The organism is Pseudomonas sp. PF05 (genome assembly GCF_056521845.1).
The window spans coordinates 1-111,908 of sequence record NZ_JBWLPW010000012.1; the positions used below are offsets into that span (position 1 = coordinate 1).

106 protein-coding genes and 2 pseudogenes (1 of these 108 running past the window's edge) are annotated in these 111,908 nt (G+C 61.4%); 48 read left to right on the forward strand and 60 right to left on the reverse strand.

The genetic code is table 11. The features are described from left to right. Nucleotides 1-178: OprD family outer membrane porin (locus AC09SL_RS19615; RefSeq protein ID WP_479571957.1), on the forward strand; the 178-nt coding region annotated here is incomplete at its 5' end. Nucleotides 179-380: 202 nt separating this feature from the next. On the opposite strand, the gene pcaC is transcribed toward AC09SL_RS19615, so the two are convergent. From pcaC to pcaR, 11 genes are all read right to left on the reverse strand, one after another. After that, on the reverse strand, nucleotides 381-773 hold the full coding sequence (pcaC, locus tag AC09SL_RS19620; RefSeq protein WP_014336968.1) for a 4-carboxymuconolactone decarboxylase: 393 nt from the start codon (nucleotides 771-773) through the stop codon (nucleotides 381-383). Nucleotides 774-783: 10 nt separating this feature from the next. After that, nucleotides 784-1,584 (reverse strand): 3-oxoadipate enol-lactonase, encoded by an 801-nt coding sequence (pcaD, locus tag AC09SL_RS19625; RefSeq protein ID WP_058545699.1) that lies wholly within the window; start codon nucleotides 1,582-1,584, stop codon nucleotides 784-786. Nucleotides 1,585-1,596: 12 nt separating this feature from the next. Next, nucleotides 1,597-2,961 (reverse strand): 3-carboxy-cis,cis-muconate cycloisomerase, encoded by a 1,365-nt coding sequence (locus AC09SL_RS19630; protein ID WP_058545700.1) that lies wholly within the window; start codon nucleotides 2,959-2,961, stop codon nucleotides 1,597-1,599. A gap of 254 nt (nucleotides 2,962-3,215) precedes the next feature. Next, the gene (locus AC09SL_RS19635) at nucleotides 3,216-4,511 is read right to left on the reverse strand and encodes an MFS family transporter (RefSeq protein ID WP_058545701.1); all 1,296 of its coding nucleotides are present in this window, start codon (nucleotides 4,509-4,511) and stop codon (nucleotides 3,216-3,218) included. 246 nt (nucleotides 4,512-4,757) lie between these two features. Then, nucleotides 4,758-5,324 (reverse strand): protocatechuate 3,4-dioxygenase subunit alpha, encoded by a 567-nt coding sequence (gene pcaG / locus AC09SL_RS19640; protein WP_058545702.1) that lies wholly within the window; start codon nucleotides 5,322-5,324, stop codon nucleotides 4,758-4,760. A 1-nt stretch (nucleotide 5,325) separates the two neighbouring features. Continuing rightward, nucleotides 5,326-6,030 (reverse strand): protocatechuate 3,4-dioxygenase subunit beta, encoded by a 705-nt coding sequence (pcaH, locus tag AC09SL_RS19645; protein WP_058545703.1) that lies wholly within the window; start codon nucleotides 6,028-6,030, stop codon nucleotides 5,326-5,328. A gap of 37 nt (nucleotides 6,031-6,067) precedes the next feature. Continuing rightward, nucleotides 6,068-7,273: a 3-oxoadipyl-CoA thiolase gene (gene pcaF / locus AC09SL_RS19650; RefSeq protein WP_175360357.1), complete on the reverse strand. Its 1,206-nt coding sequence runs from the start codon at nucleotides 7,271-7,273 to the stop codon at nucleotides 6,068-6,070. Beyond that, a complete protein-coding gene (locus AC09SL_RS19655; protein WP_053178376.1) occupies nucleotides 7,270-8,049 on the reverse strand; it encodes a CoA-transferase subunit beta in 780 nt (259 codons plus the stop codon). Before AC09SL_RS19655 ends, pcaF begins: the two co-directional genes overlap by 4 nt. Continuing rightward, a complete protein-coding gene (locus AC09SL_RS19660) occupies nucleotides 8,046-8,906 on the reverse strand; it encodes a CoA transferase subunit A (RefSeq protein WP_003198638.1) in 861 nt (286 codons plus the stop codon). Before AC09SL_RS19660 ends, AC09SL_RS19655 begins: the two co-directional genes overlap by 4 nt. 248 nt (nucleotides 8,907-9,154) lie before the next feature. Further along, nucleotides 9,155-10,501 carry a 4-hydroxybenzoate transporter PcaK gene (pcaK, locus tag AC09SL_RS19665; RefSeq protein ID WP_058545705.1) on the reverse strand — a complete coding sequence of 449 codons (1,347 nt, stop codon included), beginning with the start codon at nucleotides 10,499-10,501 and terminating at the stop codon, nucleotides 9,155-9,157. A 140-nt stretch (nucleotides 10,502-10,641) separates the two neighbouring features. Next, complete coding sequence (gene pcaR / locus AC09SL_RS19670; RefSeq protein WP_014336961.1) at nucleotides 10,642-11,484, reverse strand: pca regulon transcriptional regulator PcaR; 843 nt, start codon at nucleotides 11,482-11,484, stop codon at nucleotides 10,642-10,644. A 577-nt stretch (nucleotides 11,485-12,061) separates the two neighbouring features. Between pcaR and AC09SL_RS19675 the strand changes: the two genes are divergently transcribed. Further along, nucleotides 12,062-12,262, forward strand: a complete 201-nt coding sequence (locus AC09SL_RS19675; RefSeq protein WP_003198635.1) for a hypothetical protein — start codon at nucleotides 12,062-12,064, stop codon at nucleotides 12,260-12,262. Between the two features lie 362 nt (nucleotides 12,263-12,624). Then, nucleotides 12,625-14,100 (forward strand): inorganic phosphate transporter, encoded by a 1,476-nt coding sequence (locus tag AC09SL_RS19680; protein WP_058545706.1) that lies wholly within the window; start codon nucleotides 12,625-12,627, stop codon nucleotides 14,098-14,100. Nucleotides 14,101-14,261: 161 nt separating this feature from the next. Here AC09SL_RS19680 and ccoM read toward each other — a convergent pair whose 3' ends face one another. From ccoM to AC09SL_RS19695, 3 genes are all read right to left on the reverse strand, one after another. Next, the gene (gene ccoM / locus AC09SL_RS19685) at nucleotides 14,262-14,378 is read right to left on the reverse strand and encodes a cytochrome c oxidase subunit CcoM (RefSeq protein ID WP_058545707.1); all 117 of its coding nucleotides are present in this window, start codon (nucleotides 14,376-14,378) and stop codon (nucleotides 14,262-14,264) included. A 145-nt stretch (nucleotides 14,379-14,523) separates the two neighbouring features. Next, on the reverse strand, nucleotides 14,524-14,685 hold the full coding sequence (locus tag AC09SL_RS19690; RefSeq protein WP_165826045.1) for a hypothetical protein: 162 nt from the start codon (nucleotides 14,683-14,685) through the stop codon (nucleotides 14,524-14,526). Between the two features lie 94 nt (nucleotides 14,686-14,779). After that, the gene (locus AC09SL_RS19695) at nucleotides 14,780-15,121 is read right to left on the reverse strand and encodes a hypothetical protein (RefSeq protein ID WP_058545708.1); all 342 of its coding nucleotides are present in this window, start codon (nucleotides 15,119-15,121) and stop codon (nucleotides 14,780-14,782) included. Nucleotides 15,122-15,349: 228 nt separating this feature from the next. Between AC09SL_RS19695 and rapA the strand changes: the two genes are divergently transcribed. Then, nucleotides 15,350-18,196: an RNA polymerase-associated protein RapA gene (gene rapA / locus AC09SL_RS19700; RefSeq protein ID WP_058545709.1), complete on the forward strand. Its 2,847-nt coding sequence runs from the start codon at nucleotides 15,350-15,352 to the stop codon at nucleotides 18,194-18,196. Between the two features lie 97 nt (nucleotides 18,197-18,293). Here rapA and AC09SL_RS19705 read toward each other — a convergent pair whose 3' ends face one another. From AC09SL_RS19705 to AC09SL_RS19720, 4 genes are all read right to left on the reverse strand, one after another. Then, nucleotides 18,294-19,136 carry a cache domain-containing protein gene (locus AC09SL_RS19705; RefSeq protein WP_058545710.1) on the reverse strand — a complete coding sequence of 281 codons (843 nt, stop codon included), beginning with the start codon at nucleotides 19,134-19,136 and terminating at the stop codon, nucleotides 18,294-18,296. A 188-nt stretch (nucleotides 19,137-19,324) separates the two neighbouring features. Further along, nucleotides 19,325-20,197, reverse strand: coding sequence for a hypothetical protein (locus tag AC09SL_RS19710; RefSeq protein ID WP_058545711.1), 873 nt, complete (start codon nucleotides 20,195-20,197; stop codon nucleotides 19,325-19,327). A gap of 266 nt (nucleotides 20,198-20,463) precedes the next feature. Further along, the gene (locus AC09SL_RS19715; RefSeq protein WP_058545712.1) at nucleotides 20,464-21,456 is read right to left on the reverse strand and encodes an NAD-dependent epimerase/dehydratase family protein; all 993 of its coding nucleotides are present in this window, start codon (nucleotides 21,454-21,456) and stop codon (nucleotides 20,464-20,466) included. 85 nt (nucleotides 21,457-21,541) lie between these two features. Then, on the reverse strand, nucleotides 21,542-22,441 hold the full coding sequence (locus AC09SL_RS19720; protein ID WP_058545713.1) for a LysR family transcriptional regulator ArgP: 900 nt from the start codon (nucleotides 22,439-22,441) through the stop codon (nucleotides 21,542-21,544). A gap of 97 nt (nucleotides 22,442-22,538) precedes the next feature. On the opposite strand from AC09SL_RS19720, the gene AC09SL_RS19725 reads away from it, so the two are divergent. The 4 genes from AC09SL_RS19725 to AC09SL_RS19740 all read left to right on the forward strand — a co-directional run bounded on the left by AC09SL_RS19725 (nucleotide 22,539) and on the right by AC09SL_RS19740 (nucleotide 27,868). After that, nucleotides 22,539-23,141, forward strand: a complete 603-nt coding sequence (locus AC09SL_RS19725; protein ID WP_058545714.1) for a LysE/ArgO family amino acid transporter — start codon at nucleotides 22,539-22,541, stop codon at nucleotides 23,139-23,141. 175 nt (nucleotides 23,142-23,316) lie between these two features. Then, on the forward strand, nucleotides 23,317-23,913 hold the full coding sequence (locus AC09SL_RS19730; protein WP_058545715.1) for a superoxide dismutase: 597 nt from the start codon (nucleotides 23,317-23,319) through the stop codon (nucleotides 23,911-23,913). Between the two features lie 293 nt (nucleotides 23,914-24,206). After that, nucleotides 24,207-26,258, forward strand: a complete 2,052-nt coding sequence (locus AC09SL_RS19735; RefSeq protein ID WP_058545716.1) for a putative bifunctional diguanylate cyclase/phosphodiesterase — start codon at nucleotides 24,207-24,209, stop codon at nucleotides 26,256-26,258. Nucleotides 26,259-26,524: 266 nt separating this feature from the next. Beyond that, entirely contained in the window at nucleotides 26,525-27,868 is a 1,344-nt protein-coding gene (locus AC09SL_RS19740) for an imelysin family protein (protein WP_058545717.1), read from the forward strand. Nucleotides 27,869-28,107: 239 nt separating this feature from the next. Here AC09SL_RS19740 and AC09SL_RS19745 read toward each other — a convergent pair whose 3' ends face one another. From AC09SL_RS19745 to AC09SL_RS19760, 4 genes are all read right to left on the reverse strand, one after another. Next, nucleotides 28,108-29,343: an RNA polymerase sigma factor gene (locus AC09SL_RS19745; protein WP_058545718.1), complete on the reverse strand. Its 1,236-nt coding sequence runs from the start codon at nucleotides 29,341-29,343 to the stop codon at nucleotides 28,108-28,110. Continuing rightward, nucleotides 29,343-29,819, reverse strand: a complete 477-nt coding sequence (locus tag AC09SL_RS19750; RefSeq protein ID WP_058545719.1) for an SRPBCC family protein — start codon at nucleotides 29,817-29,819, stop codon at nucleotides 29,343-29,345. The genes AC09SL_RS19745 and AC09SL_RS19750 overlap by 1 nt, the downstream gene beginning before the upstream one ends. 27 nt (nucleotides 29,820-29,846) lie before the next feature. After that, nucleotides 29,847-30,191, reverse strand: a complete 345-nt coding sequence (locus AC09SL_RS19755; RefSeq protein ID WP_058545720.1) for a YciI family protein — start codon at nucleotides 30,189-30,191, stop codon at nucleotides 29,847-29,849. Between the two features lie 67 nt (nucleotides 30,192-30,258). Beyond that, on the reverse strand, nucleotides 30,259-30,693 hold the full coding sequence (locus AC09SL_RS19760; RefSeq protein WP_058545721.1) for a YybH family protein: 435 nt from the start codon (nucleotides 30,691-30,693) through the stop codon (nucleotides 30,259-30,261). A gap of 142 nt (nucleotides 30,694-30,835) precedes the next feature. Here AC09SL_RS19760 and AC09SL_RS19765 point away from each other — a divergent pair, with 142 nt between their 5' ends. Both AC09SL_RS19765 and AC09SL_RS19770 read left to right on the forward strand, forming a co-directional pair. Further along, entirely contained in the window at nucleotides 30,836-31,321 is a 486-nt protein-coding gene (locus AC09SL_RS19765) for a GNAT family N-acetyltransferase (RefSeq protein WP_058545722.1), read from the forward strand. A gap of 35 nt (nucleotides 31,322-31,356) precedes the next feature. Next, nucleotides 31,357-31,961 (forward strand): annotated as a pseudogene (locus AC09SL_RS19770) (pyridoxamine 5'-phosphate oxidase family protein). Between the two features lie 11 nt (nucleotides 31,962-31,972). Here AC09SL_RS19770 and AC09SL_RS19775 read toward each other — a convergent pair. Together AC09SL_RS19775 and AC09SL_RS19780 are read right to left on the reverse strand one after the other, a co-directional pair. After that, nucleotides 31,973-32,461, reverse strand: a complete 489-nt coding sequence (locus AC09SL_RS19775) for a GyrI-like domain-containing protein (protein ID WP_058545723.1) — start codon at nucleotides 32,459-32,461, stop codon at nucleotides 31,973-31,975. Nucleotides 32,462-32,540: 79 nt separating this feature from the next. Continuing rightward, nucleotides 32,541-33,203 carry a LysE family translocator gene (locus AC09SL_RS19780; RefSeq protein ID WP_058545724.1) on the reverse strand — a complete coding sequence of 221 codons (663 nt, stop codon included), beginning with the start codon at nucleotides 33,201-33,203 and terminating at the stop codon, nucleotides 32,541-32,543. A 207-nt stretch (nucleotides 33,204-33,410) separates the two neighbouring features. Between AC09SL_RS19780 and alaC the strand changes: the two genes are divergently transcribed. Then, entirely contained in the window at nucleotides 33,411-34,628 is a 1,218-nt protein-coding gene (gene alaC / locus AC09SL_RS19785) for an alanine transaminase (protein ID WP_058545725.1), read from the forward strand. Nucleotides 34,629-34,780: 152 nt separating this feature from the next. On the opposite strand, the gene AC09SL_RS19790 is transcribed toward alaC, so the two are convergent. Together AC09SL_RS19790 and AC09SL_RS19795 are read right to left on the reverse strand one after the other, a co-directional pair. Next, a complete protein-coding gene (locus AC09SL_RS19790; protein WP_058545726.1) occupies nucleotides 34,781-36,133 on the reverse strand; it encodes a GntP family permease in 1,353 nt (450 codons plus the stop codon). Between the two features lie 92 nt (nucleotides 36,134-36,225). After that, nucleotides 36,226-36,759: a gluconokinase gene (locus AC09SL_RS19795; RefSeq protein WP_058545727.1), complete on the reverse strand. Its 534-nt coding sequence runs from the start codon at nucleotides 36,757-36,759 to the stop codon at nucleotides 36,226-36,228. A 215-nt stretch (nucleotides 36,760-36,974) separates the two neighbouring features. Here AC09SL_RS19795 and gntR point away from each other — a divergent pair, with 215 nt between their 5' ends. From gntR to AC09SL_RS19810, 3 genes are all read left to right on the forward strand, one after another. Continuing rightward, entirely contained in the window at nucleotides 36,975-38,006 is a 1,032-nt protein-coding gene (gene gntR, locus AC09SL_RS19800) for an HTH-type transcriptional regulator GntR (protein WP_058545728.1), read from the forward strand. Between the two features lie 162 nt (nucleotides 38,007-38,168). Next, entirely contained in the window at nucleotides 38,169-38,723 is a 555-nt protein-coding gene (locus AC09SL_RS19805; RefSeq protein WP_058545729.1) for a hypothetical protein, read from the forward strand. A 292-nt stretch (nucleotides 38,724-39,015) separates the two neighbouring features. Further along, on the forward strand, nucleotides 39,016-39,435 hold the full coding sequence (locus tag AC09SL_RS19810) for a GNAT family N-acetyltransferase (protein WP_058545730.1): 420 nt from the start codon (nucleotides 39,016-39,018) through the stop codon (nucleotides 39,433-39,435). Between the two features lie 39 nt (nucleotides 39,436-39,474). Here AC09SL_RS19810 and def read toward each other — a convergent pair whose 3' ends face one another. The 3 genes from def to AC09SL_RS19825 all read right to left on the reverse strand — a co-directional run bounded on the left by def (nucleotide 39,475) and on the right by AC09SL_RS19825 (nucleotide 41,329). Next, complete coding sequence (gene def, locus AC09SL_RS19815) at nucleotides 39,475-40,014, reverse strand: peptide deformylase (protein ID WP_058545731.1); 540 nt, start codon at nucleotides 40,012-40,014, stop codon at nucleotides 39,475-39,477. Next, complete coding sequence (locus tag AC09SL_RS19820) at nucleotides 40,011-40,961, reverse strand: YihY/virulence factor BrkB family protein (RefSeq protein WP_058545732.1); 951 nt, start codon at nucleotides 40,959-40,961, stop codon at nucleotides 40,011-40,013. Before AC09SL_RS19820 ends, def begins: the two co-directional genes overlap by 4 nt. A gap of 176 nt (nucleotides 40,962-41,137) precedes the next feature. Continuing rightward, nucleotides 41,138-41,329: a CsbD family protein gene (locus tag AC09SL_RS19825; RefSeq protein ID WP_058545733.1), complete on the reverse strand. Its 192-nt coding sequence runs from the start codon at nucleotides 41,327-41,329 to the stop codon at nucleotides 41,138-41,140. A gap of 196 nt (nucleotides 41,330-41,525) precedes the next feature. On the opposite strand from AC09SL_RS19825, the gene AC09SL_RS19830 reads away from it, so the two are divergent. After that, a complete protein-coding gene (locus tag AC09SL_RS19830) occupies nucleotides 41,526-41,903 on the forward strand; it encodes a hypothetical protein (RefSeq protein ID WP_030139341.1) in 378 nt (125 codons plus the stop codon). Nucleotides 41,904-42,126: 223 nt separating this feature from the next. On the opposite strand, the gene fadD1 is transcribed toward AC09SL_RS19830, so the two are convergent. Both fadD1 and fadD2 read right to left on the reverse strand, forming a co-directional pair. Next, nucleotides 42,127-43,818, reverse strand: a complete 1,692-nt coding sequence (gene fadD1, locus AC09SL_RS19835) for a long-chain-fatty-acid--CoA ligase FadD1 (protein WP_058545734.1) — start codon at nucleotides 43,816-43,818, stop codon at nucleotides 42,127-42,129. Nucleotides 43,819-44,187: 369 nt separating this feature from the next. Beyond that, the gene (gene fadD2, locus AC09SL_RS19840; protein WP_058545735.1) at nucleotides 44,188-45,876 is read right to left on the reverse strand and encodes a long-chain-fatty-acid--CoA ligase FadD2; all 1,689 of its coding nucleotides are present in this window, start codon (nucleotides 45,874-45,876) and stop codon (nucleotides 44,188-44,190) included. 224 nt (nucleotides 45,877-46,100) lie between these two features. Here fadD2 and AC09SL_RS19845 point away from each other — a divergent pair, with 224 nt between their 5' ends. Both AC09SL_RS19845 and AC09SL_RS19850 read left to right on the forward strand, forming a co-directional pair. Continuing rightward, entirely contained in the window at nucleotides 46,101-47,045 is a 945-nt protein-coding gene (locus tag AC09SL_RS19845; protein WP_058545736.1) for an alpha/beta hydrolase, read from the forward strand. Between the two features lie 44 nt (nucleotides 47,046-47,089). After that, a complete protein-coding gene (locus AC09SL_RS19850; RefSeq protein WP_014336929.1) occupies nucleotides 47,090-47,560 on the forward strand; it encodes a MaoC family dehydratase in 471 nt (156 codons plus the stop codon). 131 nt (nucleotides 47,561-47,691) lie between these two features. Here AC09SL_RS19850 and AC09SL_RS19855 read toward each other — a convergent pair whose 3' ends face one another. The 4 genes from AC09SL_RS19855 to AC09SL_RS19870 form a co-directional block, all read right to left on the reverse strand. Further along, entirely contained in the window at nucleotides 47,692-48,555 is an 864-nt protein-coding gene (locus AC09SL_RS19855; protein ID WP_058545737.1) for an efflux RND transporter periplasmic adaptor subunit, read from the reverse strand. 9 nt (nucleotides 48,556-48,564) lie between these two features. Then, nucleotides 48,565-48,771 carry a DUF1656 domain-containing protein gene (locus tag AC09SL_RS19860; protein ID WP_003198565.1) on the reverse strand — a complete coding sequence of 69 codons (207 nt, stop codon included), beginning with the start codon at nucleotides 48,769-48,771 and terminating at the stop codon, nucleotides 48,565-48,567. After that, the gene (locus tag AC09SL_RS19865; RefSeq protein ID WP_058545738.1) at nucleotides 48,758-50,758 is read right to left on the reverse strand and encodes an FUSC family protein; all 2,001 of its coding nucleotides are present in this window, start codon (nucleotides 50,756-50,758) and stop codon (nucleotides 48,758-48,760) included. Before AC09SL_RS19865 ends, AC09SL_RS19860 begins: the two co-directional genes overlap by 14 nt. A 428-nt stretch (nucleotides 50,759-51,186) precedes the next feature. Beyond that, nucleotides 51,187-51,654, reverse strand: a complete 468-nt coding sequence (locus tag AC09SL_RS19870) for a PA2169 family four-helix-bundle protein (RefSeq protein WP_058545739.1) — start codon at nucleotides 51,652-51,654, stop codon at nucleotides 51,187-51,189. 204 nt (nucleotides 51,655-51,858) lie between these two features. On the opposite strand from AC09SL_RS19870, the gene AC09SL_RS19875 reads away from it, so the two are divergent. Beyond that, complete coding sequence (locus AC09SL_RS19875) at nucleotides 51,859-52,095, forward strand: DUF3820 family protein (RefSeq protein WP_058545751.1); 237 nt, start codon at nucleotides 51,859-51,861, stop codon at nucleotides 52,093-52,095. A 17-nt stretch (nucleotides 52,096-52,112) separates the two neighbouring features. Continuing rightward, nucleotides 52,113-53,300 (forward strand): aminotransferase class V-fold PLP-dependent enzyme, encoded by a 1,188-nt coding sequence (locus AC09SL_RS19880; RefSeq protein ID WP_058545740.1) that lies wholly within the window; start codon nucleotides 52,113-52,115, stop codon nucleotides 53,298-53,300. 295 nt (nucleotides 53,301-53,595) lie between these two features. Here the strand turns inward: AC09SL_RS19880 and AC09SL_RS19885 are convergent, their stop codons facing one another. Genes AC09SL_RS19885 through zwf form a run of 3 tightly spaced genes read right to left on the reverse strand, consistent with a single transcriptional unit; the run spans nucleotide 53,596 to nucleotide 56,448 of the window. Next, nucleotides 53,596-54,261 (reverse strand): bifunctional 4-hydroxy-2-oxoglutarate aldolase/2-dehydro-3-deoxy-phosphogluconate aldolase, encoded by a 666-nt coding sequence (locus tag AC09SL_RS19885; protein WP_058545741.1) that lies wholly within the window; start codon nucleotides 54,259-54,261, stop codon nucleotides 53,596-53,598. A 17-nt stretch (nucleotides 54,262-54,278) separates the two neighbouring features. After that, on the reverse strand, nucleotides 54,279-54,992 hold the full coding sequence (gene pgl, locus AC09SL_RS19890; protein ID WP_058545742.1) for a 6-phosphogluconolactonase: 714 nt from the start codon (nucleotides 54,990-54,992) through the stop codon (nucleotides 54,279-54,281). Beyond that, nucleotides 54,979-56,448 (reverse strand): glucose-6-phosphate dehydrogenase, encoded by a 1,470-nt coding sequence (gene zwf, locus AC09SL_RS19895; RefSeq protein ID WP_058545743.1) that lies wholly within the window; start codon nucleotides 56,446-56,448, stop codon nucleotides 54,979-54,981. The genes pgl and zwf overlap by 14 nt, the downstream gene beginning before the upstream one ends. A 196-nt stretch (nucleotides 56,449-56,644) precedes the next feature. Here zwf and AC09SL_RS19900 point away from each other — a divergent pair, with 196 nt between their 5' ends. Then, on the forward strand, nucleotides 56,645-57,505 hold the full coding sequence (locus tag AC09SL_RS19900; RefSeq protein ID WP_175360356.1) for a MurR/RpiR family transcriptional regulator: 861 nt from the start codon (nucleotides 56,645-56,647) through the stop codon (nucleotides 57,503-57,505). 47 nt (nucleotides 57,506-57,552) lie between these two features. Here AC09SL_RS19900 and AC09SL_RS19905 read toward each other — a convergent pair whose 3' ends face one another. The 11 genes from AC09SL_RS19905 to edd form a co-directional block, all read right to left on the reverse strand. Beyond that, nucleotides 57,553-58,407 carry a D-hexose-6-phosphate mutarotase gene (locus AC09SL_RS19905; protein WP_058545745.1) on the reverse strand — a complete coding sequence of 285 codons (855 nt, stop codon included), beginning with the start codon at nucleotides 58,405-58,407 and terminating at the stop codon, nucleotides 57,553-57,555. Nucleotides 58,408-58,668: 261 nt separating this feature from the next. Further along, nucleotides 58,669-60,015: a carbohydrate porin gene (locus tag AC09SL_RS19910; protein ID WP_058545746.1), complete on the reverse strand. Its 1,347-nt coding sequence runs from the start codon at nucleotides 60,013-60,015 to the stop codon at nucleotides 58,669-58,671. Between the two features lie 129 nt (nucleotides 60,016-60,144). Next, nucleotides 60,145-61,305, reverse strand: coding sequence for an ABC transporter ATP-binding protein (locus AC09SL_RS19915; protein ID WP_058545747.1), 1,161 nt, complete (start codon nucleotides 61,303-61,305; stop codon nucleotides 60,145-60,147). A 2-nt stretch (nucleotides 61,306-61,307) separates the two neighbouring features. Further along, nucleotides 61,308-62,153: a carbohydrate ABC transporter permease gene (locus AC09SL_RS19920; protein WP_003198539.1), complete on the reverse strand. Its 846-nt coding sequence runs from the start codon at nucleotides 62,151-62,153 to the stop codon at nucleotides 61,308-61,310. Beyond that, nucleotides 62,146-63,054: a carbohydrate ABC transporter permease gene (locus tag AC09SL_RS19925; RefSeq protein WP_058545748.1), complete on the reverse strand. Its 909-nt coding sequence runs from the start codon at nucleotides 63,052-63,054 to the stop codon at nucleotides 62,146-62,148. Before AC09SL_RS19925 ends, AC09SL_RS19920 begins: the two co-directional genes overlap by 8 nt. A 181-nt stretch (nucleotides 63,055-63,235) precedes the next feature. Then, entirely contained in the window at nucleotides 63,236-64,537 is a 1,302-nt protein-coding gene (locus AC09SL_RS19930; protein WP_058545749.1) for an ABC transporter substrate-binding protein, read from the reverse strand. A gap of 116 nt (nucleotides 64,538-64,653) precedes the next feature. Further along, the gene (locus AC09SL_RS19935; RefSeq protein WP_058545750.1) at nucleotides 64,654-65,913 is read right to left on the reverse strand and encodes a D-mannose isomerase; all 1,260 of its coding nucleotides are present in this window, start codon (nucleotides 65,911-65,913) and stop codon (nucleotides 64,654-64,656) included. A gap of 228 nt (nucleotides 65,914-66,141) precedes the next feature. Further along, nucleotides 66,142-67,611: an ATP-binding protein gene (locus AC09SL_RS19940; RefSeq protein ID WP_064107044.1), complete on the reverse strand. Its 1,470-nt coding sequence runs from the start codon at nucleotides 67,609-67,611 to the stop codon at nucleotides 66,142-66,144. Next, nucleotides 67,601-68,332, reverse strand: a complete 732-nt coding sequence (locus AC09SL_RS19945) for a response regulator (protein ID WP_058543982.1) — start codon at nucleotides 68,330-68,332, stop codon at nucleotides 67,601-67,603. The genes AC09SL_RS19940 and AC09SL_RS19945 overlap by 11 nt, the downstream gene beginning before the upstream one ends. A gap of 169 nt (nucleotides 68,333-68,501) precedes the next feature. Continuing rightward, nucleotides 68,502-69,452 carry a glucokinase gene (locus tag AC09SL_RS19950; protein ID WP_058543981.1) on the reverse strand — a complete coding sequence of 317 codons (951 nt, stop codon included), beginning with the start codon at nucleotides 69,450-69,452 and terminating at the stop codon, nucleotides 68,502-68,504. After that, a complete protein-coding gene (gene edd / locus AC09SL_RS19955; protein WP_058543980.1) occupies nucleotides 69,449-71,275 on the reverse strand; it encodes a phosphogluconate dehydratase in 1,827 nt (608 codons plus the stop codon). Before edd ends, AC09SL_RS19950 begins: the two co-directional genes overlap by 4 nt. 230 nt (nucleotides 71,276-71,505) lie before the next feature. Here edd and gap point away from each other — a divergent pair, with 230 nt between their 5' ends. From gap to AC09SL_RS20005, 10 genes and pseudogenes are all read left to right on the forward strand, one after another. After that, nucleotides 71,506-72,507, forward strand: a complete 1,002-nt coding sequence (gene gap, locus AC09SL_RS19960) for a type I glyceraldehyde-3-phosphate dehydrogenase (RefSeq protein WP_003184623.1) — start codon at nucleotides 71,506-71,508, stop codon at nucleotides 72,505-72,507. Nucleotides 72,508-72,683: 176 nt separating this feature from the next. After that, complete coding sequence (locus AC09SL_RS19965) at nucleotides 72,684-73,205, forward strand: RNA polymerase sigma factor (protein WP_058543979.1); 522 nt, start codon at nucleotides 72,684-72,686, stop codon at nucleotides 73,203-73,205. A 99-nt stretch (nucleotides 73,206-73,304) separates the two neighbouring features. Further along, a complete protein-coding gene (locus AC09SL_RS19970; RefSeq protein WP_058543978.1) occupies nucleotides 73,305-74,267 on the forward strand; it encodes a FecR family protein in 963 nt (320 codons plus the stop codon). Between the two features lie 119 nt (nucleotides 74,268-74,386). Next, nucleotides 74,387-76,981 carry a TonB-dependent receptor gene (locus tag AC09SL_RS19975; protein WP_058543977.1) on the forward strand — a complete coding sequence of 865 codons (2,595 nt, stop codon included), beginning with the start codon at nucleotides 74,387-74,389 and terminating at the stop codon, nucleotides 76,979-76,981. A 168-nt stretch (nucleotides 76,982-77,149) separates the two neighbouring features. Beyond that, nucleotides 77,150-77,740, forward strand: a complete 591-nt coding sequence (locus AC09SL_RS19980) for a biliverdin-producing heme oxygenase (protein WP_058543976.1) — start codon at nucleotides 77,150-77,152, stop codon at nucleotides 77,738-77,740. A gap of 46 nt (nucleotides 77,741-77,786) precedes the next feature. Beyond that, nucleotides 77,787-78,191 carry a YbaN family protein gene (locus AC09SL_RS19985; RefSeq protein WP_058543975.1) on the forward strand — a complete coding sequence of 135 codons (405 nt, stop codon included), beginning with the start codon at nucleotides 77,787-77,789 and terminating at the stop codon, nucleotides 78,189-78,191. 55 nt (nucleotides 78,192-78,246) lie between these two features. Beyond that, on the forward strand, nucleotides 78,247-79,593 hold the full coding sequence (locus AC09SL_RS19990) for a CoA transferase (protein ID WP_058543974.1): 1,347 nt from the start codon (nucleotides 78,247-78,249) through the stop codon (nucleotides 79,591-79,593). Then, nucleotides 79,577-80,089 (forward strand): annotated as a pseudogene (locus AC09SL_RS19995) (amino acid kinase family protein); the annotation flags it as partial. The gene AC09SL_RS19990 and the pseudogene AC09SL_RS19995, both read left to right, overlap by 17 nt. Before the next feature lie 65 nt (nucleotides 80,090-80,154). Continuing rightward, nucleotides 80,155-80,514 carry a DUF5064 family protein gene (locus tag AC09SL_RS20000; RefSeq protein ID WP_058543973.1) on the forward strand — a complete coding sequence of 120 codons (360 nt, stop codon included), beginning with the start codon at nucleotides 80,155-80,157 and terminating at the stop codon, nucleotides 80,512-80,514. A 279-nt stretch (nucleotides 80,515-80,793) separates the two neighbouring features. Beyond that, nucleotides 80,794-80,970: a hypothetical protein gene (locus tag AC09SL_RS20005; RefSeq protein WP_165826046.1), complete on the forward strand. Its 177-nt coding sequence runs from the start codon at nucleotides 80,794-80,796 to the stop codon at nucleotides 80,968-80,970. A gap of 7 nt (nucleotides 80,971-80,977) precedes the next feature. Here AC09SL_RS20005 and AC09SL_RS20010 read toward each other — a convergent pair whose 3' ends face one another. Beyond that, nucleotides 80,978-81,871 carry a helix-turn-helix domain-containing protein gene (locus tag AC09SL_RS20010; protein WP_003198494.1) on the reverse strand — a complete coding sequence of 298 codons (894 nt, stop codon included), beginning with the start codon at nucleotides 81,869-81,871 and terminating at the stop codon, nucleotides 80,978-80,980. 175 nt (nucleotides 81,872-82,046) lie between these two features. Between AC09SL_RS20010 and pobA the strand changes: the two genes are divergently transcribed. Then, the gene (gene pobA, locus AC09SL_RS20015) at nucleotides 82,047-83,237 is read left to right on the forward strand and encodes a 4-hydroxybenzoate 3-monooxygenase (RefSeq protein WP_058543972.1); all 1,191 of its coding nucleotides are present in this window, start codon (nucleotides 82,047-82,049) and stop codon (nucleotides 83,235-83,237) included. Nucleotides 83,238-83,289: 52 nt separating this feature from the next. After that, nucleotides 83,290-84,825 (forward strand): MDR family MFS transporter, encoded by a 1,536-nt coding sequence (locus tag AC09SL_RS20020; protein WP_155742105.1) that lies wholly within the window; start codon nucleotides 83,290-83,292, stop codon nucleotides 84,823-84,825. Nucleotides 84,826-85,009: 184 nt separating this feature from the next. Here the strand turns inward: AC09SL_RS20020 and AC09SL_RS20025 are convergent, their stop codons facing one another. Beyond that, complete coding sequence (locus AC09SL_RS20025; protein WP_058544223.1) at nucleotides 85,010-86,359, reverse strand: spinster family MFS transporter; 1,350 nt, start codon at nucleotides 86,357-86,359, stop codon at nucleotides 85,010-85,012. Nucleotides 86,360-86,718: 359 nt separating this feature from the next. On the opposite strand from AC09SL_RS20025, the gene AC09SL_RS20030 reads away from it, so the two are divergent. Next, nucleotides 86,719-88,896, forward strand: coding sequence for a hypothetical protein (locus tag AC09SL_RS20030; protein WP_058544224.1), 2,178 nt, complete (start codon nucleotides 86,719-86,721; stop codon nucleotides 88,894-88,896). A 298-nt stretch (nucleotides 88,897-89,194) separates the two neighbouring features. Here the strand turns inward: AC09SL_RS20030 and AC09SL_RS20035 are convergent, their stop codons facing one another. Then, nucleotides 89,195-89,500 carry a DUF2288 domain-containing protein gene (locus AC09SL_RS20035; RefSeq protein ID WP_046065429.1) on the reverse strand — a complete coding sequence of 102 codons (306 nt, stop codon included), beginning with the start codon at nucleotides 89,498-89,500 and terminating at the stop codon, nucleotides 89,195-89,197. Between the two features lie 340 nt (nucleotides 89,501-89,840). Between AC09SL_RS20035 and AC09SL_RS20040 the strand changes: the two genes are divergently transcribed. The 9 genes from AC09SL_RS20040 (at nucleotide 89,841) to AC09SL_RS20080 (ending at nucleotide 97,584) form a co-directional block, all read left to right on the forward strand. Further along, nucleotides 89,841-90,968, forward strand: a complete 1,128-nt coding sequence (locus tag AC09SL_RS20040; RefSeq protein ID WP_058544225.1) for a branched-chain amino acid ABC transporter substrate-binding protein — start codon at nucleotides 89,841-89,843, stop codon at nucleotides 90,966-90,968. Between the two features lie 230 nt (nucleotides 90,969-91,198). Continuing rightward, nucleotides 91,199-92,122, forward strand: coding sequence for a high-affinity branched-chain amino acid ABC transporter permease LivH (livH, locus tag AC09SL_RS20045; protein ID WP_058544226.1), 924 nt, complete (start codon nucleotides 91,199-91,201; stop codon nucleotides 92,120-92,122). Continuing rightward, entirely contained in the window at nucleotides 92,119-93,375 is a 1,257-nt protein-coding gene (locus AC09SL_RS20050; RefSeq protein WP_058544227.1) for a high-affinity branched-chain amino acid ABC transporter permease LivM, read from the forward strand. The genes livH and AC09SL_RS20050 overlap by 4 nt, the downstream gene beginning before the upstream one ends. Beyond that, a complete protein-coding gene (livG, locus tag AC09SL_RS20055; RefSeq protein ID WP_058544228.1) occupies nucleotides 93,372-94,139 on the forward strand; it encodes a high-affinity branched-chain amino acid ABC transporter ATP-binding protein LivG in 768 nt (255 codons plus the stop codon). Before AC09SL_RS20050 ends, livG begins: the two co-directional genes overlap by 4 nt. Then, nucleotides 94,140-94,841: an ABC transporter ATP-binding protein gene (locus AC09SL_RS20060; RefSeq protein ID WP_003198474.1), complete on the forward strand. Its 702-nt coding sequence runs from the start codon at nucleotides 94,140-94,142 to the stop codon at nucleotides 94,839-94,841. A gap of 314 nt (nucleotides 94,842-95,155) precedes the next feature. Next, a complete protein-coding gene (locus AC09SL_RS20065; RefSeq protein WP_058544229.1) occupies nucleotides 95,156-95,461 on the forward strand; it encodes a BufA1 family periplasmic bufferin-type metallophore in 306 nt (101 codons plus the stop codon). A gap of 25 nt (nucleotides 95,462-95,486) precedes the next feature. After that, nucleotides 95,487-96,356: an MNIO family bufferin maturase gene (gene bufB / locus AC09SL_RS20070; RefSeq protein ID WP_058544230.1), complete on the forward strand. Its 870-nt coding sequence runs from the start codon at nucleotides 95,487-95,489 to the stop codon at nucleotides 96,354-96,356. Beyond that, complete coding sequence (locus tag AC09SL_RS20075; RefSeq protein ID WP_058544231.1) at nucleotides 96,353-97,111, forward strand: HvfC/BufC N-terminal domain-containing protein; 759 nt, start codon at nucleotides 96,353-96,355, stop codon at nucleotides 97,109-97,111. Before bufB ends, AC09SL_RS20075 begins: the two co-directional genes overlap by 4 nt. Further along, a complete protein-coding gene (locus tag AC09SL_RS20080; protein ID WP_058544232.1) occupies nucleotides 97,108-97,584 on the forward strand; it encodes a DoxX family protein in 477 nt (158 codons plus the stop codon). Before AC09SL_RS20075 ends, AC09SL_RS20080 begins: the two co-directional genes overlap by 4 nt. A 37-nt stretch (nucleotides 97,585-97,621) precedes the next feature. On the opposite strand, the gene AC09SL_RS20085 is transcribed toward AC09SL_RS20080, so the two are convergent. Continuing rightward, a complete protein-coding gene (locus tag AC09SL_RS20085; protein WP_058544233.1) occupies nucleotides 97,622-98,536 on the reverse strand; it encodes a LysR family transcriptional regulator in 915 nt (304 codons plus the stop codon). Nucleotides 98,537-98,640: 104 nt separating this feature from the next. Between AC09SL_RS20085 and AC09SL_RS20090 the strand changes: the two genes are divergently transcribed. From AC09SL_RS20090 to AC09SL_RS20100, 3 genes are all read left to right on the forward strand, one after another. Beyond that, nucleotides 98,641-99,240, forward strand: coding sequence for a short chain dehydrogenase (locus AC09SL_RS20090; RefSeq protein WP_058544234.1), 600 nt, complete (start codon nucleotides 98,641-98,643; stop codon nucleotides 99,238-99,240). A gap of 244 nt (nucleotides 99,241-99,484) precedes the next feature. Further along, on the forward strand, nucleotides 99,485-100,159 hold the full coding sequence (locus AC09SL_RS20095) for a COG3650 family protein (protein ID WP_058544242.1): 675 nt from the start codon (nucleotides 99,485-99,487) through the stop codon (nucleotides 100,157-100,159). 73 nt (nucleotides 100,160-100,232) lie between these two features. Further along, the gene (locus AC09SL_RS20100) at nucleotides 100,233-101,846 is read left to right on the forward strand and encodes an NAD(P)/FAD-dependent oxidoreductase (protein ID WP_058544235.1); all 1,614 of its coding nucleotides are present in this window, start codon (nucleotides 100,233-100,235) and stop codon (nucleotides 101,844-101,846) included. 153 nt (nucleotides 101,847-101,999) lie between these two features. On the opposite strand, the gene AC09SL_RS20105 is transcribed toward AC09SL_RS20100, so the two are convergent. Continuing rightward, entirely contained in the window at nucleotides 102,000-103,094 is a 1,095-nt protein-coding gene (locus AC09SL_RS20105) for a PLP-dependent cysteine synthase family protein (protein WP_058544236.1), read from the reverse strand. Nucleotides 103,095-103,359: 265 nt separating this feature from the next. Between AC09SL_RS20105 and nhaA the strand changes: the two genes are divergently transcribed. After that, nucleotides 103,360-104,547, forward strand: coding sequence for a Na+/H+ antiporter NhaA (nhaA, locus tag AC09SL_RS20110; RefSeq protein ID WP_058544237.1), 1,188 nt, complete (start codon nucleotides 103,360-103,362; stop codon nucleotides 104,545-104,547). 184 nt (nucleotides 104,548-104,731) lie between these two features. On the opposite strand, the gene AC09SL_RS20115 is transcribed toward nhaA, so the two are convergent. Then, on the reverse strand, nucleotides 104,732-105,196 hold the full coding sequence (locus AC09SL_RS20115) for an outer membrane lipoprotein (RefSeq protein WP_047228399.1): 465 nt from the start codon (nucleotides 105,194-105,196) through the stop codon (nucleotides 104,732-104,734). A 170-nt stretch (nucleotides 105,197-105,366) separates the two neighbouring features. Between AC09SL_RS20115 and AC09SL_RS20120 the strand changes: the two genes are divergently transcribed. After that, on the forward strand, nucleotides 105,367-105,651 hold the full coding sequence (locus tag AC09SL_RS20120; protein WP_058544238.1) for a hypothetical protein: 285 nt from the start codon (nucleotides 105,367-105,369) through the stop codon (nucleotides 105,649-105,651). Here the strand turns inward: AC09SL_RS20120 and pdxH are convergent. The 4 genes from pdxH to dinG all read right to left on the reverse strand — a co-directional run bounded on the left by pdxH (nucleotide 105,599) and on the right by dinG (nucleotide 111,066). Next, nucleotides 105,599-106,246 carry a pyridoxamine 5'-phosphate oxidase gene (pdxH, locus tag AC09SL_RS20125; RefSeq protein ID WP_058544239.1) on the reverse strand — a complete coding sequence of 216 codons (648 nt, stop codon included), beginning with the start codon at nucleotides 106,244-106,246 and terminating at the stop codon, nucleotides 105,599-105,601. The two genes, AC09SL_RS20120 and pdxH, sit on opposite strands and share 53 nt — an antisense overlap. 24 nt (nucleotides 106,247-106,270) lie before the next feature. Beyond that, on the reverse strand, nucleotides 106,271-107,383 hold the full coding sequence (locus AC09SL_RS20130; RefSeq protein ID WP_058544240.1) for an OmpA family protein: 1,113 nt from the start codon (nucleotides 107,381-107,383) through the stop codon (nucleotides 106,271-106,273). A gap of 118 nt (nucleotides 107,384-107,501) precedes the next feature. Beyond that, nucleotides 107,502-108,647, reverse strand: coding sequence for a serine hydrolase domain-containing protein (locus tag AC09SL_RS20135; protein ID WP_058544241.1), 1,146 nt, complete (start codon nucleotides 108,645-108,647; stop codon nucleotides 107,502-107,504). A 274-nt stretch (nucleotides 108,648-108,921) separates the two neighbouring features. Continuing rightward, a complete protein-coding gene (dinG, locus tag AC09SL_RS20140) occupies nucleotides 108,922-111,066 on the reverse strand; it encodes an ATP-dependent DNA helicase DinG (RefSeq protein WP_064107045.1) in 2,145 nt (714 codons plus the stop codon). Between the two features lie 99 nt (nucleotides 111,067-111,165). On the opposite strand from dinG, the gene AC09SL_RS20145 reads away from it, so the two are divergent. Next, a complete protein-coding gene (locus AC09SL_RS20145; RefSeq protein WP_003198438.1) occupies nucleotides 111,166-111,630 on the forward strand; it encodes a CopD family protein in 465 nt (154 codons plus the stop codon). A gap of 62 nt (nucleotides 111,631-111,692) precedes the next feature. Here the strand turns inward: AC09SL_RS20145 and AC09SL_RS20150 are convergent, their stop codons facing one another. Continuing rightward, nucleotides 111,693-111,908, reverse strand: partial view of a hypothetical protein gene (locus AC09SL_RS20150; RefSeq protein ID WP_058542241.1) — the 3' portion only. 543 nt of this gene lie beyond the right edge of the window; 216 of the gene's 759 nt are visible here — the last part of the coding sequence; the start codon falls outside the window, past its right edge; its stop codon occupies nucleotides 111,693-111,695.

Sequence of the window (111,908 nt, forward strand, 5' to 3'; positions counted from 1 at the left end):
TACGGTTGATGACGGCAAGGAATGGGGCCGCGAAAGTGAGCTGGCCTATACCGTGCAGAGCGGTGCGCTGAAGAGCCTCAATGTGAAATGGCGCAACTCGACGATGCGTCGGGATTACAGCACCAATGAGTTCGATGAGAACCGGTTGATCGTCAGCTATCCGATCAGCCTGCTGTAAAAATCAACATGGAGGGAGGCTGTACCACCGTCATCGCGAGCAGGCTCGCTCCCACAGGAGGGTCAGTGCCGAGCACAAAATCTGTGCTCACTGAAGATCCAGTGTGGGAGCAAAGCTTGCTCGCGATAGCGGTGGGTCAGTGGCATTTCTGAGCAAGCTTTGCTCCCACAGGATTGACTCCCACAGGGATTGGCGGTGGTTCTCAAGCCCGCGATTCGACGCCCAATTCATCCCAGACGGATTCGGCCAGGTGGAAGGTGGCGTTGGCCGCCGGGATGCCGCAGTAGATGGCGCTCTGCATGATCACTTCCTTGATCTCGCTGCGGCTCACGCCGTTGTTGGCGGCGGCACGCAGGTGCAGCTTGAGTTCTTCGTTGCGGTTCATGCCGATCAGCATGGCAATGGTAATCAGGCTGCGGGTATGGCGCGGCAGGCCCGGGCGGGTCCAGATGTCACCCCAGGCGTGGCGGGTGATCATCTCCTGGAACTCGCTGTTGAACTCGGTCAGGGCATTGAGGCTGCGATCGACGTGGGCATCGCCCAGCACCGCGCGGCGCACTTGCATGCCTTCGTCGTAACGTTGTTTCTCGTCCACAAAAAACTCCTCAGGCACGGCCAGAATCAAGCAGGAAATCCAGTACCCGCGCGCTGAACGCGGCGCCGGCCTGGACGTTGGACAGGTGCGCGGCGTAGAAATCGGCGTACTCGGCCCCAGCGACCCGCTCTTGGATAAAGTGCCCACCGGACGGCGGCGTCACAGCATCCTCGGTGCCGGCGATCACCAGCAGCGGTACGCGAATCGACGACAATTGCTCGCGGAAATCGGCATCACGCACCGCCGCACAGTTGGCGGCATAACCCTGAGGCGACGTGGCGGCGAGCATGTCGGTGATTTTTTTTGCCGTCGCAGGCTGGGCCTCGGCAAAGTCGGGGGTAAACCAACGGGCAATCGAGGCATCACGCAACGCCACCATCGCCGCCTTGCCGTCACGCAGCACGGTTTCGATGCGCGGGTTCCACACCGACGGGTCGCCGATCTTGGCGGCGGTGTTGCACACCACCAGTTTGTGCAGGCGCTCGCCGGCATTGATTCCCAGCCACTGGCCGATCAACCCGCCCATGGACAAGCCACAGAAATGCACCTTGTCCAGGTTCAACTGATCCAGCATCGCCAATACATCGCGGCCCAGTTGTTCGATGCTGTACGGCCCTTCGGTGACCAGCGACTGGCCATGGCCGCGCGTGTCGAAGCGCAACACGCGAAAGTGTTCGCTGAAGGCCGCGACCTGTGCGTCCCACATGTGCAGGTCGGTGCCCAGGGAGTTGGAGAGCACCAACACCGGGGCGTCTTGCGGCCCATCAAAACGATAGTTCAGATCGCCTTCGGCGAGTTTGACGAATCCCACAACAATCTCCTTTCAGGCGTTCAAGGCAAGGTGTTCGGCCACGGCCCGGGCGACCCAGGTCTGGGCTTGTCCGAGGTAGTGCGCCGGGTCGAGCAGATGATCAAGCTCGGTCGCGGATAGCTGCGCGGTGACTTGGGGTTCGTCCCCCAACACATCCCGCAAATGCCGTTGCTCGGCCACCGCGCGCTTGCAGCATTGCTCCAGCAGATGGTGCGCCGTGTCGCGCCCGACACGCTGGGCCAGGACGATGCTCACCGCTTCGGCCAGCACCAGCCCCTGGGTCAGTTCCAGGTTGCGGGCCATGCGCGCCGCGTCCACTTCCAGGCCTTCGGCCAGCAGCCGCGCCTGTTGCAAGGCACCCGATACCAGGCAGCAGATCTCCGGCAGGGTCTCCCATTCGGCGTGCCACAGGCCCAGGCTGCGCTCATGTTCCTGGGGCATGGCGCTGAACAGCGTCGACAACAAGCCAGGCACTCGCGTCGCCGCGCCGATCAGCACCGCCGCGCCCACCGGGTTGCGCTTGTGCGGCATGGTCGACGAACCGCCCTTGCCCGGTGCCGACGGCTCGAACGCTTCGCCGGCCTCGGTCTGCATCAACAGGCTGATGTCGCGGCCCAGCTTGCCGAGGCTGCCGGCGATCAAACCCAGCACCGCACCGAACTCCACCAAGCGATCGCGCTGGGTGTGCCACGGCTGTTCCGGCAGGTTCAGTTGCAGCTCGGCGGCCAGGGCTTCGGCGACCGGCAGCGCCTGATCGCCCAAGGCGGCGAGCGTCCCGGAGGCGCCGCCGAATTGCAGCACCAGCAAGCGGGGCTTGAGTTCCCGCAAGCGTTGGCGACTGCGGGTGATCGCCCCCAGCCAACCGGCGATTTTCATGCCCAGGGTCACCGGCGTGGCGTGCTGCAGCCAGGTGCGTCCGGCCAAAGGCGTGGCTGCGTAGCGTTCGGCTTGTCGGGCCAGGGTGCCGGCCAGTTGCGCCAGCTCCGCCTCGATCAAGCCCAATGCCTGGCGCAGTTGCAGCACCAGCCCGCTGTCCATCACGTCCTGGCTGGTTGCCCCCAGGTGCACATAGCGCTCAGCCTCGGCGCGCTCGGTGGCGATGCGCTTGCCCAGTGCCTTGACCAACGGGATCGCCGAATTACCGGCACTGGCAATCGCTTCGCTCAACGCGGAAAAATCGTACAGCTGGGCGCGGCAAGCGTTCTCGATCGACGCCACCACGTCCTGGGGGATCACCCCTACCCGCGCCTCGGCCCGGGCCAGCGCGGCCTCGACATCCAGCATGGCCTGGACCCGCCCTGCATCGCAGAACACCTCGCGCATGTCGCGGGCCGTGAAGTAGGCATCGAACAGCTGATTGCCCGGTCGTTCGCTCATAAACAATCCTTCGGAAAATGGATACCTTTGTGGCCAGTGCTTGCTCCTGCTGGCTTTTACCCCCGCAGGAGCTGTGTAGGAGCTGTGTAGGAGCTGTGTAGGAGCTGTCGAGTGCAACGAGGCTGCGATCTTTCCCCAGACACTTGAGTCTCAAGCGAAAGATCAAAAGATCAAAAGATCAAAAGATCGCAGGCTCCGCCAGCTCCTACAGGGCCCGGCGGTGCAATCGCTGGCCACAATGAATCAAACAAGCCTTAAAGGTCGTGGTGCAAATACGCCGGCTGCTTGGGCAGGCGCAGGCTGAACAGGAACGCCACCACCATCATCACCGTGACATACCAGTAAAAGGTGTTCTCCATACCCTGGGCCTTCAGGCTCAAGGCAACGTACTCGGCCGAGCCGCCAAAAATCGCATTGGCCACCGCGTAAGCCAACCCTACTCCCAGTGCCCGCACTTCAGGTGGAAACATTTCCGCTTTCACCAGGCCGCTGATGGAGGTATAGAAACTGACGATCGCCAGCGCCAACGTAATCAGGACAAACGCCAGGAACGGGCTGCTGATGCTTTTGAGGGTCAACAGGATCGGCACCGTGCACAACGCCCCCAGGCCACCGAACCAGAGCATGGAATTACGCCGGCCAATCTTGTCCGCCAGCATGCCGAACAGCGGCTGCATGCACATATAGAGGAACAGCGCGCCGGTCATGATGTAGCTGGCGGTCTTGGCGTGCAGACCGGCAGTGTTCACCAGGTATTTCTGCATGTAGGTGGTGAAGGTGTAGAAAATCAGCGAACCACCGGCGGTGTAGCCCAGCACGGTGATGAACGCGGCCTTGTGATTGCGAAACAGCGCCGCGATGCTGCCGGCGTCCTTGTTCTCGCGCATTTCCTTGCTGCTGGTTTCCTTCAGGGAGCGCCGCAGGAGCAGGGAAATCAACGCCGCCACCGCACCCACCACGAAAGGAATCCGCCAGCCGTAGGCGCGCAGTTCGTCTTCGTTGAGGAACTGTTGCAGTATTACCACCAGCGACACCGCCAGCAGTTGCCCACCGATCAGCGTCACGTACTGGAACGAAGCGAAGAAGCCGCGTTGGCCCTTCAAGGCGACTTCGCTCATGTAGGTGGCGGTGGTGCCGTATTCGCCACCCACCGACAGGCCCTGCAACAAGCGCGCGAGCAACAGCAACAGCGGCGCCCAGACGCCGATGTCCTTGTAGGTGGGCAGGCAGGCGATGAGCAACGAGCCGAAGCACATCATCAGCACCGAGATCATCATCGAATTCTTGCGCCCGTGACGGTCCGCCACCCGGCCGAAAATCCAGCCGCCGATGGGCCGCATCAGGAACCCGGCGGCGAACACACCCGCGGTGTTGACCAGTTGCACCGTGGGGTTGTCCGACGGGAAGAACGCCGGCGCAAAATAAATCGCGCAGAACGCATAGACGTAGAAGTCGAACCATTCGACCAGATTGCCGGATGAGGCACCGACGATGGCGAAGATACGCTTGCTGCGTTCTTCACCGGTGTAGTGACTGATTGGGATGGTCATGGGTTACTCACTTGTTGGGGACTGAACAACTCTAGACACACTTTGTAACACCCACGTTCCACAATATTGCATTGCCTGGACTGACGCTTTCGCGGGCAAGCCTTGCTCCCGTAGGAGCTGCCGAGCGAAGCGAGGCTGCGATCTTGCCCCAGACACTTGAGTTTCAAGTGAAAGATCAAAAGATCGCAGGCTTCGCCAGCTCCTACAAAGCCAGCGGGAGCAAGCTCCCTCGCCACAGGGTTTCACTCAATAATCGAAGAACACCGTCTCGGCATCCGTGCCCTGCAAGACCACGTTCCACTGATACACACCCGACGCATCGGGCTTGCTTACGATCGTGGCGCGACGCTCCTCAGGTACGCAGGCCAGCAGCGGGTCGGTTTCGTTGGCCTGTTCGCCGTCGAAGTAGATGCGCGTCAGCAAATGCTTGACCAGCCCGCGGGCAAACACCAGTACCACCAAGTGCGGTGCCTGGGTCGTCCCCTTCAACCCTGGCACAGTGCCCGGCTTGATAGTGGTGAATCGGAAGCGCCCTTCGGCATCCACCGGCACCCGGCCGAAGCCTTCGAAATGCGGGTCCAGGGGTTTGTCCTGGTCGTCTTCCGGGTGAGCGTATTTACCGGCGGCGTTGGCCTGCCAGACTTCCAGCATCGCGTCGTTGACGAACTGGCCATTGCCGTCGACTACCTGCCCGGTAATCGCCACGCGCTGGCCGAGGGTTTCGGTGACGGTCAGGTCTTCGCGGTTCAGCCAGGTCAGGCCGATGTGGTAGTAAGGGCCAACGGTGTGGGACGTGGTGGCGGTGAGCGTCATCTTATTTCTCCATCGGCGTGGCATCGCGGCCGCGCAAGACGATGTCCCAGCGGTAACCGAGGGCGTAGTGAGGGACGGTTTTTTCCAGGTCGAAACGAGCGATCAGACGTTCCTTGGCGCGGGTGTCCGGCACGCAGTTGTAGATCGGGTCGTATTCCAGCAACGGATCGCCAGGAAAATACATCTGCGTCACCAGGCGCGTCAGAATGCTCGGCCCGAACAGTGAGAAATGGATGTGCGCCGGGCGCCAGGCGTTGTGGTGATTACCCCACGGATAGGCGCCAGGCTTGATGGTCTGGAACTGATACCAGCCGTCGGCGTCGGTGACGGTGCGCCCGGTGCCGGTGAAGTTCGGGTCCAGCGGCGCGTCGTGGTTGTCGCGGTCATGGTTGTAGCGACCGGCGGCGTTGGCCTGCCAGATCTCCACCAGGATGCCCGGCACCGGCTGGCCATGCTCGTCCAGCACGCGCCCGTGAATGATGATCCGTTCCCCCAGCGGCTCGCCGGCATGCTGGGCGGTCAGGTCGTGGTCCTTCTCTTGCACACGGTCGGCACCGACAGTCGGGCCGGTAATTTCCGACAGCGAATGCGGTAGAAACACCAACGGCTTGGACGGCGAGCGCAGGTTGGTGGACTGGTACGGCGGGTGCAGATACTCCGGCTGGGTGCCCGCTTGGGGGCGACGATAACCAGGCTTGTCAGTCATGCAGCGTTCCTCGGTTTCTTATTAGTAGAACGACGCGTCAGACGCGTTCGATCGCCAGCGCCAGCCCTTGGCCGACGCCGACGCACATGGTCGCCAGGCCTTTTTTGCCGCCGGTCTTTTCCAGGTGGTGCAACGCCGTCAGCACCAGACGCGCCCCGCTCATGCCCAGGGGATGACCGAGGGCGATGGCACCGCCGTTCGGGTTGACCTGGGGCGCATCGTCCGCCAGACCGAGGTCGCGCAACACCGCCAGGCCCTGGCTGGCAAACGCTTCATTGAGTTCGATCACATCGAAATCCGCGACCGCCAGGCCCAGGCGTTCAGTGAGCTTGCGCACCGCTGGCACCGGGCCGACGCCCATCACCCGCGGTGCCACGCCGGCACTGGCCATGCCCAGCACTTTGCCGCGGGGTGTCAGGCCATGTTTCTTCACGGCTTCGGCCGACGCCAGGATCAACGCCGCCGCGCCATCGTTGACACCCGAGGCGTTGCCGGCAGTAACGGTCTTGTCCGGGCCGTTGACCGGTTTGAGTTTGCTCAAGGTTTCCAGCGTGGTGTCGGCGCGCGGATGTTCGTCCTGCTCGACCACGGTTTCGCCTTTTTTATGGGTGATGCGCACCGGCACGATTTCTTCGGCGAAAAAACCTGCCGCCTGGGCCGCTGCCGTGCGCTGTTGGCTGCGCAAGGCGAAAGCGTCCTGGTCGGCGCGGGACACGGCGTAGTCATCAGCCACGTTATCAGCGGTCTGCGGCATCGCGTCCACACCGTACTGGGCTTTCATCAACGGGTTGATGAAACGCCAGCCGATGGTGGTGTCTTCCAGCTTCATGTTGCGGGAGAACGCGGTGTCGGCCTTGCCCATCACGAACGGCGCACGGGACATCGATTCCACCCCACCGGCAATCGCCAGTTCCATTTCGCCGCTGGCGATCGCGCGGAACGCCGTGCCGATGGCGTCCATGCCCGAGGCGCAAAGGCGGTTGAGGGTCACGCCGGGAATGCTTTCCGGCAGGCCCGCCAGCAGCAGCGCCATGCGCGCCACATTGCGGTTGTCTTCGCCGGCCTGGTTGGCGCAGCCGAGGAACACCTCATCCACGGCATTCCAATCCACCGAGGGGTTGCGCTCCATCAGCGCCTTGATCGGCACGGCCGCCAAGTCATCGGCACGCACGGCGGACAAACCGCCGCCAAACCGACCGATAGGGGTTCGAATCGCATCACAGATATAAACGTCGCGCATCAGGCTTCTCCCGGTGCTTGGCCGTGGGCCGCCGCGGTACGAGCTTCCAGGTCACGCAGTGCGCGCAGCTCCACCTCGGTCGGCTCGGCGGTGGTTTGCACCTGGTCGGCGAAACGGATCGCCCACCCGGTGGCCGCAATGACTTGCTCACGGGTCACGCCGGGGTGCAACGCAGTAACCACGAACTCATGGGTGCCGGCTTCCGGTTCCATGATGCACAGGTCGGTGATGATGCCCACGGGACCGGCGCCCGGCAGGCCCAGGCGCTTGCGCGAATCGCCACCTTCACCGTGGCCGACCGAAGTGATGAAATCCAGCTTGTCGACAAACGAGCGAGCCGACTGCTTGAGGATGATCAACACGCTCTTGGCCGAGCCGGCGATTTCCGGCGCGCCACCGGCACCCGGCAGGCGGACTTTCGGCTGATGGTAGTCGCCCACCACCGTGGTGTTGATGTTGCCGAAACGGTCGACCTGGGCTGCGCCGAGGAAACCGACGTCGATGCGTCCGCCCTGCAGCCAGTAGCGAAAAATCTCACCGGTCGGTACGACAGTATCGGCGGTTTCCGCCAGTTCACCATCGCCGATGGACAGCGGCAGTACGCTGGGCTTGGCACCGATCGGGCCGGATTCGTAGATCAGCACCACGTCTGGCGACGAAGTCAGCCGCGCCAGGTTGGCCGCTTTCGACGGCAGGCCAATGCCGACGAAGCACACGGCATTGTTTTTCAAGCGACGCGCCGCGGCGACGGTCATCATTTCGTTGGTGGAGTAGGTCATGGTTTCACCTGCGAAGCGGCTGCCAGTCTGGCCTGGAATTCACTGAAGTCTTTAGTGCCATGGATGTATTCGTTGATCCATGCGGTAAAGGTCTCACGGTCCCGGGCGATCGGATCCCACGCCTGGTAGAAACGGTTGTCACGCTCGGTGTAGCCGTGGGCGTAGGACGGATGGGCGCCACCCGGTACCAGGCACACGGCGCTCAATGCCCAGGTCGGCAACACGCAGGCGTTCATCGGTGCGTTCAGGTCGTCAACGATTTCTTCCACAGTGACGATGCAACGCTTGGCGGCCAGGGCCGCTTCTTTCTGCACACCGAGGATGCCCCACAGCAGCACATTGCCCTTGCGGTCGGCTTTCTGGGCGTGGATCACCGTGATGTCCGGGCGCACCGAAGGTACCGCGGCCAATACTTCACCGGTGAAGGGACAGGTCACGCTCTTGATCAGCGGGTTGACCTTCGGCAGGTCGGAACCGGCGTAGGCCCGCAGCACCGCGAACGGCAGGCCGGAGGCGCCAGCGACGTAGGCGTTGGCCAGGTCGGCGTGGCTGTGTTCTTCGATCTCCAGCGGGTGCGGCCATTGTTTCTCCACGGCATCGCGCAAGCGGTGCAACGATCCTACGCCAGGGTTACCACCCCAGGAGAAAATCAACTTGCGAGCACAACCGGCGCCGATCAACTGGTCATAGATCAGGTCAGGTGTCATGCGCACCAGGGTCAGATCTTTCTTTCCCTGACGAATGATTTCATGACCCGCCGCCGTAGGAATCAGGTGAGTGAAGCCTTCGAGCGCGACGGTATCGCCGTCGTTGACGAATTGCTTCACCGCGTCGTGCAGCGAAAGGATTTCAGCCATGGGGCAGGCTCCCGTTTTCCAGTAGACCGACATGAAGAAAAAGGCGCGAGGTTAAGCGCCGGAGTGACTGAAGATTAAGCCTGGGGGAAAAGCCAAACAATCCGATAATCGACTGAGTGTTCGTTTATCGAACAGATTGTTGTTTGGCTATCGATTTATTCAAGTACACAGAGACCCTATGGGAGAGGCCCCTGTGGGAGCCGGGCTTGCCCTCAGATCTGTCTTCCCACAAGGGTTATGCCGTGGGCTCAGGTCGCATCCGCATGGCTGACCATGCCCTTGATCACCACCGCCGTGGTCGCCAGGGCTGCCGGGATCACCAGGGCGGTCAGGACCTGTTCGAAGTTCCAGCCCAGGCCCAACAGGGTCGCGCCCATCCAGGCGCCGAGGATCGCGCCGAAGCGACCAATGCCCAGCATCCACGAGACACCGGTGGCCCGGCCCTGGGTCGGATAGAAACGCGCGGCCAGGGAAGGCATCGCCGATTGCGCGCCGTTGACACACATGCCCGCCACCAGCACCAGGGTGGCAAGCAAAGTGATGTTGCCCAGGCTCTGCCCCACCGCGTAGGCAAACAACCCGGCCATCAGGTAGAAAAGGCCGATGACCTTGTGCGGATTGAACCGGTCCATCGCCCAACCCACCCCAACAGCGCTCAACACGCCGCCGAACTGGAACAACGCACCGATAAACGCTGCCCGTTCCATGCTCGCGCCGCTGTCGCGCATCAGGGTCGGCAGCCAACTGGTCAGCAGGTAGACGATCACCAGGCCCATGAAATAGGTCAGCCACAGCAGCAAGGTGCCTGTGCTGTAGGTGCCGGAGAAAATCACCGCCAGCACGTTCCGGGCTTTCACGGTTTTCTGTTCCGGCACACTGAAGCTCGCCGCTTGGGCAACCGCGTTCGGTTCGATCGGCGCCAAGGTCTTGCGCACCTTGTCGGTGCCACGGTTGCGTACCACCAGGTAACGCGCCGACTCCGGCAGCCAGAACAGCAATACCACCGCCAGGATCAACGGCAGGATCCCACCAATCAGCAGCAGGCTGTGCCAGCCGAACGCCGGTATCAGCTTGGCGGAGATGAACCCGCCGCCAGCCATGCCCAGGTTGAAGCCGCAGAACATACTGGTTACCAGCAGGGATTTCTTGCGCTCCGGGGTGTATTCCGAGAGCAAGGTGGTGGCGTTTGGCATCCCGGCGCCCAAACCCAGGCCGGTCAGGAAACGCAATACCAACAACTGATCGACGTTGGTGCTGTAGGCCGACGCCAGGCTGAACGCGCCGAACAGCAGGACCGCGCCCACCAGTACGACTTTTCGCCCGAAGCGGTCAGCCAGCGGCCCTGAGCCCAGTGCGCCGAATACCATGCCGATCAGCGCGGCACTCATCACCGGGCCAAGGCTGGCGCGATCGATGCCCCAGTCCTGGGACAGCGCCGGGGCAATGAAGCCCATGGCCGCCGTATCGAGGCCGTCGAGGAAAACGATCAGGAAACAGAGAATTACCACCCGCCACTGATAGCGCGAAATGGGTTGGGCGTTGATGAAGGACTGCACATCGAGGCAGTTGCCGACGGAGGTCTGGGGCTGGTTCATTTTATTTTTATTCCAAGCGATAAACGCAGGCAAACGATCAGGGACCGGCGAAACACGCCGGATGACGCTGCGCGACATTAATGAGGGCAGGCAAATACCGTCAATTCATCGCCGTCGACTGTGTGCGTTTATCGAACAGCTTAAGTGAACAACTGCGCGCTCAGGTCGCGACTGGCCCCCAGCAGGCCTGGCAGGAAGCGCTGTTCCAGCTCATTGCGGCTGACTCGCCCGGCATGGGTACTGACGTTGAGCGCGGCCACCACCTGGCCGGAAGCGTCGTACACCGGCACGGCAATCGACCGCAGGCCCTGTTCCAGTTCCTGGTCGACGATGCACCAGCCTTGCTGCCGCACCTGCTCCAGGCATTCAAGCAATGCCTCGGGGGTGTGCAAGGTGCGGCTGGTCTTGGCTTGCAGGTCGGCGTGGTCAAGGTAGTCGCGCAACGAAGCATCATCCAGGGCCGCCAGGAGAATCCTGCCCATCGAGGTGCAATACGCCGGCAGGCGCCCGCCGACCGACAGATCGACCGAAATCAGGCGCTGGGTGGTGGCTGACCGGGCGATATAGAGGATGTCGTCGCCTTCGAGCGTCGCCATGTTGCAGGCTTCGTGCAATTGTTCGCTCATGCGGTCCAGGTACGGCTGGGCAGAAACGGCCAGGGGCGTCGAGGACAGATAGGCGTGACCCAGGGTCAGTACTTTGGGCAGCAGCGAATAGGTGCGTCCGTCCGTGGTGGCGTAGCCAAGCTTGATCAAGGTATGCAGGCAACGTCTGACGGCGGCGCGAGGGATTTCCGTGCGATGGCTGATCTGCGCGATGGTCAGGTGCCGCTTGCGCTCCTGGAAAGCCTGGACCACGGCCAATCCGCGGGCCAGGGAGGTCATGAAATCAGGATCGCCGGTCAGGGCCTGGATCCGCTTGGCCGGCGAAGCGACGATCGGTGGCGCGACTGAAGTGAAGGCATTGCGCAATTGGTCGTTCATGTCTGGTCCTTCCCCGGGAATGACGGCTATTACAAGCGGCTGTCCGACGACAGACAAGGGTCGGACCGTCAACAGCGTTCGATTATCGAACCAGCAACCGATAATCGCAATCCTGCCGGGCAGCATGAATTTACTCACCATCGAACGTTCGATAACAAGTTGAACGTGAGTGACAAGCAATTTGAGGTGAAGGTGTGGGCGATATTGAACTTGTCGCCTTGAACGGTATCAGGATATCGGCACTATCAAACCTCTTCTGAAACCTGCTTGACACAAGTTTGCACATATAAACATCAATTCACACAACAACAGGCCCTTTAAGTTTTTCCCGATAGTGTTATTCCGCAGGACCGCTATAATGCAATTCAGCGACGGTACGGCCAATCGTCCGCTCCCGTACGCAGGCACCTTGGTTAACACCGTGGCGCCCGAAGCACCTTTAAGGTCGCTTCCCCTGTATTGGCAACAACACGAAGCCCTGATGCTACGTCAGCTGTCAGCTCTGGTGCCGTGGCCGTCTGCATGTCTGCATGCAGTGCGTATCACCAGATTCAATTTCAATCAATTAGGTAAAACTGTGACGAAAGACGAACTGCGCGCGGAACTTGAGCGCCAGGAACAACGTTACAAGGAAGTTTACGGCGGGGAAATCACCACCTACGCCGCGCAACCGGAACCGGAACGCAAACCCTGGCGTAAGCGCGCCACCGTTCAGGATCAGGCCTTCACCCAGGAACTCCAGAAAATGGAAAAAGAACTCAAAGCCGAAGAGCAGTGACGCTCTGGGCCTGATGTTCTTGTGAAGAGGTCCCCGGCCGCCACCCAGGCCGGAAACCGCAGCGCACGCCCGCCATGAGCGGGCCGCCATCCGCACACCTCCGACAGTCGAGGAGGGTCATGGCGACCTTCTTTTCAGATATTTCATACAACCGCTCAAGGCGCCTTACAGCGGCGGCGACCCTGTGCGGTACGCTTTGCGCCAATGAATCAAGGGGTTACGTACCCCGCGAAAAACCTCGCGCCAAAGGCCTTCCTACAAATTATTTCGTTGAAGAATGTTACCGATGAGCAGGCAATGCATCGATTGCCAAGGTTTTCTGGCATAATCGCGCCCCCTTATGACCGGGTCAGAAAACCTTCATGATCGATTTATTCAGCGGACTGGATGCTTGGGTGCTTGTGAGCCTCTTGCTCGCCCTGGCTTTTGTCCTCGCCTTCGAGTTCATCAACGGCTTTCATGACACCGCTAACGCGGTTGCCACTGTTATCTACACCAAAGCCATGCCGCCTCATCTGGCGGTGTTCTTTTCCGGGGTGTTCAATTTCCTCGGCGTGCTACTGGGCGGTGTGGGGGTGGCGTATGCCATCGTTCACCTGCTGCCCGTGGAGCTGCTGATCAATGTGAATACCGGACACGGGCTGGCCATGGTGTTTTCGCTGCTCGCAGCGGCCATTACCTGGAACCTGGGCACGTGGTACTTCGGTATCCCGGCATCCAGCTCCCACACATTGATCGGCTCGATCCTCGGCGTAGGCCTGGCCAACGCGTTGATCAACGATATCCCGCTGGCCGACGGCGTGAACTGGCAGAAGGCGATCGATATCGGCGCCTCCCTGGTGTTCTCGCCCATGGCCGGTTTCCTGATCGCCGCCCTGCTGCTGATCGGTTTGAAATGGTGGCGTCCGCTGTCGAAGATGCACAAGACACCGGAACAGCGCCGCAAGATCGACGACAAGAAGCATCCGCCGTTCTGGAATCGCCTGGTACTGGTGATCTCGGCCATGGCTGTCAGCTTTGTCCATGGTTCCAACGATGGTCAGAAAGGTATCGGCCTGATCATGCTGGTGCTGATCGGTATCGTGCCGGCGCAGTTCGTACTCGACCTGGGCAGCACCACCTATCAGATCGAACGGACCCGTGACGCGACCCTGCACCTGAGCCAGTTCTATCAACGCAACAACGAGTCCCTGGGTGAATACCTGGCGCTGGGCAAAAGCGTGAAGGGCGATCTGCCGGAGAAATTCCGCTGCAACCCGCAGCAGACCGAGCCGACCATCAATGCCCTGCTCGACACGCTCAAAGGCGTGGCGGACTACCATTCGTTGCCGTCGGAACGACGCATCGAGGTTCGTCGCTACCTGCTCTGCCTGGACGACACGGCGAAGAAAGTTGGCAAGTTGCCGGGCCTGGCAGCCCGTGAGAAAGACGACCTGAACAAGCTGCGCAAGGACCTGACCGCCACCACCGAGTACGCCCCGTTCTGGGTGATCCTGGCGGTCGCCCTGGCGCTGGGCCTGGGTACCATGGTCGGCTGGAAGCGTGTGGTACTGACCATCGGCGAGAAGATCGGCAAGCAAGGCATGACCTATGCCCAGGGCATGTCGGCGCAGATCACCACTGCGTGCATGATCGGCATGGCGAACATCTTCAGCCTGCCGGTTTCCACCACCCACGTACTGTCCTCGGGCGTGGCTGGCACCATGGTCGCTAACAAGAGCGGCCTGCAAGGTGGCACCGTGCGCAATATCCTGCTGGCCTGGGTGTTGACCCTGCCGGCAACGGTGGCGCTGTCGGCCGGGCTGTTCTGGCTGGCGTCCAAGGCCCTGGGCAGTTGATACCAACGGCTTAGAAAAAAGGTGCGATCCTTGCGGTTCGCACCTTTTTTTATGCCAACACTGAACAACTTGTGGGAGCGCTGCCTCAGAAACGCGCGCAAAAAAAAAGGGCGACCGAAGTCGCCCAAAATGCCTTGCGTGCTCGTTGTAGCCAGAAAGACCTACGGTTTTTTCCGCTTATGTGCGTCTTTCCAGATGAAGAATCCAAAGCCTGCGAAAAATACGACCATGAGGCCAACCGTCAGCACTCCGGCAAACACCACATTATCGAAAAACATGACTGGCCTCCTGGTCTTGCCCCTGTTGCGATGGGTTCAAGTTAACCAATCAGGCCTGGATGAAAATTGACCGGGGTCAATAACGCCCGCAACGGGGCGCAAAGGTGGGGAAATAACTGATCTGCATCAATGGATCGAGGGGGGCTTAGCGCTTTTTCGGTTTGTTTTTCGGCTTTTTCTTGGTTTTTCCCAACGGCATGGCCTGCTCGAAAGCCTGGCGGACTTCATTGAGGCGTTTTTCGTTGAGGTCGTGAACGCGCTTGGCGCGCTCGGCACTGAGGTCGATCAGCTTGTCGTCTTGGCTCATGGCGTGTGGGCATCGTGCAGTGAATTGCGGATGCGCCCATGATGCGGGCTGTTCGCGGCGTTGACCAGCCTGCGTACGTCGGCAAACGCCTGAATCAGATCTGGATATCGACCCACAGACCCTGGCGCGACTCTTCGTCTATCAGCGGCGCCACCGGCACAGTATTGTCGGCATTGAGTTCGGTACCCGGCACGGCCAGGTGTTCTTCAGGGTCTTCATCGGCCTCGCGGCGGCGCCTGTCGCGTTCCTGCTGGCGACGCTGTTCCTCGCGCAACAGCAGCGCGGCCTCTTCCGGGTCGCGTTTTTGCAGGTCGATGGTGCTTTCGTTGGAGCTTTGCTGCACCGGGACCACGGGCGGTATGTCCGGTCGCTGGCGAACCGGATCCTGTTGAGCGGTGATGGGTACGGCGCTCAAAGGGAGCATGGGTGGCAACATAAAGATCTCCTGTCTTCAGGTTGTCGGCTGGGAAAATGGCAGCTTGAACCGCCGGTCCGAAACTTGTGACCCAGTTGGCATTGCAACAATCCCAGGGTCGAGCTTGTTTGATCGCTGGCCAAGCTTAAGTTCCCTGTCGTCGGTAACGAATCAGCGTACGTAAATCCTTTGGTCTGAAGGATCCTTCCGTTAAGATAACCGGCTTTTTCAAGGCGGGAGTCAGGCAGCATGGCGCAGCAGTATCAACCGGGGCAACGCTGGATCAGTGACAGCGAAGCCGAGCTGGGTTTAGGCACCGTTCTGGCACAGGACGGCCGCTTGTTGACCGTGCTCTATCCGGCCACTGGCGACACTCGCCAGTACGCGCTACGGAATGCGCCGCTCACTCGTGTACGGTTTTCGCCGGGCGATGTGATCACTCACTTCGAAGGCTGGAAAATGACCGTGCGCGAAGTCGATGACGTCGATGGGCTGCTGGTCTACCACGGCCTCAACGGGCAGAACGAAGTCGTCACCCTGCCCGAAACCCAACTGTCGAACTTTATCCAGTTCCGCCTGGCGAGCGACCGTCTGTTCGCCGGCCAGATCGACCCGCTGGCCTGGTTCTCCCTGCGCTACCACACCCTGGAACACACCAGCCGCCAGTTGCAGTCTTCGCTTTGGGGCCTGGGCGGCGTCCGTGCCCAGCCTATCGCCCACCAATTGCACATTGCCCGTGAAGTGGCCGACCGCATCGCGCCGCGGGTATTGCTGGCGGACGAAGTGGGCCTGGGCAAGACCATCGAAGCCGGCCTGGTCATCCACCGTCAACTGCTGTCCGGCCGCGCCAACCGCGTCCTGATCCTGGTGCCGGAAAACCTCCAGCACCAGTGGCTGGTGGAAATGCGTCGGCGCTTCAACCTGCAGGTCGCGCTGTTCGACGAAGAACGCTTCATTGAAAGCGATGCCAGCAACCCGTTTGAAGACACTCAACTGGCCCTGGTGGCGCTGGAGTGGCTGGTGGACGATGAGAAGGCCCAGGACGCGCTGTTCGCCGCTGGCTGGGACCTGATGGTGGTCGACGAGGCCCACCACCTGGTGTGGCACGAAGATCAGGTCAGCCCGCAATACGCCCTGGTCGAACAACTCGCCGAGACGATCCCGGGCGTGCTGCTGCTGACCGCGACCCCGGAACAACTGGGCCAGGACAGCCACTTCGCTCGCCTGCGCCTGTTGGACCCGAATCGCTTCCACGACCTCAAGGCCTTCCGCGCCGAGAGCGAAAACTATCGCCCGGTGGCCGAAGCCGTGCAGGAGCTGTTGGACAAAGGCCGTCTCTCGCCTGAAGCCCACAAGACCATCCAAGGCTTCCTGGGCAATGAAGGCGAAGCGCTGCTGACCGCGGTCAATGATGGCGATGTCGAAGCCAGTGCCCGTCTGGTACGCGAACTGCTGGACCGCCATGGCACTGGCCGCGTGCTGTTTCGCAACACCCGCGCCGCTGTGCAGGGCTTCCCCGAGCGCAAGCTGCATGCTTACCCGCTGCCGTGCCCGGACGAGTACCTCGAGCTGCCCTTGGGCGATCACCCCGAGCTGTACCCGGAAGTCAGCTTCCAGGCCCAGCCGGACGCCAGCGAAGAAGAACGCTGGTGGCGTTTCGACCCGCGGGTCGAGTGGCTGATCGACACCCTGAAGATGCTCAAGCGCACCAAAGTGCTGGTGATCTGTGCCCACGCCGAAACCGCCATGGACCTGGAAGACGCCCTGCGCGTGCGCTCCGGCATCCCGGCCACGGTGTTCCACGAAGGCATGAATATCCTGGAGCGCGACCGCGCGGCGGCCTATTTCGCCGACGAAGAGTTTGGTGCCCAGGTACTGATCTGTTCGGAAATCGGCAGCGAGGGTCGCAACTTCCAGTTCGCCCATCACCTGGTGCTGTTCGATCTGCCGGCACATCCGGACCTGCTCGAGCAACGTATCGGTCGTCTGGACCGGATCGGCCAGAAGCACACCATCGAGCTGCATGCACCGTATCTGGAAACCAGCCCGCAGGCGCGGCTGTTCCAGTGGTATCACGAAGCCTTGAATGCATTCCTCAATACCTGCCCGACCGGCAACGCCCTGCAACACCAGTTCGGCCCGCGCCTGCTGCCATTGCTGGAAGAAGCCGACGATGGCCAGTGGCAAGCGCTGATCGACGAGGCCCGCGCCGAACGCGAGCGACTGGAGGCCGAGCTGCACACCGGTCGCGACCGTTTGCTGGAGCTCAACTCCGGCGGCGCCGGTGAAGGCGATGCACTGGTGGAAGCCATTCTCGAACAAGACGATCAGTTTGCCCTGCCGATCTACATGGAAACCCTGTTCGACGCCTTTGGGATCGACAGCGAGGACCATTCGGAAAACGCGCTGATCCTCAAGCCGAGCGAAAAAATGCTCGACGCCAGCTTCCCGCTGGGCGACGACGAAGGCGTGACCATCACCTACGACCGCAACCAGGCGCTGTCGCGCGAAGACATGCAGTTCATCACCTGGGAGCACCCCATGGTGCAAGGCGGTATGGACCTGGTGCTGTCCGGCTCCATGGGCAACACCGCCGTGGCGCTGATCAAGAACAAGGCCCTCAAGCCCGGCACCGTGTTGCTGGAACTGCTCTACGTCAGCGAAGTGGTGGCCCCGCGCTCGCTGCAACTGGGCCGCTACCTGCCGCCGGCCGCCCTGCGCTGCCTGCTGGACGCCAACGGCAACGACCTGGCCGCCCGGGTCTCGTTCGAAACCTTGAACGACCAGCTCGAAAGCGTGCCCCGCGCCAGCGCCAACAAGTTCATCCAGGCCCAGCGCGACCAGCTCACGCCAAGGATCAATGCCGGCGAAGAAAAGATCGCCCCGCGGCACGCCGAACGCGTGGCCGAAGCCCAGCGGCGCCTGGCCGCCGATACCGACGAGGAACTGGCCCGCCTGACCGCCCTGCAAGCGGTCAACCCGACCGTGCGCGACAGCGAGCTGGTGGCCTTGCGCCAACAGCGCGAGCAAGGCCTGGCGATGCTTGAGAAGGCGGCGTTGCGTTTGGAGGCGATTCGGGTGTTGGTAGCGGGCTGAGTTTGGCGGGGGGTCCCGATATGGGTCCCCGCTGTGGTGGTTTTATCGGGTGTATATCCGTTGCTGCGGTAACGGATATACACCCCAAACGCCCCCCTCAAGGACTGTAATACCCCACCGCCACCAGAAAATGCCCAACCTTCTTCAGGTAAGCATGCTTGTCCTCGACCTTGCCAGTCACCGGGTTCTTCCAGCGATATTCATACTCCCCCACATCCTGCTTGCCGATCATGGCCAGAATCGGTTCCCCCACCGGCTTGCCATCGGGGTCCTTGACCTTGGCGAAATCGGTATTGATCAAGCGCAGGTTGGTGCCGTGGCCGACATACCGTCGGGTATCGAGGTCAACGACAAAGACATACAAGTCATCCTGCAAATACCCGCCCTTGAGGGAATTGATCGCCGTCAGCGTGGCTTTCTCGTTTTTCAGCAGGTCGCTGGAGGCCTTGTCCAGCAACGCCCTGGCCTGTTCGGCGGAGGCCCGTGGCAGGTAGTAGCCGACAGCCAGGATTCGCTCGCCGACGCGCTGGAAATACACATGCTTGCGCTCGACCTTGCCGTCCGCCCAGTTCTGCCAGCGGTATTCGGCCTGCTGGATGCCGCTGGCTTCGGGCGTTTTCAAGGCGTCCTTGAAGGCTTTGCGCAGGTCCGGGCCCAGCACTTCTGAAACATCCCGCCCGATCAGCGCCGAGGAAGGTCCGCCGCTGGCGAGCATCACACCCTGGGTATCCACCACGAATACGTAGCGATCCTTGTCGACGAATTCCCCCTGGCGACTGAAGGCGGCGAAGGCTTTGTCGCCGTTGTCGTGGTAATAGGCCAAGGCCTTTTCCAGCAGCGCACGGGCCGCCTGGCCGTCATCCGGTGTCGCGGCATGAACCGGTGCCAGCCCCAGCACAAGCATTGCGCCCAGCCAGACCATCCTGTGAAAAAAAACCATATGCGCGCGCCTCGTTCTTGTTGGTGTTTCAAGAGCGTAGACGGCGTGGGGTAAGTAGGAGCTGACGAGTGCAACGAGGCTGCGATCTTTTCCCAGACAATTGAGTCTTGAGCGAAAGATCAAAAGATCGCAGCCTTCGGCAGCTCCTACAGGGGTAGGCGCGGGCCGAACATCAGGTGCACTCAGGCTTATTGCCGAGCGCTAAGTTGCTGCTGCAAATGCTGGATCTGCGCCTGCAGGGTGTTGATGTTACGGGTGACCTGGCCGCGGAAGGCGTCGAACTCGGCAGTGCTGCCGCCCTTATCCTGCTGGCTCTTGAGTACGAGCACGTCCTGCTCCAGGCGATCGATGGCAGAATTGGAGGTGGCTCTTTTCAGGGCGGTGATGTCGGCACCGATGCTCTTGAGCTGGGCATCCAGGGCACCACCCTCGCCTTGGTTTTTCAGGGCGGTAACTTCAGCCGCCAGCGTCTTGACCTGGGCTTGGAGCTCCTTGTTGGAAGCTTGCAACTGAGTGTTGGTGTTCTGCTGTTCAGTGGCCTGGGCAATGAGCTGGGCCAGTTCCTTGTCCAGGTCGGCGGACGGACCGAACGTGGCTTGCTGCAGTCTGTATTGCTCCTGCAACTTGCTGTCGAATTGCTTGCCCTGATCCTGCAGCTTGCTTTCCAACTGCTTGAGCTGCAGCTTCAAGGCCTCACTGTCGCTCATCACATTGGACTGGCCAGCGACCACCTTGCCGGAAATGTCCTGCAAACGCCCCGCCGCATCCTCACTGATCCGCGCGAAGCTCTCCTGAGTCGCCACCAGTTGCTGCTCCATCAGGGAAATCTGCTGGAAGCTCCACCAGGCCAGGAAACCGAACGCACACAGCAGCGCGCCGACCAATGCCCACAGCGGCCCGGTGCTGGGCCCCTTGACCTTGGCCGCGGCAACGGGCACCGGGCGCGCTTGCACGTGAGGCTGGCGGTTGGGCAGGAAATCATCGTCATCGGGAATGTCGGCCCGCATCCGCAGGCTCGGTACATCATCGAAGTCGTCGTTGGCATCGTTACGCATGGGCATGGTTCAACCTTTGGGAAACCGGTGATGGCTTATTGCGGTGAGTATAACCCCCTCACCCGCCGCACCGATTGACCCCGAACCTGGCACTCGGTTCATGACGGGGCGATCAGCGGGCGTTCGGTGGCCTGTATGGCTAGTTCGTTAGTTCAAATTCGGATGCCAGAAATTCATAGCCAAGGCGCTGCGACGAGTCATAGCCCGCTATGGCGAGGAGCAGCAACGCAGGATATGGGTTTCTGGCGCCGAAGTTGAGCTAACAGAACCAGTCATACAGGCCACTGCCCCTTCCACCAGGCACAAAATTCATCGAGGGCGGCCCACAGGCTGACCTGCGGATCGTAATCGAGATAATGCCGGGCCCGGCTGATGTCCAAGGTGAAGTTTTTGTTCATGACCTGCATGCCCAGGCGCGACAGCGTCGGTTCGGGGCGCCCCGGCCACAATTTGCAGAAACCTTCGTTCAGCGCCGCGACACTGTAAGCCAAGCCGTAGGAACGATAACGCCGGACCTGTGGGACTTCCATCTGGCGCATCACATAATTGACCACATCCCACAGCGGAACCGGTGCCCCATTGCTGATGTTGTAGGCCTTGCCCAACGCTGAGTCGGTAGCCAGCAGGCTGCTGAGTAGCGCTTCGTTGAGGTTTTGCACGCTGGTGAAATCCACTTTGTTCAGCCCGTTGCCGACAATCGCCAGGCGCCCCTTGCGCTGCATTTTCAACAGGCGCGGAAAAATGCTCATGTCACCGGCGCCAGTCACGAAGCGCGGGCGCAGGGCCAGCACTTCGAGGCCGAACTCCTGGGCGCCGAAGACTTTCTGCTCAGCCAGGTATTTGGTGGCGGCGTAAGGGTGCTTGAAGCGCTTGGGCACTTGCTCTTCGGTCAACCCGAGGTGGTCACGACCGTCGAAATAGATGGACGGCGAGGACAGATGAACCAGGCGGCGAACCCTTTGCTTGAGGCAGGCCTCGACGACATTTTCCGTGACCTGGACATTGCCCTGGTGGAAATCCTGGTAGCGGCCCCAGAGCCCCACGGAGCCGGCGCAATGCACCACGGCCTCGACATCCAGGCACAAATCGCGGGCCAGCAACGGGTCGCTCAGATCCCCTTGGACAAACTGTGCACCGCGACGCACCAGGTGTTCCACACTCTCGGCCCGGCGACCATTGACCCGCACATCCAGGCCTTGCTCCAGGGCGAAACGCGCAAAGCGTCCGCCAATGAAGCCGCTCGCGCCGGTGACCAGAATTTTCATGAATACTCCTAAGAAATGCGGTTACGAGCCTCGCGCTACAACCTGCAAATTTATCTGTGCGCCGCTTTTACCTGCAGCTTGACGTCTACGGCGCCTCCCAAGGCACCAGCCACTGCCGGGAGGAGCGGATCAACTGCTCGGTCAACAAGCCGAGCAACTGCCCGCCATTGCGCCAATGATGCCAGTACAGCGGCACATCGATCGGTTTATCTGCCAGCAACTCCACCAGCACGCCTCGCTCCAGCTGTTCGCGCGCTTGCAGTTCCGGCACGAGCCCCCAGCCCAGTCCGATTTCAGCAAGACGTATGAAACCTTCGGACGAGGGGCACAGATGATGCTCGAAACCGCCCTCCACGCCCACGGACGCGAGGTAGCGATGCTGCAGGAAATCATCCGGGCCAAACACCAATGCCGGCGCACGGGCCAGTTGATCGGCCCGCACCCCGCCGGGGAAATGCCGGGCGATGAATGCCGGGCTGGCCAGCGCCCGGTAGCGCATCGCCCCCAGCAAAACACTACGGGCGCCCGCCACCGGACGTTCGCTGGCGCAGACACACGCCGCCACCTCACCGGCGCGCATGCGCTTGAGGCCAACGGTCTGGTCCTCCACCACTAGGTCAAGCAGCAGGTGATGCTCGGCGCAGAAATCGCCCACGGCCGCCGCCCACCAGGTTGCCAGGCTGTCGGCGTTCAAGGCGATGCGCAAACGCTCCGGCAGGCCCTCTTCATCCAGGGCCGGCACCAGGCTTTGCAGGTCGCGCTCAAGCAGGCGCACCTGTTGCACGTGATTGAGCAGCCGGCGGCCGATCTCCGTGGGTGCCGGCGGCGTGGCACGTACCAGCACGGGCTGGCCGACGCGCGCTTCCAGCAGTTTGATCCGTTGGGAAATGGCCGATTGCGACAAACCCAATACCTGGGCCGCGCGCTCGAAACCGGCCTGCTCGACGACGGCAGCCAGGGCGGAGAGCAATTTGTAGTCGAACATCAGTTTTCCTAATGAGCGATCAGCAGGATTTGTTTTTCTTATACAACTCTTCACAGGAGAATGGCCAGCATTCGTACACAAACCGGGGATCAAACCTATGTGGCAAAGTTATATGAACGGCCTGCTGGTGGCCCTCGGGCTGATCATGGCCATCGGCGCCCAGAACGCATTTGTGCTGGCCCAGAGCCTGCGCCGCGAACATCATCTACCCGTGGCGGCGCTGTGCGTCACGTTCGATGCGCTGCTGGTCGCCGCCGGGGTTTTCGGCTTGGCGACCTTGCTGGCCCAGAGTCCGTTGCTGCTGTCGATAGCCCGCTGGGGAGGCGCGGCGTTCCTGCTCTGGTACGCCAGCCTGGCCCTGCGCCGGGCCTGCTCGAAGCAAAGCCTGCAACAGGGCGAAAACCAGGCCGTGCGCTCGCTGCGGGCGGTGCTGCTCAGTGCGCTGGCGGTGACGCTGCTCAACCCCCACGTCTACCTCGACACCGTGCTGCTGATCGGTTCCCTCGGTGCCCAGCAGAGCGTGCCCGGCGCCTATGTCGTGGGCGCGGCCAGTGCCTCGCTGCTGTGGTTCTTCACCCTGGCCTTCGGCGCGGCGTGGCTGGCCCCCTGGTTGGCTCGGCCAAGCACCTGGCGGATTCTCGACCTGCTGGTGGCGGTGATGATGTTTACCGTGGCGGTGCAATTGATCGTCAACGGCTGATTATTCCAAACCGCTCTGGAACCTCTATTCCACACAGTTGTTGCGTGGTTATGCCGCACCCCCGGTGCTATGATCCGACTCCTGCGCCGCAAAGAGTACAAACTCCCCGGCGCTAGTCTGGCCGCCCGTGATCGGCCTTGCGCTCACCGCAACTGACCTGATTAGGAGAATCACCATGGCTTTCGAATTGCCGCCGCTGCCCTATCCACACGATGCACTGCAGCCGCACATCTCCAAAGAGACTCTGGAATACCACCACGACAAGCACCACAACACCTATGTCGTGAACCTGAACAACCTGGTGCCTGGCACCGAGTTCGAAGGTAAGACCCTGGAAGAAATCGTCAAGACTTCCTCGGGCGGTATCTTCAACAACGCCGCTCAGGTCTGGAACCACACTTTCTACTGGAACTGCCTGGCGCCAAACGCCGGCGGTCAACCAACCGGCGCACTGGCTGAAGCCATCGACAAGGCCTTCGGTTCGTTCGACAAGTTCAAGGAAGAATTCAGCAAGACGTCCATCGGCACCTTCGGTTCCGGCTGGGGCTGGCTGGTGAAAAAGGCTGACGGTTCCCTGGCCCTGGCCAGCACCATCGGCGCCGGCAACCCGCTGACCAGCGGCGACACTCCGCTGCTGACCTGCGACGTTTGGGAACACGCCTACTACATCGACTACCGCAACGTTCGTCCGAAATACGTCGAAGCGTTCTGGAACCTGGTCAACTGGAAATTCGTCGCCGAGCAGTTCGAAGGCAAAGCCTTCACCGCCTAAGCGCCGATGCCAGACAAGAGAACCCGGCATCGTGCCGGGTTTTTTTTGCCGGGCAAAAATGACCGCAGGCAAATACCCAGGGCCTGGAACCCAAGAAAAAATCCCTGGAGGCCTCAAGTTGCGGCCCCTTCCAACCGACACAATGGTCGTAGAGCAATCACTCTGGAAAAAACGTACATCGGTCAGGTTTCAAGCGAAAACCCTTGTGTTTGATTGTCCCTTTGACTGACATCACAGGATTGCCAATACTCATGGCAACTTGACGCTACCCGCACGGAACAAGGAACCACTCTTTGAAGCTGGAACTCAAGAACAGCTTGTCTGTGAAGTTGCTCCGGGTCGTGCTCCTCTCGGCATTGATCGTTGGCATGGTCTTGAGCTGCGCCCAGATCGTGTTCGATGCCTACAAAACCAACCAGGCCGTCGCCAGTGACGCCCAGCGGATCCTCGACATGTTCCGCGATCCTTCGACCCAGGCCGTCTACAGCCTGGACCGGGAGATGGGCATGCAGGTGATCGAGGGCCTGTTCCAGGACGAAGCCGTACGCATGGCTTCCATCGGCCATCCCCGCGAAACCATGCTCGCCGAAAAAACCCGGCCCTTGCAGCACTCCGAGAGCCGCTGGCTGACCGACCTGATCCTGGGCAAGGAGCGCACCTTCACCACACAACTGGTGGGACGCGGGCCCTACAGCGAATATTACGGCGACCTGAGCATTACCCTCGACACCGCCACCTACGGCGAGGGCTTCATCATCAGTTCGGTGATCATTTTCATTTCCGGGATGCTACGGGCCCTGGCCATGGGCCTGGTGTTGTACCTGGTCTATCACTGGCTGCTGACCAAACCGTTGTCGCGGATCATCGAGCACCTGACCGAAATCAACCCTGATCGCCCCAGCGCGCACAAGATCCCGCAGTTGCGCGGCCACGAGCAAAACGAGCTGGGCCTGTGGATCAATACGGCCAACCAACTGCTCGAATCCATCGAGCGCAACACGCACCTGCGCCACGAAGCGGAAAACAGCCTGTTGCGCATGGCCCAGTACGACTTCCTCACGGGCCTACCCAACCGCCAGCAGTTGCAACAGCAACTGGACAAGATCCTGGTAGATGCCGGGCGCCTGCAACGCCGGGTGGCGGTGTTGTGTGTGGGGCTGGATGATTTCAAGGGCATCAACGAACAGTTCAGCTATCAGACCGGCGACCAACTGCTGTTGGCCCTGGCCGATCGGCTGCGAGCCCACAGTGGTCGGCTCGGCGCACTGGCGCGGCTGGGGGGCGACCAGTTCGCCCTGGTCCAGGCCGACATCGAGCAGCCTTACGAGGCCGCTGAACTGGCCCAGAGCATCCTTGATGACCTGGAAGCACCATTCGTCATCGACGATCAGCAAATCCGCCTGCGGGCCACCATCGGCATCACTCTGTTCCCCGAAGACGGCGACAGCACCGAGAAACTGTTGCAGAAAGCCGAACAGACCATGACCCTGGCCAAGAGCCGCTCGCGCAATCGCTACCAGTTCTACATTGCCAGCGTCGACAGTGAGATGCGCCGCCGTCGCGAACTGGAGAAAGACCTGCGCGAGGCCCTGGCCCTCGAGCAGTTCAGCCTGGTGTACCAGCCGCAGATCAGCTACCGCGACCTACGGGTGGTGGGCACCGAAGCCCTGATCCGCTGGCACCATCCCGAGCACGGCCTGGTGCCGCCGGACTTGTTCATTCCCCTGGCCGAGCAGAACGGCACCATTATCGCCATCGGTGAATGGGTATTGGACCAGGCTTGCAGGCAGTTGCGCGAATGGCACGACCAGGGCTTCCTCGACCTGCGCATGGCGGTCAACCTGTCGACGGTGCAACTGCACCACGCCGAACTGCCGCGGGTGGTGAACAATCTCCTGCAGATGTACCGGCTGCCGCCGCGCAGCCTGGAGCTGGAGGTCACCGAGACCGGACTGATGGAAGACATCACCACCGCTGCCCAGCACTTGCTGAGCCTGCGCCGCTCCGGGGCGCTGATTGCCATCGATGACTTCGGGACCGGCTATTCGTCCCTGAGCTACCTCAAGAGCCTGCCGCTGGACAAGATCAAGATCGACAAGAGCTTCGTCCAGGACCTGCTCGACGACGAGGACGATGCAACCATCGTCCGGGCCATCATCCAGTTGGGCAAGAGCCTGGGGATGCAGGTCATTGCCGAGGGCGTCGAAACGGTCGAGCAGGAAGCCTACATCATCGCCGAAGGCTGCCACGAAGGTCAGGGCTATTACTACAGCAAACCGCTGCCGGCACGGGAACTGGGCGCTTATCTGAAGCAGGCCGAGCGTAGCAAGGTTTCCATCATCTGATTTCTCCCCCGGGCGCCAGGCCTTTGTAGGCGCTGGCGAAGCCTGCGATCTTTGGTTTGTTCGCTTGGGATTCAAGCGTCAGCGCATAGATCGCAGCCTCGCTTCGCTCGACAGCTCCGGGCGTGCCTGCAGGCGCCATCTCGTATCATCAAATAAGAAATATTTACACCTGCACCCTTTACACATAATGCAAATCTTTCGCATTATGTCGCAGTTTTGCGCACCCTCGCGCCTGTCCCATCCATTACCGAAGCAGGATGTTCGCCATGATTCGTATGCCCCTGGCTACCGCCAGTCTGCTGGCCATCGCTATTTCCCTCGCCGGTTGCGGCGAAGGCAAAGACAAGGCCGCCGCGCTGCAAGCGCCAACGCCTGCCGCCAGCACCACGGCACCGGTCGCCCCTGCTGCTGCCGGCAAAATCGACGAAGCTGCCGCCAAGGCCGTTGTCGCGCACTATGCCGACATCGTCTACGCCGTCTACAGCGATGCCGAATCCACGGCAAAAACCCTGCAAACCGCCGTCGACGCGTTCCTGGCCAAGCCGAACGCCGAGACCCTGAACGCCGCCAAGGCTGCCTGGGTCGCCGCACGCGTGCCTTACCTGCAAAGCGAAGTGTTCCGCTTCGGCAACACCATCATCGACGACTGGGAAGGCCAAGTGAACGCCTGGCCCCTGGACGAGGGCCTGATCGACTACGTCGACAAATCCTACGAGCACGCCTTGGGTAACCCGGGCGCCTCCGCCAACATCATCGCCAACACCGAAGTACAGGTCGGCGAAGACAAGGTCGACGTGAAAGATATCACCCCGGAAAAACTCGCCGGCCTGAACGAGCTGGGTGGTTCCGAGGCCAACGTCGCCACCGGCTACCACGCCATCGAATTCCTGCTGTGGGGCCAAGACCTCAACGGCACCGGCCCGGGTGCCGGCAACCGCCCGGCGTCCGACTACCTGGAAGGTGCCGGCGCCACCGGTGGCCACAACGACCGGCGTCGTGCCTACCTCAAGTCCGTGACCCAATTGCTGGTCAACGACCTGGAAGAGATGGTCGGCAACTGGAAGCCGAACGTGGCCGACAACTACCGCGCCACCCTGGAAGCCGAACCCGCCGAAAGCGGCCTGCGCAAGATGCTGTTCGGCATGGGCAGCCTGTCCCTGGGTGAACTGGCGGGCGAGCGCATGAAGGTGTCCCTGGAAGCCAACTCGCCAGAAGACGAGCAGGATTGCTTCAGCGACAACACCCATAACTCGCACTTCTACGATGCCAAGGGCGTACGTAACGTGTACCTGGGCGAATACACTCGCGTCGACGGCACCAAGATGACCGGCGCGAGCCTGTCGTCCCTGATCGCCAAGGCCGATCCGGCCGCGGACACCGCGCTCAAGGCCGACCTGGCCGACACCGAGGCCAAGATCCAGGTCATGGTCGATCACGCCAACAAAGGCGAGCACTACGACCAACTGATCGCCGCCGGCAACACTGCCGGCAACCAGATCGTGCGCGATGCCATCGCCGCACTGGTCAAGCAGACCGGTGCGATCGAACAGGCTGCGGGCAAGCTGGGCATCAGCGACCTGAACCCGGACAGCGCTGATCACGAGTTCTGATCAACGCCGGCTGGCTGAAAAGGCGACCTCCGGGTCGCCTTTTTTTGTCTGAATGCCCGTCACTCAGGAGAAATAGAGCCGAAAACCGTTCTTGTGGCGAGGGGATTTATCCCCGCTCGAGTGCGCAGCGCTCGCCAACAACTGGCGGCGCTGCACAGAATTTCAGGATTGCTTCGCAATCCAACGGGGATAAATCCCCTCGCCACAGATTTCGGTGCTTGCTGGCCCTTGGTGGGTCATCACTGCAACCCCGCAAGCCGCCCTTCGATAAACCGCCGCTCCGGCAATTGCTGCGTCAACTCAAGCGCGCGTCGATACGCCGCCCTCGCCTCGTCCAATCGTCCCAGTTGACGACAGAATTCCGCCTGCGCCGAGTAGGCCAAGTGATAGTCGAGTAACTCCCCACGCCCCAGGATCGCCTCGACCAGGCGCAAGCCAGCCTCCGGCCCATCGCGCTTGGCCAGGGCGGCGGCACGGTTGAGTTCGATCACCGGCGACGGCACCGCGCGCAGCAGCACATCATAAAGCCCGACGATCTGCGGCCAATCGGTCTGCTCTGCCGCCGGCGCTTCGGCATGCACCGCCGCAATCGCCGCTTGCAGGCAATACGGCCCGAACCGGCGGGTCTTCAGCGCGGCTTCCACCAACGCACAGCCCTCGGTGATCAGCTCGGCGTCCCACAAGGATCGCACCTGTTCATCCAGCAGGATCAGTTCACCGGTCGATGACGTTCGTGCCGGGCGCCGGGATTCGTGCAGCAGCATCAACGCCAGCAATCCCATGACCTCGGCCTCGGGCAGCAACTCCATCAGCAGGCGCCCGAGGCGGATGGCTTCGCGCGTCAGGTCCTCGCGGGTCAGCTCTGCACCCATCGAGGCCGAATAACCTTCGTTGAACACCAGATAGATCACCCGCAGCACGCTGTCCAGCCGTTCCGGCAGCTCCGCGCGGGACGGCACCTGGTAGGGGATCCTGGCATCGCGAATTTTCGCCTTGGCCCGCACGATGCGCTGGGCAATGGCCGCCGGGGCGGCGAGGAAAGCCCGGGCGATTTGCTCGGTGGTCAAGTCACAGACTTCCCGCAGCGTCAGGGGCACCTGGGCATCGGCGGCCAGGGCCGGATGGCAACAGGTGAAAATCAGCCGCAGACGATCGTCTTCCACGTCCTCATCACTCCAATCGGCCTGCTCCAGCTCCTCGAGCTGGGCGATCAACAGCGGACGGGACGCGGCAAAACGCGCGCGCCGGCGCAAACCGTCGATGGCCTTGAAACGCCCGGCAGACACCAGCCAGGCTCGCGGGTTGTCCGGCACCCCGTCGCGCTGCCAGCGCTCGACCGCAATGAAGAAGGCCTCATGCAAAGCTTCTTCGGCGAGGTCGAAGTCTCCCAGCAGGCGAATCAGTGTCGCCAGGATCCGCCGCGAGTCTTGCCGATAAACCTGCTCGACCCGCGCCTTGACCGTTTCGGCCGACATCAGTCGGGCATGCCTTGGGTAACCAATGCTTCAAGCCGGTCCAGGCTCTGGCCCCACCCCTCATGGAAGCCCATGGCTTCGTGTGCCTGACGATCCTCCTCGCTCCAATGCAGGGCACGGGCGGTGTAACGGGTTTTACCGTCCACCTCCTCGAGCAGTACCTCAGCGGTCATGAAGGCCTTGCCGGAGGGAATCCAGCCAGGCACGAACGCGTCAGTGAACACCAGGCGCTGCGGGGCGAGGATTTCCAGGAACACGCCCATGGTCGGGTATTCACTGCCGTCGGGCGCGCGCATCAGGGTGCGAAATTGACCGCCGACCCACAGGTCCATTTCACACTCAGGCGTGGTCATGCCATGGGGCCCCCACCATTGGACCAGCAAGGCTGGCTCGGTCCAGGCGCGGAAAATTTTCTGACGCGGGGCGTCGATCATTCGGCTGATGGATAACGCGTAAGTGGCAGCTGCAAGGTTCATGAATGAAATCCTGTTTGTGCTTGTTGTTCAGGGGTTCAGTTGGCGTACCGGTCGCACTTCGACGCAGCCGACCCGGGCCGCCGGGATATTGCCGGCGACCTGGATGGCTTCGTTGAGGTCCTTGGCATCGATCAGGTAGAAGCCCGCCAGTTGCTCCTTGGTTTCGGCGAACGGGCCATCGGTGATCGACAGCTTGCCGGCGCGCATGCGCACCGTGGTGGCAGTCTGCACCGACTCCAGGGCTTCGGCGGCCAGCATGCGCCCACTGCCCTGGATCGATTCGGCATAGGCCATGCACTCGGCGTCCTCCGGGCTGTCGGGCGAGTTGTGCAGCGTGTGTTCGTTGCTATACACCAGGCATAGGTACTTCATGGAAGGCTCCGTAAGAGGACTGATCAACTATGGACGGCAGAATGAGGCTCGGCAAAAAAACCGACGATCAGGGTTGCAGGTCGAACAGCGTCGTACCCGCCATCGGGTCGAACGGCGCAGACCAATGTTCATGGACGATCCGCCATTGCCCGGCTACACGCTGGTAGCAGGCCGTCACGCGCATCCAGCAGGCCTGCTCCTCGCCTTTGTCGTTGGTGCCGCCGCAATAGGCCAGCCAATGGGCGAAGGCGATGTTCTCGGCCGGGGTAATCTTGACCTGATGGAAGTCGAACTTGTGCGGGCCGGGGCACATTTCCATGCAGGCTTGCCAATGGGCCCGGTAAGCGGCCTTGCCCTTGAATTGCAAGGCCTGGATGGCATCGAACGAGACGATGTCTTCGTCATAGAGCGCCATGACCTTTTCAACGTCCTTGGCCATGACGGCTTGGCGATAGGTGTCGATCAGGGCCTGGATTTCAGTTTCAGTGGCTTGGGTATTCATGGTGATTCTCCGCAGGTTTTTTGTTGAAGACACCCTTTGTCGTTTGGAGAAACCGCGAATCGACAACCCAACAAAAATAATTCAAAGAAAAAAATTCGTTAGAATCCAGATCCTATTCTGCTGGCAAACAACGGACGTTTTTGTGACCGCTCAGCTCGTCCCCTACGAAGACCTGACTCCGCTTCAACGCGAACAGGTCAGCGCCATCGAAATCCATCCCGGACAGATCAAGTTCGCCGGCGATATCCACGGTGCCCTGCACACGCTGCTGTCCAAGCCCAGCCCCGGGGTCAAAGGGTATGCGCTCTTGGCTGAAGAGGTGCCGGTGGCCTTCCTGCTGCTCAAGCGCCCGCCGGTATTGCCCGCCTGGGCCAATGAACACAGTGCCACCCTGCATGCCCTGCAAGTTGACCATCGGGCCCAGGGCAAAGGTTATGGCAAGGCCTGCCTGCAGGCGCTGCCCGCCGTGGCGCGAGCCGCCTGGCCGGAAATCCGCGGGCTGGAGCTCTCGGTTGACGCCGATAACGACTCGGCCATCGGCCTGTACACCCGGCTGGGCTGGGTCGACATTGGCGAAGCCTACAAGGGCCGCATCGGTTATGAGCGGCGGATGGGGTTGGTGTTTTGATGGACCTTGACCCATAGACTCGGGATGAATGGATGATGTTGACGTCGATTGAACAGTTGGAAGCCCTTTATGGCCTGCCCCACGAACGGGCAGTGCGCAAACAGATCCCCTTCCTGAACGAGGATTATCAGGCGATGGTCCGGGCCTCACCCCTGGTGGTCATCGGTTCGGCAGGGCCCGACGGACTTGATAGCTCGCCCCGGGGCGATGTGCCGGGTTTCGTGCAGGTCCTCGACGAGCGCACCCTGGCCTTGCCGGATCGCCCCGGCAACAACCGCATCGACACCCTGCGCAACGTCCTGCACGATCCGCGGGTATCGCTGCTGTTCCTCATTCCCGGAATTGGCGAGACCTTGCGGTCAACGGTACTGCCCGGATCAGCGCCGAACCCGCACTGCTGGAGCGTTTTGCCGTCAATGGCAAGCCGGCTCGCACCGTACTGCTGGTGGCGGTCGAAGCGGCGTTTTTCCATTGTTCCAAAGCCATGGTGCGCTCAGACCTGTGGAACCCGCATCGCCACCTCGAGCGCTCGGCCCTACCCAGCGCCGGGGCGATCCACAAGCGCTTGAATGATGGGCAATTCGATGCCGAGACTTATGACCGTGAAGCAACTGCGCGGGTGCAGGCCAGCTTGTACTGAAGCAGCGACGATCAGCTCGGCTTGAGCGGTATCCAGATCTCCAGGGCGCCTTCGCCGGTCCTGGGATTGAAGTCCTCGCTGTAGCGCTCGAACTCTGGTAATTGCGCCGCGGTATGGCCGGAATGCGGCAGCCACTCGTTCCAGATGTATTGGAACGTGTCCGGTAGTAGTTTCAACGGCCCCTTGTGTTCGAAGACGGCGTAATACCCAGGCTGGATTTCGATCCAGCGGTATTGTTCCGGCAGATCGTCGAGCCGGCCTATCTCCACGCCGGCGATGTATTCGAACCCACCCTTCCCGTCTGGGTTGCAACACACCCCGTAGGTCACTTCATCTTTCTGCCCTGGCACTTTGCCGAGCCAGGGCAGGAACTTTTCCCAGAGCAAAGGGATATCTTGGGCTGTGTCCTGGGTAAACCGGGCACCAAAGCCGGCGATGAGCTGAAAACGTCCCTGTTCAAAGCGTGGTTCGGCGGTGTAATCGCGTTTGTGCTTTTCCATGCGGCAACACTCCAGCAAACGTGAAGTCGGGCTTGGCAGTATAGAAGCCAAACCGTAATTGCCAGGGTCGTTTCGCTGGTCAAATGCCCGGCAAGACGCCGGCGACGGCCTTTGCGACGAACTCGTTGTACCCAGAAACAATCACGTACACCGCGAAATAACAGAAGATCGCCGCGGATGCCCAGTAGGAGTAACGCAACAGTTTATCCCCCAACAGTTTGCCGCCCTGGGTCGCCGCCAGGCACAGGGCCGCGCACCACAACAGCCCGGCGCAGAGAAAACCGCTGAGGAACAGCGCCGAGCTGAGCAAGGTTCCGCCGCCCGAACGCGCGATCAACGTACCGCCCACCGCTGCAAACCAGAGGATGGCACTGGGCGATGACATGGCCAGGAAAATCCCGCGAAAGAACTCCTGGCGCGAGGAGTTGCCCTGCACCTCGCCGGCCTCGGCGAGCACGGCGCTGTGATAGATCGCCGAATGGATCATCTTCGCCGCGAAATACAGCAACAGCACCGAGCCACCCAGCCACAGCACCCAGCGCACCGCTTCGTATTGCAGCAGGACCGTCATGCCCGCCAGGGCCAGGACGGCGTAGACCAGGTCGCCCACGCAGGTGCCCAGGCCCAGGGCGAAACCCTGGAAATAACCGCGCTGCATCGCCAGGGTGATCATCGCGATATTGGCCACGCCAATGTCCAGGCACAGGGAGAGACTCAGCAGGAAACCGCTGGAAAATTCCATCATTCATTCCGTTCGATTGGGTACAGCGAATTCAACTGCCCGCAGCCGGCGTTGATGGCTGCGTGGCGAGGTCGACAGTGTCGTCGAAAATAGTTGCGCACCGCTACTGGACAATCCGATATCCGCCCGATTATCTTGCGCCGCAGGCCACCGCAGTGGCCAACGTCGCTCGGACGGTTCCGGGCGCTCACGTATCTCGAGGCAACAATGGCCGACCAAGGTTCGCCGCGCCGCTTTGCGCGCATCGATCGACTCCCCCCGTACGTATTCAATATCACTGCCGAGCTGAAGATGGCTGCGCGTCGGCGCGGCGAAGACATCATCGACTTGAGCATGGGTAACCCCGACGGCGCCACACCCCCGCACATCGTGGAAAAGCTGGTCACCGTCGCCCAGCGTGAAGACACCCACGGCTATTCCACCTCCAAAGGCATCCCGCGCCTGCGCCGCGCCATTTCGCGCTGGTACAAGGACCGCTATGAGGTGGACATCGACCCGGAAACCGAAGCCATTGTCACCATCGGTTCCAAGGAAGGCCTGGCCCACCTGATGCTGGCGACCCTGGACCAGGGCGACACAGTGCTGGTGCCCAACCCCAGCTATCCGATCCACATCTACGGTGCCGTGATCGCCGGCGCCCAGGTGCGTTCGGTGCCGCTGGTGCCAGGGGTGGATTTCTTCGATGAACTGGAGCGGGCCATCCGCGGCTCGATTCCCAAGCCGAAGATGATGATCCTCGGCTTCCCATCCAACCCCACCGCCCAGTGCGTGGAGCTGGATTTCTTCGAACGGGTCATCGCCCTGGCCAAGCAGTACGACGTATTGGTGATCCACGACCTGGCCTACGCCGACATCGTGTACGACGGCTGGAAAGCCCCGTCGATCATGCAGGTGCCCGGTGCGAAAGACATCGCGGTGGAGTTCTTCACCCTGTCCAAGAGCTACAACATGGCCGGCTGGCGCATCGGTTTCATGGTGGGCAACCCGGAACTGGTCAACGCCCTGGCGCGAATCAAGAGCTACCACGACTACGGCACCTTCACCCCGCTGCAAGTGGCCGCCATCGCCGCCCTCGAAGGCGACCAGCAATGCGTGCGCGACATCGCCGAGCAGTACCGCCAACGCCGCAACGTACTGGTCAAGGGCCTGCATGAACTGGGCTGGATGGTGGAAAACCCCAAGGCGTCGATGTACGTCTGGGCCAAGATTCCCGAAGCCTATGCCCACCTGGGCTCACTGGAATTCGCCAAGAAGCTGTTGGCCGAAGCCAAGGTCTGCGTCTCGCCGGGGGTAGGGTTCGGGGAATATGGGGATGATCACGTGCGCTTCGCGCTGATCGAAAACCAGGACCGGATTCGCCAGGCCGTGCGCGGGATACGTGGGATGTTCCGGGCGGATGGGTTGATAAACAAACCTGGCGCCTGACTCAAAACCAACGGTGGGAGTTTGCTCCCACCCTGGATCTTCTGATCACCAGAAACCAGTGTGGGAGCGAGCTTGCTCGCGATAGCGGCATAACAGTCAACGAAAGAGTCGATTGTCAGTCCGCCATCGCGAGCAAGCTCGCTCCCACAGGTTTAGACCACCAGCGACAACAGCAGGATAAAGATCAACCCCACCACGGACAGGATGGTTTCCATCGCGGTCCAGGTCTTGAAGGTTTCGGCCACGGTCATGTTGAAGTACTGCTTGACCAGCCAGAAGCCTGCGTCGTTGACGTGGGACAGGATCAACGAACCGGCACCGGTCGCCAGCACCAGCAGCTCACGGTTCACACCCGGCATCATCCCCACCACCGGCACCACGATCCCGGCACCGGTAATGGTCGCTACCGTCGCCGAGCCTGTGGCAATGCGGATCACCGCAGCCACCAGCCACGCCAGCAGGATCGGGGAAATCTGTGCACTTACCGCCATGTGACCGATCACATCGCCCACACCACTGGTCACCAGCATCTGCTTGAAGCCACCACCGGCACCGATGATCAGGATGATCGCGGCGGTCGGCGCAAGGCTGGCGTCCAGCCATTTGAGCATCTGGTTGGAACCGATGCCCTGCTTGTAGCCGAAGGTGTACAGCGACAGCAACAGCGCCAGCAGCAAGGCCGAGATCGGGTGGCCGATCATGTCCATCCAGGCGCGAAAGAGGTTGCCATCGGGCAGCGCCACGTCAGCGAAGGTCTTGAGCAGCATCAGGAATACCGGCGACAGCACGGTGATCAGGGTGATGCTGAAGCTTGGCAGTTCGGTGGAGCTCGTCTCGCGGGCCAGTTGGTCCACCAGTTCCTGGTTCGGATGGCCAGGGATGTGCTTGGCAATGAACGTACCGAAGATCGGCCCGGCAATGATGGCCGTTGGCAGCGCCACGATCAGGCCATAGAGAATGGTCTTGCCGATGTCGGCACCAAACACCCCGATCGCCAGCAGCGGCCCCGGGTGCGGCGGCACCAGGCCGTGGACGGCGGAAAGACCGGCCAGCAGCGGGATACCGATCTTGATGATCGACACGCCGGTGCGGCGCGCAACGATGAACACCAGTGGGATCAGCAGCACGAAGCCGATTTCGAAGAACAGCGGGATGCCCACCAGGAACGCGGCGAACATCATGGCCCACTGCACCTTGTCCTTGCCGAAGGCGCGGATCAGGGTCTGGGCGATCTGATCGGCCCCGCCCGACTCGGCCATCATTTTGCCAAGCATCGTGCCCAGCGCCAGGATGATGCCGACAAAACCCAGCACGCCACCGAAGCCGTCCTGGAACGCCTTGAGGATGGTGCCGGTCGGCATGCCCGACGTCAGGCCGAGGAATGCGGCGGCGATGGTCAGTGCAATGAACGGGTGGAATTTGAACTTGGTGATGAGGATGATGAGTCCGATCACCGTGACCACTGCATCAAGCAGCAGGAACGTCTCGTGGGACATGCCGAACATGGGAGGTGTCTCCTGATTTGTTGTTGTTATTGAAGCAGTTATTGGTTAGCCGTCGGGGTAGCGCTATCTTTCTGACGCAAATTTTTTGAAACTCAGCCGGCAAGCTTCAAACCATGGTCCAACCACCAGACGTAAGCCTGATGCGCCAGTTCCTCAACGCTATGGCTGGACGCATCCAGAGCCAGGGTCAGGGGCTCGCCGACAGGGGATTGAAGGGTGGCAAACTGGCTGTCGATCAGGGTCGACGGCATGAAATGGCCAGGACGATGGGAAACGCGGTCGGCGGCCACTTCGGGGGTCAATTCAAGGAATATGAAGCCCAGGCCTGGCAAGGCGCTGCGCAGACGCTCGCGGTAACTGTGCTTGAGGGCCGAGCAGGTCAGCACCGGGCGCTCGCCCGTGGCGTCGACACGGCGCAACTCATCGCACAGGCTGTCGAGCCAGCCGGCACGGTCGTCGTCGTTCAAGGGAATACCGGCGCTCATCTTCTGGATGTTGGCCGCAGGGTGGAAAGTGTCGCCTTCGATGGCGGTGGCGCCGCTCAACTGGCACAGCGCCTGGCTGACGCAAGTTTTGCCGCAACCGGCAACGCCCATGATGACCAGGGCGGTGATGGGATTATTCATGTAACACCTCAGCGCGCAGACAGCGCTACCTTTGCCAGTTATGACACCGCAGCAAAAGCAGAAGTTGCCGACGCCTTCTTGTCATTTTTGTGGTTGCAGCATGTTCGTTCACGACACCAGCACACGGGGATCAGGCAAACCCCACTTACGCATTTGCAGCCGCGTCGAGACAGCGCTACCTTAGTGCCTTGATTTTTGTTTGGCAAGCCACCCTGATGACCGCCCCTAAAAACGATAAGAATACTCGCACCACCGGTCGCCCTACGCTCAACGAAGTCGCACGCCTGGCCGGTGTCAGCCCCATCACCGCCTCCCGTGCCTTGCGCGGCGTCAGCACCGTAGCCGTCGATCTGGTGGAAAAAGTCCGCCAGGCCGCCGTGGAGCTCAACTACGTCGTCAACCCCGCCGCCCGCGCCCTGGCTTCGGCCCAGAGCCATTCGGTGGTGGTGCTGGTGCCATCGTTGTCCAACTTGTTGTTCATCGACACCCTGGAAGCCATTCATCGGGTGCTGCGGCCCAAGGGTTTCGAAGTGGTGATCGGCAACTACCACTACTCCCGGGACGAGGAAGAAGACCTGCTGCGCAACTACATGGCCTATCAGCCGCGTGGCTTGTTGCTGACCGGTTTCGACCGTACCGAAAGCGCCCGCCGCATGATCGAGGCCAGCAACATTCCGTGCGTGTACATGATGGAGCTGGACCCCGGCGCCGGGCTCAACTGCGTCGGCTTTTCCCAGCTCAAGGCCGGCGAAACGGCGGCCGAGCACCTGATTTCCAAAGGCCGCAAGCGCCTGGCCTACATCGGCGCGCAACTGGACCAACGCACCCTGCTGCGTGGCGAAGGTTTTCGCCGCGCCCTGCAGAAAGCCGGTCTGTATGACCCGGACCTGGAACTGCTGACCCCGCGCCCGTCATCGGTAGGCCTGGGCGGTGAATTGTTCCTGCAATTGCTGGACAACCACCCGGATGTCGATGCGATCTTCTTCGGCAACGACGACCTGGCCCACGGCGCCTTGTTGGAGGCGCTGCGCTGCGGTATCAAGATCCCCGAGCAGGTCTCGGTCCTGGGTTTCAACGACCTGCCCGCCTCGGCCCACATGGTGCCGCGCCTGAGCAGCATCAGCACCCCACGGGAAGCCATCGGCCGACGCGCCGCCGAACAGATGCTGACGTTGATGGCCGGCAACCGCATCGCACAGCCGGTGGTGGACATGGGCTTTGAGCTCAAGGTCCGCGAAAGCACCTGAGCCGATCCTCTGCACTGGTGCGGTCGATCCATGCCGTCCACCGGCAAGGGTTGGCCGCCCCGCTCGCGGCGCCTGCCCACAACCCTTGGAATAGAGGCCTTGGGACGACGGCATGGGAATTGCTCCTGCCCATCGCTCAGTCATTACCTCCAGGTGCTCATCATGTTGGTCAGTGCAAAACAGCAATCGATGGTCTTGCCGCTCAAACGCCCGGGCGAAGATCCCACCGCCGAAGCCGCCAGCGGCCTGCAAAGCGCCGCGTTGCAGGCCTTGCGCGATAACGTCCAGACCCAGGCCAGCCAGGGCGCCGCCCAAGTCCAGGATTCCTTCACCCGACAAGCCACGCAACAGGTCAACGCCGCCACCGCCATCAGCGACAAGGTGGACGAGGCGTTCGCCAAGACCCGCGTGCAATTGCAGACCGCCGCTTCACCAGCGTCGGAAGAAACCACGGCGCTTGGCGGCTCCGCGACGGCAGAATTCAAGGACTACATGAGCAAGACGCCCGAAGAGCGCCTGCGCGACAGCATTCTCGAAGAGATGGGCATTTCTGAGGAAGAGTTCGAGGCGATGCCGCCCGAGAAGCAGATGGCGGTCAGCCAGGAGATTGCCCAGCGCATGCAGGACAAGTCGGCGATGGCACAAGTGGAAAAGGCCCAGGAGAGCCGCACCGACGACAAAACCTCGGCCACGGACATGTTTCTCGCCTCGCTTTAAGCCTCGGCACATGGCGCAGCGTTTGAGCTGGGGGTTGGCGCCCCAGCTCAATCCTGAGGCCAACCGAAGCGTTATCGGTTCAATGACCGAACAGGTTCACCTTCTTGGTTTTTTTGTCGGCGCGTTTTTCATCGGCAGTCTTCGCCGGTTTTTTCTTTGCCGCTTTTTTTGAATCCATGCCTTTGGCCATGATACGTACTCCACTCATACGGGATGTGAAGTCAGGTATACACCTATCGCCGCACCTGCGTTCTTTTATAATCGCCCTCCCCTTATCGCCCACGACCCTGCCATGTCCGAAATCCATTACGCAGCGCTCGAAGCATCGCTTTGGCCGCTGATGAACAAGTTCTATCGCGCCCACCAATCCTCCATGAAAGCCGTGCGTGACGCGCAGCTTTGGGTGGCGCGACGCGATGAGATCGTCGCCGCCCTGTGCCTGCGACCAGTGTCGGGCGGGCATTGGTTGACAGGGTTGTTCGTCGACTCGGCGTACCGCGGACAAGGCATCGCCGCACGGTTGATCGCCGAAGCGGTGAACGGTGTGAATGAGCCGGTGTGGCTGTTCTGCCACCCGGATTTGCGCGGGTTTTATGAGCGGCGTGGTTTCAGCTTCGACCCCGAACTGCCCTATGCGATGGCCGAACGCCTGAGCCGGTATGCGCGCAGCAAGCCGATGATTGCGATGGGGCTTGCGCCTGCAAAATCCTGAAGTGCACTACAGATCCAATGTGGGAGCGGGGGTGGGGGATCAATCGTCTGCAGCCGGGTCCAGATCCGGGAACATCACCTCGGTAAACCCGAACTTGCTGAAATCACTGATGCGCGACGGGTACAAGCGCCCGATCAGGTGATCGCATTCATGCTGCACCACCCGCGCATGAAAGCCCGACGCGTAACGCACGATCGGCTCGCCCTTGGGATCGAAGCCTTCGTAGCGGATGTGCTGGTAGCGCTCGACCGCCCCGCGCAGGCCCGGCACCGACAGGCAACCTTCGAAGCCCTCTTCCCTCTGCGGGCCCAGCGGGGTGATCAGCGGGTTGATCAGGATGGTCTGGGGCACTGCCTCGGCGTCGGGGTAACGCTCGCTGTGCTCGAAGCCGAAGATCACCAGTTGCAGGTCCACGCCGATCTGTGGCGCCGCCAGGCCGACACCGCCGACGCTTTCCATGGTCTGGAACATGTCGTCGATCAATTGCCACAATTCTGGGCTGTCGAACATGTCGGCGGGCACCGGCGGGGCGATGCGCAGCAGGCGTTCGTCGCCCATTTTCAGGATGTCACGGATCATGGTCGGGCTTCGTCAGGGTGGGGATGAGGGATGGAATGGTCGCGGCCCAGGCCCGACACATGCTGTTTTTCGTGCTCGCCCGCGCTCTTTTCGCCCGGGTTCTTGCCCTCGGTGGACATGTGCTCGATCACCGCATTCATCTCCGCACCGAGCAACAGCACCGCCGAAGAAATATAGAAATACAGCAACAACACGATGATCGCACCGATGCTGCCATACATGGCGTTGTAGTTGGCAAAGGTCTTGACGTAAAACGCGAAGCCCAGGGAGGCGATGATCCACACCACCACCGCCAGCACCGACCCCGGGGTGATGAAGCGAAACTCCTGCTTGACGTCGGGCATCACGTAATAGATCAGCGCCACAGCCACCATCAGCAAGATCACGATCACCGGCCAGCGCACGATCGTCCAGAGCGTGACGATGAACGCCTCCAGGCCGACCTGGGCCGCAATCCAGCCCATCACCTGCGGTCCGAGCACCATCAGCGCCGCAGCGGCCAGCAACATGCCCGCGATGCCGATGGTGTAGAAGATCGACAGCGGAAAGCGCTTCCAGGCCGGGCGGCCTTCCACCACATCATAGGCGGCATTCATCGCGCTCATCATCAGCCGCACGCCCGCCGAGGCGGTCCACAACGCAATGACGATACCCACCGACAACAATCCGCCCTTGGATTGCTGGAGCTGGTCGATCACCGGATTGACCTGCTCCAGGGCCTGGGGCGGCAGCACCAGCTCCGATTGCAGGCGCAGCCAGGAGAAAAAGTCCGGCAGGTGCAGGAAGCCGATCAACGCGATCAAAAAGAGAATGAAAGGAAATAGCGAAAACAGCATTTGGTACGCCAATGCCGAGGCATAGGTCGACATCTCGTCGTCGAGAAACTCAGTCACGGTGCGCATCATCACACGATGCAAAGGCAAGCCTTTCAAGGCCGGGAACATCATGTGCGTCTCCTTTCGCCGCAAATAAAGGCTGGTCGCTTGGCGACTCACGGGGTTGCTATCCAAGACAAAAGTAACCTGTTTGGCGACTTTGGAACAATTTCCCCGGAGCAAGTTCGAGCCGACACGAAAACGGCCACCCGCGGATGGCCGTTCCAATCGCTTTTTCAACACACCGGTTATGCCTCGTCAACGCCTTTCTTGACTGCATCCTTGGCCTTGCCCACGGTTTGCTGGGCCTCACCTTTTTTCTCCTGGACCACGCCCTCGGCGCGCATGCGGTCATTGTCGGTGGCCTTGCCGACGCCTTGTTTGATGTTGCCGACGGCTTCGTTGGCAACGCCCTTCACTTTATCGCTCGTGCTACCCATGATGTCTCTCCCTGTTAACAACTGTACGAAAAGTCATTACATAAGGGTTGACCGAGTCCGTTTGCGGGGAGTTTCATTTTTTCAGCAGCGCATTTCATCGTCAGATGCAGGTTGCGCTTTATGTTTGCCGATCCACACCCGAGAATGCCCCACGTATTCAGGCTGCGGCCTGAAGCTTCAATCTCGTAGGAACGTTATGAAACTCGATAAAAAGCAGGCCATCGCCCGCAGAAACCAGGAACTGGGCGGCGCCGTACTGGGCGTCAACAACTGCCACTTCAGCGAATTGAACCGTAACCGCAACATCTTCTGGTTCGATATCCCGGTGGCGCGCCTGGCCATCGGTCAATACGAATGGATTCACCTGCTGCTGCACACGCCAGCGACCGATGAGCTGCTGCACCTGAAGGTGCCGACCGTGTTCCTGCGCGAGAAAATGGAAGGTTTGGAAGTGCGCAACCAGGGCAAGCGCAAGGCGGCCCTGAGCCTGGAACTGAGCGCTGACAAGGATTCCTATCTTCAGGACATGCGGCCGGGTGGCACCAATCTGGATTTTGCGCAGTTCAGGTTGTAACGCGATTTCCTAGCTTTGGTGTGTATATCCGTTGCTGCGGTAACAGCCACTTAGGGTTCCGCCCTGACGTTGGGCGGAACCATAAGCCGCCGTTATAAAAAAAACGGATATACACCCAAAACCAAGCCCAAAAGAAAACGGCGCTTTCCCTCCCTCGGAAAAGCGCCGTTTCTTTAAGTGAAGAGCATCACCGCATCAACGGGGCTTTTTATTGGCAACGGTATTATTTCTTCAGCCCCAACTTCCTGAGCTCTTCATCCCGCAACTCGCGCCGCAGAATCTTGCCCACGTTGGTCGTCGGCAAGGCATCGCGGAACTCCACGGCCTTGGGCACCTTGTAGCCGGTGACGTTGGCACGCATGTGTTCCATCACCTGTTCCTTGGTCAACGTGACACCCGGTCGAGCGACGATGAAGATCTTGATCGCCTCGCCAGACTTCTCGTCCGGTATGCCGATGGCCGCGCATTGCAGCACGCCCGGCAGGGTTGCCAGCACATCTTCCAGTTCGTTGGGGTACACGTTGAAACCGGAGATCAGGATCATGTCTTTCTTGCGATCGACGATGCGCATGTAGCCGTCCGGCTGGATCAGCGCAATGTCACCGGTCTTGAGCCAGCCTTCGCTGTCGAGGATCTCGTCAGTGGCTTCCTGACGCTGCCAGTAACCCTTCATGACCTGCGGACCTTTCACACACAATTCGCCGATTTCACCCAATGGCTGTTCGACGCCCGCGTCATTGATCACCTTGCACAGCGTCGATGGCACCGGAATGCCGATGGTACCGACCTGGATCTTCTGGATCGGGTTGACGGTAGCCACCGGGCTGGTCTCGGTCATGCCATAGCCTTCGCAGATCGGGCAGCCGGTCACCGCTTTCCAGCGCTCGGCTGCTGCCAGTTGCAAGGCCATGCCGCCGGACAGGGTGACTTTGAGGGCAGAGAAATCGAGCTTGCGGAAGGCTTCGTTGTTGCACAGGGCCACGAACAGCGTATTGAGGCCGACGAAGCCGCTGAACTTCCACTTCGACAACTCCTTGACCATCGCCGGCAGGTCACGCGGGTTGCTGATCAGGATGTTGTGGTTGCCGATCAGCATCATCGCCATGCAATGGAAGGTGAAGGCATAGATGTGGTACAGCGGCAGCGGCGTGATCAGAATCTCGCAACCTTCATTGAGGTTGGAGCCCATCAGCGCCTTGCACTGCAACATGTTCGCCACCAGGTTGCGATGAGTGAGCATCGCGCCCTTGGCCACGCCAGTGGTGCCGCCGGTGTATTGCAGCACGGCCACATCGTCGCTGGTGGGGTTGGCTTCGTTCACGGGTTGGCCGTGGCCTTTGCTCAGCACGTCGTTGAACTTGACGGCCTTGGGCAAGTGATAGGCCGGGACCATCTTCTTGACGTACTTGATCACGCTGTTGATCAACAGGCGCTTGAGCGGCGGCAGCAGATCGGCAACTTCGGTGACGATGACGTGCTTGACGCCTGTCTTGGGTACCACGGTCTCGGCCAGGTGTGCCATGTTCGCCAGGCATACCAGTGCCTTGGCCCCGGAGTCGTTGAACTGGTGTTCCATTTCCCGCGCGGTGTACAGCGGGTTGGTGTTGACCACGATCAGCCCGGCGCGGATCGCACCGAACACAGCCACCGGGTACTGGAGAACGTTGGGCAGCTGCACGGCGATTCGATCGCCCGGCTGTAAATCGGTATGCTGTTGCAGGTACGCGGCAAAGGCACCGGACAACTCGTAGAGTTCACCGTAGGTGATCGTCTTGCCGAGGTTGCTGAATGCCGGCTTGTTGGCAAAGCGTTGGCAGGACTGCTTCAACACCGCCTGAATATTCGGATACTCGTCTGGATTGATGTCGGCAGCAATCCCAGCTGGGTACTTATCCTTCCAAAAGTCTTCGATCATGGAAGCCCACTCCTCAGCAACGCGAATTCTCACCGCATTTGATGCGATTATTATTGGTGTGTGTTTATTGGTGAATCTGGCTTGAATCAAGGCCGAGAAGTCACAAAAGCGCGCCGAGAGTAGCAGCTTTGCCAAGGGCCGCCTAGAGCCAAAAGCAGCCCCTACAGTCACAAACATGACTCATGAATATTTTATGGTCATTTTTAGAGTAAAAATTCTAAGCCTCGTTTAAATCGCTCTGAATAGCCAAAAAACTGAGGGAGCGAGCTTGCTCGCGATGGCGGTGGACCAGCTGAATTGGATTTAGCTGATACACCGCCATCGCGAGCAAGCTCGCTCCCACAGGGTTTCTACTGGACTTCTCTGGCCTCAGGCGATATCCCGCAGCTCCCGCCGCAAGATCTTGCCCACCGGAGTCATTGGCAACGATTCCCGAAGCACGATGTGCTTGGGTACCTTGTAGCCGGTGAAGTTCTCCTTGCAGTAGGCCTTGAGTTCTTCAAGGCTGACCCCGGCTTCGCGTGCCACCACAAACAGCTTCACCGCCTCCCCCGAACGTTCGTCCGGCACGCCGATGACCGCGCAGTTGGCCACCTTGGGATGGGCCATCACCACGTCTTCGATCTCGTTGGGGTACACATTGAAGCCCGAGACGATGATCATGTCCTTCTTGCGGTCGACGATGCGCACGAAACCGTCCGGATCGATTACCGCGATATCGCCGGATTTGAACCAGCCCTCGTGGTCCAGCACTTCGGCCGTGGCCTCAGGCTTGTTCCAGTAGCCTTTCATGATCTGCGGACCCTTGATGCACAGCTCGCCGCGCTCGCCCAGGGACTGCTCGACGCCATCGTCGTTGATCACTTTCATCAGCGTGCCCGGCACCGGCATCCCCACCGTGCCCAACCGGGACTTGCCCCCATAAGGATTGGCACTGGCCACTGGCGAGGTCTCGGTCAGGCCATATCCTTCGGTGATGCCGCAACCGGTGATCTGTTCCCAGCGCTCGGCGGTGGCCTTGATCAGCGCCGTGCCGCCCGAATTGGTGACCTTGAGGTTGGAAAAATCCAGGGTCTTGAAATCCGGATGGTCCATCAATGCCACGAACAACGTGTTGAGCCCCAGCAGCAGCGAGAAACGCCAGTTCTTCAGTTCCTTGATGAAACCACCGATGTCCCGCGGGTTGGTGATCAGCACGTTGTGGTTGCCGGTCACCATCATGCACATGCAGTTCGCCGTGAACGCATAGATATGGTAGAGCGGCAACGGCGCGATCATGACCTCCTGGCCTTCGCGCAACAGTGGATGACCGTCATCACCGAGCTGCCCCAGGCAGGCCCGGGCCTGTTGCATGTTGGCCACCAGGTTGCCGTGGGTCAGCATTGCGCCCTTCGCCAACCCGGTGGTGCCGCCGGTGTATTGCAACACCGCAATGTCGTCGAGGCTGACTTTCAGCGGCTTGATGCCCTGGCCGCGTCCCAGGCGCAAGGCGCTCTTGAAGGCGATGGCCTGGGGCAGCGAATAGGCCGGCACCATTTTCTTGACCTTGCTCACCATGGTGTTGACCAGCCAGCCCTTGGCGGTGGGCATCAGGTCACCCATCTTCGCTTCGATCAGGTACTGCAGGTCCGTATCGGGCAACACCTCCTGGACTTTTTGCCCGAACATATTCAGGTACACCAGCGCCCGGGCACCGGAGTCCTTGAACTGATGACGCATTTCCCGCGCGGTGTACAGCGGGTTGGTGTTGACCACGATCAGCCCGGCGCGCAAGGCACCGAACACGGCGATCGGGTACTGCAGGATGTTAGGCATCTGTACTGCGATACGATCGCCCGGTGCCAGGTCGGTATGGGCTTGCAGGTAGCCGGCGAAAGCCGCGCTGTAGCGCTCGAGCTCGGCATAGGTGAGGGTCACCCCCATGTTGCTGAACGCCGGACGGTCGGCAAATTTCTTGCAGGAACGCTCGAACACCTCGATTACCGACTTGTAGGCCCCAAGGTCAACATCCAGGGGCACGCCGGCCGGGCGTTTGTCATTCCAGAAATCAGGCTGCATTGTTTTTGTCCTCTTTACCTGAGCATGTCCGGGCCGCGTCTGCATCGCTTGCAGACGCGGAGCTCTTGGGACACTAGCAGCTATGGCCAATCAGGCAAATATGGCAACCTGCGTCATAGATTGTGTGAATCTTCTTGCCACGACGAAGGCTGATCAGGCGAGACGCAACGGATGCGCTATACAATGCAGCGAGGCTGCGTCTGACTTTGTGCAAAGGAATCGCCATGATCCACCAAACGTTCTGGCTGACCGCGACCGACCATAGCCGCCTGTTCGTCAACCAATGGCTGCCCGAAACCGCCCCTTTGGCGGTGATCATGCTGGCCCATGGCATGGCCGAACACAGCGGCCGCTACGCACGCCTGGCCCAGGCGTTGTGCGACGAAGGCTACGGTGTCTGCGCCATGGACTTGCGCGGCCATGGCAAGACCGGCGAGGAAGCGATTCTCGGCCACTTTGCCGACGAGGACGGCTGGACCAAGGTCGTGGGCGACCTGGCCAGCCTCAACCAGCACATCGGTCAACAACATCCCGAAACCCCCATCGTGTTGCTAGGCCACAGCATGGGCAGCTACATCGCCCAGGGTTATTTGTTGCATCACAGCGCCAGCCTGCACGGGGCGATTCTCAGCGGCTCGAACTTTCAGCCGGTGACGCTCTACCGCTGCGCTCGCCTGATCGCCCGCTTCGAACGCTGGCGCCAGGGAGCCACCGGGCGCAGCGCGTTGATCGAGTGGCTGTCGTTCGGCAGTTTCAACAAGAAATTCAAACCCACGCGTACCCCTTTCGACTGGCTCAGCCGCGACCCGGCCGAAGTCGACAAGTACGCCCAGGACCCGCTGTGTGGCTTTCGCTGCACCAATCAACTGTGGGTCGACCTGCTCGGTGGCTTGCAGCAAATCAGCAAAGCGTCCAATCTCGCCCAGATCGATCCGGGCCTGCCCCTGCTGGTGATCGGTGGTGAATGTGATCCGGTGAGCGAAGGCAAGCGTCTGAAGGATCTGGCCGACACCCTGCGTGACGCCGGCATCCGGCACCTGCAATTGACGATTTACCCGCAGGCCCGTCACGAACTGTTCAATGAAACCAACCGCGATGAAGTGACCGCCGACGTGCTGGCCTGGATTGCCCAAGCCTTGAGCCACAAGCGGCCGCCACGCAGCGAGTAGGCTTGCAGCGTTTTTCCTTTACTCCTTCACAGGATTTGAAACAGATGACCCAGGTTACCAACACCCCTTACGAAGCCCTCGAAATCGGCCAGACCGCCAGCTACAGCAAGACCGTCGAAGAGCGTGATATCCAGCTGTTCGCGGCGATGTCCGGCGATCACAACCCGGTGCACCTGGATGCCGAGTTCGCCGCCGCGAGCATGTTCAAAGAGCGCATCGCCCATGGCATGTTCAGCGGTGCGCTGATCAGCGCGGCAGTGGCCTGCGAGTTGCCGGGGCCGGGCACCATCTATATCGGCCAGCAGATGAGTTTCCAGAAACCGGTGAAAATCGGCGACACCCTGACCGTGCGCCTGGAAATCCTGGAGAAACTGCCGAAGTTCCGTGTGCGCATCGCCACGCGCGTGTTCAACCAACGCGACGAGCTGGTGGTGGACGGCGAGGCCGAAATCCTCGCACCGCGCAAGCAGCAGACCGTGACCTTGCCGACGTTGCCGGCGATCACTGTGGGCTGACTCACAGGCGCCTACTGTGAGTGACTTTGTGGCAAGCCATTGTGTGGGAGCAAAGCTTGCTCGCGATGCAGGCGCCTCGGTTCCCTGAGAGACCGAGTTATCTTCATCGCGGGCAAGCCTTGCTCCCACATTTAAGGCAAGTCTTCGCGCACCTGCACGCTCGCCGTCATCCCGGCGCTCAGGTTCACCCCCTCCGGCACCTTGTCCAACTTGATCCGCACCGGTATCCGCTGGGCCAGGCGCACCCAGTTGAAGGTCGGCTCGACCTCCGCCAGCAACTGCGCATCGGGGTTGGTGTTGCGGTCGGTAATGCCACGGCTGATGCTCTCGACATGGCCCTCCAGCGCATGGCCGGCGCTCATCAGCCAGATCTTGACCGGATCGCCCACACGGATCCTCGGCAACTTGGTCTCTTCGAAATAGGCCTGCACATAGAACGTCGAGTCATCGATCAGCGCCATCACCGGCTGCCCGGCATTCACGTAGTTGCCTTCGGCCAGGCGCAGGTTGGTGATGTGGCCGTTACGCGGGGCCAGGACCTGGCTGCGGGCCAGATTGAGCTCGGCCACCTTGGCCTCTGCCTGGGCTTCGCGCAGTTCGCCTCGGGCGATGCCGGCGTTGATCTGGGCATTTTCCCGCAGTTCGGCGCTGATGGCCTGGGGCCCAAGAGCCGCGCGGCGGCTGGCTTCGTGTTCGCGCAGGCTCAATTGCTGCTGGCGCGTCTGGACCACGGCCCGGGCTTTCTCCAGCGCCGCCTCGAACCGCTCGCGGTCGATACTCAGCAACACATCGCCGGCCTTGACCTGCTGGTTATCCACCGCCTTGAGCTCGCGCACCCAACCCGACACGTCGGGTGCAATCACCACCACGTCGGCGCGAATCCGCGCATCGCGGGTCCAAGGTGTGAGCATGTAGTACTGCCACAAGTGAAACCCGGCGAAAATCGCCACGGCCACCATGCACAGCGTGACGGCGACACGTACGGATGTACGCATGTTCAACTCCTATAGCGGCCCGAGGACCACGGTAATAACGGTCAGGACACAGACATACAGGGCGCAGTCGAACAAGGCTTCATGCCATATCCAACGCCCGGCCGGCACCAGGCTGAGCAGCAGGCGCAACGCACCGGTCACCAGCAACGCCAGCACCACATAAATCAGGAACGGGCTGAGCAACACCCCGCCAATCGACCACTCACGCAAGCCCATGGCTGTGCTCCCGTCGTTCAGGTTCGTGCTGGTGGCACCAGGCGCGCCAGCTGTTTTGCAATTGCACCACCGCGCCCTGGGCCAGCTTCAATGCGTCACCGGGCGGCTGGGTCGACAACACGTTCAGGAACTCGGCGCTTGCCGAGGCCAGCGCATCGGCCTTGTCACCGGCCGGGCCATGTTCGAGCACCTGCTCCAGCGCTTCGAAATAGCGACGCTGCGCCCGGCTATCAGGCACTTGGGCGACGGCCAGGCTAAGACGCAAATGCAACAATTCATCGCCAATGTCCAGGCCAAGCAAACCATCATCCCAACGGCTGCGCGCCTGCACCGGCAACTCAGGGTAATGCCGCGCCAACTGCAACAGCCGGTCGGCCATGCGCCCGCCGAACCAGCTCTCGGCGCCACGCAGGCTGCGATGGGTCAGGCGCACCAGGTCGTGGAGGGTCGCGGCCAGCAGGCGGCGGCTGTGCCAGGCCGGGTTGCGCAAAATCAGCAGATTGAAGGCCAGCACCGCCGCGCCCACACCAATCATCATGGCCTGGGCGTTATTGAAGAACGCCGCGACGTCGTACTTCATGGCATTGAGTGGTGAAATCAACACCACGAAATGCAGGCAGAACGACGTCGCCGTGGCAAAAATCTGCGGCTTGGCCATACCCAGCGCGCCGAAAAACAACGGCACGCCCATGGCCATGCACAGCATCGCAAAACTGCTCCATTGCGGGAGAACGAGCTCACCGATCACGAACGCCGTCGGCACGGCCAACAGGATGCCCCGCAGAAAACTCATGCCGATCTGCGCGCCATTTTCGCGACTGGCGAACAGGCTGCACACCACGCACGTCAGCAGCATTGCCCCCGATGCGGCGGGCCAGGCGGTCGCCAGCCAGAAACAGGCAACCGTCAGGAATGCCAAGGCGCTGCGCGCACCAAAGACCATGGCCAGGGACAAATCACGATGAGGCGCCAGGGTTCGCGGTGGATCCGCCGCCTCCCTGCCCTCCTGTACCGCCGTCAAGGCAGCGCAGGCGGCCAGGGCGGTATCGAGCAACAAGGCGAACCGCGCCAGGCAGTAGCTCTGCGCCGAGCTGATCTGCGGATCGTGAGACGCATCCCATACCCGAGGGCGCAAGGCTTGCAGGGTCGCGCTGTCGGCGTCGAGGGCCTGCTGTACCTCGTCCATCCACGGCTGAAGGGCCTCGGCCTCCTCGGGATCGAGCTGTTTCCACTGCCGTCGCACCGAGCGCGAAAGGCGCAGCAGCATCAGCAATTTCTGGCTCAAGCCGCTGATGGCCCGGGCTCGCTGTCGGCCACGGCGGCCCTCGAACCAGGCATGTTCGCGCTGGGCATCCACCGCGACGATCCTGCCCAGAATTTCCAGCAACCCTTTTCGGGCCTGGACATCGCCAGCCAGGGTCGCACGGGCGGCCTGCATGCCGCTCTGCCACGCCGCAAGGGCCTGACCGGCCAGTTGCCGCTCGACCCGCAACGGCCAGAGCAAGGCACTGGCCGCCGTGGCGCAGACGATGCCCAGGCTGATCTCGGTGCAACGGGCCACCGCCTGATCGAACACACTCAGCGGATGGGAAATGGTCGGCAGGGCAATGATCGCCACCGTGTAACCGGCCAGAACGAATGAATACGACCAGGCACTGCGCAGCAGCGTCGAACAGGCCGTGCACAACCCCAGCCAGAGCGCCAAGGCCAGCAGGAACAACCAGGGCGCCTGGGCGAACAGGCCCATGAACACCACCGACATGACGGTGCCCACCAGCGTGCCAACCAATCGCGCCAACCCCTTCTGCACCACCATCCCGGACAGGGGCTGGGCGACGATGATCGCGGTCATCAGCGCCCATGACGGTTGCTCCAGCCCCCAGCGCAGCGCCAGCCACAACGCCAGCCCAGCGCCAAGCACGGTCTTGATGGCGAACTGCAAAGCGAGGCGGTCGGGGGCAAACAAGGCCTGGAAGGTTATGGGCACGCGAAAAACTCTTTGGGGGACGCCAGTAACGATAGATGCAATGCAAGGAGATAGGCGACGCAATTATTAGCTAGCTATCTATTCGAGTCCAGAGTTGTTTGTCGCCCAATCATGCAAACGCTTTGGCGGTCGCAGATTGCTCCCGCCAGGACCTGTAGGAGCTGGCGAAGCCTGCGATCTTTTGATCTTTTGGTCTTTTGGTCTTTTGATCTTTCGCTTGAGATTCAAGTGTCTGGGGAAAGATCGCAGCCTCGTTGCACTCGACAGCTCCTACATAGCTCCTACGTAGCTCCTACATAGACCTACACCACAGCTCCTACGTAGCTCGTCCACAGTCCTACACAGCGCCTATGGGCCCAGTGAGGTGATCGCTGTCGACAAAAAAAACGCCAGGCATGCTGGCGTTTTTTTTGGCGTTGACCGCGTGTTTAACTGTTGGCGCGCGCCTGGTTACGCAGTGCCTTGACCTGGTCATGGTTGCGTTGCACGCCGTGGTACTGACGCTCGACCAGGTCACGGATACCGACCAGGTTGTGCTTGTTGATTTTCTCGATCGCTTCCCTGTAGGCCTTGAGCGCATGGTCTTCGCCACGCTCGGCTTCGTTGAGCACCGCTTCTTCATCCTTGCCGGTGAACATGGATTTCACGTCCACCCAACGACGGTGCAGGTCACCTGCGACGCTGGTGGAGGTTTCAGGATCGCCGCCCAGGGAGCGAACCGCCGCTTGCAGTTCGGCCGCAGCGGTCGCGCAATCGGCGGCGCGCTTGACGAACAGCGCCTTGAGTTCTGGGTGCTTGATGTCTTCAGCGCAGGTCTTGAAGCCTTCCTGGCCATCCTTGCTGGTCTCGATCAGGTCGTTCAAGACAGAGATGGATTCTTTATTGATGTCAGTCATTTTTCAGTTCCTTTGCTGGTGAATAAAAAACCTGCAAGGGATATTGCATCGGCCATGCCAGCCACCAATTTCAATAAATCATTTAAAAATCAATTAGTTAACAATAACTCTAAAATCTGTATCCGCGCTATTTGCATGATCTGTCATTTGGCCTGCATGCAGAATGCCTGTATTTTCGAGGCAGATTTGAATCAGACGATCGCCATGAACCCGCAAAAGCTCGAATTGCTCATCACGCGTCAAATGCCGTTCGGCAAATACAAGGGTCGAATCCTCGCTGACCTGCCCGGTCAGTACCTGAACTGGTTCGCCCGCGAGGGTTTTCCTCACGGTGAACTGGGTGGTTTGCTGGCACTGATGCAGGAAATCGATCATAACGGGCTGTCGGACCTGCTCGATCCATTGCGCGCCAAACACGGCAAGCCCAAGCCTCGCCCCTGACCAGTTGAGCCCCCGTCATGCCCGAAAACACGCTACGCGCCCACGATGAAGCTTTCTGGCAGACGTTTGTCGGCCGCTACGACGTCGATCCCGCCGGGCCACTCAATCTGGAAAACGGTTACTTCGGGCGCATGTCCCGTACCGTGGTGGAGGAGTACCAGCGCAACATCGAATTCATCAACCGGGGCAACTCGGTGTACGTGCGCCAGCATTTCGACCGTGAACACGGCGAAGCCATTCGGCGGCAGGTGGCCCGGCTGATCCACGCTTCACCCCAGAGCGTGGGGTTGGCCGGCAGCGCCGTGGATGCCTTGCAGACGCTGATTCGCAACTACAACGGCCTCAAGCCTGGCGATCAAGTGCTGATCTGTGATCTGGAATATGCCTCGGTCAAAAGCGCCATGCGCTGGCTGGCCCGCCAGCGTGGCGTGGAGGTGATCGAAATCGTCCACCAGCACCCCGCCAGTTTCGAAAGCCTGGTGGGCACTTATCGCGAAGCGTTCATTCGCTACCCGCGCCTCAAGGTGATGGCGCTGACCTACGTCAACCACCTCACCGGGCTGGTGATGCCGGTCCAGGCCATTGCCGAGAGTGCCCAGGAATTTGCCGTCGATATCATCCTCGACGGTGCCCACGCCCTGGGCCAGATCGATTTCGACCTGAAGAAGCTCGGGATCGAATTCGCCGGTTTCAACCTGCAGAAGTGGATCGGCGGGCCCCTCTCCCAGGGCTTCCTGTACATCGCCCCGCAGCGGTTGGCCGACATCGACCCGGACATGGACGAAGACAGCTACCCCGCCACCGACGTCCGCTCACGCACGCCCCACAGCACGCCCAACATCCCTGCCTTGCTCACCCTGCCGCTGGTCTTCGAAGAACACCAGGCCCTGGGTGGCGCTTCAGCCAAAGGCGCGCGACTCTGTTACCTGCGTGATCTATGGGTGAGCGCCGTGCGCGATGTGCCGGGCATCGAAGTCATGACCCCGGATGACCGGCGCCTCTATTGCGGGATCACCGCGATGCGCTTCACCGCCCATACAGACCAGCAGGCAATGGCCGATCGATTGCTCAATGACTATGGGATCTTCACGGTAGTGCGCCAGACCAGCGTCGGGCCGTGCATCCGCATTACCCCGGGGTTGATTACCTTGACGAGCGATATCGAACGGTTGACCCAAGCGCTGCTCGAACTGAGCGGTACCTAGCCCCCTTGCTCCCGCTGGACCCTGTAGGAGCTGGCGAAGCCTGCGATCTTTTGATTTTGATCTTGATCTTTCGCTCTCGACTCAATTGTCAGTGGAAAGATCGCAGCCTCGTTGCACTCGTCAGCTCCTACACAGCTACACAGCTCCCACTCAGCTCCTACACGCAGCCCAGCGGGAGCAAGCTCCCTCGCCACAGGAAATTTGTGCTGCCATAAAAAACCAGGCAAAAAAAAACGGCGCGCCGACCAAGCGCACCGTAAAACCGTAGAACACCCAACGAGGTTCGGTAAAACAATCAGTCCAGCAGCGCCAAGGCCTCGGCGGTACATTCCTGGATGCGGGCCCAGTCGCCGTTCTTGATCCACTCAGGATCAAGCATCCAGCTACCGCCCACGCACATCACGTTTTTCAACGCCATGTAGCTCTTGATGTTGGCCGGGCTCACACCGCCGGTCGGGCAGAATTTCACTTCGCCGAACGGGCCACCCAAGGCCTTGATGGCCGCAACGCCACCGCTGACTTCGGCCGGGAACAGTTTGAAGCGGCGATAACCCAGGCTGTAGCCTTCCATGATGCCCGAGGCGTTGCTGATGCCTGGCAATAAGGGCACAGGGCTGTAGACGCTGGCCTCGAGCAGATCACGGGTGATGCCCGGAGTGACGATGAACTGCGAACCGGCAGCCTCGGCGGCGGCCAGCATGTGGCGGTCGAGCACCGTACCGGCACCGGTCACCAGTTCCGGACGCTGCTCGCGCAGCACCTGGATGGCCTTGAGGCCGTATTGGGAACGCAGCGTCACTTCCAGCGCCGTCAGGCCACCGGCCGCCAGGGCATCGGCCAGCGGCAGGATGTCCTGTTCACGGGCGATGGTGATCACCGGCAGGATCCGCGCCTTGGCGCAGAGGCTGTCGATCAGGGCAACTTTGTCCGCCATGGAAACGGTCGGGGATGGGTTTGTCATAGCGGCTGATCCTTGGTTCATGGGCACCAGTAAATCTCTAACGTAGGTTGCAAAAACGCGCGGATCGGCATTTCGGCGACATCGTCACCCGCTACCGCAGCGTTCAGGGTGGTCAATTTCGACTGACCGGAAATCGACAGCACTTTGTGTTGGGCCGAAGCCAGCAAGGCGCGGCTCATGGTCAAGCGCTGGTGCGGCACGGTTGGCGCCAGCATCGGCCAGCAGCGGCGTGTGCCATTGGCGTCCAGGGCCTGGGCCAGGTTCGGACTGCCGGGGAACAGCGAGGCGGTGTGCCCGTCATCGCCCATGCCCAATACCAGCACGTCGATCGGCGGCAGCTCGGCCAGCAGACGATCGGCCTGCTCGGCAGCCGCTTCCAGGTTGGTGCTGGCGCTGTAGAGGCTCAGGAACTGGGCCTTGGCCGCCGCGCCTTGCAGCAGGTAACGCTTGAGCAGGCCGGCATTGCTGTCGGCGTGTTCAACCGGTACCCAGCGCTCGTCGGCCAGGCTGACCACCACGTTGGACCAATCCAGCGCCTGCTTGGCCAGGTGCTGGAAAAACGCCACCGGGCTGCGACCGCCGGAAACCACCAGGGTCGCCGCACCGCGCGCGTCGATCGCGCTGCGCAACTGCTCGGCCACCTTCAGCGCCAGGCCTTCGGCCAGCACCACCGGGTTCTTGAATTCATGGGCGCTAACGCCCTGCGGCAGTTTCAATTCAGATATCGCCATACCATGACCTCCCATCCCGCGTGATCAGTGCAATGGAGCTCATCGGCCCCCAGGACCCGGCCGCATACGGCTTGGGCGCATCACCGGATTTCTTCCACCCGGCGATCAACTGGTCACACCATGTCCACGCGGCTTCAATTTCATCTTTACGGACAAACAGGTTCTGATTGCCGTTCATGACTTCCAGCAACAACCGCTCGTAGGCATCGGGAATCCGTGCGCTGCGATAGGTGTCGGAGAAGTTGAGTTGCAACGGACCGCTGCGCAGTTGCATGCCCTTGTCCAGGCCCTGCTCCTTGGTCATCACCCGCAAGGAAATCCCTTCGTCCGGCTGCAGGCGGATGATCAGCTTGTTGCTGATCTGCAAACGCTGCTCGGGCGCGAAGATGTAGTGGGACGGTTCCTTGAAATGGATGACGATCTGCGACAGCTTCTGCGGCATGCGCTTGCCGGTACGCAGGTAAAACGGCACACCGGCCCAACGCCAGTTGCGGATGTCGGCACGCAGGGCAACGAAGGTCTCGGTGTCGCTCTGGGTGTTGGAATTGGGTTCTTCGAGGTAGCCCGGCACCGCCTTGCCCTCGCTGTGGCCGGCAATGTACTGGCCACGCACCACCTGGGTCGTCAGGCCTTCCGGGCTGATCGGCGCCAGGGCCTTGAGCACCTTGACCTTCTCGTCACGGATGCTGTCGGCGGACAAGTCGGCCGGTGGGTCCATGGCGATCAGGCACAGCAGCTGCAACAGGTGGTTCTGGATCATGTCCCGCAGTTGCCCGGCCTTGTCGAAATAGCCCCAGCGGCCTTCGATACCGACCTTCTCGGCCACGGTGATTTCCACATGGGAAATGTAGTTCTGGTTCCACTGGGTTTCGAACAGGCTGTTGGCGAACCGCAGCGCGATCAGGTTCTGTACCGTCTCTTTGCCCAGGTAATGGTCGATGCGATAGGTACGGTTTTCCGGGAAGAACTGCGCCACGGCGTCGTTGACCTTGCGCGAAGACTCCAGGTCCGAGCCGATGGGCTTCTCCAGCACGACACGGGTGTTTTCGCTCAGGCCAACCTTCGCCAGGTTTTCACAGATTGCCCCATACACCGCCGCTGGGGTGGCGAAATAGGCAATGACCTGCTGGGTCGAACCGGCCGCTTCGGCCAAGGCGACGTAATCGTCGGCCTTGAGGAAATCCACGTGCAGGTAGGTCAAGCGTGCCAGGAAGCGCTCGAGCACGGCTTGGTCCAGGTCTTTTTCACCGACGTAGCGACGCAACTCGGCGGCGATGAATGCCAGGTGCTGCTGCTCGCTGCCGGGTTCACGGGCCAGCGCAATGATTCGCGTGTCCTCGTGCAACAATTGGGCGCCATCGAGCTGATACAGGGCAGGAAAGAGCTTGCGCAAGGCCAGATCGCCCAACGCGCCGAACAAGGCAAAGGTGCACGGTTCAACCGTAATCGAAGGCATGATGTTTGTTCTTTTATCAAGTTAAGCTACAAATACCTTTTTTCAAGGTATCACTCAAGGAAAAATGTAGTAATAACCACAACATTTTTCGAAAATACCGATTCCGAGTGGTGGTCCGCTGGAGCCATCAGTAGGATAGGCCACCGCAAAGGGTCGTATCAAAGACCCGTCTTTCTAGGAATCTTGTATGGACCGCGTGCGAAATTTACTGGAACAGATCCAGAGTCGCCTTGAAGACCTGAACAAGGCAGAACGCAAGGTGGCCGAGATCATCCTGCAAAACCCACAGCAGGCGACCCGCTTCAGCATCGCCGCCCTCGCCCAGGCGGCTTCGGTCAGCGAACCGACCGTCAACCGTTTCTGCCGCTCGTTCGGCGTCAGCGGTTACCCGGAACTCAAGCTGCAACTGGCCCAAAGCCTGGCCAGTGGCGCTGCTTATGTCAGCCGTGCGGTAGAAGCCGACGACAACCCGGAAGCCTATACCCGGAAGATCTTTGGCAGTGCCATTGCCTCATTGGACAGCGCCTGCCAAGCCCTTGATCCCAATTTGATCAGTCGCGCCGTGGACCTGCTGATCCAGGCCCGGCAGATCCACTTCTTCGGCCTCGGCGCCTCCGCCCCGGTGGCCCTGGATGCCCAGCACAAGTTTTTCCGCTTCAACCTGGCGGTGACCGCGCACGCCGACGTGCTGATGCAGCGCATGATCGCGTCGGTGGCCCATACCGGTGAGCTGTTCGTGATCATTTCCTACACCGGCCGCACCCGTGAACTGGTGGAAGTGGCGCGCATCGCCCGGGAAAACGGCGCATCGGTGCTGGGCTTGACTGCCGAAAACTCGCCACTGGCCAAGGCCAGCACCCTGAGCCTGAACATTCCACTGCCCGAAGACACTGATATCTATATGCCGATGACCTCGCGGATCATCCAACTCACCGTGCTGGACGTACTCGCCACCGGCATGACCCTGCGTCGGGGCGTGGATTTCCAGCCGCATCTGCGCAAGATCAAGGAAAGCTTGAATGCCAGCCGGTATCCGGTGGGGGATGAGTTCAACTGATCCATCCTGATCGCTCCCACGCTCTGCGTGGGAACGATCATCCAGAGCTAACCCCCCACCCACGCCTGCAAACTCAGATGCGCCCGCTCCCCCGGCGCCAGACACAGGCTGTCGGTGCCGCCACTGGCCGCTTCGACGCAGACGAATTCGCTGACTTCATCCCAACTCACACCTAACAAAGGCCGTGCGCCGGGATGCCAGACCACAGTGTCGGCGCTGTCGCCGGTGTCGATGCACAACTCGCGCTTCCAGGCGTGGTCCTTGAGCTGCAACTCCCCCTCATGCTGGAACACCCGCTGACAGCCACCCTCGACCCGCAATTCGCCTTCCTGCTGGCAAACCGCACGGCTCAACTGGTCGTAACCTTGAGCGCCTTCGAGCCCAGACAGCGCTACCTCACCAACATCACCAATGCGCCAATAGGCGTGCAAGGCCTGGCTCAACTGGCACGGCAGGCTGTCCTGATGCTCGGTGCTCAAGCGCAGCTCCATGCGCTCACCCAGGTCTGCATGCAGGTCCACTTGCCAGTCGCACAACTGCAGTTGCCAGTGCAAATGCACACCGTCTTCATCGCTGCGGCTGTCGAGCAGTTTCCAGTCGATCAACCGCGCCCAACCGTGGGACGGCCAGGCGTTTTCACTGGGATGACGGCCATACCAAGGCCAGCACACCGGCACCCCACCGCGTATCGCACCGACTTGCGGCCACTTGGCCGCGCACCACAACCAGGGCTTCTGGCCTTTGGGTTGAAAATGCAGCAACTGTGCGCCCTGACGACTGAACACCGCTTGGCACAACGGGTGATCGATCACCAACACGTCGCGCTGCTGATAGCGCTCCCACGCGAACACCGGGCGTTCGCGCAAGGATCTGAAAAAGCGTTGTAGCGGATGCTCATGCATGGGCCGCGGTCCTGGAAATCACTGAGTTACCGATCTGTCTGCGACACTGATTGTGGCGAGGGGATTTATCCCCGCTGGACTGCGAAGCAGTCCCAAAGCAGTGACTGAAACACCGAGGCGCCTGTTTTAGGGCCGCTGCGCGGCCCAGCGGGGATAAATCCCCTCGCCACAGGTTCTGTGCCAGCCACCTTGCAAAAAAAAGCGGACAGCCTTGGCTGTCCGCAAATATGCGCACATAGAGAGGAGCTTATCGCAACAGCGTTAGAACACCGACTGAATTTTCAGACCGGCCACCAGCGCGTTGTCGACTTCATCCACACCACCAGGGTGAGTGATGTATTGCAGGTTGGGACGTACGGTCAGCCAGTTGGTTACATGGATCCCGTAGTTGAGTTCGTAGTTGTACTCAGTGTCCCGCAACGGCGCGAACAGCGGATCGTTGTAGTCGGAAACACCATTGGCAGCGTTGGTCAGCTCGGCGTTTTTCTTCACGTCTTCGTTGACGTGGATACGGGAGAAACCGATCCCGATGTCATCCTTCGGACGCGCATCGAACGGCCCCTTGTACACGAACATCAGCGACTGGTAGTTGTCGACGACGTTGGTGTCCTTGTCGTGGAAGGTCGCATTCGCCGCGATGTTCAGGCCACGGGAAGCGTCACCGTTGTGAGTGGTGAGTTGTTGTTGCGCGACGAACCAGTAGCCGTGCTTGCTGTTGTGACTGCGATAGGCGTTGCGGGTGGTCGCGGCGTCATCGCCATTGTCGTCTTCACGGACGTCATTGGCATCGGCCGTGCTCTTGTAGTAACCGACACGGTATTCGCCCGGCAGGTTGTTGACCTTCGGCGACCAGACCAACTCGACTGGAATGACAGTACCCTTGGTACCACTGCCGCTGAGCTTGAAGCCATTGCCATGCTCGAGTTGCGATGGGTTCTGGTTGTACGCACCGATCTGCGCGTAGAACTCAGGCGTGAGGTTGTACTTCACGCGGATCGCGGCCTGCATGACCGGCCAGTTGTACCAGATGTTGGTTGCCCAGTTACCCACCTGGGAACCGCAGAACGCCAGGTTCTGGAACTCGCAAGGGAAGGTGTTGAAGTCTTCGCCTTCACCGAAATAACCGGCCTTGGCGTCCAGCTTGCCGTCGAGGAACTGGTGCTTGATCCACAACTGGGTCAAACGGACCATGTGGCCACGGCCGTAGACTTCCTGGGAGGAACTCAAGGTACCCGCACGCGGGTCGCCCACACGGTCATTGGAAATGTTTTCACCGTTACGATTGGTGAGCTGGATCTTGGCCTGGGTGTTATCCCAGCCCCACAGCTTTTCCAGGTCCAGCGCGACGCCCAGACCGAACTGGTCGGCGTAACGCGCCGTCTTGTCGTTGTTGTAGCCACCGTGCAGGTTGCCGCCCACCTCACCGACGTAGTCAGCCTTGATATCGATACCTTGTTCGATCAGTTTGGTCCGCTCGCCGCCCCAGTCACCCGTCATCCACTGCGAATCGGCGCTGAACGCGTCGGCAGCGTGTGCGCTACCGGCCAGCATCATCGCCGCAACGGCTGACAACTGGCAGATAAGCTGGGCGTTGTTTTTCTTCTTCATCCCTACATCCTCGTCTTTATTGTTATTAACTGTTTTTATCTAACGCGGTTTACAACGATTGCGGCGGATGTCCCCATCCACCGCATACTCTTTTTTGGGGGGAGCAAAGCCCTCTCCCACACCTGTTCTTCACCGGCCTTTGAACTGCGCCACGTTGGCCGTCCGGGCATCTGTTTGCGGCTGGCCGGCCACGCCCAGGCGTTCGCCGGACTTGGCGTCGAACAACAGCACTTTCGATGGATCGAATTGCAACGTCAGGGTCTCCCCGACTTGCGGCGCCAAGTCCGGCGCCAGGCGGCAGCAGACCTTGGTGTCATTGAGGTTGACGAACACCAGGGTGTCCGGCCCGGTGGGTTCGGTGACCTGGACTTCGGCGCGAATGGTCGGCAAGCCATTGGGCTCGCTGCCCGCCAGCATGATCTGCTCCGGGCGCATGCCCAGGATCACTTCGCGGTCTTCCAGGCCGGCGTCCTGCATGTCCATCGGCAGTTCGCAACGGGCCTGGCCGCTATCGAGCAGAGCCAGCAGGCGACCGTCCTTGCGTTGCAGGCGCAGCGGGATGAAGTTCATCGGTGGCGAACCGATGAAGCTCGCCACGAACAGGTTGGCCGGGTTGGTGTAGATGTCTTTCGGCGTACCGAACTGCTGGATGATCCCGTCCTTCATCACCGCCACTTTGTCGCCCAGGGTCATGGCTTCGATCTGGTCGTGGGTCACGTAGACCGTGGTGGTCTTCAGGCGCTGGTGCATCAGTTTCATTTCGGTACGCATCTCGACCCGCAGCTTGGCGTCGAGGTTGGACAGCGGTTCGTCGAACAGGTAGATCTTCGGCCGCCGCGCCAGTGCCCGCCCCATGGCCACGCGCTGTTGCTGGCCACCGGAAAGCTGGCCGGGCTTGCGATTGAGCAGGTGTTCGATTTGCAGCAGCTTGGCCACGCGGGTGACTTCTTCGTCGATGGCGGCCTGGTTCATCTTGCGGATTTTCAGGCCGAACTCGATGTTCTCGCGCACGCTCATGGTCGGGTACAGCGCGTAGGACTGGAACACCATGGCGATGTCGCGATCCTTCGGGCTCATGCCGCTGACATCCTGGTCGCCGATCATGATCGCGCCACCGGTGATGGTCTCAAGGCCCGCGATGCAGTTCATCAGCGTCGACTTGCCGCAGCCCGAAGGCCCGACGAGGATCAGGAACTCACCGTCCTTGATCGACAACTCAATGTTCTTCAGGGTGTCCGGCAGGCCGGCACCATAGGTCTTGTTTACGTTGCGAAGTTCGAGCGTTGCCATGATTACCCCTTGACTGCGCCGGCCGTCAGACCGCGCACGAAATACTTGCCTGCGACCACATAGACCAGCAGGGTCGGCAGTCCGGCGATCATCGCCGCCGCCATGTCCACGTTGTATTCCTTGGCCCCGGTACTGGTGTTGACCAAGTTGTTCAGCGCCACCGTGATGGGCTGCGAATCACCGCTGGAGAACACCACGCCGAACAGGAAGTCGTTCCAGATCTGCGTGAACTGCCAGATCAGGCAGACCATGATGATCGGGGTGGACATCGGCAGGATGATCCGCCGGAAGATGGTGAAGAACCCTGCACCGTCCAGTCGCGCAGCTTTTACCAGTGCATCGGGAATGCTGACGTAGTAGTTGCGAAAGAACAGCGTGGTGAATGCCAGGCCGTAGACCACGTGCACGAACACCAGGCCCGTGGTGGTACTGGCCAGGCCCATCTTGCCGAGGGTGAACGAGGCCGGCAGCAGGACGGTCTGGAACGGCAGGAAGCAACCGAACAGCAACAGGCCGAAGAACAACTGCGAACCGCGAAAACGCCACATCGACAACACGTAGCCGTTCAAGGCACCAATGGCGGTAGAGATCAGCACCGCCGGGACGGTGATCTTGATCGAGTTCCAGAAGTAGCCGTCGACGGTGGCCCAGGCCTTGACCCAGCCGATGCCGCTGACCACGGTCGGCCAGCTCAGCAGGTTGCCGGTGCTGATGTCTTCCGGCGTCTTGAAGCTGGTCAACAGCATGACCACCAACGGCACCAGGTAAAGCAATACGGCGAGGATCAGCACCGCGTAGATCGCGATACGACTCAGGCTGATGGAAGGTTTGGCAGCGAGACTAGTCATGACGCTTGGTCCTCAGCTCGGAGTACAGGTAAGGCACGATGATTGCGAGAATCGCACCGAGCATCAGGATTGCACTGGCCGAGCCCATGCCCATCTGGCCGCGACTGAACGTGAAGGAATACATGAACATGGCAGGCAGGTCGGAGGAATAACCCGGGCCGCCGGCCGTCATCGCGGCCACCAGGTCGAAGCTCTTGATCGCGATGTGCGCCAGGATCATCACGGCGCTGAAGAACACCGGACGCAGGCTCGGCAGCACCACTTTCCAGTAGATGCGCGGCATGCTTGCGCCGTCGATCTGCGCGGCACGAATGATCGATTGATCAACACCCCGCAGGCCGGCCAGGAACATCGCCATGATGAAGCCCGAGGCCTGCCACACGGCCGCGATCACGAGGCAGTACACCACGCGATCCGGGTCGATCAGCCAATCCAGGCGGAAGCCTTCCCACCCCCAGTCACGCAACAATTTGTCCAGGCCCATGCCCGGGTTGAGCAGCCATTTCCAGGCCGTACCGGTGACGATCATCGAGAGCGCCATCGGGTACAGGTAAACGGTGCGGATGAAACCTTCGCGACGAATGCGCTGGTCGAGGAACACCGCCAGCAACACGCCGATCACCAAGGTAATGCCGATGAACAGGCCGCCGAACAGCGCCAGGTTCTTGCTTGCCACCCACCAGCGGTCGTTGTCCCATAGCCGGGCGTATTGCGCCAGGCCTGCCCATTTGTAGTTGGGCAAGAACGTCGAAGTGGTGAACGACAGGACGAACGTCCACAAGATATAGCCATAGAAGCCCACCAGAACGATGAACATGCTCGGCGCCAGCACCAACTTTGGTAGCCAGCGCTGCAACGCATCGAACGGCGAGGCCTTGCTGAACACAGCAACAGAACTCATGGGAAGATCCAGTACAAGAGAAAAAGACTACAAAACATTCCCTGTGTGGGAGCGAGCTTGTGTGGGAGCTGAGCTTGCTCGCGATGAAGGCGCCTCGGTCTTTCGAGTGACCGCGTTATCGTTCATCGCGAGCGAGCCTTGCTCCCACAGGCTTACCCACAGGGGCCTGCGCAGCTAACAGTTACTTCGCTGACTGGACCGCTGCGCCCAGTTTCTTGGCAGCATCGGCAGGGTCGGCTTTCGGGTCGTTGATGTAGTTGGTCACCACATCGAAGAACGCCCCCTGTACCGCCAGCGTGGTCGCCATGTTGTGCGCCATGCTTGGCTGCAGGCCGCCGGACTTGGCGTCCGCCAGGAAGTCCTTGGCAGCGGTCTGGGCGCAGGAATCGAAGCCGTACTTGGCCATGTCGCCGAGCATGTCGTTACGCACCGGGATCGAGCCCTTGTTGATGCTGAAGACTTTCTGGAAGTTCTCGCCCAACACGACCTTGGCGATGTCCTGCTGGCCAGCCGCAGTACCCTTGTCTTTCTGCTTGAACACCGCCAGGGAGTCGATGTTGTAGGTGAAGGCCTTGTCGGTGCCCGGGAAGGCAACGCACTCGTAGTCCTTGCCGGCGACTTTCTTCGCCGCGGTCCACTCGCTCTTGGCCCAGTCACCCATGATCTGCATGCCGGCCTTGCCGTTGATGACCTTGGCTGCTTCCAGGTTCCAGTCCTGGCCCTTGCCGTCGACGTCCATGTAGGTCGCGACTTTCTTCAGCTCGGTCAGCGCCTTGACCATTTCCGGACCGGTCAGGGCCTTGTTGTCCAGGTCGACCAGGGCTTTCTTGTAGCCATCAGCGCCCATGACCGAGAGCACCACGGCTTCGAAAACGGTGCTGTCCTGCCAAGGCTGGCCACCGTGGGCGAGCGCAATAAAGCCCGCGGCCTTGAGCTTGTCGCCGGCTGCGTAGAATTCTTCGAGGGTGGTCGGGTTCTTGGTGATGCCGGCTTTCTTGAAGACTTCCGGGTTGATCCACAGCCAGTTGACGCGGTGGATGTTCACCGGCACGGCGACGTAGTCACCTTCGTACTTCACGGTATCGGAGACTTTCTTGTCGAGCAGGCTGTCCCACTTCTCGGCCTTGGCAACGTCTTTGAGGATGTCGGTGTCGAGCAGCCCGGTGGACGCCCATTCCTGGATGTCCGGGCCCTTGATCTGGGCGACGCCCGGTGGGTTGCCGGCCACGGCACGGCTCTTGAGTACGGTCATGGCAGTGGAACCGCCGCCACCGGCAACAGCGCCGTCCTTCCAGGTAAAGCCGTCTTTTTCTACCTGGGCCTTGAGCACATCGACCGCGGCTTTTTCGCCACCCGACGTCCACCAGTGGACGACTTCCACGGAACCTTTGGATTCAGCGGCCAAGGTGGTGACAGGGAATGCTGCGACGGGAAGCAGGGAAGCAAGAGAAATGACAGTAGCGAGGCGAGAAATCGCATTCATCTAGAAGTACCTTTCTTGTTGTTATGCATGCAAGTCTGGTGCTTGCGCTGCATGGATTCTAATCAGAGGGAATCCCTTCGCAGGTAACGAAGGGACGTGCAAATGTCACGACATGGTTACACAGGTGAAGGTCTGGATAACCGCGCCAGGGCTGACGCCATGCTCGGTGCCAGGGGCAGGCGCGGAATCAAGACCGCCTGCCAGGCGTGATACAGGTCCGGCTTGCCCGGCCAGATGTCGGCGCTGGGGCAATTTTGCGGATCGAGTTCGTGATGCCAGCTGCCGTTGCAGCGGTCGATGAAATGTTTGTCACAGAACTCCCAGAATCGCCGGTACCAGGCTTCGTACTTCGCCTCGTCGGTGCGCTTGAGCAAGGCGCTGGCAGCGGCCGCCGCTTCGGCGTGGACCCAATGCAGGCGATGGCGAACCACGGCGCGGTTGTCCCAATCCAGGGTGTAGACAATGCCCGGCGCACCATCGACGTCCCAGCCGTGGCGGCAGTTCTGGTCGAAGAGTTTTTGCGCGTCCTGGGCCAGCCAACCTGGGGTCAGCATGCCGATCTGGACCCGTGCGGCTTCGAGGTGCAGCAGCAGCCGCGCCCATTCGAAGCCGTGGCCAGGGGTGGTGCCATAGGGGCGAAAACCATCGGCAGGATTGTCCTGGTTGTATTCGCGCAACGGCTGCCAGTGACGGTCAAAATGCTCCACCACCAGGTAGTCGTTGGCGGCGGCATGGTGATGGATCACCCGTTCGACGATGTGCAGGGCGCGGGCCAGCCAGCGTGGGTCGTTGGTGGCATCGGCCAGGGCGAGGAAGGCTTCGGTGGCGTGCATGTTGCTGTTGGCGCCGCGATAGGCCTCTTCCTCGCTCCAGTCGCGGTTGAAGGATTCGCGTAGCGCACCCTCTTCTTCGCTCCAGAAATGCTCATCGATGATCCGCACCGCTTCGTCCAGCAATGCCTGGGCGCCGGGACGCTGGGCCACTACTGCGGAACTGGCCGCCAGGGCAACGAATGCATGCAGGTAGGCCGCCTTGCCCGCGCCGTCTTCATCAGGCCGCGTCGTGGCAAACCAGCCACCGTGCTCGGCGTCGCGCAAGGGACCGCTCAGCGCCTGGACGCCGTGATCCACCAGCTCGGCAAACCCCGGCAGGCCCTGGATGTGGGCCATGGCAAAGCTGTGCGTCATGCGCGCAGTGTTCATGGTCTCGGCCCAAGCATCGGCCGGCAGGTGGCCGCACTCGTCCAGGTTGCCAAAGCCGTTCGCCAGCTTCGACGCCTTGGCGAACGCCAGCAACCGCAAGCCTTCATCGGCAAGCCATTGCTGGTGGGCAGGGGCGTTCAGCCAACTGCTGAAGGCCGGTTGGAAGGTGTCCATTGGGTGGTACCTTTTTTGTTGTTTTGACGCAGGGAGTCTAAACAAGGGATGGCGAGGGGCAGGTAACGAAAGGGGCGAGTTATGTCACCGAGTTGTGACATTTACCTGAGGGAGGCGTTGAGGCTACTGGCGCCATCGCGAGCAAGCTCGCTCCCACAGGGAGTCGTGAGGCGCCGAAGATCCAGTGTGGGAGCGGGCTTGCTCGCGAAGAACGATAACGCGATCTGATCAATCCACACTGCGCGGCAACTGCAATGTCACCCGCAACCCCCCTTCACGCAGGTTCTGCAGGCTCACTTCCCCGCCATGGCTGTGGGCGATGTTGCGGGCGATGCCCAGGCCCAGGCCATAGCCTTGCTGCTGCCCGGCGAGGCGGAAGTGTGGTTCGAAGACTTGCTCCAGGCGCTGTTCCGGCACGCCGGGGCCTTCATCGTCGACGTGCAGGATGAACGCGGTTTCATCGTCATCGATGTGCAGGTGGGCGTTCTGTCCGTATTTCAAGGCGTTGTCGATCAGGTTGCCGATGCAGCGCTTGAGGGCCAGCGGCTTGCCGGGATACGGCGCCAGCGCCCGGCCATCCTGGGTCACACGGCCGTTGCCGTTGGGCGCCAGGTAAGGTTCGACCAGGCAATCGAGTACATGGTTGAGGTCCACCGGCTCGATGTTTTCGTGGATGTCGGTGTCCTTGACGCATTGCAGCGCGCCTTTGACCAGCAGCTCCAATTCATCCAGGTCGCGGCCGAACTTGGCCTGCAGGTTTTCGTCCTCCAGCAGCTCGACCCGCAACCGCAAGCGGGTGATCGGCGTGCGCAAGTCGTGGGAGATCGCGCTGAACAACTGGCTGCGTTCAGTCAGGTAACGGCTGATGCGTTCGCGCATGGCATTGAACGCCCGCCCCACCTCCACCACTTCGCTGCCGCCGCCCTCGGCCACCGGCTCCACTTCGGCGCCCAGGGACATGTCCCGCGCGGCCCGGGCCAAACGCTTGAGAGGCCGGCTCTGCCAGTGCACCAGCAAGCCGATGAACAGCAGCAACAGGCTGCTGGTGAGCACGATGAAACCGACCTGTTGCTTGGGCAGGTCTTGCTCTTCAAGGCTGGTGTAGGGTTCGGGCAGCAACGAGGCGATGTACAGCCATTCTCCCGGCGCCATCTGGATCTGCGTGACCAGCACCGGCGGGTTCACCGGCTCCAGGGTCAAGGCGTAGTGAGCCCATGAACGGGGCAACTCATCGAGCTTGAGCCCGGCGTTGAAAATTCGCAGGTCGTCGGGGCTGACAAAATTCACCGAGATATCGGCGCTATTGCCCAACGAACGGCGCAGCACATCGTCCACTGCCTTGAGCACCGCCAGCTTGCGCGGCGTGACTGGCAGCACGTCCATGCCCAGGGGCTTATCGTTGAGGGTGACGACAAACCGCGTACCGCCCATGCTGCGCAACTGGTCCAGCACCAATGGCCGGTACGCCACCGGCAGCGAACGCAAATAACTGACGCTGGCGGTCATCGAATGGGCCAGGCTGCGGGCGCTGGTGACCAGGCCTTCGAGCTGGGTGGCGCGCAGTTGCGCGACCCAGATCAGGCTGGAGAGAGTCTGGGCGAATAGCACCACCAGCAAGGTCAGCAACAGCATCCGCCCGAGCAACGAGCGCGGTACCGGCACCCGTCGGGCTACTCGCTTGATCCAGTCAATGACCATTGCTGGCAACCACACTGGCCGCCAGTTGATACCCGCTGCCGCGCACCGTTCGAATCAGCCGCGGCGGCTTCTCGGTGTCGCGCAGGCGCTGGCGCAGACGACTGACCGCCATGTCGACGATCCGGTCCAGGGGCATCAACTCACGACCACGGGTCGCATTGCCGATGGTGTCGCGGTCGAGGATTTCCTGGGGATGGTCGAGAAACAACTTGAGCAAGGCGAAGTCGGCACCGGAGAGAATCACTTCTTCACCGTCGGTGTGAAACAGCCGATGGCTGACCATGTCCAGCCGCCATTCATCGAAAGCCAGAACTTCGCCGCCGGCGCGTTCCTGGCCGAATTGCGCCCGACGCAGCAGTGCCTTGATGCGCGCCTGCAATTCACGCGGGCTGAACGGCTTGCCCAGATAATCATCGGCGCCCAGCTCAAGACCAATGACCCGGTCGGCCTCGTCGGAACTGGCGGTGAGCATGATGATCGGCACATGAGCCTGGCGCGGGTGCTGGCGAACCCAGCGGCAAAGACTGAAGCCGTCTTCGTCGGGCAACATCACATCAAGGATCACCAGGTCGCTCGGCGCATCGTTCAGTGCCTGGCGAAAGCCCGCGCCGTCGGGCGTGGTCCGCACCTGGAAACCCGCACGGCTGAGGTAAGTGTCCAGCAGTTCGCGAATCTCCTGGTCGTCGTCGACCAACAAAATCGATTTGTTCACTGAACTCACGGGCCTCGTCCTTGTTGTTTGAATGGGAGCGATTATGCCTGATGGACATCGAGTTTTTTATCGCCTGTTCGGACCTTATCGCGAGCAAGCTTTGCTCCCACAGTACTCCCCACAAGATCAAACAGATCTTGTGGGAGCAAGGCTTGCCCGCGATGCAAGCGACGCGGTCTTAACTTTGCTCCAACGCCACGCCCGCGCCCATCAGGCCCGAGTACGGCGCGGTCACCAGCCAGACCGGAATGCCCTTGAAGTAATCGCTCATGCAGCCCTTGTCGGCGAAGCAGCGGGCAAAACCACTTTCGAGGAAGAAGTCGGCAAACCGCGGGACCACGCCACCGACGATGTAGACACCGCCGCGCGCGCCCAGCGTCAACACATTGTTGCCGGCCACGCGTCCCAGCCAGCGGCAGAACTGCTCGAGCACTTCCAGGGCAATCGGGTCGCCAGCCAGGCCAGCGGCGGTGATGGATTCGGGGGTGTCGAGCACCGGCACATGGCCGTCCACCGCGCAAATGGCCCGGTACACTCGAGGCAAACCGCTGCCGCTCAGGGCGGTTTCGGCGCTGACGTGGCCGATTTCGTTGTAGATGTGCTGCCACAACTGGGTTTCCCGCGGGCTGCTCATAGGCAGGTCGACATGACCGCCCTCCCCCGGCAATGCCGCGAAACGGCCTTCGCCCAAATCCAAAAGCGTACCGACGCCCAGCCCGGTGCCCGGCCCTATCACCACCGCCGGACGCAACGGCTCCGGGGTGCCTTCGCACACGACCCGGTATTCATCGGGACGCAGGCGGGTCATGCCCAGGGCCATGGCCGAGAAATCGTTGACCAGCAACAACTTTTCCACCTGCAAGGTCTGGCAGAACGCCAGGTTGCTCAGGCGCCAGTGATTGTTGGTGAAGCGAAACTCATCGCCACTCACGGGACCGGCCACCGACAGGCACACCGAACCGATGGCGCCCGGCTTCAGGCCCAGGCCGCTCAGGTACACCTGAATGGCATCTTCCGGGCAGGCATAATCCGCCGTTGCCAGCACCTGGATGTTTTCCGGGGTGTGGTTTTTCCACAACGCAAAGCGTGCGTTGGTCCCACCGATGTCACCGACCAAAGCCAGTTTCAATTAATCGTCTCCAGGGCAGAAGTGAAGGCGCTGGCGCCCTGCTCCGCCGAGCTGAAGGCCATGCGCATGAAACCGAACAGCTCGCGACCGGTGCCGATGTTGTTGCCCAACAGGCCCTTGGCAGGCTCGCGCGCGGCGAATTCCTCGGCGTCCACCTTCAATTCCAAGGTGCCTTTGACGCCATCGACACGGATGATATCGCCCTCCTGCACCCGGGCCAACGCACCGCCGACATAAGCCTCGGGGCTGACATGAATGGCCGCCGGGATTTTCCCTGACGCGCCGGACATGCGCCCGTCAGTCACCAGCGCCACTTTGAAGCCACGGTCCTGCAATACGCCGAGGAACGGCGTCATCTTGTGCAGCTCGGGCATGCCATTGGAGCGCGGCCCCTGGAAGCGCATCACCGCGACAAAATCTTTTTCCAGCAGGCCGGCCTTGAACGCGTCCGCCAAATCCTGCTGATCCTGGAAGACCATGGCCGGGGCTTCGACAACCTGGTTTTCCAAGGCCACGGCGGAGACCTTCATCACCCCACGGCCCAGGTTGCCTTCCATCACCCGCAGGCCGCCTTCAGACGAGAACGCACGAGCCACCGGGCGCAGGATGTTTTCGTCGAGGCTTTCGATCGGGCCGTCGCGCCACACCAGCTCGCCATCCTCGAGGAACGGCTCCTGGGTGTAGCGGCTCAGGCCGTGACCGAGCACGGTGTTGACGTTTTCGTGGAGCAAACCGGCTTCCAGCAACTCACGGATCAGGAACGACATGCCGCCCGCTGCCTGGAAGTGGTTGATGTCGGCCTTGCCGTTCGGGTAGACGTGGCTCAGGGTCGGCACCACCTCGGAGAGGTCGGCCATGTCCTGCCAGGTCAACTGGATACCCGCCGCCATGGCGATGGCCGGCATGTGCAGGGTGTGATTGGTGGAGCCGCCAGTGGCATGCAACGCGACGATGGAATTGACCAGCGAGCGCTCATCGACGATTTCGCCGATGGGCATGAAGTTGCCGCTTTGCTTGGTCATGCGCGTGACCTGGAACGCCGCCTCACGGGTCAGGGCATCGCGCAACGGCGTGTTCGGATTGACAAACGAGGCGCCCGGCAAGTGCAGGCCCATCACTTCCATCAACAACTGGTTGGTGTTGGCGGTGCCGTAGAAGGTACAGGTGCCGGGGCTGTGGTAGGACTTCATCTCCGATTCCAGCAACTCTTCGCGGGTGGCCTTGCCTTCGGCATAGCGCTGACGCACGTCGGCTTTTTCCTTGTTGGAAATGCCCGAGACCATCGGCCCGCCCGGCACGAAGATCGTCGGCAAGTGGCCGAAACGTAGCGCGCCCATCATCAGGCCCGGCACGATCTTGTCGCAGATGCCGAGCATCAGTGCGCCGTCGAACATGTTGTGGGACAGCGCCACCGCCGTGGAGAGCGCGATCACTTCACGGCTCGGCAGGCTCAGTTCCATCCCCGCCTCGCCCTGGGTCACCCCGTCGCACATCGCGGGCGTGCCACCGGCGAACTGACCGACCGAGCCGATCTCGCGCAGGGCTTTCTTGATCTGTTCCGGGAAGGTTTCGTAGGGCTGGTGGGCCGAAAGCATGTCGTTATAGGACGACACGATGGCGATGTTGGCGGCGTTCATCATCCGCAGGTGATGCTTGTCTTCGGTGCCGCAACCAGCTACGCCGTGCGCGAAGTTGGCGCACTGCAGCTTGCCGCGCATCGGACCGTCGCTGGCTGCACCGTGGATCAATGCAAGGTAAGCCTGACGCGTGGCGCGGCTGCGGGCGATAAGCCGTTCGGTGACCTCAAGGACGCGGGGATGCATGTGTAGAACTCCAGGCTAACGGGTGTGGCGACCTGATTGTCTATGCTGGTCAAAAGCCCGCTGCACGCTGTGTGAAGGGCGAGGCGACAGACGGTTTCTGACCATTCGGACCAGTTGATTCAGGTCACTCGTTGTAGATAAAACAAAATATTGCCACTAAAAAGGCTTGTTTTCTATTTTTATGCGAATAATCTTGTAATTCCAACAACAAATCGACGGCGGCGCAGTTAATGACTCTTCGAATCGCAATCAATGGTTTTGGCCGCATCGGCCGCAACGTCCTCCGTGCACTGTATACCCAAGGCTATCGTCGCGACCTGCAGATCGTCGCCATCAACGACCTGGGTGACAGTGCCATCAATGCCCATCTGCTCAAGTTCGACACCGTGCACGGCACGTTCGATGCTGATGTGCAGCATGATCACGAAAGCCTGACGGTCAATGGCGACCGCATCTCGGTCAGCGCCATTCGCAACCCGGCCGAACTGCCCTGGGCAGCCGAGAAGATCGACGTCGTGTTCGAATGCACTGGCCTGTTTACCGACCGTGCCAAGGCTGCCGCGCATATCAGCGCCGGTGCCCGCAAGGTGATCATCTCGGCCCCGGCCAAGGGTGCCGATGCCACCGTCGTGTATGGCGTGAACCACGACATCCTGCGCCAGTCCCACCAGATCATCTCCAACGCTTCGTGCACCACCAACTGCCTGGCCCCGGTGGCCCAGGTGCTGCACCGCGAGCTGGGCATCGAAAGTGGCCTGATGACCACCATCCATGCCTACACCAACGACCAGAACCTGACCGACGTCTACCACAGCGACCCGTACCGCGCCCGCTCAGCCACCCAGAACATGATCCCGAGCAAGACCGGCGCCGCCGAAGCGGTGGGCCTGGTGCTGCCGGAACTGGCGGGCAAGTTGACCGGCATGGCGGTGCGTGTACCGGTGATCAACGTGTCCCTGGTGGACCTGACCGTGCAGCTCAAGCGCGAGGCGTCGGCCGAAGAAGTCAACGAACTGCTGCGCCATGCCAGCCAGCATTCGAAGATCCTCGGCTACAACACCCTGCCGCTGGTCTCCAGTGACTTCAACCACAATCCGCTGTCGTCGATCTTCGACGCCAACCACACCAAGGCCAGCGGCAAGCTGCTCAAGGTACTGGCCTGGTATGACAACGAATGGGGCTTCTCCAACCGCATGCTGGATAACTGCCTGGCGTTGTGTAACGCCGAATAATGTTCGGCACCGTAGGAGCTGCCGCAGGCTGCGATCTTTTCCGGCTCAATTGAATCGCGAGCGAAACATCAAGATCAAAAGATCGCAGCCTGCGGCAGCGCCTACGAGAATCAGCGCTTGACCAAAAGAGTAGATGATAAGCATTATCATCTACTCGAACCGGATCGGGCCCTACCGTGAGTCAATCGCGCTTTCATCACGTCTTCCTCGCCCAGCGCACGCCGCTGCTGCGCACCCTCGAGCGCATGGTCAGCAACCCCAGTACCGCCGAAGACCTGCTTCAAGAAACCTACCTGCGCGTCACCCGCGCGCTGGGCGAACGCACGGTCGAGCACCTCGAACCCTTTGTCTTCCAGACCGCCCGCAACCTGGCGCGGGACCATCTGCGTGCCCGGCGTATTCAGTCGCGGACCTTGCTGGATGACATACCGTCGGAGGTCGTCCAAAACGTCGTCGACCCCCAAAGCAGTGCCGAGGACGCCGCCCATGCCCAACAACTGCTCGAGCGCCTGAACGTCAGCCTCCAGGCCCTGAGCTGGCGACAGCAGCAGATCTTCATCCTCAGCCGCCTGCATGGCCATAGTTACCAGCAAATCGCCGAACGCCTGGACGTGTCGCTGAGCACTGTGCAGAAGGAACTGAAACTGATCATGGCGATCTGTGTGGGTGTGGCTGAACGTAGCCACGGCGAGCAGTGACTCGCCCCACGCCTCAGGCCAAAAGCTGCGTACACGCTTGCCACTTGCTGCGTACAGCTTGTAGCTTGAGCCCGTGCCGCTAAATACCGGGAACCCACTGTGACGGACAATCACCGCTCTGCCGAGCCCACTGCGACGCCGGAAACCGCCCATGCGATGGAGCAAGCGCTGGACTGGCTGATCCTGCTGGACAACCCCAGCGAGGAACAGACACGGCAGTTCCACGCCTGGCTGGCGGCCGACCCACGCCACGGCGAGGCGTTCGCCCGGGCCCAGGCGATCTGGAACGGCCCGCAGGTGATGGAAAGCGCCCGCCGACTTGAAGCCACGCCCAAGGTCACCGCGCTGTCGCGCCTGCGTGCCCATTGGAAACCCCTGGCCACCGCTGCCGTGCTGTTGCTCGGCCTGTTCAACTTCAGCGACCTGCCCCTGCGCTTGCAGGCCGATCACCTGACCGTGGTCGGTGAGCGCCAGCGCCTGCAGTTGGAGGACGGCTCCAAGGTCCTGCTCAACACCGATTCGGCCTTCTCCAGCACGTTCAACGAACAGCGACATGTGGCCCGCCTGTACAAGGGCGAGGCGTTTTTCGAAATCCCGGGCAACCGCAACCTGCCGCTGGAAATCGACGCCGGCCCGGTCACGGCCAGCGTCAGCGACACCACGTTCGCCGTGCGTTACCTCGACGGCGTGGCCCAGGTCCAGGTGCAGCGCGGTGACGTGGATCTGCGGGCCACTCGCAACGACACCCATGTGCGGCTGTCAGCCGGCGAAAGCATCCGCATCGGCCCCAACGGCTTCGACCGCCCGGCCCGGCTCGATGCCAACACCGACCTGGCCTGGGTCCAGGGTCGGCTGGTGTTCGAAAACCGCCCACTGAGCCAGGTACTGGCCGAGCTGCAACGCTACTACCCCGGTTGGATCATCAACGGTAACGAACAATTGGCCAACGTTGCCGTGACCGGCAATTACCGCCTCGACCAGCCGCTGGACGTGGTCCGTTCGCTGGCCCACATCACCTCGGCGCAGCTCCAGGAGTTCCCGGCGCTGGTGATCTTGAACTAAATGAGAATTATTTTTACTCGATAGGCTCTGCTGATTCGTCTCGTTATAGCCAATGCAATTGATTCGCATCCATCGATGTGAATCTGCACCTATAACAGATGCGACACGGAGCGCTATCGATGTCCTCTCGCCTTACTTGCCGGTTTCTTGCCCCCTCCTGCACGCTGTCACTGCTCACCGCCGCCCTCTTGATGGCCGGCACCGCGCCGCTCGCCCTGGCCGCCACCACCGTGCCCCCTCCTGCACGCAACATGGGCGACTACACCTTTGCCATTGCCCGACAGCCCCTGGTCTCGGCCCTGAATGCATTCACTGCGGTCACCGGCTGGCAAGTCGGGATGCCGGCGGAACTGGCCGAAGGTGTCGCATCGCCAGGGGTGAACGGCTCGCTGTCACCCGAAAAGGCCCTGGCGCGCCTGTTGGTGGGGACCAACCTGAGCTACCGCAAGCTGGGCGACAACAGCATCATCCTGGAAAAACGCAGTGCCGGCAGCGCGCTGGAGTTGCAACAGGTGACCATCAGCGCCACCCGCCAGGAACAGGACATCACCAGCGTGCCAAGCACGGTCACCGTCCACGACCGCCAGGAACTGGACCGCAACAACATCAATACCCTCAAGGACCTGGTGCGCTATGAGCCGGGCGTATCGGTGGGTGGCGCGGGCCAGCGCGGCGGTATCAGCGGCTACAACATCCGTGGTATCGACGGTAACCGGATCCTGACCCAGGTCGACGGCGTAGAGATCCCCGGCGGCTTCTTCAACGGCCCCTACGCCAAGACCCAGCGCAACTACGTCGACCCGGAAATCATCAAGCGCGTGGAAATCCTTCGCGGCCCGGCCTCGGTGCTGTACGGCAGCAATGCCATAGGCGGTGCCGTCAGCTACTTCACCCTCGATCCGGACGACATCATCAAGCCGGGCCAGGACGTTGGCGCCCGCCTGAAGACCGGCTACAGCTCCGCCGACGAGAGCTGGCTCAAGTCCGCCACGGTCGCCGGCCGCAGCGGGCCGTTCGACGGCCTGTTGCACTACAGCCAGCGCGACGGTCACGAAACCGAATCCTACGGCAGCCACAACGGCACCGGCCTGGACCGCACCTCCGCCAACCCCGCAGATGTGCGCGCCAACAACGTGCTGGCCAAGCTCGGCTGGAACTACAGCGATGACGGACGCCTTGGCCTGGTCTACGAAAAATACAAGGACGACCGCGACAGCGACCTGAAAAGCGCCTACGGCGGTCCCTACGCCGACGGCCAGCCGGCCATTCCCGCCTCTGTGCTGCCCGGCGGCATGTACCAGTGGCGCACTGGCAACGACACCATCACCCGCGAGCGTTTCGGCCTGGAGCACAGCTTCGCCCTGGACAGCCTGCTGGCCGATCACATGAAGTGGAGCCTGAATCACCAGGTCGCCAAGACCGACCAGAGCACCGCCGAATTCTACTTCCCCATCACCCGCCAGGTCCTGCGCACCCGGGAGACCCTCTACGAAGAGAAACAGTGGGTCTTCGACGCGCAACTGGACAAGGCCTTCAGCGTCGCCGACACCGATCACGCGCTGACTTACGGCACCACCCTCAAGCAGCAGAAAGTCACTGGCTCGCGCAGCGGCAATGGCGTGTGCCTGGCGGTTGGCGTCGGTTGCTCCGCCGTGGGCGCCATCAGCACCCGGGACGTGCTGGCAAAGGTCAGTGATTTCCCTGACCCGACCATCAACACCTACAGCCTGTTCGCCCAGGACCAGATCGGTTGGGACCGCTGGACCTTCACGCCGGGCCTGCGCTACGACTACACCCGGCTCAAACCGCATCTGACCGAGCAATTCCTCAACGCCGTGGACCCTACCGGCGGCGGTGCAGTCAACGACAAGAACAAGACCTGGCATCGCGTCTCGCCCAAGTTCGGCGTGACCTATGCCCTGAGCGATGAATACACCTGGTACGGCCAGTACGCCGAAGGCTTCCGCACCCCGACCGCCAAGGCCCTGTACGGTCGTTTCGACAACCCCGATGCCGGCTACAGCGTGGAACCCAACCCCGACCTGGAACCGGAAAAAAGCAAGAGCTACGAGACTGGCCTGCGTGGCCGTTTCGATTCCGGCTCGTTCGACGTGGCGGTGTTCTACAACAAGTACCGCGACTTCATCAACGAGGATGCCATCACCCCTGGCGCCGATCAGTTGACCTTCCAGAGCAACAACATCAAGCACGCCACCATCAAGGGCGCCGAGGCCAGGGGACGCCTGGAGCTGGAGGTGTTTGGCGCGCCAAAGGGCCTCTACACCCAAGGCTCGGTGGCCTACCTCTATGGTCGCAACAACGACACGGGCGAGCCGCTCAACAGCATCAATCCGCTGACCGGCGTGTTTGGCCTGGGCTACGACCAGGACCGCTACGGCACTTTGCTCAGTTGGACCTTGGTCAAGAAAAAGGACCGCGTCGACGACAGCAACTTCAACTCGCCCGATGGCGTGAACAGCCAGTTCAAGACGCCGGGCTTCGGCATCCTCGACCTGAGCGGTTTCTACAAGGTGACCGACGACGTCACCGTCAGTGGCGGCCTCTACAACCTCACCGACAAGAAGTACTGGCTGTGGGACGACGTGCGCGGCTACGACAGCGTCGGCGAAGCGGCGGTGCTGAACCCCGCCAACCTCGATCGCCTGACGGCGCCAGGGCGTAACTTCGCGGTGAACCTGATCTGGGATATCTGACTCGGTTGCCCTGGCAAAACAAATACCCGTGGCGAGGAGAGTCATGTGGGAGCAAGGCTTGCCCGCGATGAAGGCGATGCGGTCTTTCAGAGATCGAGGCGCCTGTTTCGCGAGCAAGCTTTGCTCCCACAGCCCCTCGCCACAATGCTTGCATTCGAAGGAATTCATATGACCACACAACGCCCCGCTTCACGCTCCCAACGCCTGAACCAGATCACCCACGAGCCCCATAGCAAGCTCGACGCGCTGGTCAAGGCCCACGCCCCGTTCGAAACCCCGGCCAGCTTTGCCCGTTTCGTCGTCGCCCAGTATCTGTTCCAGTCGGAACTGGTGGCGCTGTACAACGACGCCGAACTGTCCAACCTGATCCCCGACCTGCCGGCCCGGTGCCGGGCAGAAGCGGCCAAGGCGGACCTGGCCGACCTGGACACCGAAGTACCCGCGCCAGTGGCCGGTGCGGTGAAAAACCCGACCCAGGCTGAGGCCTTGGGCTGGCTGTTCGTCTCCGAGGGCTCCAAGCTCGGCGCCGCGTTCTTGATCAAGCGTGCCGTGGGCTTGGGACTGAGCGAAACCTTCGGCGCCCGGCACCTGGCAGAACCTGCCGGCGGGCGCGCCGAAGGCTGGAAAACCTTCACCCGCACCCTCGACGGCCTGGCCTTCACCGAACAACAGGAAGCCGAGGCAGACCAAGGCGCACTGGACGCCTTCAACCGCTTTACGGTGCTGCTGGAACAGGCCTATGCGGCCGAGTTGGCCTGAAAATCACCGCCATCCCACAGGGATGGTGCATGACTGAAAAACGCTGATGAACCGCCCCTCAAAACCCACCCAACTGCTCTTCGCCCTGCTCGCCTACACCAGCCTGGGCATCGGCCTGGTCGCCATCGTCGTGCCCGGCTTGCCGACGACCGAGTTCATCCTGTTGGCCGCCTGGGCCGCGACCCGCAGTTCGCCGCGCCTGAGCGCCTGGCTGGAGAACCATCGGCTGTTCGGGCCCATGCTGCACAACTGGCGCAACGGCAAGGTCATCCCGCGCCGGGCCAAGGTCGGTGCCACCACCAGCATGCTGCTCTGTGCAGGCTTGATGCTGGTGCTGCTCGACCACGGCTGGCCGGTTTACCTTGCGATCGCCGGCATGGGCCTGGGCAACCTGTGGATCTGGTCGCGCCCGGAACAGGTGCGCAGCGCTTGCTCCCGCGGGGACGCGTAGCGACCCCCAACGGATTTTTGATCTATGATCGCCTTCTCGTACTGGAGGGCTTTCGATGTCAGATCTGCTCACGTCCATGCAAACCGCGCTCGGCTTGCCCACGACCCCGATCACCTTCACCGGCGACGGTGCCCTGCCCTCGGCCTTCGCCGTCACGGAGTTGGCCTGCGCCAGCATCGCCGTGGCCGGCCAGGCGATCGCCGAACTCATCCAGCAACAAACCGGTCGCCTGCCGCCTGTCGAGGTCGACCGACGCCTGGCGTCGTTCTGGTTCTCCACCTCCCTGCGCCCTATCGGCTGGAGCGTGCCGCCGATGTGGGACCCGGTGGCCGGCGACTACGCCAGCGCCGACGGCTGGATTCGCCTGCACACCAACGCACCGCATCATCGCCTGGCGGCGGAAAAAGTCCTCGGCACCTGCACCGACCGCGCCGACATGGCGGCCAGGGTGGCCCGATGGAACAAGGCCGAGCTGGAGCAGGCCGTGGTCGACGCAGGCGGTTGCGCCGCCGAGATGCGCTCGTGGCAAGCGTGGCAGGCCCACCCCCAAGGCCTGGCGGTGAATGCCGAGCCGCTGGTGCACCTGAGTCAAACGACTGCAGAGCAGCGCAAACCCTGGCTAGGCTCCGTGACCCAGCCATTGGCGGGCCTCAAGGTGCTGGACCTGACCCGCGTACTGGCCGGCCCGGTCGCCAGCCGCTTTCTCGCCGGCCTGGGGGCCGACGTGCTGCGTATCGACCCACCCACCTGGAACGAACCCGGCGTGGTGCCGGAAGTCACCCTGGGCAAACGCTGCGCCCGCCTCGACCTGCATCGGGCCGAAGATCGCGCCGCGTTCGAGGCGCTGCTCCAGGACACCGACATCCTCCTGCACGGCTACCGTGCCGACGCCCTGGAACACCTGGGCTACGGCGCCGAGCAGCGCCGGCAGATGGCCCCGGGCCTGATCGACGTCAGCCTCAATGCCTACGGCTGGAGCGGCCCGTGGCAGAACCGGCGCGGCTTCGACAGCCTGGTGCAGATGAGCAGCGGCATTGCCGAAGCCGGCATGGGCTGCAAACGCACCGACAAACCGACACCGCTGCCGGTGCAAGCGCTGGATCACGGCACCGGCTACCTGCTGGCGGCCAGCGCCCTGGTGTTGTTGTCCCGACGCCTGGCAAGCGGTCACGGCGGCTCGGCACGCTTGTCACTGGCACGTACGGCGAAGCTATTGATCGAACGTGGCGCCGGGGACCCGAGCCCATTGCGAGCCGAGGCTGAGGATGATCAGGGACTGGTGGTCGAACAGACGCCGTGGGGACCGGCCCATCGCCTGCATGTACCCTTGAAAATCACCGGGACGCCGCTGCAATGGACCTTGCCGGCGGCGGAACTGGGCGCGCATCGGGCACGGTGGTGACGGCCGTCCATTGTGGTTCCGCCGCGTGGTCGCAAGCCCCAGGCCCAAGCGCATCTTTGAAATCCGCCCGATCAAATGGCTGCTGGAAAAAGGCAGCATCGTGATCTGTGCCGGCGGTGGCGGCATCCCGACGATGTACGACGCCAACGGCAAGCTGCAAGGCGTGGAAGCGGTGATCGACAAGGACCTGTGCTCGGCGTTGCTGGCCGAACAGCTGGAAAGCGACCTGCTGGTGATCGCCACCGACGTCAACGCCACGTTCATCGACTTCGGCAAGCCGACCCAGAAAGCCATCGCCCAGGCCCACCCCGACGAAATGGAAAAGCTCGGCTTCGTCGCCGGTTCCATGGGGCCGAAGGTCCAGGCGGCCTGCGAGTTCGCGCGCAACACTGGCAAGGTCGCGGTGATCGGTTCACTCTCGGACATCGAGGCCATCGTCCAGGGCATCGCCGGCACCCGCATCAGCACGGCGACACCTGGCATCGCTTATCGATAACAGGAAACTTGCGGGGCGGATCCAGGGTCTGCCCTACTCCCCATGCCGTCAAAGGAGAGTTGCTTATGGCCAAATTCGAACCCGGGCACCTGCACATGGAGCGCCACGCGCTGAACAAGGAAGATTTCAGCTACAACCTGTGCATCGACTACAAGGTCGACCAGGACGGCAAGGAAGGCACTGGCATGTCGTTCCGGGTGCATGGCACCGTCGAAGAAAAGCCCCTGGACGAGACGTTCTTCCTGGCCAAGGACCAGGCCTTCGACTTCGCCCGCCATGCCACGCGCATCGCCCAGAAATATGGCTTGCCCAAGACCGCCAGCATCGGCTCGATGCACAAGTACTACGATGAAATGTTCGAAGACGTGCGCAAGCAACTGGACGTCAAGCCGGGGGACCCGATGAAGCCGGAACACCTGGCATAACCCCCCGAAAGCCCCAACCCCTGTTTGTGGGAGCAGACCTGTGGGAGCAAGGTCTGTGGGAGCAAGGCTTGCCCGCGATGGCATCGCCTCGGTCTATCAGCTACACCGAGGTGTTTGCATCGCGGGCAAGCCTTGCTCCCACAGCTCTGCTCACCCCAACAAGGGAATATCAGTGTTCTGAATATCGGGTTACACACAAAGTCTGCCTGGCTGGCAACTCGCTACAGCTGACCTATTCTGAAAGGAGTACCCCCGGGTATTCGTTCAGAGGTCACCGCCATGAACATCAAAACAAGAAGACGCCTCGCCATTTTCGTCACCTGCACCGCCACGCTTGCGTTGTATGGCACTGCGGCCTATCGGGTCGAGCAGGCCAGGCAACTGCCCCGTGAATACGCCAGTTGCAACTTCGAACGGTGCATCCCCCACAGCGCAACCCTGAACGCCCTGCGCTGAGGCGTGGTCAGTCGTCCTGCTGATCGGTCTTGAGCCGGTCCCGGAACGCCTTGGGTGAAATGCCGACACGCCGGCGGAACAGCCGGGTGAAGTTGGTCGGGTCGGAAAACCCGAGCATTTCGGAAATCTCGTAGATGGTCATGCCGGTGTAGGTCAGCAGGCGCTTGGCTTCCAGCAACTGGCGCTCATGCATGATCTGCAACGCCGGTTGCCCGGCCAGTTCCCGACAGGTGCCGTTGAGGTGCGACACGGAAATGCCCAGGCGGTGGGCCAGGTCCTCGACCTTGACGTGCTCGCGATAGGTTTCTTCCACCAACTGAATGAAGCCGTTGAGGTATTCCCGGGCCCGTTGCGGGCGCTGGGCCTGGGTATGGCGCTGCATCACCTGGCGGCTGACCCAGACCATGATCACGCTGACCAGCGCATGCATCAGCATTTCCCGGGCTGGTTGATGCCCCACGTACTCATTCTGCAACGCGCTGAACAGGCTATTGAGGTACTCGGCATTCTCAAGGGCGGGGTAGCTTTCGGCCTGGGCCAGGACGTTGACCGAATGCCCCAGTTGCGCTTGCAGGTGCGTAACCAGCGGCGCCGCCAGAGTCACCACGTAACCTTCCACATCCTCGGAAAAACGAAAGCCATGGACCGACAGCGGCGGCAGGATCTGCACGGCCGGCTCGGTGAGTAGCGTGCGCCGGCCTTCGATTTCCAATTCCGCCTGGCCCTTGAACACAAACAGCAACTGGCACAGATCGGCATGCCGGTGGGGTTTGATTTCCCACTGATGCTCGCGGCTGCGCTTGGAAATGGTCTCGCAGTGCAACAGGTCCGGTGTTGGCCATTCCTGGCTCTCGCCGTAGAGCTTGAACACCGGAATCGAAGGCAGGTCAGGTTTTTTCATAACGTGGATCCGGGCCAGGGGTTGCGGGCGATAATCGCACCAATTGGCAAAAAGAACAGGTATCGGCTCAGTTTTCCCCTTCAACTGACAGGTCCGCAAGCGAAAAATGTAGGCACTCGATTTCTAATAATCAACACCGACCCTGGTCGCGTGCTTCGTGCGAGTCATAAGAACAATGAAAACCCTCAAGACCCAAGTCGCCATTATCGGTGCTGGCCCCTCTGGCCTGCTGCTCGGCCAGTTGCTGCACAACGCCGGGATCGACACTGTCATCCTCGAACGCCAGACCCCGGAATACGTCCTGAGCCGCATCCGCGCCGGAGTGCTGGAGCAAGGCATGGTCGAACTGCTGCGCCAGGCCGGGGTTGGCCAGCGCATGGACGCCGAAGGCCTGCCCCATGACGGCTTTGAGCTGGTGCTCAATGATCGGCGGGTGCACATCGACCTCAAGGGCCTGACCGGTGGTAAAAACGTCATGGTCTACGGCCAGACCGAAGTGACCCGGGACCTGATGGCCGCCCGCCAAGCCGCCGGCGCCCGGACGCTGTACCTGGCCAGCAATGCCCAACCCCACGACATGCAAACCGAGCAGCCCTTCGTGACCTTCGAGCACCAGGGGGAAACCTGGCGCCTGGACTGCGACTACATTGCCGGTTGCGACGGTTTCCATGGCGTGGCGCGACAGTCCATTCCTGCGGAAACACTCAAGGTCTTCGAACGGGTCTACCCGTTTGGCTGGCTCGGCGTGCTCGCCGACACCCCGCCGGTTCACGAAGAACTGGTCTACGCTCGCCACGCGCGCGGTTTTGCCTTGTGCAGCATGCGCTCCAAGACCCGCACCCGTTATTACCTGCAAGTGCCCGCCGAGGAACAAGTGGCGGACTGGCCAGACGAGCGTTTCTGGGATGAACTGAAAAACCGCCTGCCCGCCGACCTGGCCGAAGCCCTGGTGACCGGCCCGTCCATCGAAAAAAGCATCGCCCCGCTGCGCAGCTTCGTGGTCGAGCCGATGCAGTACGGGCGGATGTTCCTGGTGGGCGATGCCGCCCACATCGTCCCGCCCACTGGCGCCAAGGGTCTTAACCTGGCGGCCAGCGATGTCAGCACGCTGTTCAACATCCTGCTCAAGGTCTATCGCGACGGCCGTGTGGATTTGCTGGAAAAGTATTCGGCCATCTGCCTGCGGCGCGTCTGGAAAGCCGAGCGCTTCTCCTGGTGGATGACCTCGATGCTGCACCGCTTCGACGACGATGCCTTCAACCAGCGCATCAGCGAAGCCGAGCTGGAATATTTCGTCGACTCCGAGGCCGGTCGCAAGACCATCGCGGAAAATTACGTCGGACTTCCTTACGAGGCTATCGAATAGCGGCCTATCGACTTAAACTGCGGGCTTCGTCTCATTTTGCCTCTCCGGCGTAATGCCCGCAGGTTCTGTCGTGACTCAGTTCAACACGCTCCAAGCCCCAAAACCGGCCATCCGCAGCGTGCTGGTGGCCCTGATGCTGGCGATTTTCCTGGGTGCGCTGGACCAGACCATCGTCGCCGTCTCGATGCCGGCCATCTCCGCACAATTTGCCGACGTCAGCCTGCTGGCCTGGGTGATTTCCGGCTACATGGTCGCCATGACCGTAGCGGTGCCGATCTACGGCAAGCTCGGTGACCTCTACGGTCGCCGGCCGCTGATGCTGTTCGGCATGGGCCTGTTCACCCTGGCCTCGCTGTTTTGTGGCCTGGCACAAAACATGGAGCAACTGGTGCTGGCGCGGATTCTCCAGGGCATCGGCGCCGGCGGGATGATTTCGGTGAGCCAGGCGATCATCGGCGACATCATCGCGCCCCGTGAACGCGGTCGCTACCAGGGTTATTTCAGCAGCATGTACGCGGTGGCCAGCGTGGCCGGGCCGGTGCTCGGCGGCTACATGACCGAGTACCTGTCATGGCGCTGGGTGTTCTGGATCAACCTGCCGCTGGGCCTGGCGGCCTTGTGGGTGGCCCGACGCAGCCTGGTCGGGCTGCCGGTGCCGCAACGCACGCCGATCATCGATTACCTGGGCACCGTGTTGCTGATCATCGGCCTGACGACGCTGCTGCTGGGGATCACCCAGATCGGCCAGGGCCATGCCTGGCACAGCCGTGAAGTGCTGGGATTGCTGGGTTGCGCAGGAGCAGCGCTGGGGATGTTCGCCTGGCACGAGCGCCGGGCGCGGGAGCCATTGCTACCGATGCACCTGTTCGCCAACCGCGACGCGGTGCTGTGTTGGTGCACGGTGTTCTTCACCAGCTTCCAGGCGATTTCCCTGACGGTGCTGGTACCGTTGCGCTTCCAGAGCGTGACCGGCGCGGGCGCCGATAGCGCGGCGTTGCATTTGTTGCCGCTGGCGATGGGGTTGCCGATCGGCGCGTATTTCGCCGGGCGCCGGACTTCAGTCACGGGGCGCTACAAGCCGATGATCCTGAGCGGTGCCCTGCTCTTCCCGTTCGCCATCCTCGGCATGGCCTTCACTCCACCCGCCGAGTTCTGGCTCAGCAGCCTGTTCATGCTGCTCAGCGGCATCGCCTCCGGCATGCAGTTCCCCACCTCGCTTGTGGGATCGCAAAACTCCGTACACCAACAGGACATCGGCGTCGCCACCAGCACCACCAACCTGTTCCGCTCCCTCGGCGGCGCGGTGGGCGTGGCACTGATGTCAGCGTTGCTGCTGGCCTTGCTGCAGGATTCAAGCTTCGCCCGACTCGCCAGCCCATCGCTGATCGGTGAAGGGCACTCCGGCAGCGTCTTGCTGGACGGCCTGAACGCCGCCCCGGGCGAGACGCAGAATGCCTTGCGCCAGGAATTGCAGGCGACATTCCGGCATTTGCTGTTGATCAGCGCGGCGGTGTCGCTGCTGGGGTTGGCCGCGGCGCTGGCGATGCCCAATCGCTTGCTGCGTGGGCGGGATGAGAAGGCTCGGTAGATCTTATGCCTAGCCCTTGTGGCGAGGGGATTTATCCCCGCTGGGCTGCGCAGCAGCCCCTCATAAAAGCACTCCATTTAATCTGACACACCGTGGCGTCAGCTTTAGGGCTGCTGCGCAGCCCAGCGGGGATAAATCCCCTCGCCACAAAAGCTCGCTCGTCACGGACTTGAATATGGCGTTGTCAGGCCGTCGCCACGACACCTTCGGGCACCACCACGGCGCTCATCCCATCCTTCATCCGCTTGGCGTCGCGCACGAAGCAACGTGACGCCAGGAACAGGAACACCATGGTCAGGAACAACGCGACCGGGATCAGGTACATGGCGTCGTGCAAGCCGATGGCCTTGAACGCTTCGCTCATTTGCTCGACACCCGCGGCCGCCATGGCCGTGCGGGCGAAGTAGTCGGACAAGCCGCCCACCACCACCGGCCCCAGGCCACCGCCGAGCAAGTACAGGCCGGCGAAGAACAGCGCCATCGCCGTGGCCCGCAAGCGCGGCTCGACCACGTCCTGGATCGCCGTGTACACGCAGGTATAAAAGGTATAGGCGAACAACCAGCCGACACTGAACACCGCGACGAACACGCCGATTTCAATCCGCCCGGCATGCAATGCCCAGGCGGTGGTGAGCGTCGAGATCACCAGGCTGAACGCGGCGAACAGCAAGCGGCCACTGGGCACGCGCTGATGAATCTTGTCGGCGATCCAGCCGCCGAGGGTCAAGCCGAACAACCCGGTCACGCCCACCATGATCCCGGTGGCAACCGCCGCCTCGTGCAACGGCATCAGGAAGTAGCGTTGCAGCATCGGCACCAGGAAGGAGTTGCAAGCATAGGTCGCGAAGTTGAAGCACAACCCGGCCAGCACCAGCCACAGGAAGGTAGGAATCGCCAACACCCGACGAATCGGCCGGTCGACCTTTTCCTGGGACACCTGCACGGTTTCCGCCGCCCCGCGCTTGGGCTCCTTGATGAAGAACATGAACAACGCCAGCACCAAGCCTGGCACCGCCGCGATAAAGAATGGCGCGCGCCAGCTGTCGAAGGCCTTGACCATCGCCCCGATGGTGAAGAACGCCAGCAACAGGCCGATCGGCAGGCCTAGCATGAAGATACCCATCGCCCGCGCCCGGCGATGAGCCGGGAACAGATCGCCGATCAGCGAGTTGGCTGCCGGCGCGTAGCTGGCTTCGCCTATCCCGATGCCCATGCGCACCACCAGGAACGCCCAGAAACTGCCCACCAGGCCGTTGACCGCCGTCAGCGCGCTCCAGGTCGCCAGGCCCCAGCCCATCAACTTGCTGCGCGAACCGGTATCGGCCATGCGTCCCAATGGCAAGCCGGCAATGGCGTAGACGATGGTGAAGGCGGTGCCGATGATGCCGATCTGGAAGTCGCTGAGGCTCCACTCCATACGGATCGGCTCGATGATGATCGCCGGGATGGTGCGGTCGAAGAAGTTGAACAGATTGGCCAGGAACAACAGGAACAGAATGCGCCAGGCATTCGCCGCTTGGGTCGAGTTCTGCATGGGTCCGTCTCTTTTATTGTTATGGGCCAACGATCCGTGGCCTGGATATGCAATCTAGACAGCGGCACGGGCGCTGTCTCCAATCATTCGCAAGGCTGATACCCGACCATGGCGAGCAGCGCGTTTCTTGATAACGGTCAACTCCCTGTAACAATTGCCATCATTTCGCCCATTCGTGATTAAAGATCGTCTCCCGGTGGCCGATTCAACCTATCAGGAAAGAATCTCTCGAGCGGCGCCCAGGCTGTAGCCCTGGACGCTCGGGCCGACCTTCGCGCCATCCCAGGACGCGAGCTCCCATCCGCGATGGTTCGATGACAGCGCTCGTCGAACCAACCAGTTCAGGCATATGGCGCACAATGACTTCCAAAAAAACAGCCACTGCGGTATCCGATCTGACCCTGAGCCCGGCCGCCAATGGCCCTGAAGCCTCGAAACCATCGAGCAGCTCGCGTCCCCTTTCGACTCAGCAGTATCTGTATTTCACCGAAACCAACACCGACCGGATCCTCGACAACCTCGATGGCCTGCGCGACGCGGTGTTCCCGCGACCGCCCCATCTGGTGGAAGACGAGAGCGACCGCGCCCAGCAGGAATTCCCGTCGGTGTGCCTGATCGGCCTCGGGCGCTGCGGCTCCAACATCGCCCTGGACGTGGCAGAGCTGGTGTACAACGCCCGCAAGTTCTACCTCAACGAATTCAACGCCGAAGACAAGGCCTACAGCGACAAGGGCTACAGCCCCGCGCAGTGGATCCGCAACAACCTGCGCCTGGGCACCAGCAAGGCCAGCAAACCGGTGTTCCTGGTGGAACCGCTGGTGATGCTGGGTGACTTGGACAAGGACATCGCCGGGCGCATCCGTTTCTCGCGCAAGGGCGAGAAAAGCGGCTTTTTGCGCGACTACAGCAAGATGAAAATCATGGACCTCTCGGAAGTCCATGCCGGGGGCGCCGGTAACGCGCCGATCCTGGGCCAGTACCTGGCCAAGATCATCCTGAACAAGGACACCCAGCGCTTCTCCAGCCCCGACTGGAAAATGATCCACTCGTACCTGATCGACAGCTGCGGCATCAAGGCCAACCAGTCGCGCCTGTACTTCTCGATCTTCAGCGCCGGCGGTGGTACTGGTTCGGGCATGGCCTCGGAATTCGGCCTGGCCCAGCAATACTCGTACATGAACAAGACGTTCGACACCAAGCCGATGGACGAACACGACAGCAAGAGCGGTCATTCCTTCGTCTTCGAGCCGATTTTCACCAGCGGTATCTGCGTGCTGCCGAACATTTCCGACCACCGCAGCGAAATGTCCGAGGCGTTGCACATCAACGCCGGACGCCTGTTGTGCAAGTACCTGTCGGAAGAATGGGATTTCTCGTACAACTTCGCCAACGAAGACAGCAGCGAAGCCAGCGTGATGGGCCGTATCCGCCCCTGGAACGCGATGATGCTGATCTCCAACGACATCATGCGCTACGCCGAAGAAAGCGATGACGGCAACATCCAGAACATCGATGTCAATGCCATGGAGAAGCACGCCAACCAGTACATCTCCCAACAGATCTTCAACATCCTGACGGCCCAGGCGGTCACCACCGACTACGACCAGAACTACTTCCGCCGTGCCGGCATCGACATTGGCGAAACCATTCGCCTGGACGCCAACGACCTGTTCATGAGCCTGGCCGGCCCGGTGGCGATTGCCTACGCCGAGTCCGTCGTCCCGGAAACCCCGGCACCCAGCGGCGACAAGTTCAAGGTGTTCGAGAAAGAGCCGCCGCGCCTGAACATCGATGACCTGTTTTTCCGCTCCATCGACCTGCCGCACTTCAACAAAGTCACCCAGGCCATCGAAGGCATCAGCCTGCTGCCGATCGAATCCAAGCGCTACCGGGCGTCACTTGAGCAATACAAGAACTCCGGCTACGACGCCGCGGCCCTGCATGACCTGCACTTCTTCAAGAACTGCTCGTCGGTGGTGTCCATCGTCTCCTTGCCCAAGGACTACAAGCTGTCCTACATGGACCTGAACCGGCTCAAGACCCACCTCAACAGCCTGTTCCCCAACACCACCCTCAAGCGGTACGCGTTGGTGATCGGCGCGTCGGCCAACCTGTCGCTGACCACCCTGATCGCCAAGAGCCCGTGCCTGTCGGACGACTTCCTGACCCTGATCGTGGCCTTCATCAAACGCTGCTTCGCCCGCACCCCGTACCGCTTCGACGACACCCTGGACAACTCGATCCTGGACTTCATCATCAATGAAGACTTCGACGAAGCACGCATCGACGACCTGCTTAACGAATTCGAAAACCCGGCGAAGATCCTCGACACCAACTGGTACGCGATCAAGCCGATGTACGAGAAGAAGTACCGCGAGCTGATCAACGACAAGGACAAGTTCGTCTCGATCAACGACATCCGCCTGTCCCGCGACTGCGTGAAAAAATCCATCAAGTACCTGCGCGAGATCTACCGTCATCGCATTGGCAAGACCAAGGTTATTTCGCTGAATAACCATACGGGCAAGACTTATTGATGCAGGCGCAACACCGCGTCGCCCCTTTTGCGAGCAAGCCCGCGCCCACAGTGGACCGCATTCGTTCTGAAGAAACGCGGTTCCATGTGGGAGCGGGCTTGCTCGCGAAGGCGGCCTTGAATACACCACCGAGACAACATCCAGAAACAATTGAGCAGCCCAAAGGCTGCCCAATAAACTGTTCCCGTTACGTATACGTCACCCTTTCATGTGGCGTTTCGCCACGGCAGGACGCCATCACGCTACTCACCTACACACTTTCTTGCCCACCCAAACACGAACCAACTTGGTGCACCGATCAGTTCGACGCCCTTTCCTGGATCATAATCCAGGGCGAAACCACCACTGCCCAAAGCTGCGGATCGCGTTCCAGAAAATCCAGCGCCCGCGTTTCAGACAGCTTGGCGAGCTGCTCGGCGGCCAGCCAGGCGGCGACTTTGGTACCTTCGTCCTGGGCGACGGCCTCGGCGGCGGCGATCAAATCCAGTGCCGGATCGACCCACAATAGGGCACCCTTGGCAAAGAACGGCTCCAGCTCTTTCCAGGTGATGGATGCGGTTTCACCAAGCAGCTTGGCATAGAGGGTGCTAGGTTCTTGATTCATGGGACCTGTCCGGAAAAGAAATCGGCGCGAATGATAACGTCGGTGGTCTGGCAGAAAAACCCGGTAGCAAATTGCAGTACCGATTGAAAAGCGCAGGAAAGCCAAGGATTGCCGACATGACCGGACAACCACCGCCGCCATTCTGTCTTTTTCTTTCAATTAAGCGACACCCTCAGGTTTTGCCCCCAAGCGCCAGCTTCCCTTGCCAACAATCGGCGCTCTACACTGTACCGGTACAGTTGCCGGGGGCATTTTCCGCGAGGATATCCAAGATATCTGACCCGGTTCTGCTGCTACGGCGCCAGGACTATAAAAACTACAACAGCATGAGTGGAGCACTATGACTAAGGCTACTAAGCAGATTTCCAAACTGTTTGCCGCTATGGTTCTGGCCGGGGTTGCCAGCCATTCGTTTGCCGCCGACACCATCAAGATCGGCATCGCCGGCCCAAAAACCGGCCCTGTAGCCCAATACGGCGACATGCAGTTCAGCGGCGCGAAAATGGCCATTGAACAAATCAACGCCAAGGGCGGCGTCGATGGCAAGAAACTCGAAGCCGTTGAATACGATGATGCCTGTGATCCAAAACAAGCAGTCGCGGTCGCGAACAAGGTCGTCAACGACGGCGTCAAGTTCGTGGTCGGCCACCTGTGCTCCAGCTCCACCCAGCCGGCTTCGGACATCTACGAAGACGAAGGCGTGATCATGATCACCCCGGCGGCTACCAGCCCGGACATCACCACTCGCGGCTACAAGATGATCTTCCGCACCATCGGCCTGGACAGCGCCCAGGGCCCGGCGGCCGGCAACTACATCGCCGACTACGTCAAGCCGAAAATCGTTGCGGTCCTGCACGACAAGCAGCAGTACGGTGAAGGCATCGCCAGCGCCGTGAAAACGACCCTCGAGAAGAAAGGCGTGAAAGTGGCCGTCTTCGAAGGCGTGAACGCTGGCGACAAAGACTTCTCCTCGATGATCGCCAAGCTCAAGCAAGCCAACGTCGACTTCGTCTACTACGGCGGCTACCACCCGGAGCTGGGCCTGATCCTGCGTCAATCCCAGGAAAAAGGCCTGAAGGCCAAGTTCATGGGTCCGGAAGGCGTGGGTAACGACTCCATCTCGCAAATCGCCAAGGAAGCTTCCGAAGGCCTGCTGGTGACCCTGCCGAAATCCTTCGACCAGGACCCTGCCAACATCGCCCTGGCCGATGCATTCAAGGCCAAGAAAGAAGACCCGAGCGGTCCGTTCGTGTTCCCGTCCTACTCCGCTGTCCAGGTGATTGCCGGTGGTATCGAAGCCGCCAAGAGCGAAGACACGACCAAAGTGGCTGAAGCCATCCACAAAGGCACCTTCAAGACCCCAACCGGCGACCTGAGCTTCGACGAAAAAGGCGACCTGAAGGACTTCAAGTTCGTGGTCTACGAGTGGCATTTCGGCAAACCTAAAACCGAAGCTTCGCCTCAGTAAGGCCTGGCCTGACTGACTGCCAATAAAGCCCACGGCGTGCCGTGGGCTTTGTTTTAAATGTATTGGGCCGCGCTGGCGTGATCCGCCAGCCTCCCCACCTGAAAATCTCAAAACCGTCATCAGCGGTTCGCTGGCAAACCTCGTGTTCGAAGTGGATGCAGATCCACGGGACCCGGGCGGGAAAATGACTCCACCAGTGAAATGCGTATCAGGTTTTTAGGAGCGCTGTAATGCCTGACATCTATCACTTCTTCCAGCAGCTGGTTAACGGCCTGACCGTTGGCAGCACGTATGCCCTGATCGCCATCGGCTATACGATGGTTTACGGCATCATTGGAATGATCAACTTCGCCCACGGCGAGGTGTACATGATCGGCTCCTACGTGGCGTTCATCGCCATCGCCGGGCTGAGCATGATGGGACTCGACAGTGTCCCGCTGTTGATGACCGCGGCTTTCATCGCGAGCATCGTCGTCACCAGCTCCTATGGCTACAGCATCGAACGGATCGCCTACCGCCCCCTGCGCGGCAGCAACCGTCTGATCCCGCTGATTTCCGCCATCGGCATGTCGATCTTCCTGCAGAACACGGTACTGCTCTCGCAAGACTCCAAGGACAAATCCATTCCCAACCTGATCCCCGGCAATATTGCCTTCGGGCCAGGTGGGGCACATGAAGTGCTGATTTCCTACATGCAAATCGTGGTGTTCGTGGTGACCCTGGTCGCCATGCTCGGCCTGACGCTGTTCATCTCCCGTTCCCGCCTCGGCCGCGCCTGCCGCGCCTGCGCCGAGGACATCAAGATGGCCAACCTGCTGGGCATCAACACCAACAACATCATCGCCCTGACCTTCGTCATCGGTGCGGCCCTGGCGGCCGTCGCTGCGGTGCTGTTGAGCATGCAATACGGTGTGATCAACCCCAACGCCGGCTTCCTCGTCGGGCTGAAAGCCTTCACCGCCGCGGTCCTGGGCGGCATCGGCAGCATTCCCGGCGCAATGCTCGGCGGGTTGGTGCTGGGCGTGGCTGAAGCCTTTGGCGCCGACATCTTCGGCGACCAGTACAAGGACGTCGTGGCATTCGGCTTGTTGGTTCTGGTTCTGTTATTCCGGCCGACCGGCATCCTGGGCCGTCCGGAGGTTGAGAAAGTATGACTAGGCATCTCAAATCGGCGCTTTTCAGCGCCCTGCTGGTCTGGGCCGTGGCCTACCCGGTACTGGGTCTTAAACTGACCATCGTCGGCATCAACCTGGAAGTGCACGGCACCAGCCCGGCCATCCTGGCGACCATCGCCGTGTGTTCCGTACTGATGTTTTTGCGGGTGTTGTTCAGCACGCAGATCAGCGCCGCGTGGAAGTCCTCGCCCGGCCTGCCGGTGATCCCGGCCAAGGCCAGCAACTTCCTGACCCTGCCGACCACCCAGCGCTGGATCGTGCTGTCCCTGATCGTCGTGGCGCTGGTCTGGCCGTTCTTCGGTTCGCGCGGTGCGGTGGACATCGCCACGCTGATCCTGATCTACGTGATGCTCGGCCTGGGCCTGAACATCGTGGTAGGCCTGGCCGGTCTGTTGGACCTGGGCTACGTCGGCTTTTATGCCGTCGGGGCCTACAGCTACGCGCTGCTGTCGCATTACTACGGCCTGAGCTTCTGGATCTGCCTGCCGATCGCCGGGATGATGGCCGCCACCTTCGGTTTCCTGCTGGGCTTCCCGGTCCTGCGCTTGCGCGGCGACTACCTGGCCATCGTGACCCTGGGTTTTGGCGAGATCATCCGTCTGTTCCTGCGCAACCTGACCGACATCACCGGCGGTCCGAACGGCATCAGCAACATCGAGAAACCGACGTTCTTCGGCCTGACCTTCGAACGTAAAGCCGCCGAAGGCCTGCAGACCTTCCATGAGTACTTCGGTCTGCAGTACAGCTCGATCAACAAGGTGATCTTCCTTTACCTGGTTGCCCTGTTGCTGGCCCTGGCTGCGCTGTTCGTCATCAACCGCCTGCTGCGCATGCCGATCGGCCGCGCCTGGGAGGCATTGCGTGAAGACGAAATCGCCTGCCGCGCCCTGGGTCTCAACCCGACGATCATCAAGCTGTCGGCCTTCACCCTCGGTGCTGCGTTCGCCGGTTTCGCCGGCAGTTTCTTCGCCGCACGCCAAGGCCTGGTGACGCCGGAATCCTTCACCTTCATCGAGTCGGCGATCATCCTCGCCATCGTCGTGCTGGGCGGGATGGGCTCGCAGTTGGGTGTGATCCTGGCAGCGATCGTGATGATCCTGCTGCCGGAAATGATGCGTGAATTCAGCGAATACCGCATGTTGATGTTCGGCGCCTTGATGGTGCTGATGATGATCTGGCGTCCTCAAGGTCTGCTGCCTATGCAACGCCCCCACATGGAGCTGCGCAAATGAGCCGCGAGATCCTCAAGGTTGAAAATTTGAGCATGCGCTTCGGCGGCTTGCTGGCGGTCAACGGCGTGGCCCTGACCGTAAAAGAAAAACAGGTGGTTGCCCTGATTGGGCCCAACGGCGCGGGCAAGACCACCGTGTTCAACTGCCTGACCGGCTTCTACCAGCCCACCGGCGGCACCATCCTGCTGGACGGCGAGCCGATCCAGGGCCTGCCCGGCCACCAGATCGCCCGCAAGGGTGTGGTGCGTACCTTCCAGAACGTGCGGCTGTTCAAGGACATGACGGCGGTCGAGAACCTGTTGATCGCCCAGCATCGTCACCTGAACACCAACTTCTTTGCCGGCCTGTTCAAGACCCCGGCGTTCCGCAAAAGCGAACGCGAGGCCATGGAGTACGCCGAGTACTGGCTGGACAAGGTCAACCTCAAGGAGTTCGCCAACCGTACCGCCGGGACCCTGGCCTACGGTCAGCAACGACGCCTGGAAATCGCCCGCTGCATGATGACCCGTCCGCGGATCCTCATGCTCGACGAGCCGGCCGCCGGCCTGAACCCGAAGGAAACCGAAGACCTCAAAGCGCTGATCGGCGTGCTGCGCGAGGAGCACGATGTCACCGTGCTGCTGATCGAGCACGACATGAAGCTGGTCATGAGCATTTCCGACCATATCGTCGTGATCAACCAGGGCACGCCGCTGGCCGACGGTTCGCCGGAACAGATCCGCGACAATCCTGAAGTGATCAAAGCCTACCTGGGGGAAGCGTAAATGCTGCAATTCGAAAACGTTTCCACCTTCTACGGCAAGATCCAGGCCTTGCACAGCGTCAACGTCGAAGTCCGCCAGGGCGAAATCGTGACGCTGATCGGTGCCAACGGCGCCGGCAAATCCACCCTGCTGATGACGCTCTGCGGTTCGCCCCAGGCCCACAGCGGCAGCATCCGCTACATGGGTGAGGAACTGGTGGGCCAGGACTCGTCACGGATCATGCGCAAGAGCATCGCGGTGGTGCCGGAAGGTCGTCGGGTATTTGCCCGGCTGACCGTGGAAGAGAACCTCGCCATGGGCGGGTTCTTCACCGACAAGGGCGACTATCAGGAACAAATGGACAAGGTCCTGCACCTTTTCCCACGCCTGAAAGAACGCTTTACCCAGCGCGGCGGCACCATGTCCGGCGGTGAACAGCAAATGCTCGCCATCGGCCGTGCGCTGATGAGCAAGCCCAAGCTGCTGCTGCTCGACGAGCCCTCCCTGGGCCTGGCACCGATCATCATCCAGCAGATCTTCGACATCATCGAACAACTGCGCAAGGATGGCGTGACGGTGTTCCTGGTGGAACAGAACGCCAACCAGGCGCTGAAAATCGCCGACCGGGCTTACGTGTTGGAGAACGGTCGCGTGGTGATGCAAGGCACCGGTGAAGCCCTGCTGACCGACCCAAAAGTGCGCGAGGCGTACCTGGGCGGTTGAGTCTGCTGCAATAAAAAAACGGCCTTCGGGCCGTTTTTTTTTGCCCAATGTAGGAGCTGTCGAGCGAAGCGAGGCTGCGATCTTGTCCCGGACAATTGAGTCTAAAGCAAAAAATCAAGATCAAAAGATCGTCCGAACGCGGCCCGAGCCTTCGCCAGCGCCTACAGGTCTCAGCGCGAGCTTGCTCCCTCATCACGGGTTTGGGGATAACCGAAAAAAATCTGCAGACGCTGTAACGCTTTCCCACCTCCCCTCTCTAGTTCAGCAGACCGGCGCTAACGCCGGTTCATTTCCCTAATGACTGGAGAATCACCATGACTGCTTCGACCCGCACCCTGTCCGCCACCGCCCTGGTCCTGGCCCTGGGTTCTGCCCTGAGCATGACAGCCGTCTCGACCGTCCACGCAGCCGACGACACCATGGAAAAATGCTTCGGCGTTGCCCTCAAAGGCAAGAACGACTGCGCCGCCGGCGCCGGCACCACCTGCGCCGGTACAGCCAAAATGGACTATCAGGGCAACGCCTGGAAATCGGTCCCAAAAGGCACTTGCACCACCATGGAAAGCAAAACCTCCCCGACTGGTTTCGGCCAGCTCGAAGCGTTCAAAGCCAAGTCCTGATCGCATCTGCCTGAGGCCCGTCACCATGTTGAACACCCCATCCCTCGCCACTGATAGCCGGCTGCCGCCAAGGGCAGGGTTGGGGCTCAAGAGCGAGCATTTTCGTGAGGTGCTCCAGACCCGACCGGACCTGGGCTTTTTCGAAGTGCACGCGGAAAACTACATGGTGGCCGGCGGGCCGCTTCATCACTTCCTGGGGCGGGTACGCGAACAGTACCCGCTGTCGCTGCACGGCGTCGGCCTGTCGATCGGTGGGGAGGGGCCGCTGGATGTCGTGCATTTGCAGCGCCTGGCCGCATTGATCGAACGCTATCAGCCCCAGTCCTTTTCCGAACACCTGGCCTGGTCCAGCCACGGCCCGGTGTTTCTCAATGACCTGCTCCCCCTGGCCTACGACGAAGCGACCCTCGACCGTGTCTGCGAACACGTCGACCAGGTGCAGTCCAGCCTCAAACGTACGCTGTTGCTGGAAAACCCGGCCACCTACCTGGCGTTCGAAGCCTCGACACTCGACGAGCCATACTTCATTAGCGAAGTCATTCGTCGCACTGGCTGCGGCCTGCTGCTGGATGTGAACAACGTCTACGTTTCATGCGTCAACCACTGCCGCGATCCACTGGCCTACCTCGATGCCCTGCCCCTGCAAGCGACCGGTGAAATTCACCTGGCCGGCTTTGCCGAAGACACCGACAGCCTTGGCGAGCGTCTGTTGATAGACGACCACGGTGCGCCAATCGACAACGCAGTCTGGCAACTGTACCTCAGGGTTCTGGCGCAGACCGGGCCGGTAGCCACCTTGATCGAGCGCGACAACCACATCCCGCCATGGGAGGTGCTGCTGGCCGAAGCGCGCCAGGCCGATCAACTTTTAAATGCCGTGGGAGCCCGGTCATGAGCGGCCAGCGCGTATTCGCCGCCGCCCTGCTCGACCCGCGCAAGGCGTGCCCCCCCGGCCTGGTCAGCGCCAACGGCGCCGACCCGCAGAGCCGCTTCGCGGTTTACCGCAACAACGTGCTCAGCTCATTGATCAACGCCCTGGCCGACAATTACCCGGTGGTGGCGCAACTGGTGGGCGAGGAATTTTTCCGAGGCATGGCTGGGGTCTACATCCAGTCTGCACCGCCGCGAAACCCGATGATGAGCGACTATGGGGATGATTTTGCCGGGTTCGTCGAACGCTTCGAACCCGCCGCCTGCGTACCGTACCTGGCGGATGTCGCCCGGCTGGAGCGACTGCACGTGCAAGCCTGGCATGCCGCCGACGCCGAGCCCATGGCCGGAGAACGGATCGTCGAAGCGCTGTCGTCCCCCACACAGACAAGGCACCTGAAGATCGGCCTGCACCCGTCACTGCGGCTGCTGCAATCGCCCTTCGCCGTGGTGACGATCTGGGCCGCCCATCAGCACGAGACACCCGTGCCGTTCGAGGCATTTGCTGCACAGAACGCCTTGGTGCTGCGCAACGGCCTCGACGTGCAGGTGTTCGCGATCAATCACGCAGCCCATGGGTTCATCACCGCCCTGCAACAGGGGCTGACCCTGACCGCCGCCATTGAAGCCTCGATCGACCTCGACCTGGAACAGACCCTGGCGGGGCTCATCCGCCACCAGGCTATCACTCACCTCCTAGCTGAACAGGTATCCCAATGACCACCCTGATTGCCGGCTCCATTCAATGGCTGGAGAAAATTCCCCACAGCCTGATCGCCTTCATCGCACGATTCTCGATTGCCGCAGTGTTCTGGAAATCCGGCCAGACCAAAATCGAAGGCCTGGCCATCGACCTGTTCGACGGCACCTTCCAGATCGGCCTGCCGCGGCTGGCGGACTCGACCATTCCCCTGTTCAAAAGTGAATACGCCCTGCCGTTGCTCTCGCCAGAACTGGCTGCGCACCTGGCAGCTACCGCCGAGCATGTGTTCCCGGTCCTGATCCTGCTTGGTCTGGCGACACGCTTTTCAGCGCTGGCCTTGCTGGGGATGACCTTGACCATTCAACTGTTCGTCTACCCGGACGCCTACCCGACCCATGGCACTTGGGCGGCGGTATTGCTCTACCTGATGGCCCGTGGGCCGGGGGTGTTGTCGATCGATCACCTGATTGCCAAGCGCTACGCCCGCTGACAGAACCCAGGACGCCTGTGGGAGCCAGTGGCTGGGGTTATCGTTGCAGCCGATCCAGGGCCTCGCCACTGCGCTTGAACCAATCAATCAAATAGTCAGACAGCACCTGGGTGCGCTTGGGCAATCCACCCTGGTACGGGTGCACCAGGTACATCGGCATGCGCCGGGTCAGGTAGTCGCGCAGCAGCCAGCGCAAGCGTCCGTCGGCCAATTCTTCATGCAGCAGGTACGACGGCAGCCGGGCGATTCCGGCGCCGGCCAGGGCAGCTTTTTTCAGCAGGCTGTAGTGATTACTGGCGAACGGCCCCGACACTCGCACTCGTAGAAGTTCGTGTCGCTGGTGGTAAAGCCATTCTTCCCGACCGCTGTAGTGGCTGTTGAGCAGACAACGGTGCTCGGCCAGGGCCAGGGGCGTCTCGGGTTCGCCGTATTGATCGAGGTAGGCCGGGCTGGCGCAGGTCATTTCGTGCCACGCCAACAACGGCCGGGCCACCAGCCGCTCATCGATGGCGGCGTCGGAACGGATCGCCAGGTCGAAACCATCGCGGGTCAGGTCACGGTAACCGTTGTTGAGCTCCAGTTCGATCTGCACGTTGGGATACGTGCCAGCGAACTCCATCAGCAAGCCTTCGAAGAACGTTTCGCCCAACGAAACCGGAACCGTCATACGTACCGGTCCGCAAATGTCGTCCTTCAACCTGGCCAATGCCTGACGCGCCCTTTGCACCTGAACCAGCAACGCCTGGGCCTGGGGCAGCAACGCCGCCCCTGCCGCCGTGAGGCTCAGGCGCCGCGTGGTGCGTTGCAGCAACACCACCGAAAACCGCCTCTCCAACAGACTGATGCGCTTGGACAACTGACCCTTGCTGCACCCCAACTGCTGGGCCGCCAGAGTGAAGCTGCCGGCCTCCATCAACACGGCAAACGCTGCCAGGTCATCCATTTCACTCATTGGATTGTTTCCAATTAAAAACCAAAGGTTGCCTATTAGCATGATTATCAATGGAAAGAACCTCTCTAGACTGAAAACTCATTCAACCCCTTGAGGAACAGCTCATGAAAATCCTGTTGATCGGCGCCAACGGCACCATCGGTTCGGCCATTGACAACGAACTGTCGCCGCGCCACGAAATCGTTCGGATCGGTCGTCGCAGCGGCGAATTGCAGGTGGATATCAGCGACAGCGCCTCGATCCGCGCGCTGTTCGCAAAGACCGGCCGTTTTGATGCCCTGGTCTGCGCCGCTGGCAACGTCACCTTTGCCCCCTTGGACGACATGTGCGAAGAGAGCTTTGCCCTGGGCTTGAAAGACAAGCTGATGGGCCAGGTCAACCTGCTGCTGATCGGCCGCGAATTCGCCAACGACGGTGCGTCCTTCACCTTCACCACCGGCGTGCTCAGCCACGACCCGATCAAGAGCAGTGCTTCGGCGGCCCTGGTCAACGGTGCCCTGGACAGTTTCGTACGCGCCGCGGCAATCGAGTTGCCACGGGGCTTGCGGGTCAACTCGGTGAGCCCGACTGTGTTGCTCGAAGCCATGGACAAGTACGCCCCATACTTTCGCGGCTACAAACCCGTCCCGGCCGCCGATGTCGCGTTGGCCTACGCCAAGAGTGTCGAAGGCCTGCAAACCGGTCAGACCTTTCACGTGGGCTAACTGACGTTCTAACCGTAGGAGCTGCCGCAGGCTGCGATCTTTTGATCTTTGATCTTTGGTCTTTGGTCTTTCACTCGAGACTCAATTGCCAGGGGAAAGATCGCAGCCTCGTTGCACTCGACAGCTCCTACACAGCTCCTACACAGCTCCGACATAGCGCCTACACAGCTCCTGCACAGCGCCTACGGGTTGTGGTGTGGGATCAGTCTGAGTAACGTGGCGGCACTTGTCTGGAGACCCAATGATGCGTGCCACCCGCTCCCTGCTGTTTGTCGCCCTCCTGCCGCTCTTGCCCGGCTGCCAATTGCTCGATGCCCCACGTCAGAGCGCCCCCCACGCCGGCCAGACGCGCATGCAGGGCGAGCTCACGGCGGCCGATGGCAAGCTGGTGTTCCAGCCGTGCCAGGAACAGCGCCGCTACATCGTCAACGACAGCGGTGGCACCAGTGTGCTGCAGCAGGCTGCCAGCCTGGCCGATGACCAAGGCAAGCTGTTTGCCGATGTGCGCGGCCGTATCGTCTCCAGCGCAGCGGCCGGCACCGACAGCCAGCTGGACCTGGAGCAGTTGTATCGCCTGGAACGCTCAGGCACCGCTTGTGATGACGGAAACTTCAGACTGTTGATCCTGCGCGCCGCCGGCCATGGCCCCGAGTGGAGCCTCAAGGCCAGCGGCAAGGGCCTGGTGCTCGAACGCGAGGGCCAGCCGCCCCTGGCGGTGCCTTACATGGAGGAGCAACTGGGTGACGGGCGCTTCAACCTTAGCACCGAAGCCAATGGCCAGAAGGTCGAGCTCTGGGTCGCCCCCCAGCGCTGCGTCGACAACGTCAGCGGTAGCGTGCAACACATGAGCGCCGAACTGCGGGTCAACGGCCAGGTCCAGCGTGGCTGCGCCTATTTCGGTGGCGCGCGCAACGACTGATTCGCCGGTTTTGGCTTATAATCGCCGGTTCACGCCCTGGTGCAGTTGTGCATCCCGCGAACCGGATCCCACCATGTTACGAATCACCGAACTCAAGCTGCCGATCGACCACCCCGAAGAAGACCTGCGCCCGGCCATCGTGCAGCGCCTGGGCATCGCCAGCGATGACCTGCTCGACTTCACCTTGTTCAAGCGCAGCTACGACGCGCGCAAGAAATCCTCCGAACTGTGCTTCATCTACACCATCGACCTGACGGTGCGCGACGAAGCCAGCCTGCTGCGCAAGTTCGCCGATGACCGTAACGTCAACGAGGCGCCGGATGTCAGCTACAAAGTGGTGGGCCAGGCACCGGCCGACCTGAGCGAGCGCCCGATTGTGGTCGGCTTCGGCCCGTGCGGGATCTTCGCCGCCCTGTTGCTGGCGCAAATGGGCTTCAAGCCGATCATCCTCGAACGTGGCCCGGAAGTACGCCAACGGACCAAGGACACCTGGGGCCTGTGGCGCAAAAGCGTGCTCAACCCCGAATCCAATGTGCAGTTCGGTGAAGGCGGCGCCGGGACGTTTTCCGACGGCAAGCTCTACAGCCAGATCAAGGATCCGAAATTCCTTGGCCGCAAGGTTTTGCACGAGTTCGTCAAGGCCGGGGCGCCGGAAGAAATTCTCTACGTCAGCAAGCCGCACATCGGTACGTTCCGCCTGACAGGCGTGGTGGAAACCATGCGTGAGCAGATTCGCGCCCTGGGCGGCGAAGTACGCTTCCAGCAGCGGGTCACCGATGTGCTGATCGAGGACGGCCAACTGGTCGGCGTCGAACTGGCCAGCGGCGAACAGATTCATTCGAAACATGTGATCCTGGCCCTGGGCCACAGCGCCCGAGACACCTTCCGCATGCTCCACAGCCGCGGCGTGTACATGGAAGCCAAGCCGTTCTCGGTGGGTTTCCGTATCGAACACCCGCAATCGCTGATCGACAGCGCGCGCCTGGGCAAATACGCCGGCCACCCGAAACTTGGCGCCGCCGACTACAAACTGGTGCACCACGCCAAGAATGGTCGTTCGGTGTACAGCTTCTGCATGTGCCCGGGCGGCACCGTGGTGGCCGCGACGTCCGAGCCGAACCGCGTCGTGACCAACGGCATGAGCCAGTATTCGCGCAACGAGCGTAACGCCAACTCCGGCATCGTCGTCGGCATCACTCCGGAAGTCGATTATCCCGGCGGCCCGCTGGCGGGGATCGAATTGCAGGAACGCCTGGAATCCCACGCGTACGTACTCGGTGGCAGCAACTATGAGGCCCCGGCGCAACTGGTGGGTGATTTCATCGCTGGCAAGCCGTCTACGGAACTGGGCAGCGTCGAACCTTCCTACAAGCCAGGTGTGTCCCTGGGCGACTTGGCCCTGGCCCTGCCGGACTTCGCCATCGAAGCCATTCGCGAAGCCCTGCCGGCGTTCGAGAAACAGATTCGCGGTTACTCCCTGCACGACGCCGTGCTGACCGGCATCGAAACCCGCACCTCATCGCCCCTGCGCATTACCCGCAACGAATCGCTGCAGAGCCTGAACGTCAAGGGCCTGTTCCCGGCCGGTGAAGGCGCCGGTTACGCCGGCGGGATCCTGTCGGCGGGCGTGGACGGGATCCGGATCGCCGAGGCGGTGGCGCGGGATATCCTCGGTCTCGAGGCCTGACCCCGCCCCCCTGCGGGAGAGCCTTTGTGGGAAGCTGGGCTTGCCCGCGATGCAGACAACTCGGTCTATCAGGTGAACCGAGGTGATGCTGTCGCGGGCAAGCCCAGCGCCCACACAAGCCCGCTTCCACAAAAGACCTCATTGTTTTCAGGGTCAGATATTGGCCCGCAACACGCTCTCCGGCAGCGCCTCGCCCCGTTCCACACAGGCCGCCACGGTGTCCATCAGACCGCTCAACTCATACCCCTGGGCCTCGAGCCAGACCGGGTCGTAATAGGTCGTGGCGTAGCGCTCGCCACCGTCACACAAAATCGCCACGATCGACCCCGACTCTCCCGCATCCACCATCTGCCGGGCCGCCATGAGGGCGCCGATCAGATTGGTGCCGCTGGACCCGCCGACCCGCCGGCCCAAGCGCTGGGCCAGGTAGTGCATGGCCGCCAATGACAAGGCGTCCGGGACCTTGACCATCGCATCGATGACTTTGGGCAAGAACGACGCTTCGACCCGTGGCCGGCCGATACCTTCGATGCGTGAACCGCAATCCAGGCGCAGGCTGGCATCACCACTGCGGTAGTAGTCAAAGAACACCGAGCGCTCGGCGTCGGCACATAGCACCCGGGTGCCGTGCTGGCGATAACGGACGTAGCGTCCCAGTGTGGCGGTGGTGCCGCCGGTGCCGGGGCTGGAAATCAACCAGCTCGGCTCCGGGTGCCGCTCGAAGCGCATCTGCTGGAAGATCGATTCGGCAATATTGTTATTGGCCCGCCAGTCCGTGGCACGCTCGGCGTAAGTGAATTGATCGATGAAATGCCCGTCATGCTCGCGGGCCAGGCGTTCGGATTCGGCGTAGATCTGCGTAGGATCATCCACCAGATGGCTCTGGCCGCCATAGAAAGCGATCTGTGCGATTTTTTCCCTGGAGGTGGTCGACGGCATCACCGCAATGAACGGCAGGCCCAACAACCTGGCGAAATAGGCCTCGGAAATTGCCGTCGAGCCGCTGGAGGCCTCGATCACTGGCGCACCGGGCTTGAGCCAACCGTTACACAATGCGTAGAGAAACAGCGAACGCGCCAGTCGGTGCTTGAGGCTGCCAGTGGGGTGGCTGGACTCGTCCTTGAAATACAGTTCGATGCCCGGCAGGCCAGGCAGCGGCAGTGGAATCAGGTGGGTATCGGCGCTGCGCTGGAAGTCAGCCTCGATGATGCGGATCGCTTCTCGCGCCCACTGGCGGTGATCGTTCATGGTGTTTTCTCACTGGCTCGGTTTGACGCGGGGAAACGTGGTCATGCAGGCGCAACTTGGTCTCGGAAAAACCAGCGGCAAGCTTAGGAAAAAACCGACATCGCGCACAGGTACAGCTAAGGTCCAATATGACCCATAACTGCCCGGCTGCGTGGCGCAGACGTTGTAACGATATATAACAAAAAAGAATATAACTTTTGTTTTAACAACTTACAGTACGAGTTAGGGTGTGCCATCTTCTTGATTCAATGAATGGAGAGCGATCGTGGCTCTACGCAATTCTCTGACCCGTTTTTTCCAGCTGGAGGCTGCCAGCGGCCTATTGTTGATCGCCGCCGCCCTGCTTGCCCTGGTCATCAATAACTCGCCCCTTTCCTGGCTGTACAACGGCCTGCTGGACACGCCGGTGGTGGTCCAGGTCGGTGTGTTGAAAATCGCCAAACCCTTGTTACTGTGGATCAACGACGGCTTGATGGCGATGTTCTTCCTGCTCATCGGCCTCGAAGTCAAGCGAGAAGTTCTCGGCGGGCAACTGTCGAAACCGTCGCAAATCGTCTTGCCGGGTGCGGCGGCGATTGGCGGCATGGTGGTGCCGGCGCTGATCTACTGGTTCCTCAACCGCGACAATCCCCCCGCCCTGGGCGGCTGGGCAATTCCGACGGCCACCGACATTGCGTTCGCCCTCGGCGTGCTCGCCTTGCTGGGCAAGCGGGTGCCGGTGTCGCTCAAGCTGTTCCTGATGACCCTGGCGATCATCGACGACCTGGGCGCTATCATCATCATCGCGATCTTCTACTCCGGCGCCCTGTCCAGCCTGTCGCTCATACTGGCGGCAGCCTGCATCGCCGCGCTGGTGGCGTTGAATCGGATGGGCGTGGTCAAGCTCGGGCCCTACATGGTTGTCGGCCTGATTCTGTGGGTCTGCGTGCTCAAGAGCGGTGTCCATGCCACCCTCGCGGGCGTGACCCTGGCGTTCTGCATCCCGCTGCGCACGAAAAACGCCGAGACCTCGCCGTTGCTGACCCTGGAACACGCCCTGCACCCCTGGGTGGCTTATGGCATCCTGCCGCTGTTCGCCTTCGCCAACGCCGGCCTGTCCCTGAGCGGCGTCACCGTCGAAAGCTTCACCCATCACGTGCCGATGGGCATCGCCATTGGCCTGTTGCTGGGCAAGACCGTCGGCGTCTTCGGCCTGACCTGGCTGGCCGTGAAAATCGGCATCGCCAGCCTGCCCAGCGGCGCCAATTGGGGCCAGGTACTGGGTGTGGCGATCCTGTGCGGTATCGGGTTCACGATGAGCCTGTTCGTTGGCTCCCTGGCGTTCGAGCCTGGCGTAAGTGACTACGCGGGCATGGACCGGATGGGGATTCTCACGGGTTCGATCCTGGCGGCCGTGCTGGGTTATATGGTGACGGCAGCGGCCAGTCGCAAGCAGCCTGCATTGCCTGGCTGATTCCTGGCTGCCGGATAGATCACGAGGGGGGTGTATATCCATTTCTTCGGTAACGGCTGCTGGCGGAACCATAAGTAGCCGCTACCGAAGAAACGGATATACACACCACCCCAACCAGCCCCCCCAAAAAAAACGGCGCTTTCCATTCCCGGAATAAGCGCCGTTTTCTCTTACCGACTCAAGCTTAGTGCGATACGCGACTCGTACCATCCACAGTGGAAATACGAACCCGCTCACCCACACGGAACACCTCGTTCTCCTGAACCTGCTGTACATAGGCACGCATGCTACCGTCATCTTCACGAACGGTGATTTCCACGCCTTGGGTACGGGTCAGACCTTCTTCAGTAGCGGAACCGATCAGGCCACCGGCCACCGCGCCGATCACAGCGGCGACGATGCTGCCACGGCCACCACCGATAGCGCTGCCGCCGACACCACCGACCACCGCACCGGCCGCACCGCCGATCGGGGTCTTGGTGCCTTCGATCTTGACCGGACGCAGAGCTTCGATGGTCCCCATGCGAATCGTCTGCACGCGACGCGCTTCGTCACGGGAGTAGGAGTCACCGGTCAGGCTCGACTGACAACCAGTGAGCAACATCGCCATCGTGGAAAAGGAAGCAACCAGCAAAACAGACTTACGCATAGCATCAACTCCAAAAGACAGGGATTCATTAAACTCCGCAGCTTGACGCCTGTCACGGCCTCGCCGGGATAAAATTGTTTTCATTCAGGTGGGATACAGGCGCACCCGAAAAATTCACCAAACAGTAGCGCCAATTTCCGAAACCTGCGTCATCAACCCGGGATTTTTTCATGGATTATTTCATCATCGTCGCGGTCACCGTGGCCGGTTTGTACTTCCACTGGTGGCTGTACGTACGGATCAAACGCTGGATGGACCGCGACTTGGCGCTGTCCCTGGCGGGGCAGGATGAGCAGAAAAAGATCTACATGCTGCAACAATTGGCCCGCGCCCGGGAGCAAGGGGTCAAGCGCCGGGACTTGCCGCAGTGGCTTAAAACCGCTGCGGCAGGTTACCCCGACGCTAAGGCGCCAGGCGCTCGCGCAGCCAGTTCGCCCCTTGCAGGCGGTAGTTGAGGCGATCGTGAAGGCGGCTCGGACGGCCCTGCCAGAACTCGATGCGCTCGGGCAGCAAACGATAACCGCCCCAATGCTCGGGGCAATGCGGTTGGCTATCGCTGAAGCGTTGTTCGGTGGCCTTGAGCAAGTCGTCCAGCTCAGCGCGCCCTGAAATCACTCGGCTCTGGGGTGAAGCCCAGGCGCCGAGGCGGCTGCCTAGCGGGCGAACCTGATAATAGTCGTCCGACTCCTGCGCGGAGACCTTCACCACTTTGCCCTCGATGCGCACCTGGCGCTCCAGAGCCGGCCAGAAAAACGTCATGGCCGCGAATGGATTCGCGGCCAGTTGCTGGCCCTTGGCGCTGTCGTAGTTGGTGAAGAACGTGAAACCCAGGGCATCCAGGCCCTTGAGCAGCAGGATCCGGCAGTGCGGGCGCCCTAGCGCATCCACCGTCGCCAGGGTCATGGCGTTGGCCTCCACTGGAGCCTGTTCGGTTTTCACTGCGTCGGCGAACCATTGGTGGAACAGTGCAAACGGCTCGGCCGGGGCTTGTGCCTCGGTCAAGCCATCGCGGGTGTAGTCGCGGCGCATATCAGCCAGCGGTTGGGTCATGGCGCGTTCCTTGTGGTTAGCCCATCACTGCTTGGGGGTATTGGCGGCCGCAACTTTCTTGGTATCGGTGGCGGCTTTGGCCGGTTTGGTTTTCTTCGCCGGGGTAGTGGCCTTGGCTGGGGCTTTCTTGGCAGACGCCTTGGCTGTGGCCTTTTTAGCCGGTGCTTTTTTGGTGGTCGGGGTCACGGCTTTTTTCGCCGCAGGCGCTGGGGCCGGGGCCACGGGCTTCACGTCCTGGGCCGCCACCAGCGTCACTGGCGCGGGGGCCGGCATGTTGTATTTGCTCAGCAGCGCAACCATGGTGTTGGCCGGCGTGACCAGCAGTTCCACGCGACGGTTCAGGGCACGCCCTTGCACACTGTCGTTGGCCGCACGTGGCGCCACTGCGCCCATGCCGCGCAGCATCAGGCGATCACGTTGCAGGCCGCTGAGGCGGAAAATCGCCGCCACGGACTGGGCACGCTCCTGGCTGAGCTTCAGGTTCGCTGGTGCGGCGCCCGAGGTGTCGGCGTGGCCGAGGATCAACACGGCGCTCTTCGGGTCGGCTTCAAGGATCTTCGCCACGCGAGTGAACGGCCCAAGGGTCACGGGCAGCAGCATGGCTGGACGGTCCGGGTTGAAGGAGCCGTCCACGGGCGCGGTGACCACCAGCACGTTGTCGCGGCGCTCGAGTTCGAGCTTGCTGTCCTTGATGGCTATGCGCAGCTTCGGCTCGTAGTCGTCGAGCCAGGCCTGGGTGATTTTCGGATCGGGCATCGGCACTGCCTTGGCGGTTTCCTGATCCTTGCCGCCGAACGGCCACCACCACTTGCCGTTGCTTTCGGCTTCGGCCTTGGCAACGGCCGGCGCCTTGGCTTCTGGCTTGCCTTGGGGCTTGACGTCATCTTTCTTCGCAACGTCGGCAGCATCATCGGAAGCGAATGGCCACCACCAGTGGGTGGCGCTCTCGGCCTTGGCTTGCGGTACGACGGCGGCCGGTTTCAGAGGCGCCGCTGGCGCCGTTTCCTTGGCCACCACCTTGTCGGAAGAGCCGAACGACCACCAGTGACCGCCGCCCTCGGCATCATTTTGTGGGGTTTGTGCGCAACCGGTGATAGCGAAGCACAGCGCCAGAGCGAGGGTTTTATTCGATGACATTGGATATCCACAAAATGATGAAAATTGAAAATAAAAGGCCATGTTTTGGCCGCATAAACAGTCGCTTGGAAACTGAAAAGGCCACGAGGTTCCGGTGCCCGCCGCCTTCAATGGCGCTTTATAGACAAGTGGCAAGTACCCTCGCAAGGTTCTGCGCGCGAGGGTCCATCAATACGTAAGGCCCGAGCGTGTTGGTCACGAAGCCAAAAGCCACATCATGTTCCGGGTCGGCAAACCCCATGGAGCCCCCGGCCCCCGGATGACCGAACGCCCGCGGGCCGAGGCCGTAGGTCGCATTCGGCACATCCGGCTGGTCGAGCATGCAACCCAGGCCGAAACGCGTCTGGGTCAATAAAGTCTTGTCCTCGCCAAAGCTGTGCTGGCGAGTCAGTTCGTCGAGCATTTCACCTTCCAGCAGGCTGCCGTCCAGCAGCCCCGCATAAAACCCGGCCAGGCTGCGGGCGTTGCCGTGGCCGTTGGCCGCCGGTTGCTGCATGCGTCGCCACTCCGGTTTGTTGGTGCTGGTCATGATCGACGGAGGATTGGTGAAGGCCCGGGTGGTCATGGCCGTAGGCTCGCGCATTGTCACCTGCAGCAGGCGTTGGGCCGCGGCATCGCCAACGTTGCCTTTGCCACGGGCGATGTGGGCCACGCGATGAAACTCGTCATCGGCCAGGCCAACGTGAAAATCCAGGCCCAACGGCTTGGCGACACGGGCCACGATGGACTCACCCGGGCCACGCCCATCGGCCCTGCGCAGCAGCTCGCCGATCAGCCAGCCGTAGGTGATCGCGGCATAACCGTGGCCCTCGCCCGGCGTCCACCACGGTGTTTCGGTGGCCAGGGCATCGACCATGGTTTGCCAGTCATAAAGCGCTTCGGGCGGCAGCAGTTCACGTAGCGCCGGCAGCCCGGCCTGATGGCAGAGCAACTGGCGCAGGGTGATGGATTGCTTGCCGGCTGCGGCAAACTCGGGCCAATAGCGGGCTACCGGGGCATCCAGCTGCAACTTGCCTTCGGCCACCAGTTGCAGGGCGGTGACGGCGGTGAAGGTCTTGGTGCAGGAAAACAGGTTGGCGATGGTGTCGCTGTGCCAGGCGTCATGGCCATCCTTGTCGGCGGTACCGGCCCACAGATCGATCACCGTGCGCCCACCCACCTGGATGCACAACGCCGCGCCGCGCTCCTGGGGATCATCGAACATCGCCGCGAACGCTTCACGCACCGCCTCGAACTGAAGTTCATAATGGCCTTGAATCTGCACCCGTAACTCCCTTGAAACAAACACTTTTAAGGTGGCTGGCATTGTTTCAGTCATTCAGGCTTTTGGGAACCGCCATGGGACGGCTGGTTAGCCTGAAACCAACCCCTGTGGCGGCTGGGTTACGTAGGAGCTGTCGAGCGAAGCGAGGCTGCGATCTTTCCACAGCCCATTGAGTCGAGAGTGAAAGATCAGGATCAAAAGATCGCAGGCTTCGCCAGCTCCTACAGAGCCCAGCAGGAGCAAGCGCCCTCGCCACAGCAAGTCATTGCACGTATCAGGAAATCTCGCGTCGAAACGGCGGCAGCGCATTAAGGATCGCCTTGCCATAGCGCTGGGTTACCAGCCTGCGGTCGAGCAAGGTGATGGTGCCGCGGTCTTCTTCGGTGCGCAGCAAGCGACCACACGCCTGGACCAGCTTCAGCGATGCGTCCGGTACGGAGATTTCCATGAACGGGTTGCCGCCACGGGCCTCGATCCACTCGGCCAGCGCAGCCTCCACCGGGTCATCGGGGACCGAGAACGGAATCTTGGCAATCACCACGTGCTCGCAATAGGCACCCGGCAAGTCCACGCCTTCGGCAAAACTCGCCAAGCCGAACAGCACGCTGGAGTCGCCGCCGTCGACCCGCGCCTTGTGCTTGTTCAGGGTCTCCTGTTTAGACAGGTTGCCCTGGATGAACACCTGCTTGCGCCAGTCACGGTCAAGGCCATCGAACACGTCCTGCATCTGTTTGCGCGAGGAAAACAGCACCAGGGTGCCCCGTGAGCCTTCCACCAGTTCCGGCAGGTCGCGGATGATCGCTGCGGTATGGCCGGCGGCATCCCGTGGGTCGGCCTTGAGGTCCGGCACTCGCAGCACACCGGCGTCGGCGTGATGGAAGGGGCTCGGGACCACGGCGGTCACGGCTTTTTTCGGCAGGCCGGCACGCATGCGGAAGCGGTCAAACGTGCCCAGGGCGGTCAGCGTGGCGGAGGTTACCAGTGCGCCGTAGGCCACGTTCCACAGGTTGCGGCGCAGCATTTCCGCCGCCAGGATCGGGCTGGCATTGACCTCGATATCAAACAGCGAACCGCTTTCGGCCAGGGTCAGCCACCGCGCCATTGGCGGGTTGTCTTGCGGGTCTTCGGCGGTGAAGGCCGTCCACAGCTCCCAGTTGCCCTGGGAGCGGGACAACAGGCTGCCGAACAGCGGGTACCATTCCTCGGCCTGGTTGCTGGCGATACCGATATTGACCTCGCCATCCATGCCTTCCTTGAGCAGGTCGGTCAGGCGCGTGAACAGGTCGGTCAGGCGTGCGAAACCTTTCTTGAGCTCAATGCCCATTTCGCGCATGTGCTCGGGGATCACCCCGCCGACAAACCGGTGGCGTGGCCGCTCGCGGCCCTCGACGTCTTCGCCGGGCTTGAAGTCGGCCACTTGCTCGCACGCGGTGAACATGAACTGCTGGTTCGTCTTGATTTCCCGCGCCAGCTCCGGCACTTGCTCGATGAGCTTGCCCAGGTCACCCGGCAACGGATGCTGGGCCAACAGTTTGGTGAGGTTCTTGGCGGTGGTTTCCAGCCAGTCGGCGGTGGAACGCAGCCGGGTGTAATGGGCGAAATGGCCGATGGCCTTATCCGGTAGGTGGTGGCCTTCGTCGAACACGTAGATCGTGTCGCGCGGGTCCGGCAACACCGCACCACCGCCCAGGGCCAGGTCGGCCAGCACCATGTCGTGGTTGGTGACGATGACGTCGACCTTGCCCATGCCCTCGCGGGCCTTGTAGAAGGCGCACTGGCCGAAGTTCGGGCAATGGCGGTTGGTGCACTGGCTATGGTCGGTCGTCAGGCGGGACCAGTCGGCGTCTTCCAGGGCCGTGGACCAGCTGTCGCGGTCACCGTCCCATTTATTGCCGGCCAGCTTCTCGATCATGCTGGTAAACAGCTTCTGGCTGGCCTCATCGACCTCGATCTTGAAGCCTTCTTCTTCGAACAACTGGGCCGTGGCGGTCTGCGCGTGGCCTTCCTGGAGCAACATGTCGAGCTTGGACAGGCACATGTAGCGCCCGCGCCCCTTGGCCAGGGCGAACGTGAAGTTCAGCCCGCTGTTGCGCATCAGGTCGGGCAGGTCCTTGTAGACGATCTGCTCCTGCAGGGCGACGGTGGCCGTGGCGATCACCAGGCGTTTGCCCGCGGCCTTGGCAGTGGGAATCGCCGCCAGGCTGTAGGCCACGGTCTTGCCGGTACCCGTGCCCGCCTCCACCGCCACGACGGCAGGCTCGCCGCTGCGCCGGCCTTCGTCGTCGGTGTCGATGTCACCCAGGACTTTTGCCACTTCGGCAATCATCAGGCGCTGGCCATATCGCGGCTTGAGGCTCTTGGCTTCGAGAAAACGCGAATAGGCGCCCTGGATCGTGGTTTTGAGTTCGGTGCTGATCATGAATGGTCGGGCGCTAAAAACGCTGGATAAATTTTCAGTGGTTCGGATCGGCGGCTATCATACCCCGCTAATGAATCCTGCGCAGAACGGAGTAACCCAATGACACCCTTTGCCCTCGTCTACACCCTGCATTTACTGGCGGCCCTGGTCTGGGTCGGCGGCATGTTCTTCGCCTGGATGATCCTGCGTCCCGCCGCAATGACGGCGCTTGAGGGCCCTGCCCGGCTCAAGTTGTGGGTAGAAGTGTTTCAGCGTTTTTTCGTCTGGGTCTGGGTGGCGGTGGTGCTTTTACCGATCAGCGGTGTAGGCCTGATCCATGTGCGCTTCGCCGGTTTCGAAACCGCGCCACGGTATGTGCAGGTCATGATGGGGTTGTATGTGGTGATGACAGCGCTGTTTATCCGCATCCAGGGCCTGCAACTGCCGGCATTGCGTAGCGCCGTGACGGCACAGGACTGGCCAGCGGGTGCGGCGGTGCTGGGGAAGATTCGCAGGCTGGTTGGGATCAACCTGTTGATCGGGTTGCTGGTGGTGGCGATTGGCGCGGCGCGACCGATGTTCTGAAAATCACATAAAACCCTGTGGGAGCGAGCTTGCTCGCGCCCCCACTAGGGGTCGTCATACGCTTAGAACCGCTGCACCGTCACCGTGCCCGCCGCTCCGGCAGGCCCTGGCTGGCCATCGGCGCCAGGACGGCCGCTTTTGCCGCCATCAGCGGTATAGATCAGACAGCCCTTGGCCTTGCCTCCCGCCCCGGGTTTGCCACCGCGCCCGGCCGCGCCACCCGCACCGCCGTCCACCGTCACCTTGATCTGCTCGGCAGGATAGGCGCGGGGCAGCTC

What these genes read in the sequence shown, in the direction of transcription:
- AC09SL_RS19990 (WP_058543974.1), top strand. Translation starts at nt 78,247, where the DNA reads ATGTCAGATCTGCTCACGTCCATGCAAACCGCGCTCGGCTTGCCCACG.
- AC09SL_RS19755 (WP_058545720.1), bottom strand. Translation starts at nt 30,191, where the DNA reads ATGAAGTACCTATGCCTGGTGTATAGCAACGAACACACGCTGCACAAC.
- AC09SL_RS19805 (WP_058545729.1), top strand. Translation starts at nt 38,169, where the DNA reads ATGTTGGTCAGTGCAAAACAGCAATCGATGGTCTTGCCGCTCAAACGC.
- AC09SL_RS19655 (WP_053178376.1), bottom strand. Translation starts at nt 8,049, where the DNA reads ATGACCTACTCCACCAACGAAATGATGACCGTCGCCGCGGCGCGTCGC.
- AC09SL_RS19740 (WP_058545717.1), top strand. Translation starts at nt 26,525, where the DNA reads ATGATTCGTATGCCCCTGGCTACCGCCAGTCTGCTGGCCATCGCTATT.
- pcaH (WP_058545703.1), bottom strand. Translation starts at nt 6,030, where the DNA reads ATGACTGACAAGCCTGGTTATCGTCGCCCCCAAGCGGGCACCCAGCCG.
- dinG (WP_064107045.1), bottom strand. Translation starts at nt 111,066, where the DNA reads ATGATCAGCACCGAACTCAAAACCACGATCCAGGGCGCCTATTCGCGT.
- AC09SL_RS20010 (WP_003198494.1), bottom strand. Translation starts at nt 81,871, where the DNA reads ATGAAAAAACCTGACCTGCCTTCGATTCCGGTGTTCAAGCTCTACGGC.
- AC09SL_RS19725 (WP_058545714.1), top strand. Translation starts at nt 22,539, where the DNA reads ATGTGGCAAAGTTATATGAACGGCCTGCTGGTGGCCCTCGGGCTGATC.
- AC09SL_RS19875 (WP_058545751.1), top strand. Translation starts at nt 51,859, where the DNA reads ATGAACCCGCAAAAGCTCGAATTGCTCATCACGCGTCAAATGCCGTTC.
- AC09SL_RS20095 (WP_058544242.1), top strand. Translation starts at nt 99,485, where the DNA reads ATGCGTGCCACCCGCTCCCTGCTGTTTGTCGCCCTCCTGCCGCTCTTG.
- gntR (WP_058545728.1), top strand. Translation starts at nt 36,975, where the DNA reads ATGACCGCCCCTAAAAACGATAAGAATACTCGCACCACCGGTCGCCCT.
- AC09SL_RS19720 (WP_058545713.1), bottom strand. Translation starts at nt 22,441, where the DNA reads ATGTTCGACTACAAATTGCTCTCCGCCCTGGCTGCCGTCGTCGAGCAG.
- AC09SL_RS20120 (WP_058544238.1), top strand. Translation starts at nt 105,367, where the DNA reads ATGGATTATTTCATCATCGTCGCGGTCACCGTGGCCGGTTTGTACTTC.
- AC09SL_RS20145 (WP_003198438.1), top strand. Translation starts at nt 111,166, where the DNA reads ATGACACCCTTTGCCCTCGTCTACACCCTGCATTTACTGGCGGCCCTG.
- AC09SL_RS20005 (WP_165826046.1), top strand. Translation starts at nt 80,794, where the DNA reads ATGAACATCAAAACAAGAAGACGCCTCGCCATTTTCGTCACCTGCACC.
- AC09SL_RS20105 (WP_058544236.1), bottom strand. Translation starts at nt 103,094, where the DNA reads ATGAACGATCACCGCCAGTGGGCGCGAGAAGCGATCCGCATCATCGAG.
- AC09SL_RS19855 (WP_058545737.1), bottom strand. Translation starts at nt 48,555, where the DNA reads ATGCGTACATCCGTACGTGTCGCCGTCACGCTGTGCATGGTGGCCGTG.
- AC09SL_RS19810 (WP_058545730.1), top strand. Translation starts at nt 39,016, where the DNA reads ATGTCCGAAATCCATTACGCAGCGCTCGAAGCATCGCTTTGGCCGCTG.
- AC09SL_RS20030 (WP_058544224.1), top strand. Translation starts at nt 86,719, where the DNA reads ATGACTTCCAAAAAAACAGCCACTGCGGTATCCGATCTGACCCTGAGC.
- AC09SL_RS19930 (WP_058545749.1), bottom strand. Translation starts at nt 64,537, where the DNA reads ATGAATGCGATTTCTCGCCTCGCTACTGTCATTTCTCTTGCTTCCCTG.
- AC09SL_RS20080 (WP_058544232.1), top strand. Translation starts at nt 97,108, where the DNA reads ATGACCACCCTGATTGCCGGCTCCATTCAATGGCTGGAGAAAATTCCC.
- pcaK (WP_058545705.1), bottom strand. Translation starts at nt 10,501, where the DNA reads ATGAACCAGCCCCAGACCTCCGTCGGCAACTGCCTCGATGTGCAGTCC.
- AC09SL_RS19820 (WP_058545732.1), bottom strand. Translation starts at nt 40,961, where the DNA reads ATGATGTTCCCGGCCTTGAAAGGCTTGCCTTTGCATCGTGTGATGATG.
- AC09SL_RS19635 (WP_058545701.1), bottom strand. Translation starts at nt 4,511, where the DNA reads ATGACCATCCCAATCAGTCACTACACCGGTGAAGAACGCAGCAAGCGT.
- AC09SL_RS19630 (WP_058545700.1), bottom strand. Translation starts at nt 2,961, where the DNA reads ATGAGCGAACGACCGGGCAATCAGCTGTTCGATGCCTACTTCACGGCC.
- AC09SL_RS20050 (WP_058544227.1), top strand. Translation starts at nt 92,119, where the DNA reads ATGACTAGGCATCTCAAATCGGCGCTTTTCAGCGCCCTGCTGGTCTGG.
- rapA (WP_058545709.1), top strand. Translation starts at nt 15,350, where the DNA reads ATGGCGCAGCAGTATCAACCGGGGCAACGCTGGATCAGTGACAGCGAA.
- AC09SL_RS19795 (WP_058545727.1), bottom strand. Translation starts at nt 36,759, where the DNA reads ATGAATAATCCCATCACCGCCCTGGTCATCATGGGCGTTGCCGGTTGC.
- AC09SL_RS20000 (WP_058543973.1), top strand. Translation starts at nt 80,155, where the DNA reads ATGGCCAAATTCGAACCCGGGCACCTGCACATGGAGCGCCACGCGCTG.
- pgl (WP_058545742.1), bottom strand. Translation starts at nt 54,992, where the DNA reads ATGGCGATATCTGAATTGAAACTGCCGCAGGGCGTTAGCGCCCATGAA.
- AC09SL_RS19925 (WP_058545748.1), bottom strand. Translation starts at nt 63,054, where the DNA reads ATGAGTTCTGTTGCTGTGTTCAGCAAGGCCTCGCCGTTCGATGCGTTG.
- zwf (WP_058545743.1), bottom strand. Translation starts at nt 56,448, where the DNA reads ATGCCTTCGATTACGGTTGAACCGTGCACCTTTGCCTTGTTCGGCGCG.
- AC09SL_RS19680 (WP_058545706.1), top strand. Translation starts at nt 12,625, where the DNA reads ATGATCGATTTATTCAGCGGACTGGATGCTTGGGTGCTTGTGAGCCTC.
- fadD1 (WP_058545734.1), bottom strand. Translation starts at nt 43,818, where the DNA reads ATGATCGAAGACTTTTGGAAGGATAAGTACCCAGCTGGGATTGCTGCC.
- pobA (WP_058543972.1), top strand. Translation starts at nt 82,047, where the DNA reads ATGAAAACCCTCAAGACCCAAGTCGCCATTATCGGTGCTGGCCCCTCT.
- AC09SL_RS19825 (WP_058545733.1), bottom strand. Translation starts at nt 41,329, where the DNA reads ATGGGTAGCACGAGCGATAAAGTGAAGGGCGTTGCCAACGAAGCCGTC.
- pdxH (WP_058544239.1), bottom strand. Translation starts at nt 106,246, where the DNA reads ATGACCCAACCGCTGGCTGATATGCGCCGCGACTACACCCGCGATGGC.
- livG (WP_058544228.1), top strand. Translation starts at nt 93,372, where the DNA reads ATGAGCCGCGAGATCCTCAAGGTTGAAAATTTGAGCATGCGCTTCGGC.
- AC09SL_RS20085 (WP_058544233.1), bottom strand. Translation starts at nt 98,536, where the DNA reads ATGAGTGAAATGGATGACCTGGCAGCGTTTGCCGTGTTGATGGAGGCC.
- AC09SL_RS19710 (WP_058545711.1), bottom strand. Translation starts at nt 20,197, where the DNA reads ATGCCCATGCGTAACGATGCCAACGACGACTTCGATGATGTACCGAGC.
- AC09SL_RS19715 (WP_058545712.1), bottom strand. Translation starts at nt 21,456, where the DNA reads ATGAAAATTCTGGTCACCGGCGCGAGCGGCTTCATTGGCGGACGCTTT.
- fadD2 (WP_058545735.1), bottom strand. Translation starts at nt 45,876, where the DNA reads ATGCAGCCTGATTTCTGGAATGACAAACGCCCGGCCGGCGTGCCCCTG.
- AC09SL_RS19830 (WP_030139341.1), top strand. Translation starts at nt 41,526, where the DNA reads ATGAAACTCGATAAAAAGCAGGCCATCGCCCGCAGAAACCAGGAACTG.
- ccoM (WP_058545707.1), bottom strand. Translation starts at nt 14,378, where the DNA reads ATGTTTTTCGATAATGTGGTGTTTGCCGGAGTGCTGACGGTTGGCCTC.
- AC09SL_RS20060 (WP_003198474.1), top strand. Translation starts at nt 94,140, where the DNA reads ATGCTGCAATTCGAAAACGTTTCCACCTTCTACGGCAAGATCCAGGCC.
- AC09SL_RS19660 (WP_003198638.1), bottom strand. Translation starts at nt 8,906, where the DNA reads ATGGCTGAAATCCTTTCGCTGCACGACGCGGTGAAGCAATTCGTCAAC.
- pcaR (WP_014336961.1), bottom strand. Translation starts at nt 11,484, where the DNA reads ATGAACGACCAATTGCGCAATGCCTTCACTTCAGTCGCGCCACCGATC.
- AC09SL_RS19985 (WP_058543975.1), top strand. Translation starts at nt 77,787, where the DNA reads ATGAACCGCCCCTCAAAACCCACCCAACTGCTCTTCGCCCTGCTCGCC.
- AC09SL_RS20020 (WP_155742105.1), top strand. Translation starts at nt 83,290, where the DNA reads ATGCCCGCAGGTTCTGTCGTGACTCAGTTCAACACGCTCCAAGCCCCA.
- AC09SL_RS20090 (WP_058544234.1), top strand. Translation starts at nt 98,641, where the DNA reads ATGAAAATCCTGTTGATCGGCGCCAACGGCACCATCGGTTCGGCCATT.
- pcaG (WP_058545702.1), bottom strand. Translation starts at nt 5,324, where the DNA reads ATGACGCTCACCGCCACCACGTCCCACACCGTTGGCCCTTACTACCAC.
- AC09SL_RS19850 (WP_014336929.1), top strand. Translation starts at nt 47,090, where the DNA reads ATGACCCAGGTTACCAACACCCCTTACGAAGCCCTCGAAATCGGCCAG.
- def (WP_058545731.1), bottom strand. Translation starts at nt 40,014, where the DNA reads ATGATCCGTGACATCCTGAAAATGGGCGACGAACGCCTGCTGCGCATC.
- alaC (WP_058545725.1), top strand. Translation starts at nt 33,411, where the DNA reads ATGGCCGACCAAGGTTCGCCGCGCCGCTTTGCGCGCATCGATCGACTC.
- AC09SL_RS19980 (WP_058543976.1), top strand. Translation starts at nt 77,150, where the DNA reads ATGACCACACAACGCCCCGCTTCACGCTCCCAACGCCTGAACCAGATC.
- AC09SL_RS19845 (WP_058545736.1), top strand. Translation starts at nt 46,101, where the DNA reads ATGATCCACCAAACGTTCTGGCTGACCGCGACCGACCATAGCCGCCTG.
- AC09SL_RS19885 (WP_058545741.1), bottom strand. Translation starts at nt 54,261, where the DNA reads ATGACAAACCCATCCCCGACCGTTTCCATGGCGGACAAAGTTGCCCTG.
- AC09SL_RS19705 (WP_058545710.1), bottom strand. Translation starts at nt 19,136, where the DNA reads ATGGTTTTTTTTCACAGGATGGTCTGGCTGGGCGCAATGCTTGTGCTG.
- AC09SL_RS19905 (WP_058545745.1), bottom strand. Translation starts at nt 58,407, where the DNA reads ATGCATGAGCATCCGCTACAACGCTTTTTCAGATCCTTGCGCGAACGC.
- AC09SL_RS19790 (WP_058545726.1), bottom strand. Translation starts at nt 36,133, where the DNA reads ATGTTCGGCATGTCCCACGAGACGTTCCTGCTGCTTGATGCAGTGGTC.
- AC09SL_RS19695 (WP_058545708.1), bottom strand. Translation starts at nt 15,121, where the DNA reads ATGTTGCCACCCATGCTCCCTTTGAGCGCCGTACCCATCACCGCTCAA.
- AC09SL_RS19730 (WP_058545715.1), top strand. Translation starts at nt 23,317, where the DNA reads ATGGCTTTCGAATTGCCGCCGCTGCCCTATCCACACGATGCACTGCAG.
- AC09SL_RS19975 (WP_058543977.1), top strand. Translation starts at nt 74,387, where the DNA reads ATGTCCTCTCGCCTTACTTGCCGGTTTCTTGCCCCCTCCTGCACGCTG.
- AC09SL_RS20130 (WP_058544240.1), bottom strand. Translation starts at nt 107,383, where the DNA reads ATGTCATCGAATAAAACCCTCGCTCTGGCGCTGTGCTTCGCTATCACC.
- AC09SL_RS19745 (WP_058545718.1), bottom strand. Translation starts at nt 29,343, where the DNA reads ATGTCGGCCGAAACGGTCAAGGCGCGGGTCGAGCAGGTTTATCGGCAA.
- bufB (WP_058544230.1), top strand. Translation starts at nt 95,487, where the DNA reads ATGTTGAACACCCCATCCCTCGCCACTGATAGCCGGCTGCCGCCAAGG.
- AC09SL_RS20115 (WP_047228399.1), bottom strand. Translation starts at nt 105,196, where the DNA reads ATGCGTAAGTCTGTTTTGCTGGTTGCTTCCTTTTCCACGATGGCGATG.
- AC09SL_RS20025 (WP_058544223.1), bottom strand. Translation starts at nt 86,359, where the DNA reads ATGCAGAACTCGACCCAAGCGGCGAATGCCTGGCGCATTCTGTTCCTG.
- AC09SL_RS19760 (WP_058545721.1), bottom strand. Translation starts at nt 30,693, where the DNA reads ATGAATACCCAAGCCACTGAAACTGAAATCCAGGCCCTGATCGACACC.
- AC09SL_RS20075 (WP_058544231.1), top strand. Translation starts at nt 96,353, where the DNA reads ATGAGCGGCCAGCGCGTATTCGCCGCCGCCCTGCTCGACCCGCGCAAG.
- AC09SL_RS19775 (WP_058545723.1), bottom strand. Translation starts at nt 32,461, where the DNA reads ATGGAAAAGCACAAACGCGATTACACCGCCGAACCACGCTTTGAACAG.
- AC09SL_RS19880 (WP_058545740.1), top strand. Translation starts at nt 52,113, where the DNA reads ATGCCCGAAAACACGCTACGCGCCCACGATGAAGCTTTCTGGCAGACG.
- AC09SL_RS19915 (WP_058545747.1), bottom strand. Translation starts at nt 61,305, where the DNA reads ATGGCAACGCTCGAACTTCGCAACGTAAACAAGACCTATGGTGCCGGC.
- AC09SL_RS19690 (WP_165826045.1), bottom strand. Translation starts at nt 14,685, where the DNA reads ATGAGCCAAGACGACAAGCTGATCGACCTCAGTGCCGAGCGCGCCAAG.
- AC09SL_RS20040 (WP_058544225.1), top strand. Translation starts at nt 89,841, where the DNA reads ATGACTAAGGCTACTAAGCAGATTTCCAAACTGTTTGCCGCTATGGTT.
- AC09SL_RS19780 (WP_058545724.1), bottom strand. Translation starts at nt 33,203, where the DNA reads ATGGAATTTTCCAGCGGTTTCCTGCTGAGTCTCTCCCTGTGCCTGGAC.
- AC09SL_RS20035 (WP_046065429.1), bottom strand. Translation starts at nt 89,500, where the DNA reads ATGAATCAAGAACCTAGCACCCTCTATGCCAAGCTGCTTGGTGAAACC.
- AC09SL_RS20100 (WP_058544235.1), top strand. Translation starts at nt 100,233, where the DNA reads ATGTTACGAATCACCGAACTCAAGCTGCCGATCGACCACCCCGAAGAA.
- AC09SL_RS19935 (WP_058545750.1), bottom strand. Translation starts at nt 65,913, where the DNA reads ATGGACACCTTCCAACCGGCCTTCAGCAGTTGGCTGAACGCCCCTGCC.
- AC09SL_RS19940 (WP_064107044.1), bottom strand. Translation starts at nt 67,611, where the DNA reads ATGGTCATTGACTGGATCAAGCGAGTAGCCCGACGGGTGCCGGTACCG.
- livH (WP_058544226.1), top strand. Translation starts at nt 91,199, where the DNA reads ATGCCTGACATCTATCACTTCTTCCAGCAGCTGGTTAACGGCCTGACC.
- AC09SL_RS19860 (WP_003198565.1), bottom strand. Translation starts at nt 48,771, where the DNA reads ATGGGCTTGCGTGAGTGGTCGATTGGCGGGGTGTTGCTCAGCCCGTTC.
- AC09SL_RS19870 (WP_058545739.1), bottom strand. Translation starts at nt 51,654, where the DNA reads ATGACTGACATCAATAAAGAATCCATCTCTGTCTTGAACGACCTGATC.
- gap (WP_003184623.1), top strand. Translation starts at nt 71,506, where the DNA reads ATGACTCTTCGAATCGCAATCAATGGTTTTGGCCGCATCGGCCGCAAC.
- AC09SL_RS19920 (WP_003198539.1), bottom strand. Translation starts at nt 62,153, where the DNA reads ATGACTAGTCTCGCTGCCAAACCTTCCATCAGCCTGAGTCGTATCGCG.
- AC09SL_RS19910 (WP_058545746.1), bottom strand. Translation starts at nt 60,015, where the DNA reads ATGAAGAAGAAAAACAACGCCCAGCTTATCTGCCAGTTGTCAGCCGTT.
- AC09SL_RS20065 (WP_058544229.1), top strand. Translation starts at nt 95,156, where the DNA reads ATGACTGCTTCGACCCGCACCCTGTCCGCCACCGCCCTGGTCCTGGCC.
- AC09SL_RS19750 (WP_058545719.1), bottom strand. Translation starts at nt 29,819, where the DNA reads ATGAACCTTGCAGCTGCCACTTACGCGTTATCCATCAGCCGAATGATC.
- edd (WP_058543980.1), bottom strand. Translation starts at nt 71,275, where the DNA reads ATGCATCCCCGCGTCCTTGAGGTCACCGAACGGCTTATCGCCCGCAGC.